We start from the raw sequence: 115,343 nt of genomic DNA, 5'->3' as shown, positions 1-115,343 counted from the left end.
CGATGCCGCGGGCTCCGGCCGCGCCGTCGTTCTCGGCCGCGCGTCGCCGGGCGTCGTCGATGTCCGCGCCGATCGCGCCGTTCACGGCGTCGTCGATCGCCTGCTCGAGCGCCTCGTCGTCGGATCCCTCGGCCTTCGTGTGCGCGTCGACCTCGAGGGCGAGCTCCCGCGAGGCGGGGGCGAGCTTCTCGAGCAGCAGCTGCCGGGCCCGCACGTCGCCCGCGACCACGACGAAGCGGGGCCGCCGCTCGCGCACAAGCCGGTCGACCGCGTCCGCCACCTCGGACTGGTTGTGCTGCCAGATGTCCTCGGAGTGGTTCTGGTAGCGCCGATGCGACCATCCGCCGGCCTGCACCTTGTTGAGGCTGTCGGTGCGACCCTCGATCTCCTGCGTCGCCCCTGCGGAGCCTCGATGCGCCTCGCGCACGCTGAGCCGGGCGCCCTCGCGCGCGGTCTCGACGACGAGGTAGGGCACGGCCCCGGCGCGATGACGCAGCAGGGGCAGGACGCGCGGAGCGTCGCCGTGCGCGAGCACCTCGGCTCCCAGCCGCTGCCCCGTGAACGCGTCGTCGAGCACGACCTCGCCGCCGCGCACCAGCAGGTAGCGGGTGGACGGGCTCGGGAGTCCGTCGCCGGCGGCGAGCGCGTCGCCCACCGCCTGCGCGTCGGCCTCGGGCGCACCCGCGTCGCCGAGCGGATCCGTCACGGCGCGGATCTTCGCGACCTCCTCCTGCCGCGGGCGCTCGCCGCGTCCGTCGGTCAGCACGGTCGTCCAGGGGCCGGGCTGTCGCAGCAGCTCGGCCAAATCGTGGTTCGCGTCAGCCATCCTGGGCTCCTTCCTCGGCATCCGCCGGGTTCGCGTCGCTGTCGGCGATCTCGGGTCCGTCGCGCCGGAACGCGCGCTCGACCTCCGGGTCGTCGGTGTCGTCGGGCAGCGGCTCGGTCTCCCGGAACGGCTCGGCATGCGCCGACCCGGGTGCGCCCTGCACGATCCCGCGGCTCTCCTGTTCGAGTTGCTCGTCCATCTCCGGTCCGTGCGTGGCATTGCCTCGCTGGGCGTCGCTCATGGCTGTCTCCCTTCGTCGTCCCCCGACCGTAGGTCGAGGGGGCAGGCGCTCCCTACGGGCTTGACGGCCGCCGACGCGACGGATAGGTCCCTCGCAGGCCGCGGGGGCGTCACTGCGATGATGGACGGATGACCTCCGCGAACCTCACCCGCGACGAGACGGCCGCGCGTGCCGCCGCGATCTCCCTCCGCCACGCCCGCGTCGAACTCGACGTCTCGGGCGCGCCGGACCCGCAGCGCACCGGCTTCCCGACGACCGTCACGCTGGGCTTCGACGCGCACGCCGATGCGACCTGGATCGATTTCCTGGGCGAGGCCGTCCTGCGCGTCCAGGTGAACGGATCCGAGCAGGATGTGGACTGGGACGGCGCCCGCATCCGGATCGCCGGCCTCGCGCGCGGTGCGAACGAGGTGCGCATCGAGGCGGTCGGCGCGTACAGCCGCTCGGGCGAGGGCCTGCACCGCTTCCGCGATCCGGTCGACGGCGAGACCTACCTGTACACGCAGTACGAGCCGGCCGACGCGCGCCGCGTGATGCCGTGCTTCGAGCAGCCCGATCTGAAGGCGCGCTACACGTTCGTGATCACGGCACCCGCGGGCTGGCACGTGCTGTCGAATCAGGCGCCGGCCCGCTCGTCCGACGACGGCGCGACGCAGACGGTCGAGTTCGCGCCGACGCTGCCGATCTCGAGCTACATCACGGCGGTCGTCGCGGGCCCGTACCACCGCGTCACGGGGGAGTGGTCCAAGCCCTCGGCGGACGGCGCCGAGCAGCGCGTCCCCCTGGGTGCCTACTGCCGTGCCTCCCTCGCGCCGCACTTCGACGCCGACGAGATCCTCGAGATCACCCGGCAGGGGCTCGACTTCTTCGACGAGGCGTTCGGGTTCCCGTACCCGTGGTCGACCTACGACCAGGTGTTCGTGCCCGAGTACAACCTGGGCGCGATGGAGAACCCAGGGCTCGTGACGTTCACCGAGGCGTACGTGTTCCGCGGCGCCTCGACCGACGCGCAGCACGAGGGGCGCGCGAACACGATCCTGCACGAGATGGCGCACATGTGGTTCGGCGACCTCGTCACCATGCGGTGGTGGGACGATCTGTGGCTCAAGGAGTCGTTCGCCGACTACATGGGCTCGCACGCATCCGTCGCCGCGACCCGGTTCACGGACGCGTGGGTGTCGTTCGCCGCGCGGCGCAAGACGTGGGCGTACCTGCAGGACCAGCTGCCCACCACGCATCCGATCGTCGCGGACATCCCGGACCTCGAGGCCGCGAAGCTCAACTTCGACGGCATCACCTACGCCAAGGGCGCCTCGGTGCTCAAGCAGCTCGTCGCGTACGTGGGCGAGGAGGCGTTCTTCGAGGGCGCACGCCGCTACTTCCGCGCGCACGCGTACGGCAACACCACGCTCGGCGACCTGCTCACGGAGCTCGAGGGCGCCTCGGGCCGCGACCTGCGCGCGTGGTCGGCCGCGTGGCTGGAGACGACGGGCATGTCGACGATCGCGTACGACCGGTCCGCGCGCGCACTGACGCAGACGGATGTGCGCCCGCACCGGCTCGCGATCGGCTGCTACACGCTCGCGAACGGGCGCCTGACGCGCACCGACCTCATCGAGACCGACCTGCTCGAGGAGAGCGCCCCGCTCCCGCTGCCGGACGCCGACCTGATCCTGATCAACGACCGCGATCTGACGTACGCGAAGGCGCGGCTCGACGAGCGCTCGCTCGCGGCCGTGGAGGAGGGGCTGTCGACGATCGAGGACCCGCTCGCGCGCGGGCTGATCTGGGCCTCGCTGTGGGACGCGACGCGCGACGGCGAGCTGCCCGCGCGCCGCTACCTCGCGATCGTGCGGCGGCACGCGCCCGCCGAGCCGAACGTCGGCCTGCTCACCGCCGCGACCGCCAACGCGGCGTTCGCGATCGGCCACTACGTGCCGACACCGGACCGGCCGGCCGAGCGCCGCGCGTGGCTCGACACGACGTGGGAGCAGACCCGGACGTCGACGGGCGGCACGCAGCTGACCTGGGCCCGCGCCCTCGGCGGGGCCGCGGCCTTCGACGACGGACGCGCGACCGGGCTGCGCGCGATGCTCGACGGATCCGCGCCCGCGCCGGAGGGCCTCGCGCTCGACGCCGACCTGCGCTGGTCGTGGCTCACGGCGCTCGCCGCGACCGGTCACGCCGGCCAGGCGGAGGCGGACGCCGAACTCGCTCGCGACGACACCGCGACCGGTCGCACGTCCTGGATCCGCGTGCTCGCCGCGCGACCCGAGGCGGAGGTGCGCGCGGCCGCGTGGGACGCGGCGTGGCACGATCTCGCGCTCACGAACGACCACCTGGATGCGACGATCGGCGGCTTCCGCACCGGCGACAGCCGGCACCTGATCGCCCGCTTCGACGACGAGTACTTCGCGCGGATCCGCGACGCGTGGTCGGAGCGGAGCATCGAGATCGCGCGCCGCCTCGTGACGGGCCTGTTCCCGTCGTCCGAGTCCCTCGATCCCGTCGACGCCTGGCTCGCCGCGAACGCCGACGCACCGGCGTCGCTGCGCCGCCTGGTGCTCGAGCAGCGCGACCACCTCGCTCGAGAGCTGCGCGTGCGGGCCGCGCAGGGCTGACGCCGCCGGGTCGCGGCCGCTCAGAGACCGCGCATCGTGAACGAGCGCGTCAGCATCCCCCGCAGCGGCGGCGTCGCCAGCACCCGGATGAGGGCGTTGCGGGCGTGCAGCGGCAGCGCGCGGGCCGGCGCGCCCATCGCCATGTTGAAGCGGGCCCGGCGCATGGCGCGCCGCGCGGCGATGCGCCGTCGCCGTCCCCAGCGCCGCAGCGCGCGGGCCGGGGAGCCGGCGCGCAGCCCCGAGGCGATCGCGCGGTCCAGGTGCACGGCGTCGATCCAGCCGAGGTTCATGCCCTGCCCGCCGATGGGGCTGACCTCGTGCGCGGCGTCGCCCGCGAGGGCGATCCGCCCCCGGCTGAAGGCCGCGGCGAGGTGCTGGCGCGCGGTGAACGCGCTCGCCTCCGACACCGGCGTGATCCGCGTTCCCACCCGCTGGGCGAGGATGCCCGCGAGCGCCGCCGCGTCGGGCGACTCACCGGCATCGGGGGCGCGGCGACCGACGGCCGACCGTCGCGCCGGTCGAGGCAGCCGGGCGACCCAGCGGCGCCTGCCGCCGGGCAGCGGGAACGACTCGACCACGCCGTCGGGCTCCAGACTCAGCAGCGCCGTGTCGGCGGGCGAGTCCGTATCCGCCTGGGCGTCGACCATGGCGTAGTGCGCGCGCCCGGGGCGTGAGCGCCACGCGATCCCCAGCCGCTCTCGCACGGCGCTGCGGGTGCCGTCCGCACCGACGACGATCCGAGCCTCGACCCGGCCGCCGTCTCCCGTCAACGCCAGCTCGACGCCGCCGCGCCGCCGCCGCAGGTCGGTCACCGCCACCCCGCGGCGCAGCGCGCCCGGCGCCAGCGCCGCGAGGCGCGCTTCCAGCAGGCGCTCGGTATGCTGCTGCGGGACCGACAGCACGGCATCGCCGAACGTCAGGTGCGCGAGCTGCGCCCCGCGGCACGTCGCGACGCCGCCGCGGATCGGGATGGCCGCGCGCCGCAGCTCGGCTCCCACGCCGGCGGCATCGAGGGCCGCGAGCCCGGGAGCGTGGATGCCGATCGCGCGCGTGCGCGGGCCGGGCTCGGGGCGGCGATCGAGCACGACGACGTCGAGGCCGCGCGCCGCGAGCAGGCACGCGAGCAGCAGCCCCACCGCACCCGCCCCGACGATCGCGACGTCGTGCAGCACCGGCGGCTCGGCCCGCCGGCGCATCACGCCTCCCACACCGCCTCGAGCCGCGACGGGAACGCGCGCCGCACGTGCCAGCCGGGCGGCAGCGCCGCACGCAGCTCGGCGGCCGTCGCGCTGCGCCGGATCGAGGTGAGCCCGTCCGGGCGGATGAACGTGTCGCGCAGCAGGGTGCTCTGCAGCGGCCAGGTGGCGGCCGCGAACGCGAGGTAGGCCGCGCGGGAGCGCTCGATGTCGCCGTGCACCGCCACACCGCCCGGCTCGAGCAGCCGCTCGCTGTCGGCGAGCAGCGCATCCCGGTCGTCGTCGCCGAGGTGGTGCAGCACGTGGTTGGACAGCACGACGTCGAAGCGCTCGCCGGCGTCGCGCAGGTCCGACGAACTCGCGCGCTCGAACCGCACGCCGCGGGGAGCGCCCCGGCCGGCGGCGAACGCGACCGCGCGCGGCTCCGGGTCGATGCCGATCGCCTCGACCCGCAGGCCGTCCCGCTCGGCCCAGCGCCGCACGCGTCGCGGCAGATCTCCGCCGCCCGTGCCGATGTCGAGCACGCGCCCGGTGCCGCGCACGGCGCGCAGACGCGGCCGGATCCATCTCCGGTAGACCGCCTTCTGACCCGACACGGCCGCGTTGACCAGGGCGAAGCGCTCGTAGGTGCGGCGCAGCGTCTCGGGATCGCACGCCGGATCGTCCATCAGCTCCCGCGCGTCGACGGCGCGCTCGGCGAGGAACCCCGGCACCTCAGCCCCGCACGGTCAGCAGCGCCGACTCCACGGTCAGGCCCGGGCCGAACGCCATCGCGGCCACGCGATCGCCGTCGGCCGTGGCCCCGTCGTCGAGGATGCGGCGCAGCACGAACAGCACGGTCGCGCTCGACATGTTGCCGTAGGTGCGGAGCGTCTCGCGGGCCGGCACGAGCTGGTCCTCCGTGAGGCTCAGGGCGTGCTCGACCTTGTCGAGGATGCTGCGCCCGCCGGGGTGCACCGCCCAGTGGGTGATCCGATCCGACACCGTGCCGTCCTGCAGCGCGGCCGCCAGCGGCGCCTCGTCCGCCAGCAGCGGCTGGACGGCGCCGATGACGTGCTCGCCGATGATCGAGGGCACGGCGTTGGAGAGCACCATCTCGAAGCCGTGATCGCCGATCCGCCACGCCATGTCGCCCTCGCCGACCGGTGTCGTGCGCGTGGCGAACCGGTCCAGCTCGAGCACGCGCGCGCCGTCGGCCGGCGGCCGGCCGGTGACCACCGCGGCGCCCGCCCCGTCGGCGAACAGCGACGTGGCGATGATCGTGTCGGGATCCTCCGAGGTGCGCAGGTGCAGCGTGCACAGCTCGACGCTGACCACGAGCACCACCGCCTCCGGGTCGGCGCCGCACAGCTGCGAGGCGAGATTCAGCGCCGGCATCGCGGCGTAGCACCCCATGAACCCGAGGTGGAAGCGCTGCACGCCCGCGCGCAGCCCGAGATCGCGCGCCAGGGCGAAGTCCGGACCCGGCGCATAGAACCCCGTGCACGAGACCGTGATGACGTGCGTCACATCCGCGATGTCGATGCCGGGCGCGGCGTCGATCGCCTTGCGGCCGGCTTCGACGTACATCGGACCGGCCTCCGCCGCGTACAGCTCGTTCCGCGCCTTGGTGCCGGGAAGCAGCAGCTCCCGCGACTCGTGGTCGAAGAACAGCGCCTCCTCGTCATCGCGCGGCTGCAGCGTGAGCTCCTCCAGCACCGTGTGGCGCGTCTCGATGCCCGAGACGCCGAAAGACGTCGAGACCAGGCGCTTGGCGAGGCGGGACAGGCCTGGCTGTGCCGCGAACACGTCGCGGACCTCTTCCTGGACGAGGACGGTCGGGGGACGACGGTGGCGAGGCCGACGATCGAGGCGGTCATGCCGTGAGAGTAAGCAGCACGGCGGAAGCCGCGACAGGGGGTTGCGCCGTGGCGCCACCGATGCAGACCTCGCCGTGCGCGACCGCCGCGCGGCTTTCAGCCGCCCGCATGGGGGCCGAGACTGCGGTGCACGGCCGAGATCACCGCGGAGCCCTCGCCCACGGCCGCGGCCACGCGCTTGAGCGAGCTGCGGCGCACGTCGCCGACCGCGAAGCACCCCGGCACGGAGGTCTCGAGCGCGTCCGGCTCGCCGTCGCCGGTCCAGGTGCCGGCCTCCAGCACCTCGCGCCCAGTGAGGATCGACCCCCACCGGTCGCGCGCCACGGGCCCGGCCCAGTCGGTGCGGGGGCGCGCGCCGATCGTGATGAACAGCGCATCGGCCGGCTCCTCGTGACGGTCGCCTTCCGCATCCTCGAGCACGACTCCGCCGAGCCGCCCGGCCTCCGGGGCCGCGACGGCGTCGACGACGCGCGAGCGGGTGATGAGGCGCACTCCCGCTGCCGCCAGGGCGTCGATCAGATACTGCGACATGCTCTCGGCGAGGCCCTCACCGCGCACCACGAGCGTCACGGCGCGCGCGAACCGCGCCAGGTGCAGCGCGGCCTGGCCCGCGGAGTTGCCGCCGCCCACCACGATCGCGGCGCGTCCGGACTGGGCGCGCGCCTCCACGGACGAGGCGCCGTAGAACACGGACGAGCCGACGTAGGGGGCGAGGGCCGGCACGGCGAGGCGGCGGTAGTCGACACCCGTCGCGATCACGACCGCGCGCGCGAGCACCGTCTCCTCGTCGTCGACCGTCAGCCGAAGGCGTGCCGAGCCGCCGGCGTCCTCGAGCGCGAGACACGTGCACCGTCGCGCGTGCGCGAAGTGCGCGCCGAACAGCCACGCCTGGCGGTACGCCCGCTGGGCGAGCTCGGCGCCCGCCACGCCGCGGGGGAAGCCGAGGTAGTTCCGGATCAGCGAGCTCGATCCCGCCTGTCCTCCCACCGAGGCCGCTTCCAGCACGAGCGTGTCGAGGCCCTCGCTCGCCGCATAGACCGCGGACGCGAGACCCGCCGGCCCGGCGCCGACGATCGCGACGTCCACGACGCGATCGGGAAGCGCGGTCGTGTACCCGCCGACCCGGGCGAGCTCGGCGTCGCCGGGATCGACGAGCACCCGCCCGTCCGCCGTCGCGACGATCGGCGCATGCGCGGTGCCGGGAGCCAGACCCGCCGCGCTCATCAGACCCGCCGCCTCCGGACCGTCCGAGGCGAGCTCGCGCACCGCGATGCCGGCGCGCTGGAGGCGCGCGCGCACGACGTGCGAGCGTGCACCGGTGGGGTCGGCGACGAGCGTGAACTCGGGATGATCGACCCCGGCCGCACGCGACCACTCGCGCAGCAGCTCGGTCACGGCGCGGTGGAACGACTCGTCCGGACGCTGCCGCGGCGCCACGAGGTACCCCTCGATCGCGCCACGCGCCATGTGGCCGAGCAGCTCGTCCACGACCCGTTCGTCGCCCCACTCGCCCCACTCGATCACGAGCGCGCGGCTGGTGTCGGGAGACACCTGCGCCAGGTGGGGGAGCAGCCCGTCGTCGGCGCTCGCCGCGTCGCGCCCCGCCGCGAGGATAGCGATGCGCACGGAGCCGGCCACCAGCGCGTCGATCTCGGCGCGCGCCGCCGCATGGTCGGTCAGCCGCAGGACGCGGTAATCGTCTCCATAGCGCCGCTCCAGCTCCTCGGCCACCCCAGAGGGGACGGAGCCGACGACGACGATGACCGGTGCCATCGAGGGCGCGGGCTCGGGCTCCGGGATCACGGCTCGCCCCCTGTCGCTGCGCCTCGCTGCGGGCCGTCGCGGGCGCGCCGCCCCGTGGGGGCGAGTGTAGCGCCCTGGACAGCGGCTGCGCGCGGGAAGAGACTGCCGTCATGACGACCCCCTCGGGCATCCGGACCCCCGACCAGCGGCTCCGCGTCTTCGTCAGCTCGACCCTGAGGGAGATGGCGACCGAGCGGAAGGCCGTGCGCCGGGTGATCGAGGAGCTGGGCCTGACGGCCGTCATGTTCGAGCTCGGAGCGCGACCGCATCCGCCGCGCGAGCTCTATCGCGCGTACCTCGCCCAGAGCGACATCTTCGTGGGCCTGTACGCGGAGCGATACGGCTGGGTCGCGCCGGGGGAGGACGTCTCCGGGCTGGAGGACGAATATCGGCTGGCGCCCCCCGACATGCCCCGGCTCGTGTACGTCAAGACCGTCGCACAGCGCGAGCCCCGCCTCGACGCCCTGCTCGACAGCATCCGCGAGGAGGATCGGGCGGCGTACGTGTACTTCTCGGGGGAGGAGGAGCTGGCGGAGCTCGTGCGCGGCGACCTCGCCACGCTGCTGTCCGAGCGCTTCCGCCCGCCGGCCGTGCCGAGCGCGGAACCGGCGTCCGCGGCGGGACCCGCGCGCCTGACGCCGCCGCCCTCGCCGCTGACGCGGCTCATCGGCCGGGAGCGCGAGCTCGGCGCGGTCACGGGGCTGCTGCGCGGCGGCGCCCGGCTCCTGACCGTCACCGGGCCGGGCGGGATCGGCAAGAGCAGGCTCGCACTCGATGCGGCGGCGGCCGCGCGCGACATCTTCCCCGACGGCGTCGCGTTCGTCGATCTGAGCGCCGTGCGCGATGCCGCCCAGGTCTCGCGTGCGATGGCGGCGGCGCTCGGCATCCACGACGTCGGCGAGCGCGACGCGGACGAGAAGCTGCGCGTGGCCCTGCGCGACCGCCGGCTCCTCATCGTCGTGGACAACTTCGAGCAGGTCGCCGACGCGTCGCTCGGGCTCCGCGACCTGCTCCTGGACGTGCCGACGCTCACGCTGCTGGTGACGAGCCGCGTGCTGCTGAGGATCGCGGGCGAGCAGGTCGTCGAGCTCGGCCCGCTCGCGCTCCCGGACGCGGATCGGGCCGGGCCGGACGTGGCCGCGCGGTCCGCGGCGGTCGAGCTGTTCGTCGAGCGCCTGCGCGCGACGAGACCGGACTTCGCGCTCACGGCCGACAACGCGCAGGACATCGTCGACATCTGCGTGGCTCTCGACGGCGTGCCGCTCGCGATCGAGCTCGCCGCGGCCCGCGCCCGCGCCCTGTCGCCCGGCGAGATCCTGCAGCGTCTGCGGCGCCGCCTGCCGGTCCTCGCCGGCGGCGGGCGCGATCTTCCCGAGCGTCAGCGCACCATGCACGACACGATCGACTGGAGCGTGCAGCTCCTGCCGCCGTCCGCGCGCGAGCGCTTCGCGGGCCTGGGCGTCTTCGCGGGACCGTTCTCGCTGGACGCGGTCGAGGCCGTCACGGGCGGCGCGCCCGGAGCCGACGTCATCGACGACCTCGCCGTGCTGGTGGACAGCAGTCTCGTCCGGCAGGAGGAGCGGGGAGACCGCGCCGTGTACACGATGCTCGCGGCCGTCCGCGAGTTCGCGCGCGAGCAGCTCGTCGCGCGCGGCGACGCGGCCGAGCTGTCGGATCGGCACGCCGGCTGGTTCCTCGCCCTCGCCGACCGCGCCGAGCGGCCGCTCGAGGGGCCGCTGCAGCGCGAGTGGATCATCCGGCTCGCGGAGGTGGCCGACGACCTGCGGGCGGCGGAGCGGCACCTGCTCGACTCCCGCCGCTGGGCGGACGCCGCCCTGCTCGCCTGGCGGCTCTACGTCTACTGGTGGATCGGCGGCCACCTCGGCGAGGTGCGCGGCTGGATGACAGAGGTGCTCACCGCCGGCGACCGGCTCGACGACGGCACACGGGCCATCGCGCTGTACTTCTCGCGCGCCATCGCGTTCTGGCAGGACCCGGACGAGTCGCTCGTGCCGGACCTGCGCGAGAGCGCCGCGGGCTTCCGCGCGATCGGCGATCGAGCCGGGGACGCGCTGGCGCTCGCATCCGTCGGGCTCGCGCTGCTCGGAGCCGTGCACCCGCCCGACGTGCCGGGTGCCAGGGCGGCGCTCGATGAGAGCCTCGCGCTCTTCCGCGAGGTGGGCGACTCGTGGGGCTGCGGGCTCGTGCTCGCGGCTCTCGGCCGCATCGACCTGCTCGAGCGCCGGCCGGACACGGCGCTCGGGCGATTCGACGAGGCGCTCGGCTTCGCGCAGGACCTCGGCGACCGGCTGGGCGAGTCGATCGCGCGCTTCCACCGCGGCGCGGCGTTCCTGCTGCGCGGCGACGTCGAGGCCGCACGCGAGAGCTTCGCGTCCTGCCTGCGGATCTCGGACGAGCTGGATCACGACGAGGGGCTCGCGTACGGCATCGAGGGACTGACGGCGGTCGCGGCGGCCGGCGGTGACGTCGACCGTGCCGGCCGACTGCTCGGCGCGGCCGAGATGCTGCGCGAGCGCACGGGCCTGTACGACGTGCCCACGTTCGCGGTGGCCGTGCCGTTCGTCGAGGCGCTGCGGGCGGGAGCGGCCGCGGCCGATCTCGAAGCGGCGCGCGTCGCAGGGCGCGCGCTGCCGACGGCGGAGGCGGTCGCCTACGCGCTGCGGCCGGCAGGGGAGGGCTGAGTCCTGTCGACGAGAGACGACCGCGTGCTGCCGGCGACCCGCATCCTCGCCGCCGTCATCATCCCGTTCCTCGTCGTGGCGAGCGTGCTGCTCGTCCTGCTGCCGGGCGAGACCGACGTCACGTTCGCGTGGACGATCCAGCCGCCGCTGACGGCCATGCTCCTCGGCGCGGCCTACGTGGGCGGCATCTGGTTCTTCACGGTGGCGTGCCTCACCCGGGCGTGGCATCACGTGTGGACGGGCTTTCCCGCGGTCGTCGTGTTCGCCGCCCTCCTCGGCATCGCGACGATCCTGCACGTCGACCGCTTCCATGCCGGTCACCCGTCGTTCATCGCATGGGCCGTGCTCTACGCGACGACCCCGTTCGCCGTCCTCGCCGTGCTCCTCGTCAATCGCCGGCGCGACGACGGCCGGCCCGACGCGGTGGACGCCGTGATCCCGCGGACGTGGGCCGTCGCGCTCGCGACCGTGGGAGGGGCCGCGTCGCTCACGGGCCTGGTGCTGTTCGCGCTGCCGCAGCTGCTCATCGGCGGGTGGGGCTGGGCGCTCACGCCGCTGACGGCGCGGGTCGTCGGCGCCGTGCTCACGCTGCCGGGCGTCGTGGGCATCTGGATGCTCGTCGACCGGCGGTGGTCGAGCTTCCGCACGATCATCGCGGCCCAGCTGGCGAGCCTGGCCGTGATGATCGCGGCGCTCGCCGCGCGTGCGGAGGACATCGACTGGACGCGTCCGTCGGCGTGGTTGTTCGCCGCCGCGATCGTGGCTTCCGCGGCGTGCTACGTCGCCTTCTTCCTGACCATGGAGCGCCGGAGGGTCGGACGATCGCGCGGACCTCGTCGTCCGTCGTCGCCGAGCCGATCTACATCCACAGGATGACCCGGATCCCCACCGCGGCCGACGCGGCGGGCGGGGCGGCCGACGAGGCTGGAGGCATGACCTCATCCCTGACCTCACCGGCAACTTCCGCCATCCTGTCCGCGACCGGTCTCGTGAAGAGCTACGGTCCCACCCGCGCACTCGACGGCGTCTCGATCGAGGTGCGCGCGGGAGAGGCCGTCGCCATCATGGGCGCCTCCGGCTCGGGGAAGACCACCCTCCTGCACGTGCTGGCAGGGATCCTCTCCGCCGACCAGGGCGCCGTGACGCTGCAGGGCCGCTCGGGACCCGTCCGCATCGACGGCCTCGGCGAGGGCGAGCGGTCACGGTTGCGACGCGAGGAGTTCGGCTTCGTGTTCCAGCAGGGGCTGCTGATCCCCGAGCTCACCGCCGTCGAGAACGTCGCGCTGCCGCTGCTGCTCACGGGCCATGCCCGGCGCGATGCCGAGGCGCACGCCGCGCAGTGGCTCGCGGCGCTCGGGCTCGCAGGGCTCGAGCAGCGCCGCATCGGCCAGCTGTCGGGCGGCCAGGCGCAGCGCGTCGCGATCGCACGCGCGCAGGCGACCGGCGCGAGGATCCTGTTCGCCGACGAGCCGACCGGCGCGCTCGACTCGGCCACCTCCGCCGACGTCATGACCGCGCTGCTGCACTCGACCCTGAGCCGGGGACACGCGCTCGTCGTCGTCACGCACGACCCGCAGGTCGCCGCCCGATGCACCCGCACGATCCGGATGCAGGACGGCCGGATCACGGGCGACGCGCCCGCGACCGTCACGAGCGAGGTGGCCCGATGACCGCCGTCGTCGCCCCCGCGCCGCCGGCCCCGGCCTCCGGCCGCGCGCCCGTCGTCCGGCTCACGTGGCTGCTCGCACGACCGAGCGCGCAGAGCGGCGCGGCGCTTGTCCTGCCCGCCGTGGCGTTCGCGGTCACGACCGCCCTGCTGCTCGTCGTCCTGGGCGGCGTGCTGATGTTCTGGGGCTGGGACGTCGCGGACCAGCCGGATGCCGGCGTCTACCAGATGCTCAGCGTGATCGCCCTCGCGGTGCTGCTGATCCCGCTCGTCTCGCTGGGCGGTGCCGCCGCACGGCTGTCCGCTCGCCGTCGCGACGACAGGCTCGCGACGCTGCGACTGCTGGGCGCCTCGGCCGGCACGGTCGGCGCCATCACGGTGCTGGAGTCGACCGCCGTCGCGCTGCTGGGGGCGCTCGCCGGCGTGGCGCTGTATCTCGCGCTCATGCCGCTCGTCGGGCTCGTCTCGTTCGGGGGCGCGCCGATCGGAGCGGCCGCGCTGTGGGCCGGCCTCCCCGCCGTCGCCGCCGTGATCGCGGGCGTCGCCGTGCTCGCCGCGATCAGCGCCGCCGTTGGCCTGCGCCAGGTGGTGGTGTCGCCGCTCGGAGTGCGGGCGCGCACCGATGCCCCCAAGCTGCACTGGGTGCGTGTGGTGATCGCGGTGGCCGTCGTCGCGCTCGGCTTCGCGGCGCTCAACATGCCCTCCATCGCGCCCGGCGTCATGGTCGCCTTCCTCATCGCCGGCGTCTTCGGCGCGGGGCTTGCGGTGCTCAACGTGCTCGGCCCCTGGTTGATCGGCGTGTTCGCCCGCGTGCAGCTGCGCCGCGCGAGGACGGCCGCCCAGCTGCTCGCGGCCCGCACGGTGCGCGAGTCGCCGAAGGCGGCGTGGCGGCAGGTCGGCGGCGTCGCGATGACCTCGTTCGTCGCGGTCGTCGCGGGTGCCGGCATGGCTCTCGTCTCGGGTGCGCAGGACGCGCTGATCCTGGCGCGCGACGTGCAGACCGGCGTGCTGCTGACGCTCGTGGTGTCGTTCGCTATGGTCGCCTGCTCGGTGGGCGTGAATCAGGCGGCCGCGATCCTGGATCGCCGCGCGCTGCACGTCGCGCTCGATCGGATCGGCATGCCGCTCGAGGTCGCCGAGTCGGCGCGCACCCGTGCGACCATGGCGCCGCTGCTGTTCACGGTGATCGTGTCGGCGCTGATCGGCGGGGTGCTCGTGCTGCCGCTCGTCGGCATCGCGATGATCATGGCGCCGCTCTCGCTCGGGGTGATCGCCGGGTGCTTCGCCGCCGGGATCGCCGTGGTGTGGCTGGCGGTGCGCGCCACGCGGCCGGTGCTGCGGCGGGTGCTCGCCCAGCCCGACCGCGCGGAGTAGCCCCCCGCCGCGGCGACCGGTTCGTCCTCGTACGCCGGGGCCGGTGCGCCTTCGCCTACGCCTCCGGCGTCGCGCGCGGTCCCGGTCCCGGTCCGGGCGGCGGCCCCGGTTCCGGCGCGGGGGTGCGCTGCGAGCGGTCGCGCACCCGGTCGACGAGGATGCGCCACGGCCCCTCCAGCCCGCGCTCGGGAAGCACGGCCTCGTTCTGCGCCCACGTGATGCGGTAGATGTAGCGGTCGGGCTCGGCCGGCGGCGCGGACGGGGCGTCGTCCCAGGGCAGCGACTCGACGAGCTCCCACCAGTCGCGGCGGTCGGGCTGCTCCTCGATCCGCACCTCCCACGTGACGCGGATGCCGGCGAAGCCGCCCGTCCGCACCACGACCACTCTCATGGCCGCAACGTTAGTCCCGCCGCATCTTCTCCCGCACCCGCCCCGGGCTGACGCCCACGGCGTCCCACGCCTCGGTCACCGCGCGGGCCTCGTCGGAGTCGTCGCCGAACAGCTCGGTCGCGACGACGGACGTCGCGGCCGCGAACTGCACGAACGTGGCGGTCTCGGTGATGCGATCGCCCGTGAGCGTTTCGTACCAGATGCGGCCGGCGCGCTCCCACGCGTGCCCGCCGAGCGCCTCGGCCAGCACGACGAAGGCGCGGTTCGGGATGCCCGAGTTGATGTGCACGCCGCCGTTGTCGTCGCTCGTCTCGACGTAGTCGCGCATGTGGGCGGGCTGCGGATCCTTGCCGAGCACTGGATCGTCGTACGCCGTGCCGGGGGAGCGCATCGAGCGGATCGCCTCACCCCTGACCTTGTCCGTGAAGATCCCGGCGCCGATGAGCCACGTGGCCTCCTGGGCCGTGTGGCCCTGCAGGCGCTGCTCGACGAGTGCGCCGAACACGTCGGAGACGTGCTCGTTCAAAGCGCCGGACTGACCCTGGTAGACGAGGTTCGCCGTGCGCTCGGTGACGCCGTGCGCGAGCTCGTGCCCGATGATGCTGAGGGATCCGGTGAATCCGCGGAAGATCTCGCCGTCGCCGTCTCCGAACACCATGCGGGCACCGTCCCAGAACGCGTTGTCGTAGTGCTCGCCGAAGTGCACCGTGGCGTCCAGCCGCATGCCGGATCCGTCGATGGAGTCGCGCGCGAACGCCTCCCAGAACAGCGCGTAGGTGTGCCCGAGCCCGTCGTAGGCCCGCGTGACCGCGACGTCGCCCGTCTCGGGCTGTCCCTCCGCGCGCACCTGCTCGCCCGGGAGGTCCTCGGTGTTCCTCGCGTCGAAGATCAGCCGATCGGGCGCGCCGGGCTCGGTCGAGCCCGCGACCGGCCGCTGCAGCTCTGGACGCACGGACGGCCGGACGAGACCGGGAACGGTCTCGCCCGAACCGCGGTGCTCGCGGAACGGCCCGTCGATGCCGAGCGTGCGACGAGCGGCCTCCGGGGCGCCGGCGAACGCCTCCTCGTCGAGCTCCGCGATGCGCGCGAGCAGGAACGGGGGCACGATTCCGCGATGGATCGCGGGGGCGGGTCCGGAGGGAGTCATACCAAGATGCTGTCAGCCGGCTCCGACATCTGCGCGTGCTTGCACCGGATGTCCCGCTGCGCTATCCGCGCAGTTCCGCCAGCGCCGCGGCCTGGTGGCGGTGCCCCACCGTCTCGTAGCCGACGATCACGACGACCGGCGCCAGCGCGATGATCCCGATCCCGACGCTCAACGAGGCGCCGGCGGCCACCGCGAGAACGGCGACGACCAGCACGGCGACGGATCCGGCGAACAGCAGCAGGGAGAACGGGCCGAAGCGCCCGAGCAGCACGGCGTGCAGCGCGAACAGGACGAGCAGGAACACCGCGATGGGGACCACGATCGTCGCCAGCGCGGCGACGTCGTCGATGTGCGCGTCGCGCCGGATCGCCACGGCGGCGACATGCAGGCCGGCGCCGGTCGCGGCGAGCGCGGCGAACAGGGCGAGGTGCGCGTAGCCCCACGGGAACGATCGTCCGGGGCGCCGGGCGAGCACGTCGCCGGACGGCATCAGGAAGTAGACCCACCACATGCCGAACGCGAGCGCCATGCCGCCGAAGGCGACCACGCCCGCCGCGAGCGACCAGCCCTCCTCCTCGACGACCGCGGACACCGACAGCACCGTGCCGAGCACGATCTCGCCCAGCGTGATGATGGCGAGCAGCCCGTAGCGCTCGGCGATGTGGTGCGGGTGCCACGGCGTACGGCCGCCGCGGCGCTCCGCCACGACGGGGACGAGCATCTCGGCGGCGGCGAGTGCGAAGAAGAGCGCGACCGCGACGACGAGCGGCGGGTCGATGAAGATCAGCACGATCCAGCCCACCTGCATCAGGCCGACGAGTGCGGCGTAGGTCCGGGCGGTCCGGCGGTGCCGCGGGTCGTGGCGCGCGACGCGCAGCCAGAGCCCGATGCCGGCGACGCGCATCACGACGTAGCCGGCGACGGTCAGGACGTTGTCCAGGTGATGTCCCTCGTCGATCGAGTGGAACATCGGCGGCAGGCCGAGCGCCAGGATGATCACGCCCACCATCTGCACGAACGTCGCGATGCGGAACACGATGTCGTCGTTGTCGAAGGCCGACGCGAGCCACGTGTAGTTGATCCACGCCCATGTCACGCCGAAGACGCCGACCACGAACCCCACGATCGCCGCGCCGAAGTGCCCGAGCTCGAGCAGGTGCGCGGCCTGCGCGCCCGCCTGGCTGAACGCGATCACGAACGTGAGGTCGTACAGCAGTTCGAGGGGCGTCGCGGCCCTGTGCGGTTCGCGCGGGTCGCGTCCGCTCATCCGGCGGAGCCGGTGGTGCAGCGGCGGAAGGGGACGGGGATGCAGCGGCGGCGCGCCAGACGTCATGGCGCCATCGTGCCAGAGCGCGGGCGGCGGCCGGCGTCAGGCGCGGGCGTCGCGGGGCGGCGTGCGCAGGCGGCGGCGTTCGCGCAGGATCATCGCGGCGCCGAGCAGCCACAGCGGGATCTGGGTCGCGAACGCCCAGCGGAAGGCCGCGTCCGTGTAGTGCTCGGGACGCGATGCGCCCTGCAGGTCCATCGCGATGCCGATGAACAGGATCGCGATGAGCGCGGCGAGGAACCCGCCGACGTTCGTGACGCCGGTCGCGGTGCTGAGCCGGTGCGCCGGGTTGTGGGCGCGCGCGAAGTCGAACGCGACCATGGACGCGGGGCCGCCCATCGCGAGCGCCACGACGAGCACGACGAGCAGCCAGACCGGCACGGTCCCCGGCCACAGCAGCACGAGCACCCACACGGCGAGCTGGGCGGCGACGGCGGGCAGCACGAGATAGCGGGAGCGCAGGTGCGGATGCCGCGCCGAGAAGGCGCCCACGACGGGACCCAGCACGATGCCGGCCACGACGTACACGGACGTCACGGCCGCGGCCTGTCCCGTCGACAGCCCCTCGCCGGCCGTGAGGAACGGGATGCCCCACAGCATCACGAACGCGGAGCCGGCGAAGGGCGTGGCGAAGTGCGTCCAGAACGCCAGGCGCGTGCCTGGCTGCGCCCACGCGGCCCGGATGCCCTGCCGCGTGTCGATCGCGCTCGTGACGACCGTGATCGCGCCCGTGTCGGTGTTGACGGAGACGTCTGCCGGCAGCTCCGGCGGGTGGTTGCGCACGAGGGCGGCGATCAGCACCGCGAACAGGATGGCGCCGCCCGCGAGGGCGCCGAACGCGACCTCCCAGGCGGTGGCGTGCAGCAGCAGCGGCAGCGGCACGATCGCGATGACCTGCCCGAGCTGGCCGAAGATGCCGGTGAGCTGCATCATGACCGAGCCGCGCTGCGCCGGGAACCACGTCGCGATCAGCCGCAGCACGCCGGGGAAGATCGCGGCATCTCCCGCGCCGAGCAGCATGCGCGCCGCGATCGCCACGCCGACGGTGGGGGACAGCGCCATCACGACCTGGCCGATCGCCATGAGCACCATGCCGATCGTCATGATGGGTCGCGCGCCCCAGCGGTCCAGCCACAGCCCGACGGGGATCTGCATGAAGCCGTACACCGCGAGCTGCAGCACGGCGAACATCGCGAGCGTGGAGGCGTCGGCGTCGAAGCGATGCTGGGCGTCGACGCCGACGGCGGACAGCGATGTGCGGTTGGTGATCGCGAGCACGTAGCCGAGCACGCCGATCGTCCACACGAGCCACATGCGCCAGGACGGCGCGGGAGCGGGAAGGCTCATGCCACGCCCGCCCGCACGATCGCGGCGGCCTCGTCGACGGTGTCGACCAGGTGGATGTGGGCCTCCATCGCGCGGTCCCGCGCGAGCGCCTGCAGCAGCGGCCACGCGGGCAGCGTCTGCGTCCAGTGCGCGCGGCCGACGAGCACCATGGGGGCGATCGCGTCCTCGGTCGCGTAGTAGTTCTCGCACGCGTCCTGGAAGATCTCCTGCACGGTCCCGCCCGCGCCGGGCAGGAACACGATGCCGGCGTCGCACACCTGCAGCAGGATCGCCTCGCGCAGCGCGTTGCGGAAGTACTTCGCGATCGCGGTCGCGAACAGATTGGGCGGCTCGTGGCCGTAGTGCCACGTGGGCACGCCGAGCGTGTCGGTCGCGGGGACTTCGGCGGTGTCGGCGAGCACGCTGCGGGCGGCCGCGATCCACTCCTCGATCGACGGATGGTAGGACGGCACGGCGGCGAGGGCGGTGAGCGCGCGGTCCAGCACCTCCTCGTCGGCGCGGGCGAGGCGCGCCCCGAGGTTCGCGGCCTCCATCGCGCCCGGGCCGCCGCCGGTGGCGACCGTGAAACCGGCGCCCAGCAGGCGCCCGAGGCGAGCGGCGTCGGCGTATCCGGGCTCTCCGCGGCGCAGCGCGTGGCCGCCCATCACGCCGACGAGCCGGTGTCGCGCGGTCCAGGCCGTGAGGGCGTGATCCACGCCGTCGTCGTGCAGCGCGCGGGCGAGCAGCGCATCCTCGTCACGGCCCTGCGACCAGGCGTAGGCGCGCCCGTCGAGCGTGCGCCGGTAGGCCGCGTCGTCGTACAGCTCGTCGGCCGTGTAGAGCTCGTCCCGGTGCGCGTCGACGGGGACGGCGTCGACGGCGGGCAGCACGAGCGCGCCGCGCGCGGCGTGCAGCTCGGCGTCCCCCGGAGCGAACGTGCATCCCGCGAAGGTCGTGCGCGACGTGTCGCGTCCGGCGAGCGCCTGCGAGCGGTCGCGCAGGTCGAGTCCGACGATCCGCCAGCCCCGCAGCCGGCGCGCTCCCTGCGCGAGCCGGCGATCCAGCTCGGCGAGCGACTCGATCGTGACGATTCGTCCCTGGCGCTGCCTCATATGGATCGAGTCTGCCCGATCGCGCCCTCAGGTCCGGACGGGCTCCTCCGCGACCCGCAGCTCCGGCTCGGTCGCGCGGCGCACCTCGTCCACGCTCACGCCCGGTGCCGTCTCCCGCAGGAGCAGTCCCTCGGGGGTCACATCGATCACCGCGAGATCCGTGATGATCCTGTCCACGACGCCCTTGCCCGTCAGGGGGAGCGAGCACGCGTTCAGGATCTTCGGAGAGCCGTCTCGCGCGACGTGCTCCATCAGCACGATCACGCGCGCGGCGCCGTGCACGAGGTCCATCGCCCCGCCCATGCCCTTGACCATCTTCCCCGGGATCATCCAGTTCGCGATGTCTCCCGTCGCGGACACCTGCATGGCCCCGAGGATCGCGGCGTCGACCTTGCCGCCGCGGATCATGCCGAAGGACAGGGCGGAGTCGAACACGGCCGCGCCCGGCAGCAGCGTCACGGTCTCCTTCCCCGCGTTGATGAGATCCGGATCGACCTCGTCCTCCGTCGGATACGGGCCCACACCCAGCAGGCCGTTCTCCGACTGCAGCACGAGGTGTCGCCCGGCCGGCACGTGGTTCGGCACGAGCGTCGGCAGCCCGATGCCGAGGTTGACGTACATGCCGTCCTCGAGCTCGCGCGCCGCGCGCGCGGCCATCTCGTCGCGTGTCAGCACCATGTCTCAGCCCTCCGATCCGGTCGCGGCTTCGCGCACCGTGCGCCGCTCGATCCGCTTCTCGATGTCCGTGCCGACCTCGACCACGCGGTGCACGAACACGCCGGGCAGGTGGATCTGGTCGGGATCCAGCTCGCCGGGTTCGACCAGCTCCTCGACCTGCGCGACGCACACGGCGCCGGCCATCGCCGCGAGCGGCGAGAAGTTGCGCGCCGACCTGTTGAACACCAGGTTGCCGTGCCGGTCGCCGCGCAGCGCGTGCACGAGCGCGAAGTCGGTGCGGATCGCCTCCTCCAGCACGTACTCGTGCGCGCCGAACGCCCGCACCTCCTTGGACGGGCTGGCCAGCGCGATGCCGCCCGCCCCGTCGTAGCGCAGGGGCAGTCCGCCCTCGGCGACCTGCGTGCCGACGCCCGTGCGGGTGAAGAACGCGGCGATGCCGGATCCGCCCGCCCGCAGCTTCTCGGCGAGCGTTCCCTGCGGCGTGAGCTCGACCTCCAGCTCGCCCGCGAGGAACTGCCGCTCGAACTCCTTGTTCTCGCCCACGTACGACGCCGTCATCCGGCGGATGCGCCGCGCCTGCAGCAGCACGCCGAGTCCCCAATCGCCGACCCCGCAGTTGTTGCTGACGACCGACAGGTCGCTCGCGCCCTGCGCGAGCAGCGCGTCGATCAGCGCCATGGGGGTCCCGCACAGGCCGAAGCCTCCCACCGCGATGCTCGCGCCGTCGGGGATGTCGGCGACCGCCGCGTCGGGTGTCGCGACGACCTTGTCCAGACCGGTTCCGCTCATTTCGCCGACCACCCTCCGTCCATCGCCCATGATGCGCCCGATACCATATCGCCGTCCGGACCCGTCAGCCACCCGACGAGCGAGGCGACCTCGCGCGGTTCGAGCAGGCGCTTGACGGCGGCTTCGCGGAGCAGGATGTCCTCGATCACGTCCTCCTCGGCGGCACCGTGCACGGCGGCCTGGTCGGCGATCTGCTTCTCCACGAGCGGGGTGCGCACGTAGCCGGGGTTGATGCACACGCTCGTGACGCCCTTGGGGCCGCCCTCGAGAGCCGTCACCTTGCTGAGACCCTCGAGACCGTGCTTGGCCGACACGTAGGCGCTCTTGAACGGGGACGCGACGAGGCCGTGCACGCTCGAGATGTTGACGATCCGCCCCCAGCCCCGCGCGTACATGTGCGGCAGCGCTGCGCGCACGAGCAGGAACGGCGCGATCAGCATGATCGCGTGGATGCGCCGGAACGCGTCGGGCTCGAACTCCTCGATCGGGCTGACCCGCTGGATGCCGGCGTTGTTGACGAGCACGTCGACGTCCAGACGCAGGTCGTCGAGGGCCGGGCTGTCGGCGAGGTCGACCTGCCACGCCGTACCGCCGATCTCGGCCGCGACCGACTCGGCCGCGTCGGCCGCGATGTCGGCGACCGTGACGTGCGCGCCCCGCGCGGCGAGCTCGCGCGCGATGGCGGCGCCGATCCCGGACCCGCCGCCCGTGACGAGTGCCTTCCGGCCGGACAGCGTCTGCTCGAGCGGGCGCTCGCCGCGGTCCGTGCTGATCGCGTCGCTCACGCGGTCGTCACCTCGTCGCGCTCGGACGCGCGCGTCTGCGCGGCGTCGATCGCATCGAGCTCCTCGAGCGCGGTGCCCTTGGTCTCGCGGAGCGTCAGCACGACGCCGGCCGTGATGAGGCCCGCGACGCCGAGGTAGATCGCGGTATAGAGCCAGGAGCCGGTGTCCTTGAGCCACTGGGTCGCGAGCAGCGGCGCGAGCGATCCGGCGAAGATCGAGGTCACCTGGTACGAGATCGAGATGCCCGAATAGCGCATGCGGGTCGGGAACATCTCCGACATGATGGCGGGCTGCGACGCGTACATCAGGGCGTGGATCGCGAGGCCGGCGATGAGCGCCAGCAGGATCAGCCCGTCGACCTTGGTGTCGAGCAGCGGGAACGCCCAGAAGCCCCACGTGGCGCCGAGCAGCGCGCCCGCCAGGTACACGGGCTTGCGGCCCGCGCCGTCGGCGAGACGCCCGACGAGCAGGATCACGACGAAGTGGCTCGCATGCGCGATCGCGATGAGCGTGAGCAGCGGACCTCTCTCCATGCCCTGGTCCTCCGTCAGGTACACGATCGAGAACGTCACGACGAGGTAGTACATGATGTTCTCCGCGAAGCGCAGTCCCATGCCCTTCAGCACGCCGACCGGGCGCTTCTTGAGCACCTCGACGATGCCGAAGCCCATCGCCTTGTCGTGCGCCTGCTCGGCGCGCGCGGCCTCGAAGACCGGCGCCTCCGACACCGTGCGGCGGATCCAGTAGCCGACCAGCACGACGACGGCCGAGAGCCAGAACGCCACGCGCCAGCCCCACGCCATGAACGCCTCGTCCGACAGCACGTTCGCCATCAGGGTCAGCACGAGCGTGGCCAGCAGGTTGCCGACCGGGACGGCCGCCTGCGGCCAGGCCGCCCACGTCGCGCGGCGCGCGGCGGGCGCGTGCTCGGCGACGAGCAGCACGGCGCCGCCCCACTCGCCCCCGAGTGCGAGGCCCTGCACGAAGCGCAGCACGACGAGGAGGATCGGCGCGGCGACGCCGATCTGCTGGTACGTGGGCAGGCAGCCCATCAGCACGGTCGCGACGCCGATCAGCATGATCGTGAGCTGCAGCGTGTGCTTGCGGCCCAGGCGGTCGCCGATGTGGCCGAACACGATGCCGCCCAGCGGGCGGGCGAGGAAGCCGATCGCGTAGGTGACGAACGCGGCGATGATCGCGTCGTAGACGTTGCCCATCTCGGGCAGCAGCACCTTCGAGAACACCAGCGCCGAGGCCGTGGCGTAGAGAAAGAAGTCGTACCACTCGACGATGGTCCCCGCCATCGAGGCGGCGACGATCTTGCGGAGCACCGAGGGCTCGGTGCCGGACTGCGTGGGCGCCGCGGCGCCGGGTGACTGGCTCATCGCCATCGCTTCCCTTCGTGATGTCGTCATTGACACCGGCGCCGTCCACTTCGGCGGCGCAGGACGTGAGCGAGTGTGTCAGCCGCCTCGCTGTGCACGCAACGCGCATTGCGGCACAGCGCATGTGCGAGAACGCACATCGGTCGGGATCAGGACAAGCGACCGAGTCCGAGCAGAGCGTCGCGCTGCGCGGCCATCTGCCGCCGCAGCTCGGCGAGCAGCGCTGCGACGGCCGGGCGCCGCCACGACTCCGGCGCGACGACCGCGTGATACGGCAGGCGGTCGCGCACTTCCGCCGGGAGCAGGCGCACGAGGTCGGGATGACGGTCGGCGACGAAGCACGGCAGGATGCCGAGCCCGGCGCCCGCCCGCGTCGCCTCGACGTGCACGAACACGTTCGTCGAGGTCAGCGCGTCGCGCATGCCCGGCAGCAGGCGGCGCGGCAGGTCGAGGTCGTCGACCTGCAGCATCGAGTCGACGAAGTACACGAGGCCGTGCGCGGCGGCCGCCGCGGCCGAGTCGGGCGCTCCGTGGCGGGCGAGGTAGTCGCGCGAGGCGTACAGGCCGAGCTCGTACTCGCCGAGGCGCAGCGAGCGACCGCGGTTCACCTGCGGCGTGCCGACCACGACCTCGATGTCGACGCCCGAGCGGTGCTGCACCGCGCGGCGCGTCAGCGTGACGATTTCGACCGTGAGGTGCGGGTGCTCCTCGCGCAGCGTCGCGACCGCGGGAGCCGCGATCAGGGCGGCGAAGCCGTCCGTGGTGGTCATGCGCACGACGCCCGTCACGGGGTCCGCGAGGCCCTCGCCGTCCGTGAGTCGTTCGAGCGCGGCCGCCACGCCTTCCGCCGCGCGCGCCGCCCGTTCGCCGAGCGGCGTGAGCGCCCAGCCGTCAGAGCCGCGCAGCAGCAGCCGCCCGCCGAGCGCGGCCTCGAGGGCGGCGATGTTGCGGCTCACGGTCGTGTGCGTGAGCCCGAGGGATTGCGCCGCGGTCGTGAACCGGCCCGTGCGGGCCACCTCGAGCAGCACGAGCAGCTGATCCGCCGACGGCGCGGCACTGGGCGATGCGGACACGGCGACACGCTACCGGCCCCGGTCGCGCGGGTGCGACGGCGCCGCGCCCCAGCGGCGTCAGCCCGCGCGGTGCAGCGACCGCAGCCGGCTGAGGGTGCGGGCGAGGTCGAGCGGCGGCACGGGCGCCTGCGCGAGCGCCTCGAGCGGGCCCGCCGCGTGGAAGTCGATGCGCACGCCCCGGTCGGCCGCGACGTCGACGAGGTTCGCGAAACGCTGCGCGGACGACGCCGCCAGCCGCTCGAGGGGCGGCACCGTCAGGATGCGCCACCGGCCCCGGAGGTCGGCGAGCCGCGCGTAGTCGGCCGCGCCGAGCGGCTGCTCGCACACGTCCGCGAAGGTCGCATGCAGGGTGACCTCGTCGAGGTCGCGCACGACGATGTCGCGCTCGCCGCGGATCACGTGCGTCCCGCTCGGGGCGCCCTCCGCCGATCCGGTGATCCACGATCCGGCTGCGAAGCCGCCCGTGCCGCCGTGCTCGCGGTGATCCGCGCCGCCGTCGACCTCGATCACGTCGAAGTGCGCGCGGATGGCGGCGATGGCCGGCGCGAACATGCCGTGGAACAGCGGGTTCGGCAGCAGCTGCTCCGGCGCGTAGTTCGAGGTCACGACGATCGCGATGCCGCGGGCGAGCAGGGCATCCAGCAGGCGGCGCACGAGCACGCCGTCCGCGACGTCGTGCACGTGGAACTCGTCGAAGCACAGCAGCTCGAGCCCGCCCACGAGCTCGTCGAGCGCGGCTTCCAGGTCGTGCCCGTGACGGAAGATCGCGGCGTGCAGCGCGGGAAAGAACTCGTGGAAGTGCACCCGGCGCTTGTGCGGCGTGCCCGCGGCCGCGAACGCGACGTCCATGAGCCAGGTCTTGCCGCGACCCGCCGGTCCGTGCAGGTACGCGCGAGACGCGCGGGGGACAGGATGCGCGCGATCGCGCGGCGCTGTGCGTCGTCGGGCGCGAAGCCCGCGGCGGCCGCGGCGTCCTCGAAGGTCCCGCGGCTCAGTGCCGCGAACGGTGCGGCGACGGACGTCCCCGCGGCGGGGTCGGCGGACGGCGGGCGGAGCATCCTCTCCAGTCTGCCGCAGGGCCCTCGACGTCCGGCCGTGTCCGCGGCGGATGCGAGGCTGGAGCAATGACCGACGCGCTGCGCACCTCCGCCCTCGACGCCCTCCGCCGTCTCGTCGGTCGCGACGACGCCGAGTTCCACGACGGCCAGTACGAGGCGATCGAGGCGCTCGTGGGCGGACGGCGCCGTGCTCTCGTCGTACAGCGGACCGGATGGGGCAAGTCGGCCGTGTACTTCGTGGCGACCCGCCTGCTGCGCGATCAGGGGGCCGGCCCGACCATCCTGGTCTCGCCCCTGCTCGCGCTGATGCGCGACCAGATCGCGGCGGCCGAGCGGGCGGGCGTGCGCGCCGTCGCCATCAATTCGACGAACGCGCACGAATGGGGCGAGGTGCTCGCCCGGCTCGACGCGGACGAGGTCGACGTGCTGCTCGTCTCACCCGAGCGGCTCAACAACCCGACCTTCCGCGACGAGCAGCTTCCCGCGCTGGTGCGCCGGATCGGGATGCTCGTCGTCGACGAGGCGCACTGCATCAGCGACTGGGGTCACGACTTCCGTCCCGACTACCGGCGCCTGCGCGACCTCATCGCGCAGATGCCGGCGTCCGTGCCGGTGCTCGCCACGACCGCGACCGCCAACAGCCGCGTGGTGGCCGACGTCGTGGACCAGCTGGGCACCGAGGGTGTCACGACCATCCGCGGCCCGCTCGCGCGGCGGTCGCTGCGGCTGGGCGTGCTGCGGCTGCCGGATGCCACGGCCCGGCTCGCGTGGCTGCTGAGCCACCTCGACGAGCTTCCCGGCTCGGGCATCATCTACACGCTCACGGTGGCGGCCGCGGTCGACACCGCGCGCCTGCTGCGCGAGCACGGCCACGAGGTGCGCGCCTACACCGGCCAGAGCGACGCGGACGAGCGCGCCGAGTCGGAGGCGATGCTCAAGCGCAACGAGGTCAAGGCGCTCGTCGCGACCAGCGCGCTCGGCATGGGCTTCGACAAGCCCGACCTCGGCTTCGTGCTGCACCTCGGCGCGCCGTCGTCACCGGTCGCGTACTACCAGCAGGTCGGTCGCGCCGGCCGCGCGACCGACTCGGCCGACGTCGTGCTGCTTCCCGGCACCGAGGACAGGGACATCTGGCACTACTTCGCGACTGCGTCGATGCCCGATCGCGACCGTGCCGAGCGCGTCCTGACCGCCCTCGCGGGCTCGGCGGGTCCGCTGTCCACGGCCGCGCTCGAGGCGATCGTCGACATCCGCCGCACGCCGCTCGAGCTGCTGCTGAAGGTGCTCGACGTCGACGGGGCCGTGCGGCGGGAGAAGGGCGGATGGGTCGCGACGGGCGTCGACTGGGCGTACGACGCCGAGCGCTACGAGCGCATCGCCGCCGAGCGCCGCGCGGAGCAGGACGACATGGTCGCGTACGAGCAGACGACGGGGTGCCGGATGGAGTTCCTCCAGCGCCGCCTCGACGACGACACCGCAGCCCCGTGCGGCCGCTGCGACAACTGCGCGGGGGCCTGGCTGACGACCGAACTCGGAGCGGAGGTCGCCGCGTCGGCCGCGTCGGCACTCGACCGCGTGGGCGTGCCGATCGAGGCGCGCCGCCAGTGGCCGTCCGGGCTCGACCGTCTCGGCCTGCCGCTCAAGGGCCGGATCCCGGCGGAGGAGCAGGCGTCCGAGGGGCGCGCGCTCGCGCGCCTGACCGACCTCGGCTGGGGCGGCGCCCTGCGTGAGCTCTTCCGCGCGGGTGCGCCCGACCAGGAGGTGCCGCCGCGGATGTTCGAGGCGTGCGTGCGCGTGCTCGCCGACTGGGGCTGGGAGGAGCGGCCCGTGGCGGTCGCGGCCGTCCCGTCGCGCACGCGGCCACGCCTTGTGCGCTCGCTCGCGCACGGCCTCGCGGACATCGGCCGGCTCGCTCACCTGGGCGAGCTCACGCTCGATCCCGCGGCGCCCGCCGGGCGGCCGGGCGGCAACAGCGCCTTCCGCGTGGCCGACCTGCACGGACGGCTCGACGCGGCGGAACTGCAGGTGCCCGCGGGGCCGGTGCTGCTCGTGGACGACCTCGCCGACAGCCGCTGGACCCTCACTCTGGCGGCCCGCGAGCTGCGGCGTGCCGGGGCGACGGCGGTGCTGCCGTTCGTGCTCGCGCTGCGCAGTTGATCGCGGCTTGCACACGGCGGGTGTCCAGGCAAGCCCCCGGCCCGATTGCCTCCCACTGAGGGGGAGTGCTTACGCTCGAAGTTATGACGGACACGGCATACCGGCGCGTCAACGCGCGCGTCACGGGAATCGCGATCGCCGCAGCACTGGGCGGCTTCCTGTTCGGCTTCGACACGGCCGTCATCAACGGCGCCGTGGATGCGCTCGCGGGGGAGTTCGCACTCGACGCGGCGCTGAAGGGCTTCGCGGTGTCGAGCGCTCTGCTCGGCTGCGCCGTGGGCGCGTGGTTCGCCGGCTCCATGGCGAACCGGTGGGGTCGTGTGCCGGTGATGATCACGGCGGCGGTGCTGTTCCTGATCTCCGCCATCGGCTCGGGCATCGCGTTCGGCGTGGTGGACCTGATCGTCTGGCGCGTGATCGGCGGTCTGGGCGTCGGAGCGGCGTCGGTGATCGCGCCCGCGTACATAGCAGAGGTGTCGCCCGCGCACATCCGCGGGCGTCTCGGATCCCTGCAGCAGCTCGCGATCGTCCTCGGCATCTTCGCCGCCCTGCTGTCGAACGCGCTGCTCGCCGGGGTGTCCGGCGGTGCCGCCGAGGTGCTGTGGCTGGGTCTGCCCGCGTGGCGCTGGATGTTCATGATCGAGGCGATCCCCGCGATCGTCTACGGCGTGATGGCGCTGCGCCTGCCGGAATCGCCGCGGTATCTCGTGCTGCGCCGCGAGTACGACAAGGCGTCCCAGGTGCTGCTCGACTTCACGGGCGAGAAGGACACGAACCTCAAGATCCAGCAGATCCGCGACTCGCTCGAGTCGGAGCAGAAGGAGTCGTTCCGCGACATCCTGGGGCCGGCGCTGGGGCTCAAGCCGATCGTCTGGGTCGGCATCCTGCTGTCGGTGTTCCAGCAGTTCGTCGGCATCAACGTGATCTTCTACTACTCGACGACGCTGTGGCGCTCGGTGGGCTTCGATGAGTCCAGCGCGCTGCTGACCTCGGTCATCACGTCCGTGACGAACATCCTCGTCACCATCGTCGCGATCGTCCTGGTGGACCGCGTGGGGCGCCGGAGGATGCTGCTGGTCGGCTCCGTCATCATGACGGTCGCGCTCGCGGCGATGGCCGTCGCCTTCTCGTTCGCCGAGCTCGTCACGCAGGATGGCGCCACGACCGCCGAGCTCGAGGCGCCGTGGTCGGTCATCGCCCTCGTCGGCGCGAACCTGTTCGTCGTCGGCTTCGGTGCGACGTGGGGACCGATCGTGTGGGTGCTGCTGGGCGAGATGTTCCCCAACCGGATCCGCGCGAGCGCGCTGGCCGTCGCCGCGGCCGCGCAGTGGGTCGCGAACTTCGCGATCTCCACGACCTTCCCCGTGCTCAGCGGCATCGGGCTGACGTTCGCCTACGGCTTCTACGCGCTGTGCGCGGCCGCCTCGTTCGTCTTCGTGTGGTGGAAGGTGCGCGAGACCAAGGGCATGGAGCTGGAGGACATGCACTGATCCGCCACGCGCGAGCGGACGGTGCGATCACCGTCATCCGCTGAGACCGGTGCCCATGACGGCACCGGTCTCGGTGGATCGGGTGTCGCTCCGTGGCTCGCGAGAGGCGGCGCTTAGTCTCGGTACGCCATGATCCGGTTCGAACACGTCACCAAGCGATACCGGGGGACCGCGACGCCGGCCCTCGACGATGTCGACTTCGAAGTCCAGCGCGGGGAGTTTGTCTTCCTCGTCGGCGCATCGGGATCGGGCAAGTCCTCCTGCCTGCGCCTGATCCTGCGGGAGGACACCCCGAGCGACGGCCGCGTGGTCGTGCTCGGCCGCGACACGAAGACGCTCTCCCACCGCCGCACGCCGTACTTCCGGCGCCACATCGGCTCGGTCTTCCAGGACTTCCGCCTGCTGCCGGCGAAGACCGTCTTCCAGAACGTCGCGTTCACGCTGCAGGTGATCGGGTCGTCGCGCGCCTTCATCCGGCAGGCCGTGCCCGAGGCGCTCGAGCTCGTCGGCCTCGCGGACAAGGCCAAGCGGCTGCCGCACGAGCTGTCGGGCGGCGAGCAGCAGCGCGTCGCGATCGCGCGCGCCCTCGTCAACCGCCCGCAGGTGCTGCTCGCCGATGAGCCGACCGGAAACCTCGATCCTGCCACGTCGGTGGACATCATGATGCTGCTCGAGCGCATCAACGCCTCGGGCACCACGATCCTGTGCGCGACGCACGAGGCGACGTTCGTCGACCAGATGCAGCGCCGCGTGATCGAGCTCAAGGACGGGAAGCTCGTGCGCGACGAGCGGCACGGCGGCTACGGCGACCGGTCGCACGTCAAGACGCTCGAGCCGCAGGTCGAGCGCGGCGCCGCCGCGGTCGCGGCCCTCACGGCCGTGCTCGAGCTGCAGCGCGAGGTCACGAGCAACCCGACCGGCGTCGTCGAGCCGCTCCGGACGGACGCCGCCGAGGCACCCGCTCTCGCCGACGTGCCCGTCGTCGCGGCGGCCGTGGACGCCGAGCCCGCTCCCGAGGCGGTCGAGGTCGCGCGCGAGGAGCTGTTCGCCGACCTGATGGCCGACGACCCTGGCCCCGGCGAGCCCGATCCGTTCCCGCAGGAGCCGTCGAGCGGCGAGGACGTGGTGCCGCAGGGCGCCTTCGCCGACGAGTCGGGGGAGCAGCCCGCGGCGGACGAGACCGCGCAGCGCGGGCCGCTGCACATGGAGGAGCTGGGCATGGCGGATCGCCTCGGCCTGCGCTCGCGCGACGACGAGGTGGGTCCGACGTCATGAGAGTGGGACTGATCCTGTCGGAGGTGCTGACGGGCCTCCGGCGCAACGCGTCGATGGTCGTGTCGGTCATCCTGGTGACCTTCGTGTCGCTCACATTCGTGGGCGCGGCCATCCTGATGCAGGCGCAGATCGCGACGATGCGCGACTACTTCCAGGACCGCGCGCAGGTCGACGTGTACATGTGCTCTCCCATTTCGAACACCGAGACCTGCACGGGCGGTGCCGCCACGGAGGAGCAGATCGCGGCGGTGCAGAGCGAGCTGCAGGGGCAGACGCTCTCACCGCTGATCCAGGAGGCCTCGTTCGAGACGCCCGCCGAGGCGTATCAGGCCCTGGTGGAGAACCTGCCGGATCTCGCGGGCGTGCTGACCGAGGAGCAGACGAACGCGGTCTTCCACATCAACCTGCTCGACCCGACGCGATCGGATGTGATCGTCGAGGCGTTCAACGGCGAGGAGGGCGTCGAGCAGATCACCGACCAGCTCGAGTACCTGGATCCGCTGTTCTCCGCGCTGACGATCGCGACATACATGGCGGTCGGGATCGCGGGCCTGATGCTGATCTCCGCCGTGCTGCTGATCGGCACGACCATCCGGCTGTCGGCGTACGCGCGGCGCCGAGAGGTCGGGATCATGCGCCTCGTCGGTGCGTCGAACCGGTTCATCCAGACGCCGTTCGTGCTGGAGGGCGTCGTCGCGGCGCTGATCGGATCGCTGCTGGCGAGCGGCGCCGTGCTGCTCGGCGTCAGGTTCGGCGTCGAGGGCTATCTGACCGAGCGGATGAGCACCATCCCGTGGGTTGGGATGGGCGAGGCGTTCCTCGTCGTGCCCGCGATCGTCCTGATCGGCGTCGTGCTCGCGGCACTGTCGGCCGGCTTCGCCATCCGGCGCTGGCTGCGCGCCTAGCCGCGCCGGTGGTCTGGCGGTTCGCGGTACTGCGCACCGCCGACGCGGGCCGCGCGTGCCGCGGCATCGACAGCGACGTTGTCGCGGTCGCCTACCGACGCCGTCAAGGGCACTCGTTCCGGGAGGCGGCGCTCCGGCTCCGCCGGCGCTCAACTCGCCGACGATCGGCCTGATACGCGCGTCGAAGGGCTTCCCTCGCGGGCCCGATCGTCGCGCGACCCGGATTCACGACGCATATCCACCCGTAAGCGCCATACAGGGGGTGCGGCAGGAACACGTCGGCGGCGGCGTAGTCCACACGGGACCCATCGATCTGTTCGGGCGGGTATCCGAGGAGCTCCGTGAAGAGCTGCGGACCGACGTGAATGTTCAGGCGCCAGCGTTCCTCGGCACCGAGACGAGACTGCGCGTCGTCCGGGTAATCCTTGGTCGTGATCGTCGCGTACGGTTGCCGGTTCCGCGGAACCCGCCCGTCCGGGGCGTAATAGAAGAAGTGGTCGCCCCACGAGACCTCGGGCTGCTCGCTTCCCGGCGAGGGCGCGAGCTCGAGGAGACCGTCGTGGGTTCGGATCTCTGACAGGATCTGCTGCAAGGACATGGTTCGAGTGTGAACTTCAAGTGCTTATGGAGTGTTGACGCATGACAGAAGCCGCTGCGGTCGACGTCGCCCCCTACTCGACAAGTCGTCTCGCCGCGATCTCCGGGTACTCGGCGCAGCAGATCCGAGATCTCGAACACCTCGGTGTCATTCCGCCTGCTATCCGACAGTCCAACGGATACCGTCGATTCACCATCGCTCACGTCACCGCACTGCGTGCATACCGTCAGTTGACGATCGCCGTCGGCGCCGTTGCGGCCCGGGCGACGATGCGGGGGATACGCCGTCTGCCCGCAGACGAAGCCACCGCCGGTATCGTCGCTCTCCACGTCGATCTCGCGCGCTCGCGCGCCGATACGATCGCGGCGCTCGATGCTCTCGACAGGATCGTCGATGAGACCGCACGCGACGCGCCCGCCGCCCCCGGCGACACGATGAGCATCACCGAGCTCTCCGCCGCGCTCGGCGTACGTTCCTCCACGATCCGCTTCTGGGAACAGCAGGGGCTGATAACACCCGAGCGAGAAGGGCGGCTCGCCGTGCGACGTTACCCGCCGGACGCCGTGAGAGACAGCCGGATCGTCGCTGCGCTTCGCGCAGGCGGATACCGAATCCCTGCGGTTCACGCCGTCATGACGTCCCTGTGGGCACTCGACGACGGCACAGACGCGCGCAACGCCCTTCAGGAACGACTTCAGGACATAGCCGTCCGCTCGGACGCACTCCTGCGTGCCGGAACGGACCTCTCCGATCTGCTGCGCTCACCGCCCGTGACAGCGCGTCGGCAGACGGGCCCCGCGCCTCAGCAGGAGTCGGACCAGACCCGCCGCGGTGCGTCGGGGTCCGTGACGTCGTAGATCGCGTCGGCGGCCCCGCGCGGGGCCTCGTCGCGCGTGTACGCGACCTGCGCGGCGTAGGCCTCGGAGGAGAGCGGGAGGTCGCTCTCGAGCCAGATGCGGAAGTGCCATGCTCCGCGCAGCTTCGGGCTGAGCAGGAAGCGCCCGTCCACGATCAGCGCGGCGTCCTCGGGCACGCTCCCGTCCTCGACAGCGCCCTCCCGGAACGCCGCGAGCGTCTCGCGCAGACCCGTGCGGTCCTCGTCCGCCCGGTACGCCTCGGCGACGGGCGCGCCGGCGCGGAAGACCGCCCTGTCGCGACCGCGCAGCGTGTCCGCCAGTGCATCCGCGAAGCGCGCGGCGGCCGCGGCATCCGGACCGTCGACGGCGACCAGAATGCGGCCGCGGCTGTAGTTGTTGAGGAACTCGTCGGCGAGCGCGTCGAGCACGGGAAGGTCGGTCACGTCGCGAACCTAGCACCGCGCACGCCCTGCGGGACGGGTTTCGGGCGTCCCGGCGGTGCGGTCGCCCACGGCGAGCGGCCGCCCGCGCGAGGCGAGCGGCCGTCGTCGACGCGGAAGGCGCGGTCAGGCGACGGGCACCGCGGCGCCGATCCGGTAGCGCGCGGCGCGGTGCGAGTCCTTCACGCGATCGCCCGCGCCGTGCAGCTTGTGACGCAGCGTTCCCTCCTCGTAGGCGTCGGGATACACGCCTCGCTCCCGCAGCACGGGGATGACGTGCTCGATGATGTCCTCCCACGTGCCCGGCGTGATCGCGTACGCGAGGTTGAAGCCGTCGATGTCGGTCTCCGCGACCCACGACTGCAGCTCGTCCGCGATCTCGACGCCGGAACCGACGACCGTCGGGCCGAGCCCGCCGATCGCGTTGTGCCTGCCGAGATCGCCCACGGTCCACTCGCGACCGAGGTCGGCCTCCTCCTGCAGGTGGTGCAGCACCGACTGGATCGCGTTCGACTCGACGTTGCCGACGGGCTCGTCGGGGCGGTACTGCGACAGGTCGACGCCCATCCACCCCGACAGGAACGTCAGGGCGCCCTCGGCGCTCGCGTACTCGAGGTACTCGGCGTGCTTGGCGACCGCCTCCTCGTGGGTCGCGGCCGTGATCACCGTCAGCAGCGTGTAGATCTTCGCGTCGTAGCGGTCGCGGCCGGCGGCCTCGAGAGCGTCGCGGATGCGCTTCACGGTGCCGGCGAGCACCTCCTTCGACGGCGCCGCGACGAAGATCGCCTCGGCGTTCTCCGCCGCGAAGCGCACGCCGCGCGGCGACGCGCCCGCCTGGTAGATCACCGGGGTACGCTGCGGCGAGGGCTCGGAGATGTGGATCCCGGGCACCTTGAAGTGCGTCCCCTCGTGCCCGATCGGATGGACCTTCGCGGGGTCGGTGAACACGCCCCGCTCGCGGTCCTCGATCACCGCGTCGTCCTCCCAGGAGCCCTCCCAGAGCTTGTAGAGCACCTCGACGTACTCGTCCGCGTGGTCGTAGCGGTCGTCGTGCTTCAGCTGGTCCTCCTGCCCCATGTTGCGGGCCGCGCTCGGCAGGTAGCCGGTGACGACGTTCCAGCCCACGCGCCCCCTCGTGAGATGGTCGAGCGTCGTGAGGCGCCGCGCGAACGGGTAGGGGTGCTCGAACGCGGTGCCGGCCGTGATGCCGAACCCGAGGTGCTCGGTGACCGCGGCCATCGCGCTCACCAGCAGGATCGGGTCGTTCACGGGCACCTGTGCGCCGTTGCGGATCGCGGCCTCGTTCGTGCCGCCGTAGACGTCGTAGGTGCCGAGCACGTCCGCGATGAAGATGCCGTCGAACGTGCCGCTCTCGAGGAGCTTCGCGAGCTCGGTCCAGTACTCCAGCGTGTTGTACTGCCGCGAGCGGTCCTCCGGGTGGCGCCAGAGCCCCGAGGACTGGTGGGCGACGCAGTTCATGTCGAATGCGTTGAAGCGGATCTGCCGGGTCATCCCTGCATGAAAGCCGCCCGGCATCCGGCTCGGCAAGAGAAGCGAAACCTCGCGTCACACACCGGACCCGCTTCGCCGGGATAGGATGGAGGGCTGTGCGCGAACACGGGAGGTGAGCACATGCCGAAGGAACAGGGCGAGAAGATCGTCGCGACCAACCGTCGCGCCCGCCACGAGTACACGATCGAGAAGACGTACGAGGCGGGCCTCGTGCTCACCGGTACCGAGGTCAAGTCGCTGCGCCAGGGTCGCGCGAACCTCAGCGACGGCTACGCCTACATCAACGGGGGCGAGGCGTTCCTCGACGCGGTGCACATTCCCGAGTACTCGCAGGGGAGCTGGACCAACCACTCGTCGAAGCGGATCCGCAAGCTGCTGCTGAACAAGGACGAGATCGTCAAGCTCAGCCACGCGGTGTCGGCGGGCGGCTACACGCTGGTGCCGCTCAGGCTGTACTTCCTCAACGGTCGCGCGAAGATCGAGATCGGCGTCGCGAAGGGCAAGAAGGAGTACGACAAGCGTCAGACGCTGCGCGAGCGCCAGGACAAGCGCGAGGCCGAGCGCGCGATGCGCACGCGCAACCGCATGGGAGAGTGATGTCGGACGCCGTCAGTACGCTGACGGCATGGGCGTGCGCATCGAGTTCGAGGCGAAGGTCTACCGCTGGGATGCCCGCACGGAGTCGTGGTTCTTCCTCGATGTGCCGGCCGACATCTCGAGCGATCTGCGGGAGCTGCCGGCCCCGCCGCGAGGGTTCGGGTCGCTGCGCGTCGAGGCGCGCATCGGCGGAACCACGTGGCGCACGTCGATCTTCCCGGGGCGCGAGACGTACGCGCTGCCGTTGAAGCGCGCCGTGCGCGATGCCGAGAGGCTCGCCGAGGGAGAGGCCGCGACGGTGCACCTCCACGTGCTCGAGCTCTGAGACTTATCCACAGCCCGCCGCCGCGGGGCGCCGGGTTTGCCTAGCCTCGTCCCGGGAGGCACGGATGACCGCGAGCGACGTCCTGCTGGCCGCGGCACACGCGGCGCTCGTCGTCGTGTCGCTCATCCTGATCCGCATCGACATCGGCGAACATCGACTCCCCGACACGATCGTGCTGCCTGCGGCGATCGGACTCGCCGCGGCACTCGGCCTGGTCGCGGCACTGGCGGGTGACACCGCACCGCTCGGGCGGGCCGCGCTCGGAGGGATCGCGCTGTTCGGTCTCTACCTGCTGCTGCGCCTGGCGTTTCCCGCCGGCCTCGGGGGCGGGGACGTGAAGCTCGCCGCGCTGCTCGGCATGCTGCTGGGCTGGCACGGCTGGGCGGACCTCGCCGCGGGAGCGCTCGCGGCCTTCGTCCTCGGCGGCGTGCACGCGGCCGCGCTGCTGGCGACCGGCCGGGCGAGCCGCGACGCGCACATCGCGTTCGGGCCCTGGATGATCCTCGGAGCCTGGGCGGGGCTGCTCGCGTAGCGGGGTGTCAAGCGCCTGGGGCCGATCGCGCGGCGCCGATAGCCTGAGCGGCATGGCGGGTCTGATGGCGAAGCTCAAGGTGCTGATCGCGTGGGCGCTCGCCCGCAAGCCCGTCCGGGCCTTCCTGCTGTACTCCGAGCAGCAGGGCGCGCTGCTGGCGGGAGCCGTCACGTACCGCGCGCTGTTCTCGATCTTCGCGGGCGTGCTGCTCGGCTTCTCCGTCGCCGCCATCTGGCTCATCGGCCAGCCGGAGCTCTGGCAGGCTCTGCTCGCCGCCGTCGACAACGTCATCCCCGGCCTCGTCGGCGAAAACGGAATCATCGAGCCCTCGGCGCTGCGGCAGCCCGCCAGCTTCACGCTCGCCGGCATCATCTCGCTGGTCGGTCTGCTCGCGGCGGCGATCGGCGCGGTGGGCGCCCTGCGCACATCCATCCGCCTGATGGCCGGGACCACGCACGCCACGTCGTCGCCCATCGTGGTGATCCTGCGCGACCTGCTGTTCGCGATCGTGCTGGGAGGTCTGCTGCTGGCCGCGGCCGTCTCGACCTTCCTCGGCTCGGCGTTCGTCACGACCGTGCTCGACTGGATCGGCGCCGGCCAGACCGGCGTCGCGATCGTGCTGACGCGCGTGGTCACGGTGCTCGTCACGCTCGCCCTGGACACGATCATGATCGCCGTCATGTTCTGGATGCTGTCGGGCAGGAAGGCCTCGCCGCGCGCCGTGTGGGCGGGCGCGCTCGTCGGCGGCGTGGGGCTCGTCGTGCTGCAGCAGCTCTCGGGCCTGTTCGTCAGCGGGGCGGGCTCCAACCGGCTGCTCGCCTCGTTCGCCTCGCTGATCGCCCTGCTGCTGTGGGTGAACCTGTCGGCGCAGGTCCTGCTGATCGCCGCGGCGTACATCATCGTCGGCATCGAGGAGGGGCAGGACCGCGTCCGCGCCCGCTTCGCGGCCGAGACGTTCGCCCAGCGGCGCGTCCGCCGCGCCGAGAGCGCGGTCCAGGCGGCCGTCGGCGAGCTGCGCGAGGCACGCGAGGCGGAGGACAAGGAGCGCGAAGCGGACCTGCGTCAAGTCCGTGAGAGCCACGAGGCGGACGGCTAGGGTGAGGGGATGGCTATCGCACGACTGACTGGTGGACCCCTCGACGGACAGGTCCTTCCCCTGGAGACCCCCGACCTCGAGCAGCTGATCCTGCCCTACTCGGAGGGGCAGGTCGTCTACGAGCGCGACGGCGACCCGGCTCACACCGGCGACGCGGATGGACCGACCGAGGTGGCCTTCCGCTTCACGGAGGAGCCGCAGGAGGTCACTCCCAACGACGACGACGTCCGTCCGGGCGAGTGACCGAACCCTCCCGCTCGGTCGAGATCGAGCGCAAGTTCGACGTGGACGCGGGCACGCCCGTGCCCGACTGGTCGGGCGTGCCGGGCGTGGCGTCCGTCTCCTCCGGCGAGATCCGCCACCTGGACGCGCTCTACCTCGACACGGACGACGTCGCGCTGGCGCATTCCGGCGTCGCGCTGCGGCGCCGCACGGGCGGGCCCGATGAGGGGTGGCACATCAAGGGGCCGCTCGTCGACGGTGCGCGCACCGAGCTGCACTGGCCGCTCGGCGAGGGCCCGGATGTCCCGGACACGGTGTCGCGCGTGGTCGCGGAGTACACGACCGCGCCGCTGCACCCGCTCGCGCGCATCGTCAACGACCGCACGGCGTACGCGCTGCTCGACGCGGACGGGGGAGTGCTCGCGGAGTTCGTCGACGACCATGTGCGCACGACCGACCTGCGCACGGGCGATGCCCGCGAGTGGCACGAGTGGGAGATCGAGCTCGGACCCGCCGCCCCGGTGGAGGCCGCCGCGCGCGAGACGTTCTTCGCGGCCGTGACGGACGCCGCGTTCGCCGCGGGCGCCCGCGCCGCCGGCTCGACATCGAAGCTCGCTCGCGCGCTGGGTCGCTGATCCGGCTTCGCACACACGACGAAGGCCCCCGGCGATCCCGGGGGCCTTCGTCATCCTGGGGCGATCTCGATCGACCCCGGCGGCATGCGCGGATCAGTCCTTGAGGGGGTCGTGACCCCAGTTCATGAGGGAGTAGCGCCACCGCGTGTCCTCGACGTCCCCGTCCGGGCGCTGCGCGAGGTGGCGGTGGACGTAGCCGACCACCTTCCGCATGTGCGCCTCGTCGTCGTCGGTCAGGTCGGCCTTCTTCTTCCGCAGCAGCTCCACGATGCGACGGCCGGACTCGTGCCCGACCGACTCGCCGCCGTCGTCCGACTGCCCGACGGACTTCGACTCGTCGGTGCGCAGCCACTTCTCCAGCTCGCTCGCCGTCATGTTGACGGCCTCGTCGAACTCCGCGCTCACGAGTCCTCCTTGAGAGCGGACGGCTTGTGCACCGCATCCTTGCCGCTCTTGTCGCTGCGCACCCGGTACTGCGGCTCGTCCTTCGACGCGCGCACCGTCCGACCTGCCGCCTCGGTGTCCTCGGTGATCTTCTCGACGACCTCACCGTGCACCGTCTGCCCGTGGCTGGACCACGTCACGTCGTCACCCTTGCGGAACTTCTCGTCGTCACCCATGCCCGGAGGCTATGCGCTCGGGCGCCACCTCACCTCGGCCTTGCGCGGACGCGGGTGATCGGTTATCGCGGAGCCTGCACCGGCACCCTGTCGAGCGCGCGCGGTCGGCGCACACGGAAGAGGCCCGGATCCGCGTCTGCGCCGATCCGGGCCTCTCCTGCGCTTCGCCGGCTGCTGCCGGAAGCGTCGTCGATCAGAGGTTGATCATGTGCCCCGCGAGGCCGTGGAAGCCCTCCTGGAGCGCCTCCGACAGCGTCGGGTGCGTGTGCACGTTGCGCGCGGCCTCGAGCGCCGTCAGGTCCCACTTCTGGGCAAGCGTCAGCTCGGGCAGCAGCTCCGACACGTCGGGGCCGATCAGGTGGCCGCCGATGAGCTCGAGGTGCTCGGCGTCCGCGATCAGCTTGACGAAGCCGACGGGCTCGCCGAGGCCGTTCGCCTTGCCGTTGGCGCTGAACGGGAACTTCGCGACCTTGATCTCGCGACCTTCGGCGCGCGCCTGCTCCTCGGTGAGGCCGAAGCTCGCGACCTGCGGCGAGCAGAACGTCGCGCGCGGCATCATCCGGTAGTCGCCCAGCGTCTGCGTCTCGGCCTTGCCGATCGTCTCGGCCGCCACGACGGCCTGCGCCTCCGCCACGTGGGCGAGCTGCAGCTTGGCGGTCACGTCGCCGATCGCGTAGACGCCCTCGACGTTCGTGCGCATGTGGTCGTCGATCTCGATCGCGCCGCGCTCGGTGAGCTTGACGCCCGTCGCCTCGAGGCCGAAGCCCTCGACGTTCGGCGCGAAGCCGACGGACATGAGCACCTTGCCGGCCGTGATCTCGCCCGGCTGGCCGTCACGCGTCTCGTACGTCACGCGCACGGACGACCCGCTGTCCTCGACAGTCCTGACCGCGGTGGAGGTGAGGATGTCGATGCCGTACTTCTTGTACTGCTTCTGGATCTCCTTGGACACCTCGGCGTCCTCGTTCGGCAGCGCGCGGTCGAGGAACTCGATGATCGTGACCTTCACGCCGTAGTTCGACATCACATAGGCGAACTCCATGCCGATCGCACCGGCGCCGACGATCACGATGGACTCGGGCAGCTCGCGCGAGAGGATCTGCTCCTCGTACGTCACGACGTTGTCGCTCAGCTCCACGCCCGGCAGCAGGCGGACCTTGGAGCCGGTCGCGATGATCACGTTGTCGAACGTGACCTCCTCGGTCGAGCCGTCGGCCTTCGCGACCGAGATCGCCTTCGGGCCCGTGAACGTGCCGCGGCCGTCGTACTCCGTGACCTTGTTCTTCTTCATCAGGAAGTGGATGCCCTTGACGTGCGTCGCCGCGACCTTGCGGCTGCGGTCGAACGCCGCGCCGAAGTCGAAGTGCACGTCGCCCGAGATGCCGAACACGTCGGCCTTGTGAGTGAAGGTGTGGGCGATCTCCGCGTTCTTCAGCAGCGCCTTCGACGGGATGCACCCGACGTTGAGGCAGACGCCGCCCCAGTACTTCTCTTCGATGATCGCGACATTGAGTCCGAGCTGCGCGCTGCGCACGGCCGCGACGTAACCGCCGGGACCCGCGCCGAGGATGACGACGTCGTAATGAGCCATGCCTCCAGCCTATCCGCAGGCGGGAGGGGTCAGTCCTGGTCGGAGGTCTCCCTGGAGGCGCCGTCCTTGCCGCCGCGGACGCGCGCGACCAGGACGGCGATCAGGGCACCCAGGACGGCGACCCCCGTCAGGATCAGCAGGATCCACGGAAGCATCTCGCCGAAGGAGCGATCCTCGTCGTCCTCGGCGGGGGCCGACGCGGTCGCGGACGGAGTGTCGGACGGCGTCGCGGTCGGGGCGACGGGCGTGGGCGTGACGACGTCCTTCGGCGGCGGGGGAGTGGCGGTCGCGTCGTTCTCCGGCGCGACTCCGCCGGAGCCGCCGGATGCCGTCTCGACCGTGAAGGCGAACGTGCCCTCGGTGGGGTGCCCGTCGCTCGAGACGACGTGCCAGTTCACCGTGTAGGCGCCGGCCTCGGTGACCGTGCCGATCGCCTGACGCACGACGGCGCCGTCGACGACGGCATCGCCCTCCGAGACGTCCGCGCCGGAGGGGGCCACCACGTCGACGATCGTGTCCTGCGGGCTCATCGTCAGCAAAGCCGCGGAGAACGACAGCGTGATCTCCTCGGGCATCGCCTCGACGCTGGAATCGGCTGCGGGGTCCGAGCTGATCAGCGAGTCGTGCGCGGCGGCCGGCGTCGCGACGGCGACCGAGCCCAGCAGGGCCAGCAGGGCGGCGAGGCCGAGGGGGACGAGGCGGTGCGGGCGGGGGCGACGCGATGCGGGCATTCGGCCACGCTATCGTGCGACTCCTGTCCGCTCCCCGGGATATCGGTGGGCGCTCGCGTGACCGACTTGTGACCGGGATGAGCGGATCCGTTAGGCTGATCCGAAAGGAGGGCATCACGTGTCACAGAACGAGCAGGGGTCGCCGATCCACCGCGACGGCCACACGCAGTTCGGCCACGACGGCTCGGGCGATTCGACCCAGACGTTCGGGCACGACTCCGACCTGTCGTTCGTCCCGTTCGCCGGCGAGCTGAGCGCCACCGAGCGCGACGCGATCGCGGCGCTGCCGTCCGGATCCGCCCTGCTGCTCGTGCGCTCGGGCCCCACGGCGGGCGCGCGCTACCTGCTCGACACGGATGTGACCACGGCGGGACGCCACCCCGAGGCCGACATCTTCCTCGACGATGTCACGGTGTCGCGCCGTCACGCCGAGATCACGCGTCACCGCACCTCGTTCGAGATCGTCGACCAGCGCTCGCTGAACGGCACCTACGTCAACGGCGAGCGCGTCGACCGCGCCGAGCTGAGCAACGGCGCCGAGGTGCGCATCGGCAAGTTCCGTCTGAATTTCTTCATCTCGCCGCAGGATCGCCAGAGCAGCGGATCGGGGCAGGTCGCCTGATGGCGGCAGCCGCCGCCCGCGAGCCCGCTTCCCCCGCACGGAAGGCGCCCGCGGGCCTTCTGAGCATCGGTCAGGTCCTCTCCAAGCTCACCCCCGAGTTCCCCGCGCTCACCTCGAGCAAGCTGCGCTTCCTCGAGGTGCAGGGCATCGTGACGCCGCAGCGCACCGCGTCGGGGTACCGCAAGTTCTCGCCGGACGACCTCGACCGGCTGCGCCTCGCGCTCACCCTGCAGCGCGACCACTACCTGCCGCTGGTGAAGATCCGCGACTACCTCGACGACGTCGACGCCGGTCGCGCTCCGGCCACGCCCCAGGTGCCGCCGCCGTCGATCCACCCGGCGGTCCGTCGCCACACGCGCCAGGAACTGCTGAGCGCCGCGGGCGCCGCGCCGCAGCTGCTGAACGACGCCGTCAGCACGGGCCTGATGAAGGCGGCCGACAGCTATGACGACCAGGCGCTGGCGCTGCTGCGCGCGCTCGTGGCCCTCTCGCGTCACGGCATCGAGCCGCGCCACGTGCGCGGCATGCGGCAGGCGGCGGAGCGAGAGGTCGCGCTCGTGGAGTCCGCGCTGTCGGCGCTGCTGCGGCGCACCGATGCCGGCTCGCGCGCCCGTGCCAGTGAGCTCGCGCCCGAGCTCGCCTCGCGCCTTGACGAGGTGCGCTCCCTCCTCGTCAAGGACGCCCTCGGCCGCCTCATCGGCTGAGAGCCGCGGGAGCGGACGATCCACGGGTCTCACCTTCAACTTCAAGGTCACCGTTCTGTAACGCGCGGGCGACACGCGCACCGGATCACACGGATGTCATTGCCGGGGTCCGGGGGCTCCCATACGGTTGAAAGAGTCCCACCCACCTGAGGAGGAAGCACATGAACGCTGACGACCCCACCGGTCGCGGCATGACCGATCTCCTCTTCACGGACGGGCTTCCCGACCTCGACCCGGAGACCGGCTACCGCGGCGCCGTCGCCGCGCGAGCGGCGGGCATCACGTACCGTCAGCTCGACTACTGGGCCCGCACCGAGCTCGTCGAGCCCACGATCCGCACCGCGACCGGCTCCGGCTCGCAGCGCCTCTACGGCTTCCGTGACATCCTCGTCCTCAAGCTCGTCAAGCGCCTGCTCGACACCGGCATCTCGCTGCAGCAGATCCGCACCGCGGTCGAGCAGCTGCGCGCCGCGGGCATCCGCGACCTCGCCGGCACGACGCTCATGAGCGACGGCGCGTCGGTGTACCTGTGCACGTCGAACGACGAGGTCATCGACCTCGTGAGCCGCGGTCAGGGCGTGTTCGGCATCGCGGTCGGCAAGGTGCTGCACGAGGTCGAGGCCACGCTCGTCGACTTCGAGGCGCAGACGCCCGACCAGGTGGACGAGCTGGCTCAGCGCCGGGCGAAGCGAACGGCCTGACTCCGGCAGAGCCCCGCCAGACACGAAGAGACCCCGCCGCGGCGGGGTCTCTTGATGTCGGGAGGTCTTACTCGGCGACGGTCTCGTCGGCGGGATCCGCGATCCGGCCGGCGCGCATGATCCGGTCGAGCAGGGCGTCGAAGTCGGCCGCCAGCTCCTGGGCCGACTCGCCGGGCCACACGTGCAGCGGCTTCGCGGCGCCCTGGGCCTGCTGCAGCGAGGTGCGCTCGGGCAGCTGAGGCTCGAGCACGAGCGGGCCGAACATGTCGCGCAGCTCCTTGATTCGGAACTGGTGCTCGACCGACTGCGGGCGCACCCGGTTGACGACGATGCCGAGCGGCTGAAGGCGGGGGGAGAGGCCGCGGCGGATCTCCTCGATCGCGCGCAGCGCACGGTCGGCGGCGGCGACGGAGAACAGGCCCGGCTCGGTGACGACCATGACGCGGTCGCTCGCGGCCCAGGCCGTGCGCGTGAGCGCGTTGAGCGACGGCGGGCAGTCGATCAGCACGAGGTCGTACTCGGCCTCGATCGAGGCGAGCGCCTCCTCCAGCTTCCACACGTCCGCGACCGTGGGGTGCGGGCCGTCGAAGTTGATCGCCGAGGGGCTGCCGAGCATGACGTCGATCACGCCGTCGTGCACGCGCGTCCAGCCGCTGGAGGTGATCGCCTGACGGACGATCTTCTCCTTCGGGCTGGTGAGCACATCCGAGACGTTCAGACGCCCGGCGATCTGCACATCGAGACCGGTCGAGACGTCCGCCTGCGGGTCGAGATCGACCACGAGCGTGCGCAACGAGCGTGCGAAGGCGGCGGATGCGAGACCGAGGGTCACGGTCGTCTTACCGACGCCTCCCTTGAGGGAACTGACGCTGAGTACGTGCACAATCCCCAACGTTACAACGCCCTATGCTGAGAACCACGTCAGGCCGGCCCTCCCCACCGTCGGCTCCTGAAGAAGGGTGCGCATGTTCTCCAAGATCCTCGTTGCCAACCGTGGTGAGATCGCGATCCGGGCATTCCGTGCGGCATACGAGCTGGGGGCGCGCACCGTCGCCGTCTTCCCGCACGAGGATCGGAACTCGCTGCACCGCCTGAAGGCCGACGAGGCGTACCGCATCGGCGAGGAGGGGCACCCCGTCCGCGCGTACCTCGATGTGGACGAGATCGTGCGCGTCGCGGTCGAGTCGGGCGCCGACGCGATCTACCCGGGCTACGGCTTCCTCTCGGAGAACCCCGACCTCGCCGCCAAGGCCGCCGCGGCGGGCATCACGTTCATCGGTCCCTCGGCGAAGGTGCTCGAGATGGCCGGCAACAAGGTCACGGCCAAGGAGCACGCGATGAAGGCGGGCGTGCCCGTCCTGCGCTCCACCGAGGCCTCGGACGACGTCGACGCGCTCGTGGCACAGTCGGAGGAGATCGGCTTCCCGCTGTTCGCCAAGGCCGTCGCGGGCGGCGGCGGCCGCGGCATGCGCCGCGTGGAGACGAAGGCGGAGCTCGCGCCGGCCCTCGCCGAGGCGATGCGCGAGGCGCAGAGCGCGTTCGGCGACCCGCGCATGTTCCTCGAGCAGGCGGTGCTGCGGCCCCGCCACGTCGAGGTGCAGATCCTCGCGGACAAGACCGGCGCGACGATCCACCTGTTCGAGCGTGACTGCTCCGTGCAGCGTCGTCACCAGAAGGTGATCGAGATCGCACCCGCGCCGAACCTCGACGACGCCGTCCGCGCCGACCTGCACCGGCACGCCGTCGCGTTCGCCGAGTCGATCGGCTACGAGAACGCCGGCACGGTCGAGTTCCTGCTGGAGACGGCCGGGCCGCGCACCGGCGAGGTCGTCTTCATCGAGATGAATCCCCGCATCCAGGTCGAGCACACCGTGACGGAGGAGGTCACCGACGTCGACCTCGTCCAGTCGCAGATGCGCATCGCGTCGGGCGAGACGCTCGCCGACCTGGGCCTGGCGCAGGACACCGTGCAGCTGCGCGGCGCCGCGCTGCAGTGCCGGATCACCACGGAGGACCCCGCGCAGGGCTTCCGTCCCGACACCGGCAAGATCACGACGTACCGCTCGCCGGGCGGCGCGGGCATCCGCCTCGACGGCGGCACCACGGCCGCCGGCTCGCAGGTGAGCCCGCACTTCGACTCGATGCTCGCCAAGCTCAGCGTGCGCGGCCGCGACTTCACCGCCGCCGTGGCCCGCGCCCGCCGTGCGCTCGCCGAGTTCCGCATCCGCGGCGTCGCCACGAACATCCCGTTCCTGCAGGCGGTGCTCGACGACCCGGCGTTCGTGCAGGGCGACCTGTCCACGTCGTTCATCGACGAGCGCCCCGAGCTGCTCGAGGGCCGCGTCTCGAAGGACCGGGGATCCAAGATCCTGAACTGGCTCGTGGACGTCACCGTCAACAAGCCGCACGGCGAGAACCCGCTCGGCATCGCGCCGGCCGTGAAGCTGCCGGCCGTGGACCTCGGCGCGACGCCGTCCGCGGGATCGCGTCAACGCCTCCAGGAGCTCGGCCCCGCCGGCTTCGCGCGTGCGCTGCGCGAGCAGACCGCGCTCGCCGTGACCGAGACGACCTTCCGCGACGCGCACCAGTCGCTGCTCGCCACGCGCGTGCGCACGCGGGACCTCGTCGCCGTCGCGCCCTACGTCGCCCGCCTGACGCCGCAGCTGCTGTCGGTCGAGGCCTGGGGCGGCGCGACGTACGACGTGGCGCTGCGCTTCCTCGCCGAGGACCCGTGGGAGCGCCTGGACAAGCTGCGCGAGGCGCTGCCGAACGTCGCGATCCAGATGCTGCTGCGCGGCCGCAACACGGTCGGCTACACGCCGTACCCGACCGAGGTCACGGACGCGTTCGTGCGCGAGGCGGCCTCGAGCGGCATCGACATCTTCCGCATCTTCGACGCGCTCAACGACGTGTCCCAGATGCGGCCCGCGATCGACGCCGTGCTCGGCACGGGGACCTCGATCGCCGAGGTCGCGGTCTGCTACACGGGCGACCTGCTGAACCCCGCCGAGGACCTCTACACGCTCGACTACTACCTGCACCTGGCGGAGGAGATCGTCGACGCGGGCGCGCACATCCTGGCGATCAAGGACATGGCGGGCCTGCTGCGTCCGGCCGCCGCCTCGAAGCTCGTCGCGGCGCTGCGCGAGCGCTTCGACCTGCCGGTGCACGTGCACACGCACGACACCCCGGGCGGCCAGCTCGCGACGCTGCTCGCCGCCAGTGCGGCGGGTGCCGACGCCGTCGACGCGGCGTCCGCGCCGATGGCGGGCACCACGAGCCAGCCGTCGCTGTCGGCGCTCGTCGCCGCGCTCGCCCACACCGACCGCGACACGGGCCTCGACCTGCAGGCCGTGTCGGATCTCGAGCCGTACTGGGAGGCCGTGCGCCACCAGTACCGCCCGTTCGAGTCGGGCCTCGACGGCCCCACGGGGCGCGTGTACAAGCACGAGATCCCCGGCGGCCAGCTGTCGAACCTGCGCCAGCAGGCCATCGCGCTCGGCCTGGCGGACGACTTCGAGCTGATCGAGGACATGTACGCCGCGGCGAACGACATCCTGGGTCGCGTGCCGAAGGTCACGCCGTCGTCCAAGGTCGTGGGCGACCTCGCCCTGCACCTCGCGGCGGTCAAGGCGGATCCGGCCGACTTCGCCGAGAACCCGCACAAGTACGACGTGCCCGACTCGGTCGTCGGCTTCATGGCCGGCGAGCTGGGCGACCTGCCGGGCGGGTGGCCCGAGCCGTTCCGCACGAAGGTGCTCGAGGGTCGCGACCTGAAGCCCTCGATCACGCCGCTGTCGACCGAGGACCAGGCGGCGCTGGACGGCGACGCGCCGACGCGCCGCGCGACGCTCAACCGGCTGCTGTTCCCGCAGCCGACCAAGGCCTTCGAGACGGCACGCGAGACGTACGGCGACCTGTCCGTGCTCGACACGGCCGACTACCTGTACGGCCTGGAGCAGGGCGGCGAGCACGTGGTCGAGATCGAGCGCGGCGTGCAGCTGTACGTCGGGCTGGAGGCGATCGGCGAGCCCGACGAGAAGGGCATCCGCTCGGTCATGGCCACGCTCAACGGCCAGCTGCGCCCTGTCGCCGCGCGCGACCGCAGCATCGAGGTCGAGGTGCGCGCCGCGGAGAAGGCGGACACCTCCAAGCCCGGCCAGATCGCCGCGCCGTTCTCGGGCGTCGTGACGCTCAAGGTCGAGGTCGGAGACCACGTCGAGGCCGGCCAGGCCGTCGCGTCGATCGAGGCGATGAAGATGGAGGCGGCCATCACGACGTCGCAGGGCGGCGTCGTCGAGCGCCTCGCGATCAGCCCCACGCAGCAGGTGGACGCCGGCGACCTTTTGGTCGTCGTCACCCCCGCGAAGTAATCTGGGGGGCGCCCGGTACCGCCGGGTGCCGGGGCGGGAGGGGCTCGCCCGGTCGGGGGACAGCAACCCCGTTGGAGTGAACCCGCGTGAAGATCACGACCGATCCTGACGACAACCCGACCGAGGGCGAGGACCACGGCGTCCTCGCGGAGGGCGGACTCGACACGACCGCGATCGGCATCATGGGGCCGGGGACGGCCCAGGTGCGGGTCGTGCTGCCGCAGGTGCTCGAGGAGCCCGACGACGAGGTCGTCGACGACGAGATCGAGCCGGGTGACCTGCGCAGCGGCGGGATCGTGATCGAGCTCCCCGCGGAGGAGATCGCGGAGGCAGCCGAGGCGGTCGACCGCGCCCGCGAGGCGGGCGAGGAGCCCGCGTTCACGGGGGAGATCGTGGAGGACGTCGTCGACGCCGTGCGCGACCACCTCGCCGAGCGCGATCAGGCGCCCGCCGACGACGAGGTCATCGACGTCGTCGTCGTGCCCGAGGAGTCCGCCGCGCAGGATCACGACCAGGACGAGTCCGACGCGGACGAGGACGTCGTCGACGAGCACGCCGACGGCGGCCACGTCGAGGACGCGTTCTTCGAGGACGAGCCGTCGCACGACGAGCCGGTCGCAGACGCCGACGAGGCGTTCGTCGAGGACGAGCCGGCCCGGGACGACACCGCCGACGCGTCGACCGAGGACCAGCGGATCGAGGACGGATACGTCGAGGAGGAGCCCGTCGCGCCGGAGGATCGCGCCGCCCTCGCCGAGAGCGACGCGTCCGCCGACGAGGACCAGGAGCCCGCGGGTGAGGACCGGCGCGCGTCGGATGATCCTCACGTCGACGGGTGGCGGGCGGCGGCGGCGGAGCTGGCCGCGGAGCACGCGGTCCGTCCCGTGCCCGCCGAGCCGGAGAAGGACGCCCCCCACGCCGTCGATGAGTCCGACGAGGACGAGTCCGCAGAGGACGAGCCCGCTGCGGACGAGCCCGTCGAGGGCGAGCCGGCCGAGGGCACGACCGCCGAGAGCGAGCCGGCCGAGGGCACGATCGCCGACAGCGAGCCGGCCATCAGCGAGACCACGCCGTCCGCCGTCGACGGGGCGAAGTCGTACGCCCGCGTCTGGGCGGAGGAGTCGGCCGCGCAGCGCGCCGCCACGCCCGAGCCCGACCCGAACACGCAGAAGACGTCAGGAGCCATCACGATGAGCGCGCGCCGCCTCGAGGACCTCGGCAAGAACGCGGAGCGCGAGTCCAGCGATCTGCTCACCGCCGACCGTGTGCTCAACCCGCATCGTGTCGCCAAGGCCGCCCCCGAGGGCGCCTGGAGCGAGTTCGTCTACGGCCTGACCGGCGGACGCATCAACCTCGGCGACAGCCGCAAGGTGCGCGCGCGCAAGGCGCTCGAGGCCAGGGTCGCGGCGCCGCTGTCCGGCGAGACGCGCTTCGTGCCGATCCTGAGCCGCAAGGGCGGTGTCGGCAAGACGACGATCACGACGCTGCTGGGCATGGCGCTCGCGGACGGTCGCGAGGACCGCGTGATCGCGATCGACGCGAACCCCGACCGCGGCACGCTCGCGGACCGGATCGGCAAGCGCACGGACAAGACCGTGCGGGACCTCGTCCACAAGGCCGGAGAGATCCGGGGCTTCAACGACATCTCGCGCTTCGTCGCGCGCGACGAGACGCGTCTCGACGTCCTCGCGTCGGACCCGGATCCCCGGATCGCGGAGGCGTTCGGCGAGGACGATTACCGCCGCGTGGCCGACGTCGCCGAGCACTTCTACTCGCTCGTGCTGACCGACACGGGCACGGGCATCATCCACTCCGTCATGAACGCGACGCTCGCGCACGCCGACCAGCTGATCATCGTGACGGGTCTGAACCTCGACGAGGTGCGCCTCGCGTCCGAGACGATCACGTGGCTCGAGTCCAACGGCTACGAGCAGCTCGCGCGCGATGCGATCGTGGTGCTGAACCAGCAGTCGGAGGGCGCCCCGATGGTGCGTCTCAGCGAGCTCGAGGTGCACTTCGGCAGCCGCGTGCGCTCCGTCGTGCACCTGCCGTACGACCGCGCGCTCGCGACCGGATCCGCCATCGTCTACCGCGACCTGCAGCCGGCGACGCGCGAAGCGGCCCGCGACCTCGCCGCCCGCGTGGTCGACGGCCTGCGCGAGAGCCGCTCGGCATGACCGCGCGCGAGATCCGCCTGTACGGCGACCCGGTGCTGCGCACGCCTGCCGCCGAGATCCAGACGATCGACGAGGGCGTGCGCGCGCTCGTGCAGGATCTGCTCGACTCGGTCGCGCTGCCCGGTCGCGCGGGCGTCGCCGCTCCGCAGATCGGGGTCGGCGTGCGAGCGTTCAGCTACAACGTCGACGACGAGATCGGCTACATCCTGAACCCCCGCATCGTCGAGGTGCGCGGCGAGCCGCAGCCGACGGGGGAGGGTTGCCTGTCCGTGCCCGGTCTGTGGCATGACACGCCGCGGCATCCGTACGCGCGCGCGGAGGGCATCGACCTCGACGGCAAGCCGGTCGTGCTCGAGGGCGAGGGCCTGATGGCGCAGATGCTGCAGCACGAGACCGACCACCTCGACGGCGTCGTCTACCTGCAGCGGCTCACCAAGGAGGAGCGCGCCAAGGCGATGAAGGCCGTGCGGGAGTCCGACTGGTTCTAGCACCCGGGGACGCCTCCCATGGGGCGACCTGCCCTCTCCGGTCGTTGAGCGAGGAGCGAAGCGACGAGCCGAAACGGGGAGAGCCTCTCCGCGGCCGGAGCCGGGAGCAATGCAGAAGGCCCCGGATCGCTCCGGGGCCTTCTGCGTGAGCAGACGTCAGCCCGCGACGGACAGATTGGTCGTTGCGTCCTTGGCGGCATAGAGGTCCTCGATCTCGTGCGCGAAGTCCTTCTTGATTTCCGCGCGCTTGATCGACAGCTTGGGGGTCAGGTGGCCCGTGGCCTCCGTCCACTCCGTGCCGAGGATCACGAACTTCCGGATCGACTCGGCACGCGAGACACGCGTGTTCGCCTCGTCGATCGCACGCTGCACCTCGGCGCGCACGGTCGCGTTCTTCGCCGCCTGCTCGAGCGTGAGATCCGGGCTCTCGCCGTGCGTGGCGAGCCACGCGGGAAGCATCTCGGGGTCGAGCGTCACGAGCGCGGAGATGAACGGCTTCTGATCGCCGACCACGACGACCTGACCGACGATCGGGTTGGCGCGGATCGGGTCCTCGAGCGCGGCGGGGGCGACGTTCTTGCCGCCCGCCGTGACGATGATCTCCTTCTTGCGCCCCGTGATCGACAGATATCCGTCGGCGTCGAAGGCGCCGAGGTCTCCCGTCCGGAACCACTCGCCGTCGAAGGCCGCGGCGGTCGCCTCCGCGTTCTGCCAGTACTCGCGGAACACGTTGATGCCCTTGACCTGGATCTCGCCGTCGTCGGCGACGCGGATGCCGACGCCCGGCAGCGTCGGGCCGACCGTGCCGACCTTGCTCAGGCGGGGCAGGTTCACCGTGGCGGGCGCGGTGGTCTCGGTGAGGCCGTAGCCCTCGAGGATCGTGATGCCGAGGCTGTGGAAGAAGTGCCCGAGGCGGGCGCCCAGGGGAGCGGAGCCCGACACGGCGTGCGTCACGCGACCGCCCATGAGCGCCCGCAGCTTCCCGTACACCAGCTTGTCGAACAGCGCGAACCTCAGCTTCAGGCCGAGACCGATCTTCTCGCCGTCCTGCAGGCGGCGCGAGTGCTCGATCGCCGTCTTGGCCGCGGCGCGGAAGATCCTGCCCTTGCCCTCCGATTCGGTCTTCTGCTCGGCGGAGTTGTAGACCTTCTCGAACACGCGCGGCACGGCGAGCAGCAGCGTCGGCTTGAACGAGCCGAGCGTCTTGACGAGGTTCTTGGTGTTCGGCTCGTGACCGGTCTTGACCCCCGCGTGGATGTAGAGGATCGACATGAAGCGCGCGAACACATGCGCCGTCGTAATGAACAGGACGGTCGACGCGCCGGGGGCGTGCACGACCTCGCTGAGCGCCTCCGTCGCATTGCGCGAGAGCTCGACAAAGTTGCTGTGCGTCAGCACGCAGCCTCGCGGGCGTCCGGTGGACCCCGAGGTGTAGATGATCGTCGCGATGTCCGAGCCGTTCGCGAGGCCGCGGCGGCGCTCGATCTCGGCATCCTCGATCGCCTGGCCGTCCGCGGTCAGCTTCGCGATCAAGCCCTCGTCCAAGCGCCACACGGAGCGGATGAGCGGCAGCTCGTCGGCGACGGACTGGTAGGACTCGTGATGCGCGGCAGTCTCGACGATGAGATTCACGGCACCGGAGTCGGACAGAATCCACTGGATCTGCGAGGGGGAGCTGGTCTCGTAGACCGGCACCATGACGGCACCGGCGTAGAAGAGTGCGAAGTCGACCAGCGTCCACTCGTACGTCGTCTTGGCGAGGAACCCGATCTTCTCGCCGGGCTGGATGCCGGCCGCGACGAAGCCCTTGGCGAGCGCGATCACCTGGCGCTCGAACTCCGCGGCGGTGACGTCGCGCCATCCATCGCCCTCGGGCACTGCGAAGATCGGACGGTCGGGGGTCGCACGCGCGCGCTCGACGAGCAGGTCGGCGACGTTCGCCTCGGGATCGGCGGGGACGATCGCGGGTGTCGAGAATTCGATCACGGCAGCTCCTTCGGTACCGGACAGGGCAATGGCGGGTTCGGTCGATTCTAGTGTCCCTCTAGACTCTCCCCGTGTTCTATTGGCTGATGAAGTACATCGTGGTCGGGCCGATCGTGAAGGCGATCTTCCGGCCGTGGATCATCGGCGCCGAGAACATCCCTCCGGTCGGCGGGGCCATCCTCGCCAGCAACCACCTGTCCGTGGCGGACTCGATCTTCCTACCGCTCATGATCGAGCGGCCGATGACCTTCCTTGCCAAGAGCGAGTACTTCACGGGCAGGGGTCTGAAGGGCTGGGCCACGAAGTGGTTCATGAAGGGGACCGGGCAGATCCCGATCGACCGCTCGGGCGGATCGGCATCCGAGGCGGCGTTGAACACGGCCCTCCAGGTGCTCGGGCGCGAGGAGCTGCTCGGGATCTATCCCGAGGGCACCCGCAGCCCCGACGGCATCCTGTATCGCGGCCGGACGGGCATCGCCCGCATGGCGATGGAGGCGAAGGTGCCCGTGCTCCCCGTCGTCATGGTGGACACCGACACGATGATGCCGATCGGCCGGACGATCCCGCGCATCATGCGCGTCGGCATCGTGATCGGCGAGCCGCTCGACTTCACGCGCTACGAGGGCATGGAGAACGACCGCTACGTGCTGCGGTCGGTGACCGACGAGATCATGGTCGCGCTGCAGCAGCTCGGCGGGCAGCGGTACCGCGACGTGTACGCGTCGTCGGAGAAATCGAAGCGGACGACGGTCGACGACGCGGTCGCCGAGCCCGTCGTCGATGCATCCTCCGCGCCCGCGCGGGACTGACACACGGTCCGAGGCACCTCTCGGACGGCACTAGCATCGAAGTCATGCACAGCACGGCTCGCCTCGATCCGAGCGCCCTCGACGCCTGGCGCTCTCTCCCGATCAAGCAGCAGCCGGAGTGGCCCGACTATGCCGAGGTCGAGCGCGTCTCGGCCGAGCTCGCCCAGCAGCCGCCGCTCGTGTTCGCAGGCGAGGTCGACAGCCTCAAGGACCGACTCGCCCAGGCGGCGTCCGGCCGCGCGTTCCTGCTCCAGGGCGGCGACTGCGCCGAGACCTTCGCGGGCGCCACGGCCGACAAGATCCGCAACCGCGTCAAGACGCTGCTGCAGATGGCGGTCGTCCTGACCTACGGCGCATCGATGCCCGTGATCAAGATGGGCCGCATGGCGGGACAGTTCGCCAAGCCGCGCTCGAGCGACATGGAGACGCGCGGCGACGTCACGCTGCCGGCCTACCGCGGCGACATCGCCAACGGCTACGACTTCACGGCCGTGTCCCGCACGCCCGACCCGCAGCGCCTGCTGAAGGCGTACCACACGTCCGCGTCGACCCTGAACCTGATCCGGGCGTTCACGCAGGGCGGTTTCGCCGACCTGCGCGAGGTGCACTCCTGGAACAAGGGCTTCGCCGAGAACCCCGCGAACCAGCGCTACGAGCGGCTTGCGGCCGAGATCGACCGCGCCATCAAGTTTATGGAGGCGGCGGGCGCCGACTTCGACGAGCTGAAGCGCGTCGAGTTCTACACGGGCCACGAGGGCCTGCTGATGGACTACGAGCGCCCTCTGACCCGCATCGACTCGCGCACCGGCACGCCCTACAACACGTCGGCGCACTTCGTGTGGATCGGGGAGCGCACGCGCGACCTGGACGGCGCGCACGTCGACTACTTCTCGCGCATCCGCAACCCGATCGGCGTGAAGCTCGGCCCGACGACGAGCCCCGACACGGCGCTCGCGCTGATCGACAAGCTCGACCCCGAGCGCGAGCCCGGGCGTCTGACCTTCATCACCCGCATGGGCGCCGGGAAGATCCGCGACGCGCTGCCGCCGCTGCTCGAGGCCGTCAAGGACTCGGGTGCGAAGCCGCTGTGGGTCACCGACCCCATGCACGGCAACGGCATCACGACGCCGACCGGCTACAAGACCCGCCGCTTCGACGATGTGATCGACGAGGTGCGCGGATTCTTCGAGGCGCACCGCGCGGTCGGGACCTTCCCCGGCGGCATCCACGTCGAGCTCACGGGCGACGACGTGACCGAGTGCCTGGGCGGCTCCGAGCAGATCGACGAGGCGACGCTCGCGACCCGGTACGAGTCGCTGTGCGACCCACGTCTGAACCACATGCAGTCGCTGGAGCTCGCCTTCCTCGTCGCGGAAGAGCTCGAGAAGCGCTGACGCCGTCGTCGTGACCCGCGGCGGAAGCCCCCACGGGGTTGCCGCCGCGGGTGCGAGCGCAGGGGCTTCCGCTGCGGTGGGGCATCCGTCAGCAGAGCTGGGGCCCGGTTCGCAGGCTCACCCCTGCTCTGCCGCCGGATCCCCTCACCTCCGCTGACCCGCGGAGCGGACAGCGGCTCGCCGCTGCGGCGCCCGTCAGTCGCGGACGTCGATCGCGATCTCTACAGCCGTGCCCTGCGGATGCCGCTCACCGCCGGGCACCGACTGCGACTTCACCTCGGTGAGGTCGTTGACCGCGATGTTCCAGGGGAACACGACGCCCGACACCTCGAAGTGCTCGGAAAGCGCAGCGACCGCCTCGTCGCGGGTGAGACCCACGACGTTCGGCACCTCGAACAGCTGCACGCCGAGCGATCGCACGACAGTGATCCGGTCGCCGGGGCGCCAGTTGCCCGCCTCCGCACGAGGCTCGACGCGAATCACGGCGTCCAGGGCGACGGAGTTGCTGTACTCCTCGGTGACGCTCGGCTCGAGCCCCGCATCCCGCAGCGTCTGCACGGCCTGTGCGGCCGGCATGCCCGCGACCTCGGGCAGCGGCCCGAGCGACTGCACGAGGGTGATCTCGTCACCCGGGCGCCAGTTGCCCTCCTCGGCGCGCGGCTCGATGCGAAGAACGGTGTCGGCGGGACGGTCGCCCGAGAACTCCTTGGTCACCGTGACCGCCAGGCCCGCGTCCTCGAGGGCCGACTGGGCGTCGGTGATCGGCATGCCTGCGCTCGCCGGCAGCGGGCCGAGGGAGACGACGAAGTCGGCGACATCGCCCTCGTGCACCGTGCAGCCCTCGAAGCAGTCCACGCGCTCCTCGGTGCCGGCGGGGATGATGTCGAGGCCGATCACCTGCTCGGCCGGCGCGTCCGAGAACAGCAGGAGGTTCTCGGCGTCGTCGTACGTGATGACCCTCTCGTCGAGGAGAGCCTGCGCGTCGGCGAGAGCGAGGCCCTCGAAGGAGTCGAGGGTGACCTCCGCGGGCCCCGTCGAGATGAAGACGCGCACATCGCCGCCCTTGTCGGTCGGCGTCCCGATCTCCGGTTCCGTGCGGATCGCCTGCCCCGCAGGCACGTACGGGTCGTCGTCGGAGTCCTCAACGGCCACGAGCTCGACATCGGCCAGCAGCTGCTGGGCCTCGGCGAAGGTCATGCCCGCCACATCCGGCACCTGCACCTGCGAGCCGGGGCCCGAGCCGAACCACCAGCCGATCCCGCCCGCGGCGGCCGCGAGCAGCAGCACAAGAGCGATCAGCAGACCGCCGCGGCGCTTGCGCTGCTCCGCGCGGCGGCGCAGGCGCGACGCGTTGTCCGTCTCCTCGACCGGCCCGGTGTCGCCCACCTCGCCCGTGATCTCGCCCGTGGAGACGAGGCCGCCCGGGAGGATCTTCGTCGCGCCCGAAGCGCCCGCCTCGGAGGGCAGCACGCGGGTCTCGAACGCGGGGGCGGAGCGCGTGGGCAGGGGAGCGATGCCGAGCTCCCTCTCGATCTCGCGCAGCCGCTCGAGCATCTCCTGCGCGTCGGAGGGACGCTCGTCGGGGTTCTTCTCGGTCGCCCACAGCACGAGCTCGTCGAGCTGCTCCGGCACGCCGGGGTTCTTCACGCTCGGCCGGGGCACCGAGTCGGTCGCGTGCTGGAACGCGATCTGCATGGGCTGCTCGCCCTTGTACGGCTGCTCGCCGGCGAGCATCTCGTAGAGCAGGATGCCGAGCGCATAGATGTCGCTGCGCGCGTCCGCCGTGCCCCGGGTGACGAGCTCGGGCGCGAGGTACGCGATCGTGCCGAGCAGCTGCTGACCGGTGGCGGTGTTCGCCGACGAGGCGCGCGCGAGCCCGAAGTCGCCGATCTTGATCCGGCCGTCCTCGGCGAGCAGCACGTTCTCGGGCTTCACATCGCGATGGATGAGTCCCGCGCGGTGGGCGGCCGCCAGGCCCGACAGCACCGCGTCCATGATGGTGATCGTCTGCGTCACGGTGAGCCGACGCTGCTCCTTCAGGAGCTCGCGCAGCGTGATGCCCGGCAGGTACTCCATGACGAGGTAGGCGAGTTCGCCGTCCTGTCCCTGGTCGAACACGTTCACGACGTGCGGGTCCGACAGACGGGCCGCCGAGCGGGCCTCCTGGATGAAGCGGCTCTGGAACACGCTGTCGTCGCTGAGATGCCCGTGCATCACCTTGAGGGCGACGCGCCGCTCGAGCCGCAGGTCGGTCGCGACGTAGACCGTGGCCATGCCGCCGCGCGCGATGCGGGCGCGCACGCGGTAGCGGCCGTCGACAAGCCGCCCGATGAGGGGATCGACCTGCTGACTCGTGCTCACGTCTGAATTCTACGTTCGGGCTCCTGGGGAGCCGGGGAGCGGCGCACCCGCGGATGCCGGGAGGGAGGCGGGCCGTCTGAGGCGCCCCCTCGTCCCGCTCGCGGCGCTCTGAGTCATCCGGCTCGCCGCGCGAGGCGTCAGCCGAGCTGGCGGAGCCAGCCGTACGCGGCGGTCTCCCACTGCCCGTAGCGGTTGGGGAACGCGGAGATCTGCACGGCCTGGGCGGCCTTCGTGAACTCCATCTTCTCCCAGCCCTTGATGTCGTACAGGCCGCGGGTCTTGCCCTTGTTGGGGTTCTGCGCGCCGCCGAAGAACACGCGCGTGGCGCGCACGCGGTCGCGGATCTGCTCCGGGGTGCCCCAGCCGGCGCTCGGACGCTGCTGGAACAGGCCGAGCGAGTCGCGGTCGCCGTAGTTCAGGTTGCGGATGCCCGACTCGACCATTGCGGTCGCCAGCGCGATGGCGATCGCCTTGTCGGATGCGCCGATGTCGCGCCCCACCCTGATGATGATGCGGGCGTTCTCGACCTGCTGGGCGTCGAGGACGGCCGAGCGCTGAACGCGCGGGTCCTCGGAGTAGCCGGCCGAGGGCTTCGAGACGGCCGCGGGGGCGGCGGTGGCGCCCGAGAGCTTCAGCTTCTGCCCGGGGTAGATGATCGCGCCGCTCGACAGGCCGTTGGCCTTGAGGATCGCCGAGACGGTGGTGCCGTGCTTGTGCGCGATGGCCCACAGCGTGTCGCCGGCCTTGACCTCGTGCGTCTTGCCGCTGACGGCCTTGACGGGCGCCGCCGCAGGAGCGGGGGAGGACACGAGCGCCGGCGCCGGAGCGGCCGCCGCGGCGCCGACCTTCAGCTTCTGCCCGGGGAAGATCGTGGCCACGCTGTCGAGTCCGTTCGCGCGGATGATCGTGGCGATGCTCACGCCGTGCTTCTGTGCGATGCCCCACACCGTGTCGCCGGCCCTGACCGTGTAGGTCGCTCCACTCGACGCGGGCGCGGCGGCGGGCTTCGGCGTGGCGACGGGCGCCGGGCGGGCGGGGGTCGCCGCGGGGGCGGAGGTCGCCGAACCGCTCACCTTGAGCTTCTGTCCGGGGTAGATGACCGCCGCGGAGCTCAGACCGTTGGCGCGCAGGATGGCGTCGACCGTCGTCTTGTGGTGGTGCGCGATGCCCCACACGGTGTCGCCGGCCTTGACCGTGTACGTCGCCGCGGCGGCCGCGGGCTTGGCGACCGGCTTCGCGGCCGCGGGCTTCGCGGCGGCGGTGCCGGACTTGGTCAGGCGCAGCACCTGACCGGGGTAGATCGTGCTCGACCAGCTCAGGTTGTTCCACGTCAGGACGTCGATGGTGCGCAGGCCCGCGCGGATCGCGATCCGGGTGACCGTGTCGCCCGGCTGCACCACGTGGGTCGTGGGGGCGGCGGCCGTGCGGACCGCGGTCTCCACGCGAGGCGCCGGCGCGGCCTTGACCGCATTGGCGCCAACCACCGAGCCGAACGCATCCGTGCGGTTGTGCCCCTCGCGCACGCCGTCGCGCGTCTTCACGTCGGCAGCCGCGGCCGGCGTGGCGCCGAGCGAGAGCGCGATGGATCCCGCGATGGCCACCGGGACGGTGGTCAGCAGTGAGCGCATCGGCTGGCTCGCCTTGGCGTGGCTGGCGCGTGCAGGAGTACGACGGTGCACGATGGGTTCCCCTCTTATGGACGTTCAGCGCGGGTCTGCCGAATGTCTGACTCAAGAAACCGTGTCACGGAAGTGAAAACGTGTCAACCAGTGGTATCGGGCGTGACTCGTGTTATGAGAGAGGTGTTCGCGACTGCTGTTGCTTATGTGACTCATGTGAATCCGGATTCGAACGCAGGCCTGCGCGTGCCGCCGGGAGAAGACCGCGCCGCCCGCCGGATGAGATAGTGGCAGGGTGACCGCGCAAGACTTCTCACGGATCCAGACCGAGTGGCTCAGCATCCCCGACGTCGCCGAGCTGATCGGCGAGACGCCGGGTCGCGTGCGCCGGCTGCTCGACGACAACGCGCTCGTCGGATCGAGGCGCGAGGGGGCGCTCAAGATCCCCTCGGTCTTCTTCGTCGACGGCGACGTGCTGTCCTCCCTGCGCGGCACCGTGTTCGTGCTGCACGACGCCGGCTTCAGCGACGACGACGCGATCGACTGGCTCCTCACCGTCGAGGAGTCGATCGGCGTCGCGCCGATCGAGGCTCTGCGCGCCGGTCGCAAGGCGGAGGTGCGGCGGGTCGCCCAGACCCTCGCCTGAACCCCGGCGCCGTCGCGGCGCCGCTCAGGCGCGGCGTTCGACGGCGGCGCGGGCGAGCGCGTGCAGTTCGCGCGCGGCCTCGGGCTGCAGCCCGGCCGATGCGAGTGCGTCGTCGGCCTGGGCGGCGTAGTCGGAGATCAGCTGCTCCACGCGCGCGAGCGCGCCGCTGGAGGCGATGAGGTCCCGCAGCCAGGCGACGTCCTGATCGCTCATCGCGGGGTCGCCGAGCGCGGCGTCGAACCGCGCCCGGTCCGCGCCCGAAGCGGCGGCGCGCGTGAAGGCGACGAGCGCGGTGCGCTTGCCCTCGCGCAGGTCATCGCCTGCCGGCTTTCCGGTCTCGTGCGCATCGCCGAACACGCCCAGCACGTCGTCGCGCAGCTGGAACGCCATGCCGAGGGGATGTCCGAACGCGCGCAGCGCGCGCAGGCGCGATCCGTCGCCGCTCGCCAGCGCGCCGCCGATCACGAGCGGCTGCTGCACGCTGTAGCGCGCGGACTTGTACGACGCGATCCGCAGTGCACGCTCGGCATGCGCGTCCTCCGGCGCCGTGCTCCATGCCGACTCCTCGGCGATGTCGAGGAACTGGCCGACGGTGACGTCGCGGCGCATCCGCGCGTATTCGGCGCGCGCGGCGATCGCCGCGACGGGCGAGGAAAGGGCCGCGAGCGCATCCTCGAACAGGTCGTCGCTCCAGGCCACGAGGAGGTCGCCGAGGAGCACGGAGCCGGCGCGGCCGAACGACTCCGCGTCTCCCGTCCAGCCCGCTTCGCGATGCCGGGTCTCCAGCGCGCGGTGCGCGGAGGGGCGGCCACGGCGCGTGTCGGAGTTGTCGATCAGGTCGTCGTGCACGAGCGCGGCGGCCTGGAAGATCTCGAGCGCCGCGCAGGCGTCGATCACGGCGTCTGCGTCGGCGTCCGCGTCGCTCGCGATGCCGCGCCAGCCCCACCACGCGAAGCGGGCGCGCAGGCGCTTGCCGCCCTGCAGACTCGAGGCGGCGTCACTCACGAAGGCGAGGCCCTCATCGCCGAATTCGGCCGCTTCGTCCTTGCGCTCCGCCGTGAACTTATCGAGACGCTGGGAGATCGCTTCGATAAGGGGGAGCGAAGGGGTCACAGGCCTAGCCTAGTTCTCCGGGCCGAGACTAGAATGAGGCTCAGCCATCACCTGAGGGGGACACGATGCCACTCTCCGAACAGGAGCAGCGCCTTCTCGATGAGATGGAGCGCCATCTCATGCAGAACGACGCCGATGTCGTGAGCGCGCCCGCGGGCGCACAGGTTCTGAGTTACCGCAACCTGATCATCGGCGCGCTCGTCGTGCTGGCCGGTCTCGGTGCGGTGATCGCCGGCATCGCGCTGTGGCGGACGAGCCTGCCGCTGGGGCTCGTGCTCGGCGTCGCGGGCTTCGCCGCCATGCTGGGCGGCGTCATCCTCGCCGTGAGGCCGGTGAGAGGCGGGGCGCAGACGCCGCGCACGGGCACCGGCCGCGCGCCCCGCGCCCCCCGTTCCGGCTCCTCCTTCATGGACCGGATGAACGAGCGTTGGGAGCGCCGTCAGAACGGCGACGGCTAGCCTCCACTTCCCTCCAGATCAAGCGCCGACCTTCGGGTCGGCGCTTTTTTCGTGCGTCGAGGCTCCCCATCCGGGCACGTGAGAGTTCGGGAGCCGGATTTCCCTCCACCGCGCCCCACCCGCGCTCCACCGCGGAATTGCGGGCCTCCTCGGCGCGACACGACGCGAATCGGTGCGGATTTCCTCTAGACAGTGGGGAAGAGTGGAGTAAAGTGGGGGCTACCTCGGAACAGGCCGGACGGAGGGGGTGATGGCCAGTGCTGTTGGGTACCCACACCCCCAAGCTCGACGACAAGGGCCGCGTCATCCTCCCTGCCAAGTTCCGTGAGGAGCTCGCAGGCGGCGTCGTGGTCACCCGTGGCCAGGAGCGATGCCTGTACGTGTTCAGCACGTCCGAGTTCGAGCAGGTGCACGAGCGTGTGCGACAGGCGCCGCTCAGCAACAAGCAGGCCCGCGACTTCCTGCGCATGTTCCTGTCGGGAGCGAGCGCCGAGACCCCCGATGGACAGAACCGCATCACGATCCCGCAGCACCTGCGCACCTACGCCGGGCTCGAGAAGGAGCTCGTCGTGACGGGCGTCGGGGCGCACGCCGAGATCTGGGACGCGGCCGCCTGGAACGCCTACCTGGAGAGCAACGAGGAGAGCTACTCGGAGATGGAGCAGGAGGTGATCCCGGGACTGTTCTGAGACACGAGCCCCCGGTTGCGACCCCCACCCGCAGCCCTGACGCACTTCCCCGGCGCCAGGTCGAGCGGTTGGGGATCGGAGCCGGGGGAGAGCCTCGACCTCAGACCCGAAGCATCATGAACCACCGCGACATCCACACCCCCGTCCTGCTCGAGCGCTGCGTCGAGCTGCTGGGCCCCGCCCTGCGGCACGCCGTCGACGCCGGGCGGACCGCCGTGTACGTCGACGGCACGCTCGGCATGGGCGGCCACTCCGAGGCCTTCCTCGAGCGCTTCCCGGACATCCGGCAGGTCGGACTCGACCGCGACCCCGACGCGCTCCGCATCGCCGGTGAGCGCCTCGCGCCGTTCGCCGACCGGATCTCGCTCGTGCACACGGTGTACGACGGCATCGCCGAGGCGCTTCGCGACGCCGGCCACGACCACGCGGACGCGATCCTGTACGACCTGGGCGTGTCGTCGCTGCAGCTCGACGAGGCCGACCGCGGCTTCGCCTATGCGCAGGATGCGCCGCTCGACATGCGCATGGACCCCACGCAGGGCTTCACCGCGGCGGATGTCGTCGCCACCTACGGCGAGGGCGACCTGCGTCGCATCTTCGAGCGCTACGGCGAGGAGAAGCTCGCCGCCCGCTACGCCCGCGCGATCATCGCCGCCCGGCAGGCGGCGCCGATCGCGCGCTCCGGGCAGCTCGTGGACATCCTGCAGGCCGCGACCCCCGCGGCGCTGAAGAACGCGGGCCACCCCGCCAAGCGCGTGTTCCAGGCGCTGCGCATCGAGGTGAACGGCGAGCTCGCGGCACTCGAGCGCGCGATCCCCGCGGCGCTCGGCACGCTCGCCGTGGGCGGGCGGCTCGTCGTGCTGTCGTACCAGTCGCTCGAGGACCGCTTCGTCAAGCGGCTCTTCGCCGAGGCGACGACGTCCACGGCCCCGCCGGGGCTGCCCTTCGAGCTTCCCGAGCACGCTCCGCAGTTCCGCCTGCTCGTCAAGGGCGCGGAGCTCGCGAGCGACGAGGAGGCCGCGCGCAACCCGCGCGCGAAGCCCGTGCGCCTGCGCGCCATCGAACGAATCAGGGAGGCGGCATGAGTCTCGCGAACACGGCGGTCGACGTCCGGGCCGCCCGTCCCCAGGTCCGCCCCGAGCCGACGGGCGCGCCGCGCCGTCGCCTGCAGGCGGTGCCCGACGCCCCTGCGCGTCGTCGTCCGCGACTGGGCTACGCGATCGTCGCGTTCGCCGGAGCCGTGGCGATCGCGATCGCGCAGATGAGCCTGTCGGTGCTGACCACGCAGTCGTCGTACGAGCTCGCCGCGCTGAACCAGGAGCGCCGCGCCGCCACCCTTCAGGCACAGGAGCTGCGCGACGAGGTGGCGGGGCTGAGCTCGCCGCAGAACCTCGCGGCCAGCGCGGCAGGCCTCGGAATGGTGATCGACAGCGTGCCGCCCAGCAGTCTGCGCCTCAGCGACGGCAAGATCACCGGTGACGGCGCTGCCGCCGGCGCGAAGTCCACCGTGGATGCGAAGGGACGTGCGGCCGTCGGCAACGCCCTGCTGGAGCGCTCCGCGGTCACGGCGGACGCCGAGGCGACCTCGGGGAGCGCGAAGGAAGACGACGAGAGCACGGACGACACGCCGTCCGCAGAGACCGAGAAGAAGGCCGAGGCGGAGCTGCCGCCGCCTCTGACAGAGGGCCTGCCGAGCCCGACCACCCGCTGACCCACCGATCCGACGAAACCCGCATGCGCCAGGGGAGCCGATGAATCCGATCGCCAAACGCTCGTCGCGTCGCCGCACCATGGTGGCGGCCGCCATCGTGCTGACCGTGCTGGGCGGCTTCGTCGTGCGCCTGATCGACATCCAGGTCGTGCACGCGGAGGAGCACCGCGCCGATTCCGTCGACCAGCGGGCAGGTTACGAGAAGCTGTTCGGCACGCGCGGCACGATCGTCGACGAGAACGGCGTCGTGCTGGCCAGCTCGACCATGCGCTACGACGTCAACATCGATCCGACGCTCGTGGCGGACATCGAGCGCACGGCCGAGGACGGCTCCGAGCACCTGCAGACGTGGGACGAGCAGGCCGCGCTGATCGCGCAGATCGTGGGCATGGACGTCGAGGAGATCAAGCGGATCGTCGCGGACAAGAAGGCGAACGAGCCCGAGTCGCAGTGGGCGGAGCTGACGCGCGGTGTCTCGACGGCGCAGTACCAGGCGCTGCGCGAGCTCGAGGTGCCGTACCTCACCTACGACCCGCGCCCGTCGCGGTCCTACCCGAACGGGGCGGTGGGCGGCAACCTGCTCGGCTTCGAGTCGAACGACGGCGAGGCGCTCGCGGGCGTCGAGCGCTGGCAGAACGACTGCCTCGAGGCGAAGGACGGCGAGGAGACCTACCAGATCGGCAGGACCGACGGCATCCGCATCCCCGGATCGGAGCAGGTGACCCCCGCGACCGACGGCGGTCAGGTGCAGCTCACGATCGACTCCGATCTGCAGTGGTACATGGAGCAGATGATCGCCGAGGAGACGCAGAACCAGAAGGCGATCTCGGGCACCGTCTACATCCAGGAGGTCAAGACCGGGAAGATCCGGGCGGCCGCGCAGTACCCGGCCATGGACCCGAACGACGTGGCCGGGACGGATCCCGCATATCGCGGCTCGCTCGTGTTCGGCACGACCTTCGAGCCGGGCTCGACCTTCAAGGCCATCACCGCCGCCTCGCTGCTCGAGGAGGGCGTGGCGAACCCGCTCAGCACGGTGACGGCAAAGGACTGGGAGGAGTTCCCCAACGGCGCCCGCCTCGGGGACTCGCACCCGCACCCCGAGCAGACCTACACGCTCGCCGGTGCCCTGATCGACTCGTCGAACGTGGCGCTGTCGAAGTTCGGCGAGATGCTGCCCGAGCAGAAGCGCTACGAGTGGCTGCAGAAGTTCGGCATCGGAGGCGGCGCCGTGGTCGGGTTCCCGGGGGAGCAGAACGGCTGGATCGCGCCTCCCGCCGAATGGGACAACCAGCAGCACTACGCCACGACGTTCGGGCAGGCGTTCACCGCCACGATCCCGCAGGTGGCGAGCGCCTACCAGACCATCGCCAACGACGGCGTGCGCGTCGCTCCGCAGCTCGTCGAGTCGTGCACGACCCCGGACGGCGAGGTGACGGCGGCGGAGACGGCGGAGCCGGAGCGCGTGATCAGCGAGGGCACGGCGCAGCAGCTGCAGCTCATGCTCGAGAACGTCGCGTTCCAGAGCTCGGTCGCCGAGCAGATCAAGGTGCCCGGCTACAGCATCGCGACCAAGACCGGCACGGCGCAGAAGCCTGCCGAGGGCGGCGGGTACAAGCCCGGCGTGTACTTCACGAGCATGGTCGGGTTCGCCCCGGCGGACGACCCGCAGTACGTGGTCATGATTACGCTCGACGAGCCCAAGCGGGTAACCTCGTCTGCGGCCACGGCGCCCGCGATGCAGAAGGCGATGGCCTACGTGTTGCAGTCCTACCGTGTCCCGCCGGGCCGCACGGAGCCCGAGACCAAGCTCCCGATGTTGAAGTGATGCGCCACCCCGTGCCCGGGGCAGAGCGAGCACCACGGAGGTACACCATCCGAATGATCCGGCCTGCCCTGATGATCGCGTTCGCCGCATGATCGCCCTGACGCTCTCGGAGATCGCGGAGGCGATCGGAGGACGGCTGCACCTGCACGGCGACGCGACGCCGGAGACGGTCGTCTCCGGCGACGTGGACACCGACTCGCGCGCCATGACGCCCGGAGCGGTCTTCGTCGCCAAGCCCGGCGAGACGACCGACGGCCACCTGTTCGTCGGCAAGGCCGTCGAGGCGGGCGCGGTGCTCGCGCTCGTCGAGCGCGTCGTCGACGAGCCGGTCACGCAGATCGTCGTCCCGGACGTCGTGCTCGCGATCGCGGATCTCGCGCGCGAGGTCGTGGCGCGCGTGCGCGCCGGCGGCGCGCTGAAGATCGTGGGGATCACCGGCTCGAACGGCAAGACGACGACGAAGAACCTGCTGGCGACGATCCTGCGCCCCGAGGGCGAGACCGTCGCGCCCAAGGGCTCGTACAACAACGCCGTGGGCGCGCCGCTCACCATGCTGCGAGTGACGCACGACACCCGCTTCCTGGTGTGCGAGTTCGGGGCGGACGGGCACGGGCAGATCGCGCGGCTCGCGGGACTCGTGACGCCCGACGTCGGCGTCGTGCTGATGATCGGCATGGCGCACGCGGGCGGCTTCGGAGGACTCGACGGCACCGTCCGCGAGAAGTCCGAGCTGGTGCGGGCCGTGCGCCGCGGCGGCGTTGCCGTCCTGAACGCCGACGACCCCCGCGTGGCGGGCATGGCCTCGATCGCGCAGGAGCGCGACCTCGAGGTGCGCTGGTTCGGAGAGGCCGAGACGGCCGACGTGCGCTCGGGCGCGCTCGAGGTGACGGCCTCCGGCACCCGCACGACCGTCACGGTCGGCGGGCGGGAGCTGCCGCTGCACCTGCGCGTGCTGGGTGCGCACCACGTCAAGAACGCCCTCGCGGCGATCACGGCGGCGGCCGCGCTCGGCGTCGCCCCCGAGGCCGCCGTCGAGCGCATCGAGACGGTCGAGCTCGCCGAGCGCTGGCGCATGCAGGTGCTCACGCAGTCGCCCGTCCGGATCATCAACGACGCCTACAACGCGAGCCCCGATGCGGTCGCGGCAGCGCTGCGCACGCTCGCGCAGATCAGCGGGCCGGACGAGCGCATGGTCGCGGTGCTCGGGGCCATGAGCGAGCTCGGCGAGCACTCGGTCGAGGAGCACATGAAGATCGGCCTGCTCGCCGTGCGGCTGCGCATCCCGCGCATCGTCGTCGTCGGACAGGACGCCCGCGCGCTGTACCTCGCGGCGATCGCGGAGGGCTCGTGGAGCGGCGAGGCCGTCTTCTTCGAGACGGCGGACGAGGCGTTCGCCTACCTCCAGGACGAGCTGCGTCCCGGCGACTCCGTGCTCGTGAAGTCGTCCAACGCGGCCGGGCTCCGGTTCCTCGGCGATCGTCTGGGAGAATCGTTCTCGTGAGATCACTTCTGACGGCAGCGGCGATCTCCCTGGCGTTCTCCCTGTTCCTGACGCCCGTGTTCCTGCGGCTGTTCCGCCGCTGGGGCTGGGCCCAGCCCATCCGCGTCGCGAGCGCGAAGATGCTCGCCCCCGACCACGAGGTCAAGCGCGGCACGCCCACCATGGGCGGCACGATCTTCATCGTCGGCACGGTGATCGGCTATCTCGTCGGCTGCTGGGCGGGCGGCAACCCGCCGACCCCGTCGGGCTGGCTGGTGATCTGGCTCATGCTGTCGTTCGGTGCCGTGGGCTTCATCGACGACTACCTGAAGGTGAAGCAGGATCACTACGACGGCCTGAGCGGATGGCGCAAGATCGCGGGCCAGGTCATCGCGATCGTGCCGTTCGCGATCGCCGCGCTGAACTTCGAGAACGCGTACGGCCAGACCCCCGGCACGGGCTACGTCTCGCTGTTCCGCGACATCCCCGTGCTGTCGTTCATGGCGCTCGGCCCGGTTCTCGGCTGGCTGCTGTACCTCGTCTGGCTGTCGCTGCTCGGCACGGGCTTCTCCAACAGCGTCAACCTCACGGACGGTCTGGACGGCCTCGCGGCCGGCGCGGGCATCTTCGTCGTGGGGGCGTACAGCCTGATCGCGTTCTGGCAGTTCAATCAGGCGTGCACGCGCGTGCTGCTCGAGCCCGAGCTGCTGCAGGCCTGCTACAGCACGCGCGATCCGCTCGACCTCGCGGTCGTCGCGGCCGCGGTGGTGGGCGGCCTCGTCGGCTTCCTGTGGTGGAACGCGCCCAAGGCGCAGGTGTTCATGGGCGACGTCGGGTCGATGGCGATCGGCGGCGTCGTGACCGCCATGGCGGTGCTGACGCGAACCGAGCTGCTCGGCCTCCTGATCGCCGGTCTGTTCGTGATCTCGTCCGGGTCGGTCATCCTGCAGCGGCTCTACTTCAAGCTGACGCGTGGCAAGCGGCTGTTCCTGATGAGTCCGATCCATCACCACTTCGAGATGCGCGGCTGGCCCGAGGTCACGATCGTCGCGCGATTCTGGATCATCGCCGGCCTGCTGTCCGTCAGCGGCATCGGTCTCTTCTACGTCGAATGGCTCAGCCGCACATGAGCGAACGCATCGATTCCCTGACCAGCTGGAACGCCGATTGGAAGGGCCTGCGCGTCGCCGTGCTCGGCCTCGCGTCGACCGGATTCTCGGTCGCCGACACGCTCGCCGAGCTCGGCGCGGACGTGCTGGTGGTCACCGAGACGGCCGCCGAGGAGTACGCGCGGCTCGTGCCGGTCATCGGCGCGCGCCTGTGGCAGGGCTCGCTCGATGACGTCCCGGCCGAGCTGCGTATGTTCGATCCCGAGGTCGTCGTCGCCTCGCCCGGCTTCCCGCCGTCTCACCCGGTCGTGACGTGGGCGCGCGAGAGCGGCGTGGCGCTGTGGGGGACATCGAGCTCGCCTGGCGCGTGCGCGACAAGGTGCCGCGCCCCGACGGCACGCCGGCCGAGTGGATCTTCATCACCGGCACGAACGGCAAGACCACCACGACGCGCCTGACCGCCACGATGCTCGTCGAGGGCGGCCTGCGCGCCGCGCCGTGCGGCAACATCGGCGTGCCGATCCTCGACGCCGTCCGCGATCCGGCCGGCTTCGACGTGCTCGTCGTCGAGCTGTCGAGCCACCAGCTGTGGTATCTCGGGCTCGAGGAAGGGGTCGGCTCGCCGTCGCCGCACGCGGCCGTGTGCCTGAACCTCGCGGACGACCACCTGGTGTGGCACGGCTCGTTCGAGGCCTACCGCGATGCGAAGGCCGTCGTGTACCGCAACACGAAGGTCGCCGCCGTGTACAACAAGGCCGACGAGGCCACGATGCGCATGGTCGAGGACGCGGAGGTCGTGGAGGGCGCCCGCGCGATCGGCTTCGACCTCGGCGTCCCCGGGCCCAGCGATCTCGGCGTGATCGAGGGCATCCTCGTCGACCGCGCGTTCCTGGAGGAGCGCCGCACGTCCGCCCTCGAGCTCACGACCGTGGGGGCGCTCGCCGAACGCGGCCTCGCGGCGCCGCACATCGTCGCGAACATCCTCGCCGCGTCCGCGCTCGCACGGTCGCTCGACGTGCCGCCCGCCGCGATCCGTTCGGCGCTCGAGGGCTTCCGCCTCGACCCGCACCGGATCGAGGTCGTCGCGCGCGAGGGCGGCGTGACCTGGGTGGACGACTCGAAGGCGACGAACCCGCACGCGGCGGCGTCGTCGCTCGCGGCCTATCCGGGCGCGGTGTGGATCGTGGGCGGCCAGCTGAAGGGCGTCGACATCGGCGCCCTCGTGGCCCAGCGCGGACCGGCCAGCCGGGCAGCGATCGTGATCGGCGTGGAACGCGGCGAGGTCGTCGCGGCTTTCGCGCGACACGCGCCCGCGGTGCCGGTCTTCGAGGTCGACCACGCCGAGACTGAGACAGTCATGAACCGGGCCGTCGAGCTGGCGGCCGGGATCGCGCGAGACGGAGACGTGGTGCTGCTGGCACCCGCCGCCGCATCGTTCGATCAGTTCACGGGATACGACGACCGCGGCGCGCGCTTCGCCGCCGCGGTGAGGGCACGGATCGGAGGGGGAGCGGATGAGCACCACGACGCGACCCCCGAGGACGACGCGCCCGGCGAAGAGCGCTGACCCGCAGGACGCGACGCGCTCGGGCGCACTGACCGCCCGCGTCTCGCTGGGCCGGGTCTTCGCGCCCGTGCCGCTCGAGTTCCTGCTGATCGTGTCGTCGGCGCTGCTGCTGACGGGCTTCGGCATCGTGATGGTGACGTCGGCCACGACGGCCTCGGCGCTCAGCGAGGGCAAGAGCCCCTACAACGACGGCATGCAGCAGGGCGTGTTCGCCCTGCTGGGCCTCGCCCTGATGTTCGTCACGAGCAGGCTGCCCGTGCGGTTCTTCCGCAAGTCCGCATGGCTGATGCTGATCGGCGCGATCTGCCTGCAGCTGTTGGTCTTCGTGCCGGGTCTGGGTGTGGAGGCCGGCGGAAACCGCAACTGGATCGCCATCGCGGGGTTCTCACTCCAGCCGTCGGAGTTCCTGAAGCTCGCACTCGCGCTGTGGACCGCGATGATCCTGTACCGCAAGCGCGCGAAGCTCGGCAGGCTGCAGCACGTGATCATCCCGCTCGTGCCGGTCGCCGGCCTCGCGATGGGCACGGTCATCGCGGGACATGACCTCGGCACCGTGATGATCATGGTGCTCGTGCTGCTCGGCGCCCTGTTCTTCTCGACCGTGAACCTGCGCATCTTCGTGCTGCCGCTGCTTCTCGGCGTGGTGGGCGTGGTCGGCTACGCCGTCACGAGCGAGAACCGCATGAAGCGCATCCTCAGCATGTTCAACGAGGACTGCGACTACCTCAACGAGTGCTACCAGTCCACGCACGGCATCTGGGGACTGGCGAGCGGCGGGGTGTTCGGCGTGGGACTCGGCAACTCGGTCGAGAAGTACAACTGGCTGCCCGCCGCGGGAGACGACTACATCTTCGCGATCGTCGGCGAGGAGCTGGGCCTGATCGGGTGCGTGGCGGTGCTGCTGCTGTTCGCGACGTTCGCCGTCGGCGCGTTCCGGCTCATCCGCAACAGCGACGACCTGTTCGTCAAGATCGCCGCGGGCGGCATCACGGTGTGGATCCTCGGGCAGGCCCTCATCAACATCGGCGTGGTGCTGCGGGTGTTCCCGGTGCTCGGCGTGCCGCTGCCGTTCCTGTCGGCAGGAGGCAGTTCGCTCATCGCGATCCTCGTGGCGTGCGGCGTGCTGCTGGCGTTCTGCCGGACGCTGCCCGCGGCGCCTGAGAGAATCGATCGGTGACGACGTACCTTCTCGCCGGCGGTGGCACCGCCGGTCATGTGAACCCCCTGCTCGCCGTCGCGGACGGACTGCGCCTGCGCGAACCGGACGCCGATGTGCTCGTCCTGGGCACGCAGGAGGGGCTCGAGTCGCGGCTCGTCCCCGAGCGCGGCTACGAGCTCCTGATCGTGGAGAAGGTCCCGTTCCCGCGCCGCCCGGACGGCGCGGCCGCGGCGTTCCCCGTGCGCTTCCCGCGCGCGGTCGGCCGGGTGCGCGGGTACATCCGAGATCGCGGCGTCGATGTCGTCGTGGGCTTCGGCGGCTACGCCTCCGCCCCGGCATACGTGGCGGCGCGCCGCGAGCGCATCCCGTTCGTGGTGCACGAGGCGAACGCGCGCCCCGGGCTCGCCAACGTGCTGGGCGCGCGCCGCGCGGCAGCCGTCGGCGTCACGTTCCCCGGCACGCCGCTGCGCCGCGCGGAGGTCGTCGGCATGCCGCTGCGCCGCGAGATCGTGGACCTCGACCGCGCGGGACGGCGCGCCGAGGCCGCCGACTTCTTCGGCCTCGACCCCGACCGGAGGACGCTGCTCGCGTTCGGGGGGTCGCTGGGCGCCCGCCGGATCAATGAGACCCTCGCCGGGTCGTGGCGCGACATCCTCGACGCGGGCTGGCAGCTGCTGCACGCGACGGGGGAGCGATCCGACCTCGAGGATCCGGGCGTCGACGGGTACGCGATGGTCCGCTATCTCGACCGCATGGACCTCGCGTTCGCGCTCGCGGACCTGATCGTCTCGCGGGCGGGGTCCTCCACGGTGAGCGAGGTCGCCGCCCTCGGCATCCCCGCCGTCTACGTGCCGTACGCCGTCGGCAACGGCGAGCAGCGGCTGAACGCGTCGTCCTCGGTGTCGGCGGGCGCGGCGATCCTGATCGACGACGCGGCCTTCACCCCCGAGCGCGTGCGCTCGGAGATCCTGCCGCTGCTGCGCGACGACCGGCGTCTCGCCGGCATGTCGGCGGCCGCCCAGAACGCCGGCACGCGCCGTGGCACGGAGAACGTCATCGCGCAGCTCGACCGCGCGCTCGGCCGCGTCCTCTGAGGCGCACGCCCGCCCGCGCGCCGACGGCCGCCTGCAGGCGGGCCGACTTAGACTTGCAGGGCCATGATCAGACCCGACCTCAGCACCCCGATCCCCGCTCACATCGGTGCGGCGCACTTCATCGGCATCGGCGGATCCGGCATGTCGGGCCTTGCCCGCATGTTCCTCGCGCGCGGCGTGAAGGTCTCCGGATCCGATCGCTCCGACAGTCAGAACCTGCGCGAGCTGGCGGCGCTGGGTGCCACCGTGCACGTCGGTCACGACGCGGCGAACCTGGGCGACGCCGACACCGTGATCTTCTCGGGCGCGATCTGGCCCGAGAACCCCGAGTACCTGCTGGCGAAGGAACGCGGCCTGCCGATCATCCACCGCTCGCAGGCGCTGCACTGGCTGATCGGCGGCCGCCGCCTCGTCGCGGTCGCCGGCGCGCACGGCAAGACCACGTCGACCGGCATGATCGTCACCGGCCTGCGCGGCCTGGGTGCCGATCCGAGCTTCGTCAACGGCGGCGTGATCGCGGGCCTCGGGGTCTCGAGCGGCACGGGCGCCGACGAGCCGTTCGTGATCGAGGCCGACGAGTCCGACGGCTCCTTCCTGCTCTATGACACGTCGATCGTGCTGATCACGAACGTCGACGCCGACCACCTCGACCACTACGGCTCGCACGAGGCCTTCGACGCCGCGTTCGTCCGGTTCGCCGACGCCGCACGCGAGGCGGTCGTGATCTCGTCCGACGACGAGGGAGCGCGCCGCGTCACCGCCGGGCTCAGCCACGCGAACGTCGTGACGTTCGGCACGGCGGACGACGCCGACGTCCGGATCACCGACATCGTGACCGATGGGCCCGTCGCGTTCACGCTCACGCACCGGGGCCGGAGCGCCTCCGGCCGCCTCGCGGTGCCGGGCGAGCACAACGCCGTCAACGCCGCCGGCGCGGTCGCCGTGCTGGTGTCGCTCGGCCACGAGCTGCAGCCCGCGCTCGATGCCGTGACCGCCGGGTTCGAGGGGACCGTGCGCCGCTTCGAGCTGCACGGCACCGAGCGCGGCGTGAGCGTGTACGACGACTACGCTCACCATCCGACCGAGGTCGCGGCGGCGCTGTCGGCGGCTCGCACGGTGGTCGGGGACGGGCGCATCATCGCGCTGCACCAGCCGCACACGTACTCGCGCACGCAGCTGATGGCGGGAGAGTTCGCCCAGGTGCTCGAGGAGCTCGCCGATCACACGGTGGTGCTCGACGTGTACGGCGCGCGCGAGGATCCGATCCCGGGTGTCACGGGCGAGCTCGTCAGCGGTGCCTTCCGCGACGCCGAGCGCGTGCACTTCGTCGCCGACTGGCAGGCGGCCGCGGACTACACGGCGTCCGTCGCACGCGACGGCGACTACGTGATCACGCTCGGCTGCGGCAACGTCTACCAGATCATCCCGCAGGTGCTCGCGTCCCTCCGCACCCCGACGCCGCACCACGACGGCGCGACGCCGGGCGCGTCCGCGGCACTGAGCGAGCGCAGCGAGTCGCGGTGAGGCGTCCGGGGCCGCTGCCACCTCCCGAGGAGCGCATCGAGCGTCGCCCCCTCGCGGATCCGGAGGGCCTGCCGCCGATCCAGGACGAGCCGCGCCGGCGTGCGCCGCTGCTGCCGTTCCGCCGGCATGCCGAGGCGGACGACGATGCGTACCCGTCCGCGGAGGCCGGAGCCGGGGAACCGGCGGATCCGGCGGCTCCGGGCGAGCCGCGCACGGACCGGGCCACCGGCTGGGCCGACGTCTGGCGCGCAGCGCGTGCACGCCGGCGGGCGCTGCGCTCGGAGATCCGCCGCTTCACGGCCCGGTCGCGACGGCGCCGCACCATCTGGCTCGTGTCGATCGGCGCGCTCCTGCTGCTCGTGGTGGGCAGCGTCGGCGCGGCGTACAGCCCGCTGTTCGCGGTGCAGCGCATCACGGTGACGGGGGCGGAGGCGCTCGACGAAGCGACGCTGCAGCAGGCGCTCGCCGCCCAGATGGGCCGGCCGCTTCCGCTCGTCGACCATGCCGAGGTGAAGGCCGCGCTCGTGGCCTTCCCGCTGATCGAGACCTACACGCTCGAGGCGCGCCCCCCGCACGATCTGCTGGTCAAGGTCGTGGAGCGGACCCCGATCGGCGTCGTGAAGTCGGACGCGGGCTTCACGGTGGTGGACGCGGCCGGCGTCGCGCTCTCCACGAGCGACGAGCAGCCCGAGGGGCAGCCGGTGCTGGAGGCCCGCGGCGGCGTGACCTCGGCGGCCTTCGCGGCGGTCGGGCAGGTGCTGCGCTCCCTGCCCGACAGCGTGCACGGCCTCGTCGCGTCCGCGCGGGCGACGACGCCGGACGACGTCACGCTCACGCTCACGGACGGCACCGAGGTGCTGTGGGGGAGCGCGGACGAGGCGGCGGAGAAGGCGCGCGTGCTGCTGGCGGCCCCCGACGGCCACCCCTACTACGACGTGTCCTCGCCGGGCGTGCTCATCCTGCGCTGACGCGCGTTCCTCCTGCGCCGCAGGCGGACAGATGCGCCGCCCACCGGGACCGCCACGGCGTGTTTCAGGCGCGACTCGCGACACGCCCATGCCCAATCCGCGCGTGCGGCGGGGCCGCGCATACCTTCATGGAAGGAATTGCATACCGGGCAACACTTTAACCCTCATCTACAACGTGAAGGTTCAGACGCCCGGATGAGACCAGTGGTTCGGAGCAAACGGAGGCCGGCATGAGCCAGAACCAGAACTACCTCGCCGTGATCAAGGTCGTCGGCGTCGGCGGCGGTGGCGTGAACGCCGTCAACCGCATGATCGAGCTCGGTCTCCGCGGAGTCGAGTTCATCGCCGTCAACACCGACGCGCAGGCGCTGCTCATGAGCGACGCTGATGTCAAGCTCGACGTGGGCCGCGAGCTCACGCGCGGTCTGGGTGCCGGTGCCGATCCCGAGGTGGGTCGGCGCGCGGCCGAGGACCACGCGGAGGAGATCGAGCAGGCGCTCGCGGGCGCCGACATGGTCTTCGTCACGGCGGGTGAGGGCGGCGGCACCGGCACGGGCGGCGCCCCGGTCGTGGCGCGCATCGCGAAGTCGATCGGCGCGCTCACGATCGGTGTCGTGACCAAGCCGTTCTCGTTCGAGGGCCGCCGTCGTCAGAGCCAGGCCGAGGCGGGTGTCGCGTCCCTCAAGGAAGAGGTCGACACGCTCATCGTCGTGCCGAACGACCGGCTGCTCGAGATCAGCGACCGCGGCATCTCCATGGTCGAGGCGTTCGCCACGGCCGACCAGGTGCTGCTCGCCGGTGTGCAGGGCATCACCGACCTGATCACGACGCCGGGTCTGATCAACCTCGACTTCGCCGACGTGAAGTCCGTGATGCAGGGCGCCGGATCCGCGCTGATGGGCATCGGATCGGCGCGCGGCGCCGACAGGGCGATCAAGGCGGCCGAGCTGGCCGTGGAGTCGCCGCTGCTCGAGGCGTCGATCGAGGGCGCGCACGGCGTGCTGCTGTCGATCCAGGGCGGATCGAACCTCGGCATCTTCGAGATCAACGACGCCGCGCAGCTGGTCAAGGAGGCCGCGCACCCGGAGGCCAACATCATCTTCGGCACGGTGATCGACGACACGCTCGGCGACGAGGTGCGCGTCACGGTCATCGCGGCGGGCTTCGACGGCGGCGAGCCGCAGCAGCGCCTCGACGTGCCCGCGCACGTCTCCGGCCGCGCGCCGATGCCGACGCTGCCCGGCACCGGCATCACTCCGAACTCGTCGGAGGACGCCGGCAAGAAGGACGAGCCGGCCCGCGAGCCCGTCGCGGTCGCCGCCCAGGCGCCCGTGCTGCCCGACGCGGGCTTCGACTCGGCGTTCGGCGACGACGACCTCGACATCCCCGACTTCCTCAAGTAAGTGGCCCCCGAGGCCGCTCGCCGACAGGACGGATCGGGGATGCCGGATCTCGCGCAGCGCCTCGCCGATGTGGACGCCCGCATCGGCGAGGCCGCGCGCGCCGTCGGACGGGATCCGGGGGAGCTGACCCGGATCGTGGTGACGAAGTTCCATCCGGCCACGCTCGTCCGCGAGCTGCACGTGCTGGGCGTGCGCGACGTGGGTGAGAACCGCCAGCAGGAGCTGAGTGGGAAGTCCGCCGATACCGCGGACCTCGCGGATCTCACGTGGCACTTCATCGGTCAGGCCCAGACGAACAAGGCCAGGGCCATCCGACGCGCCGCCCGTGTCGTGCACTCGGTCGATCGCGCACGGCTCGCGGACGCGCTCGACGCGGCGGCCGAGCCCGGTGATCCGATGCTCGACGCGCTCGTGCAGATCAACCTCACGGAAGACCCCGGTCGAGGGGGAGTCGCCCCCGAGGGCATCGAGGCGCTCGCCGAGCGCATCGCCGCGTCCGACACGCTGCGGCTGCGCGGCGTCATGGCGGTCGCGCCGCTGGACGAGCAGCCCGCCGCAGCCTTCGAGCGACTGGCCGGCTACGCGGAACGCGTGCGCGCGGTCGTGCCCGACGCGACCTGGATCTCGGCCGGGATGACCGCCGACTTCGCCGAGGCGATCGCGAGCGGTGCGACACACCTTCGCATCGGGTCCGCAATCACGGGGGAGCGCCCGCCCCGGGCGTAGCCTCAAGACAGACGAGCACACTACGGAGGACGCCATGGCGAACCCGCTCAAGAAGACGATGGTCTACCTCGGCCTTGCCGACGAGGAGGAGTACGACGATGTGCAGGAGCAGCCCTCGCGCGCGCATCGCGAGCGCGACGAGTCGCACGATGACGACGTCAAGCCCGCGCCCGTCACGCCGCTGCGTCGTCCGGCCGTCGTCCGCCAGCCCGCGGCGGCTGCCGTGAACGAGATCGTCACGGTCCACCCGAAGCAGTACCGCGACGCGCAGATGATCGCGGAGCACTTCCGCGACGGCATCCCGGTCATCATCAACCTCTCGCAGATGAGCGACGCCGACGCGCGCCGCCTGATCGACTTCGCGAGCGGTCTGTCGCTCGGCCTGTACGGTCGCATCGAGCGCGTCACGAGCAAGGTCTTCCTGCTCTCGCCCGAGAACATCGCCGTGTCGGGTGACGGAGGGATCGCGCACGCGGACCCCGAGGCTGCGCCCTTCGCGCAGGCCTGACGCACGGCGCTCGTCTCGTCGTGGGACCCATCGGGCTGATCGCCTCGATCCTCAACGTCATCGTCCTGCTCTACATCCTCGTGCTGTTCGCGAGGCTTGTGCTCGAGTACATCCCGGTGTTCAACCGCGAGTGGCGGCCCAAGGGACCGCTGCTCGTCGTGGCCGAGGCGACGTACACCCTCACGGATCCGCCGATCCGGTTCTTCCGGCGGTTCATCCCGCCGCTGCGGATGGGCGGCATCGCGATCGACTTCGCGTTCGCGCTGACGATGCTGCTGTGCTTCGTGCTGCTGTCGATCACGCGCGCGTTCACGACCTTGTGACACGCGCGTCCGGATCGCCCCTCTCGCGGCGCCGGAACCGACGGTTATGCTTGCAGACGGAGAAGTGCCCAGGGCCCAGCCCACGGCCACAGACACCCCAGGGAAGAGGAGCCACTCATGGCATTGACGCCGGATGACGTCGTCACCAAGCAGTTCCAGCACGTCCGGTTCAAGGAGGGCTTCGACCCGGACGAGGTCGACGACTTCCTGGACGAGATCGTCGTCGAGTGGCGCAAGACGATCGAGGAGAACAACGAGCTGAAGGCCAAGCTCGCCAAGTACGAGTCCGGCGAGCTCGCTCCCGCCGAGGCCGCCGCTCCCGTCGCCGAGGCGCCCGCCCCCGAGCCGACCCCGGCTCCGGAGCCCACGCCCGCTCCTGCCGCGCCCGCCGCGGACGTGTCGAGCACCGCGACGAGCGCCGCGAGCATCATCGAGCGCGCCCAGCGCCTGCACGACGAGCACGTCGCCGAGGGCCGCCAGATGGCCGAGCAGCTCGTCGACGAGGCGAAGGCCGAGGCCGACCGCATCCGCTCGGAGGCCGAGCAGAAGCAGCGCGAGCTGAACGAGAAGTACGAGCGCGAGCGCACCACGCTCGAGGGCCGCATCACCGAGCTGCGCCAGTTCGAGCGCGACTACCGGGCGCAGATGCGCAGCTACTTCGAGTCGAAGCTGCACGACCTCGACACCGCGGGCACGAGCTCGGGCGACACGCCGGTCTCGGCGATCGGCCTCTGAGTCGGTCTTGACCGTCCGCGCTCCTCTGCGCACTGCGGCGGCCAGCACCACGATCGCGATCCTCGCGGTCCTGGTGCTGGCCGCCGATCAGTTCGCGAAGCACCTCGCCCTGACCACCCTCGAGTTCCAGACGCCGGTTCCCGTGCTCGGCGAGGCGCTCCAGTGGTACCTCGTGCTCAACCCCGGCGCCGCCTTCTCGATCGGCGAGGGCGTCACCTGGATCTTCACGATCGCCCTGGCGGTCGTCGCCGGCGTCATCGTCTGGCTCGCCTTCGCCCGCATCCGCTCGCGCGTCTGGGCCGTCGTGCTCGGGCTGCTGCTCGGCGGTGTGCTCGGCAACCTGACCGACCGCCTGTTCCGTGAGCCCGGATTCGCGGTCGGACACGTCGTCGACTTCATCTCGACGCCCTGGATGATGCCGGCGATCTACAACGTCGCCGACGTGTTCATCGTCTGCAGCATGATCACGGTCGCCGCGCTGACCCTGTTCGGCGTCGCGCTGGACGGATCCGGCCGCAAGCCGGCGAGCGAGGCCGCCGCGGAGGCAGCCGCCGACGCCGACGCCACGCGGGAGAGCTGATGCCGTCGCGCCGGCTTCCCGTGCCCGACGGGCTCGACGGCTCGCGCGTCGATGCCGCGCTCGCGAAGATGCTGGGCTTCTCGCGGACGTTCGCCGCCGAGGTGGCCGAGGCTGGAGGCGTGCAGCTGGACGGCGCCACGGTCGGCAAGTCCGACCGCGTGCACGCCGGCGCGTGGCTGGATGTCGAGTGGCGCGAGAAGGAGGAGCCGCGCGTCATCGCGGTCGAGGTGCCGGACCTCGGCATCGCGTACCAGGACGACCACATCGTCGTCGTCGACAAGCCGTCGGGCGTGGCCGCGCACCCGTCGCTGGGGTGGGAGGGACCGACGGTCCTCGGCGCCCTCGCGGCCGCCGGCGTCCGGGTCGCGACGAGCGGCGCGGCCGAGCGGCAGGGCGTCGTGCATCGGCTCGACGTCGGCACGAGCGGCCTCATGGCGGTCGCGAAGACCGAGCAGGCGTACACCGTGCTGAAGCGCGCCTTCAAGGAGCGCACGGTCGACAAGGTCTATCACGCGGTCGTGCAGGGGCATCCCGATCCGCTGGCCGGCACGATCGACGCCCCGATCGGACGGCACCCGAGCCACTCGTGGAAGTTCGCCGTCACCCCCGACGGCAAGGACTCGATCACGCACTACGAGACGATCGAGGCGTTCCCCGGTGCGTCGCTGCTGGAGATCCATCTCGAGACGGGCCGCACCCACCAGATCCGCGTGCACATGGCGGCGCACCGTCATCCGTGCGTCGGCGACCCGCTGTACGGCGCGGATCCGACGCTGTCCGCCCGCCTCGGACTCACGCGCCAGTGGCTGCATGCCCATGAGCTGTCGTTCGCGCATCCCGCGACGGGGGACTGGGTGACGTTCAGGTCCGACTACCCCGCGGACCTCGCCCATGCCCTGGCGGTGCTGCGCGGCGAGTGACTTCCCGGCGTCGGTGGTCGATGGCATGCTGCCCGCATGGGAATCGAGGTGCGGCCCGCGACCGACTTCGAGGGCGTGCGCACGCTGGTCGGGCCCCGGAATCCGGACGCGAACGTCTGCTGGTGCCTGAGCCACCGGGTCCCGTCCAAGGTCAACTCGTCTCTCGTCGGGCCCGAGCGCGGCGAGTTCGTGCGGCGGATGTGCGAATCCCAGCTGCCGCCGGGCGTGTTGGCGTATGACGGCGACGAGCCGGTCGGCTGGGCGGGCGTCGCGCCGCGCGCCGACACGCAGTTCGCACGCAGCAGGAAGATTCCCCACGTCGACGACCTGCCGGTGTGGAGCGTGTGGTGCCTGCGTGTGCGTCCGGGGCACCGCGGCAAGGGCGTCCTCGCCCGTCTGCTCGACGGCTCGGTCGCGTTCGCGCGCGAGCGCGGGGCGCCGGCGATCGAGGGCTACCCGGTCGACAACCGCGGCGAGAGGGTGGACCAGACGATGGCTTTCGTCGGCTTCCGCACGCTGTTCGAGCGAGCGGGCTTCGTGAAGGTCGCCGACACCGATTCGGTGTCGGGAGGCTTCCCGCGCGTGGTCATGAGGCTCGACCTCCGGTAGCCGCTCCGACACGTCCGTGCGCCGCTCCGATGCATTCGCACGCGGGCATACCGCGGATGGAAGGATGAGCGCACAGACGTCCAGCGGGGGGCAGGGATGGGCAGCCAGCAGGTTCCGAGGTGGTGGCCGACGACGCCGTACGACTTCGTCGACCCGGGCAAGTGTCCGTCGTGCTTCACCGCGTGGGGCACCCACACGGTGTGCCCGACCTGCGGACTCCCGCAGGGCGATCCGCGCCTCGCGCAGCTGCGGGACATCGGACATCGCTTCCTCGCGACCGAGCACGCGCGACAGGAGACGCTCAGCGCGATGCGCGCAGCAGCGGCGGCGGGCGCCCGGCCGCTTCCGGCGGTGGCGGCATCCGCGCCGGTTCCCGCTGCCGTGCCCCGCCTGGTCCTTGACGCGCCGGGTCCGGTCCCTGTCGCGCCGGCGTCGGGGTCCGCCGCGTCCGCGAGCGGGTCGCCGGGCACGCGGGAGGTCCCGGCCGTCCCGGTTGCGCCCGCCGGGCTGCTTCGGGACATGACGGCTGCGGAGTCCGCGCCGTCGCCGACCGTTCCCGCGGGCGCACCTGCATCGTCCGCTCCCGCTTCGACGCCGCCGTCGCCCGGTGCCGCCGTGCCGCCGGCCGCCCCGCGCACGCCGAGGCGGCGATTGACCGTGCCGGTGCTGCTGCTGATCGTCGGCGTCAGCCTGGTCTCGGTCGCGGCGATCTTCTTCCTGACGCTCGCCTGGTTCTTCTCGAGCATCGCCGTTCGGGCGCTCATCATCGCAGGCGTCACGCTGGCGACGATGGCGCTGGCGTGGTTCCTGCGGCGCCGCAGCCTCACGGCCGCGGCGGAGGGGATCGCCGTGATCGGGATCGTCCTGATCGCGCTCGATGTGTGGGCGGTCCGCGCGAACGACCTCTTCGGCACCGGTGCGGTGCGCCCGGCGGTGTATGCCGGCATCGGCATCCTGCTCGCGGGCGCCGTGAGCCGTGCGTGGGCGATCCTGTCGAGGCTGCGTGCGCCCGACTTCGCCGCGGTGCTCGCACTGCCGACCGGCGTGGGACTGCTCATGGCGGGGATCGCGGCCGCCGACCCCGGCGTCGCGGTCACGGCGGGTCTGCTGGGCGCATCGCTGGGCGGGCTCGCCCACGTCCTGCCGTCGCCCGTGCCGTCCGCGCGGCCGGCGTCGGACGCGGTCGTCGAGCGGACAATCCTGGGAGCCATCGGCGTGACGGCGCTCGCGGGCGGGAGCATCGCGACATGGTTCGCGGCGCCGCAGTCGACCTGGGGCCCCCTCTGGTGGACGCCCGCGGTGGTGGTGCTCGCCGGGCTGCATGTGTATGCCCTGGTGCGTCCCGCGTCGGATCCGATCCCGTACGCTCGCGTGCTGATCGCCGTCGCAGCCGTGGTGGGGGCGGTGGTGCTCGGCACGGCGGGATGGCAGCTCGCGCTGCGGTCGGACGCACCGTTCGCGGACGCCTTCCTGGCGCCGGTGCTGGCGGTGGTCGTGGCGGTCGGGCTGCTCCGCGTCCCCCGCACGCCGGTCACGCGTCCCTGGCTGATTCCCGCCCTCTTCGCCGCGGCGACGGTCGGCGCGCTCAGCACGCTCGGGGTCGCGTCGACGTGGTTCGAGGAAGGCGGGCGACGGTCGTCGTCGTGGGCCCCGTTTGCGACTCCCGCGTTCGCGGCGTCCGGCGACCTCCCGGTGTGGACGTGCGCCGCGGCCGCGGCGATCACGGCGATCCTGCTGCTGGTGCCGGTGAGCCTGCACCCGATCGTCCGCGTGGCGCGGCCTCCGGTGACGGCCGTTCTGCTCCTGCTGGGTGCGCTGGCATCCGGCGTCCCCGGCGCGGTCGTCATCGCGGGCGTCGCGATCGCCGCCGGATCGGTCGTCGCCCTCGCGCGCTCCGGAGCCCCCCGGCATGCTGCGCCCTCGGGCTGGCTGTCCGCCGGCGTTCTCGGCGCGGTCGCCGCCTATGCCGCCGGCCACGCCCAGCCGTGGCTCTGGATCCTCGGCGCGGTCGTCGTCATCGCGCTGCCGATCGCGCTGCAGGCGGTGCTGCGCCCGCGGGGCGGGGCGCTGGCAGCCGCGGCGATCGCCCCCGTCGCGCTCGCGGCGATCGTCACGCTGTCGGCGCCGTTCGCGCTCGCGGCGCTGCTCGACCGGTCGCCGGGCGGTGATGCCACGCGTGTCGTGCTCATCCGGTGGCTGGCCGTGGCGGTGCTCGCCGCGGCCCTGTTCGTGCGCGATCGCACCATCGCGCGGCGGACGCGCGCGGCCTCCGGCGTCGCGCTCGCCGCGCTCGGTCTCGGTCCGCTCGCGCTCGCTCTGCTCGGGGGCGGGCTCGCCGTGCTGCCGGAGACGACCGACGCGCTGCTCGGCGACGGCGTCGTGGGCGCCGTCCTGACCGGCGCGACGGTCGTGCTGCTCGCGCTGGTGGCGCTGCGCCATCGCGGCCCCGAGGGACGCGTCGCGTCCGGCCTCCTCGCCCCCGCGCTCGCGTCACTGGCGCTGGTGTGCGTCGCCGCGGCGACCGGCCTGCCGCTCGACGCGAGCGCGCTGCCGACGGGCTCCGCGATGGCAGAGCTCGTGCCGGCGGGGGCGCTCGTCGCCGTCGTGGCGACCGCCGCGCTCGTCGTCGTCCCGGCCGCCGTGCTCGCGATGCGTGGGGTGGTGCCGGGCGGGCTGCGCGGCAGCGCGGAGATCGGTGCGGCCGTGGTCGCGCTCGCCTCGGTCTGGTGGGTGCCGGATCCGCAGCGCTGGCTGGTGTGCGGGTTCCTCGCCGTCGCGTTCGGCGCGGCGAGCCTCTCGCGCGGGTGGCGCGATCCGGCGCCGGCACCGGGGGCGGATCCTCGTCCGTCCGCCCCACGACCGCTCGCGTGGCGTCGTCTGCTGATCTGGCCCGCAGTCGGCGCGGCGGTGCTGGCGTGGTGGACCTGGTTGAGCAGTCATGTGCTCGAGGGGACCGACGAGCTGCGCTTGATCCCGACCGCGGTGGTCTTCGCGCTGCTGTGCGTCGCCCTGGTGCTCCTGCGGCGCAGCCGCGAGGCCTGCGTGGCGATCGTGCTCGCATTCGTGTTCGGGCTCGTGCAGCTCGCCGGCGAGCCCGGAGCGCGCGGTGTCGTCGTGATGCTCGTCGCCGCCGCGCTCGCGTTCGCGCTGACGTGGTCGCCCGTGCGCCGCGTTCCCGGCCTCGCGGCGTCCGGAGCCACGACCGCGCTCGCGGCGATCCTCGGCGGCCTCTTCGACCGCATGTTCGCGTTCCGACCGGTGCCCGAGGAGGCGGCGCCCGCCTGGCTGCTCCTGCCCGTCGTCATCGCGTACCTCGCTGCCTACGGAGCAGCGCGTGCGCCGCAGCGACCCGGGGTGTTCGCGCACGTCGTGCCGCCGCTCAGCGTGCTCCTGTCGCTTTCCGCCTTCCTGGCGCTGCCGCGCGGCGTGCCGGTCGATGCGGCGGCGTTCCTCGTGCTCGCGGCCGTGCACGTCGCCTCGGCGTCCGTTCGGAGGGCGCCGTTCGGCGGGGTCTCCCGGTGGGCCGCTCTCGTCGGAGCGCTGCTCCTGAGCGGTGATGCGCTGCTGCGCGGCACGTACGAGCCGCTCGAGCTGGTATCGCTGCCCGTCGCGGTGATGCTCGCGCTGGGCGCGCTCGTGGCGCTGCGCCGGCGTCTTCGCACGCCGGACGACCGATCGTTCGTGGAGCACGTCGTGTGGCTGTGCGGGATCGCGGTCGCCATCGTGCCGAGCCTGACGGCGCCGGTCACGGATGTCCGGACGTGGATCGTGATCGTCGTCGCCACGACGCTCGCGCTCGTCGCGGCATCGCTGCGTCACCCGCTCGCGGTGCCGTCCGCGCTCGCGCTCTCGGCGAGCGCGCTGCTCATGGGGCTGCGCGCGCTGGTGGCGGTGGAAGACGCAGCCGTGCCGGCGGTGGTGGCGGGGGCCGGTGCCGTCCTGCTCGGCGCCGTCATCGTCTGGCGTCGGGGGGCCGCCGCCTCCGGTTCGACGCTCGTGGCGCCCATCGCCGGCGTGGCGCTCACGGCGATCGCCGCGGCGTTCCGTGGCGGCGACGCGCTCACGCCGACGGTGGCGACCTTCGCGGCGGCGACGCTGGGCGGCGCGCTCGGGGCCTGGCTGCTGCGCCCGCGCGCGTGGACCCGCTTCGGCGCGGTCCTCGCCGTCGGTGGCGCGGCGATCGCGGTCATCGCGGCGGGACCGCGCTACCTGGCGGCGACGGACGGCGATCCCGCCGGGGAGGCGGCCGGCTGGCCGCTCGCGTGCTTCTTCGCCGTCGCCGCGGTCGCGACCGTCGCGTTCCTGCGCGCGAGCGACCCCCGGCTCCGCCGGGGCGCGGCCGGCGCCCTCGGTGTCGGAGCGGTGGTGCTGGCGCTGGGCGAGCTCGGGGCCCTGTTCACGCTGCCGGAGCTCGGGGCCCGGCTCGTCGCCGGCGTGACGACCGTCGTGCTCACCGCCGTCGCGGGGGGAGGCTTCGCCCAGCGCGCCCGCCTCGGATCGGCGCCGTGGATCGCCGCCGCCGCAGCCGCCGCGTTCTTCGTGCTGACGACGCTCGCGCTGGGCCTGCGGCCGGTCGAGCTGCTGACGGTTCCGCCGGCCCTCGGCCTGTTCGCCCTGGGAGCGCTCCGGATGCGTCGCGTCGCCGGGGCCCGCAGCTGGCCGGCCGTCGGCCCGGGACTGGCGCTGCTGCTGATCCCGTCGCTGCTGCACGACCTCGGTCCCTCTGCGCTGTGGCGCGTCGTGGCACTGGGCGTCGTCGCCGTCGCCCTCGTGGTCGTCGGCGCGCTCGGCAGACTGCAGGCGCCGCTCGTGCTGGGGTCGGCCGTCGCCGTGGTGCACGGCGTCGCGCAGCTGTGGCCGTGGATCTCCACGGCCTACACGGTCGTGCCGTGGTGGCTGTGGGCGGGGCTCGCCGGTGCGCTGCTGATCTACATCGCCGTCCGCTACGAGCAGCAGAAGGTCGCGCTGCAGAAGGCCTTCGTCGCGGTGTCGTCCCTGCGGTGAGCCGCGCCTGTCAAGTCCTGGCCGCGGGGCGCGGGGGCAGACAGGATGAGCGCATGTCACAGCGGATCACCACACGCGACGCCAGCATCGACCGGTGGACCGCGCGCCTCGGCGAGGCGAAGGGCGACCCGGGCGGGGGAGCGGCGGCCGGGGTCATGCTCGCGCTCGCGGCCGGTCTCATCTCGATGGTCGCGGGCTACTCCGACGCGATCGAGGTGGGGGAGCGGGCGCGCGCCCTGCGCGATGAGGCGCTGGACGCCGCCGACGCCGACGCCGCGGCGTCGGCCGCCTTCGGCGCCGCGTTCCGCCGCGACGACGACGGCCGTGCCGAGGCCATCCGGGAGGCGTCGCTCGAGGCCGCGCGGTCGTCGGCGCGCCTGGGCGGGCGCGCCCGTGCCGCGATCCCGGACCTCGAGCACCTGGCGGCGCACGGTGATCCCGCCCTCGTCGCGGACGTCGCCGTCGCCGCCGCCGCGCTGCGCGCCGCCCTCGCCAGCGCGCGCACCAACCTCAGCTTCGACCTCGCGACCCTGCGTTCCGCAGGCATGACCCTCCCCGACGTGCGCGCGGCGCATCCGGACCTGTGGGCGGCCGTCGCCGGGCTCGACGATGCGATCGCCCGCGTCGACGGCATGACCGACCGGATCGACGACCGCGCGGCACCCACCGACTGATCCCGGCTCCGGGTCGAGGCGGCCCGCGTTCCCGAGGAGCCCTGCGCCGGATCCGTCCTCTCGAAGCAGGATCTTCGCGCGACGACGCGCCCGGCGATCCCGACACCCGGCGGTGCCGGGCCGCCATGTCGGAGGCGAAACCTAGACTCGATCCATGGCCTCCGACTCCTTCGTCCACCTGCATGTGCACAGCGAGTACTCGATGCTCGACGGGGCGGCGAAGATCGGGGCGATGACGCAGGCGGCGGCCGACTACGGCATGCCGGCGATCGCGGTCACCGACCACGGGAACACGTTCGCGGCGTTCGAGTTCTACAAGGCCGCGAAGGCGTCGGGCGTCAAGCCGATCATCGGCCTCGAGGCCTACGTCACGCCCGGCACGCACCGCAGCGACAAGTCGCGCGTGCAGTGGGGCTCGCCCGACCAGCGCAGCGACGACGTGTCGGGCTCGGGTGCGTACACCCACATGACGATGTGGAGCCAGACGACGGAGGGCATGCACAACCTCTTCCGGCTGAGCTCGCTGTCGAGCATGGAGGGCTACTACTTCAAGCCGCGCATGGATCGCGAGCTGCTGCAGACCTACGGCAAGGGCCTGATCGCCACGACCGGCTGCCCGTCGGGCGAGATCCAGACGCGGCTGCGCCTGGGACAGTACGACGCCGCGCGCGCGGCCGCCGCGGAGTTCCAGGACATCTTCGGCAAAGAGAACTACTTCGCCGAGATCATGGACCACGGCCTGTCGATCGAGCGCCGTGTGATGACGGATCTGATCCGGATCGCGAAGGATCTCGACATCCCGCTGGTCGCGACCAACGACTCCCACTACACGCACCAGCACGAGGCCGACGCGCACGCGGCGCTGCTGTGCGTGCAGTCGGGATCGACCCTCGACGACCCGAACCGCTTCAAGTTCGACGGCGACGGCTACTACGTCAAGACGGCGCAGGAGATGCGTCACCTGTTCCGCGACAACCCCGAGGCGTGCGACAACACGCTGCTGATCGCCGAGCGGTGCGAGGTCGAGTTCAACACGTCGGCCAACTACATGCCGCGCTTCCCCGTGCCCGACGGGGAGACCGAGGACAGCTGGCTGATCAAGGAGGTCGAGAAGGGCCTCCACTACCGGTACCCCGCGGGCATCCCCGACAAGGTCCGCAAGCAGGCGGAGTACGAGGTCGGCATCATCCTGCAGATGGGCTTCCCCGGGTACTTCCTGGTGGTCGCCGACTTCATCAACTGGGCCAAGGACAACGGCATCCGCGTGGGGCCGGGCCGTGGCTCGGGTGCGGGCTCGATGGTCGCGTACGCGATGCGCATCACCGACCTCGACCCGCTCGAGCACGGCCTCATCTTCGAGCGCTTCCTGAACCCCGACCGCGTGTCGATGCCCGACTTCGACGTCGACTTCGACGACCGCCGCCGCGGCGAGGTGATCGAGTACGTCACGCGCAAGTACGGCTCCGAGCGCGTCGCGCAGATCGTCACGTACGGCACGATCAAGTCCAAGCAGGCGCTCAAGGACGCGGGCCGCGTGCTGGGGTTCCCGTTCTCGATGGGCGAGCGCCTGACGAAGGCGATGCCCCGGCCGTGATGGGCAAGGACATGCCGCTCGACGGCATGTTCGACCCCGAGCACCCGCGCTACAAGGAGGCCAGCGAGTTCCGCTCGCTGATCGAGACCGACCCCGAGGCCAAGACGGTGTACGACCGCGCGGTCGGTCTCGAGGGGCTGAAGCGCCAGTGGGGCGTGCACGCGGCCGGCGTGATCATGTCGAGCGAGCCGCTGCTCGACATCATCCCGATCATGCGCCGCGAGCAGGACGGCCAGATCGTCACGCAGTTCGACTACCCGGCGTGCGAGTCGCTCGGCCTGATCAAGATGGACTTCCTGGGCCTGCGGAACCTGACGATCATCTCGGACGCGCTCGACAACATCCGGATGAACCGTGGCGAGGAGCTCGATCTCGAGAAGCTCGATCTCGACGACCGCCCCGCGTACGACCTGCTCGCGCGCGGCGACACGCTGGGCGTGTTCCAGCTCGACGGCGGGCCGATGCGGTCGCTGCTGCGCCTCATGAAGCCCGACAACTTCGAGGACATCTCGGCCGTCATCGCGCTGTACCGGCCGGGTCCGATGGGGGCCAACTCGCACACGAACTACGCGCTGCGCAAGAACGGCCTCCAGCCGATCACGCCCATCCATCCCGAGCTCGAGGAGCCGCTGCGCGACATCCTCGACACGACCTACGGCCTGATCATCTATCAGGAGCAGGTCATGGCCATCGCGCAGAAGGTCGCCGGGTTCAGCCTGGGACAGGCCGACATCCTCCGCCGCGCGATGGGAAAGAAGAAGAAGTCGGAGCTCGACAAGCAGTACGAGGGCTTCTCGGGCGGCATGAAGGAGCGCGGCTTCGGCGACGGCGCCATCAAGGCGCTGTGGGACATCCTGCTGCCCTTCTCCGACTACGCCTTCAACAAGGCCCACTCCGCGGCCTACGGACTCGTGTCGTACTGGACGGCCTACCTCAAGGCGCACTATCCGGCCGAGTACATGGCCGCGCTGCTGACCAGCGTGGGCGACTCCAAGGACAAGATGGCGCTCTACCTCAACGAGTGCCGCCGCATGGGCATCCGCGTGCTGCCGCCGGACGTCTCCGAGTCGATCAACTACTTCGCCGCCGTCGGCGAGGACGTGCGCTTCGGGCTCGGCGCCGTCCGCAACGTCGGCACCAACGTGGTCGACGGCATCGTGGCCGCGCGCGAGGAGGGTCCGTACACGTCGTTCCACGACTTCCTGAACCGTGTCCCGCTGCATGTCGCGAACAAGCGCACGGTCGAGTCGCTCATCAAGGCGGGCGCGTTCGACTCGACGGGATCCACGCGGCGCGCGCTGATGGAGATCCACGAGGGTGCGGTCGAGGTCGCCGTCACCGACAAGCGCAATGCGGCCGGCGGCGCGATCGGCTTCGACTTCGACAGCCTGTGGGACGAGCCGCAGGCGGTGCAGAAGGTGCCGGATCGTCCCGAGTGGACGAAGAAGGACAAGCTCGGGTTCGAGCGCGAGATGCTGGGTCTGTACGTCTCCGACCACCCACTGGCGGGACTCGAGGTGCCGCTCGCGAAGCACCGCACGATCACGATCAGCGCGCTGCTGGCCTCCGAGGACCTGCAGGACGGCGATCAGGTCACGGTCGCGGGACTCGTGACGAGCGCGCAGCACCGCGTCGCGAAGTCGAGCGGCAACCCCTACGGCATGATCACGGTCGAGGACTTCGAGGGCGAGGTCACGGTCATGTTCATGGGCAAGACCTACACCGAGTTCCAGCCGATCCTGCAGCAGGACGCGATCCTCGTCGTGAAGGGGCGCGTGTCGCGCCGGGACGACGGCATGAACCTGCATGCGCAGTCGGCGTTCGCGCCGGACGTGGGCTCTTTCGATGAGGCCGGTCCGCTCACGCTCGTGCTGCCAGAGCAGCGCGCGACGGAGCAGGTCGTGCAGGATCTCGCCGACGTCCTGCGTCGCCACCGCGGCGACACCGAGGTGCGCCTGAAGATGCACAAGGGCCGCACGGCGAAGGTGTTCGAGGTGCCCATGCAGGTGCGGATCACGGCCGACCTGTTCGGCGACCTCAAGTCGCTGCTCGGTCCGCAGTGCCTCGGCTGAGCCGGTCCGGATGACACGGGTGGAAGTGCCCCAGAGAGCCCATAAGGCGCGTCGGTAGGATCGACCGCATCCCGCGCCATGTCTTCGAGAGGATCAGCGTGACCGATCAGCACCCGGCCACTCCGCCGGCTCCCGAGCAGCCCGCTCCCGCTTCCGGCGGCGCGGGGAACCCTGCCGCCGACGTGGCGACGGGCATGCCCGGCACGCGCGAGACCGGCGCGCCGGTGCACGGCGTGGGGCCGTTGACGATCCGCGAGGCGATCCTCGTCGCGCTCGCGGGGCTGATCCTGCTCGTGTCGTTCTTCTCCATGTACGACCTCCGGGATTACGCCTCGATCTGGGGCGCCTCGCTCGACTGGGTGCTGGGCGTCGCGCTGCCGGTCGCGGCGGGCGTGCTGCTCGTGATCCGCCGGCTGTCTCCGGCCGCGCGGGTGCGCGTCGGGTCCCTCTCCGTCGACCAGTTCGCATCGGTCGCCTTCTCGGTCGCCGCCGTGCTGTGGCTCAGCCGGCTCGGCTACGGCGTGCAGAACGTTATCGCCGAGTTCCCGTTCAGCCTCACCGCCGTGGTCTGGCTCGAGCTGCTGCTGACCGTGGCGGGCGTGTTCTTCACGGTCGTGGCGCCGTACGTCGCGCCGTTCAAGGACGACTTCGCGGGCCGCGCCGACACGGTCGCGCATCCCGTGGCCCGGTCGCCGCGTCCGGTCGCGCAGAGGCCGCGTCCCGAGCGCCAGCCGGCTCCTCAGGCGTGGTCGCATCCGCAGGGCCAGGCGCCCTATGGGCAGCAGTATCCGCCGCAAGCCCAGGGCTACGGCCAGGCGCAGTACGGCCAGGCGCAGTACGGCCAGCCGCAGTACGGCCAGCCCGGTCAGGCCTCGCCGTGGGGTCAGCCGGGTCAGGCGCCGCAGTGGGGTCAGCCCGCGCACGGGCAGCAGCAGTGGGGGCAGCCGGGCTACGCCCCGCAGTGGGGGCAGCCCGCCTCTGGCCAGCAGCACGGCCACGCCCCGTACGGGCAGCCGCCGCAGTACGGGCAGCCGCAGTTCCCGCCTCCGGGCCAGGCCCCGTACGGGCAGCCGGCCTACGGGCAGCAGTTCCCGCTCGCGCCACAGGAGCCGGCGCACGCAGGGGAGCCGGCACACGATGAGGCGGTCGCCGAGCCACCGGTCGCCGAGCCACCGTTCACGACCGAGACCGAGGCGATCGCCGAACAGGTCGTCGAGCGCCACGCGGTCGACGACTCCCCGGCGCCGCGCCACGACGCCGCTCCGACCGCGCAGAGCGCCGAGGACGACGTCGCGACGAGCGTGCACCCGATCCTGTCGGATGATGAGCCGGTCACGCGACCCGAGCCCGTGGCGCAGGATGAGCCGATCACGCAGCCGGAGCCCGTGTGGCAGGACGAACTCGTGACGCAGCCGGATCCCGCAGCTCCCGCGCCGCAGGCGTTCTGGGCCCTCGTGCCGGAGGAGCGCGACATCGTCGACGCCTACGGCACGCCGATGTTCCGGATCGGTCCGACCGCGTGGGCGCTCGTGATCGAGGATCGCGGCGACTCGTTCGTGGTGCGCCACGACGACGGTCGCATCGGCTTCCTCCACGACGTCTCGGGGATCACGCGCGGCTGACACCGAGCATCACCCGAGGGTGCGGCTGACAGAATAGAGGGATGCGCACCATCGATCTCCGCGGACGTTCGCTCCGTCCCGCGGAACTGCTCGCCGTCGTCCCTCGCGCCGCAGAGGCCCGGGCCGTGGCGCTGCATGTCGCGGCGGAGATCGTCGAGGACGTGCGCGTGCGCGGTGAGGAGGCGCTGCGCGAGCAGTCCGAGCGCTTCGACGGCGTGACGGGTCACGCCGTGCGCGTGCCCGCCGGGCACATCGCCGACGCGCTCGCGTCGCTCGATCCGGACGTCCGTGGCGCGCTCGAGGAGGCGATCCGGCGCGTGCGCGAGGCATCCGCCGCGCAGATCCCCGCCCCGCAGGTCACCGAGCTCGGTCCCGGCGCCCGCGTCACGCAGCGCTGGCAGCCGGTGTCCCGCGTAGGCGTCTACGTGCCGGGAGGCAAGGCCGTCTACCCCTCCAGCGTCGTGATGAACGTCGTGCCCGCGCAGGTCGCGGGGGTCGGCAGCGTCGCGCTCGCCTCGCCCGCGCAGCGCGACCAGGACGGCAGGGTCCACCCGACGATCCTCGCCGCCGCGGGACTGCTCGGCGTCGACGAGGTCTACGCGATGGGCGGAGCAGGCGCGATCGGCGCACTGGCGCACGGCGTCGCCTCGCTGGACCTCGACCCGGTCGACGTCGTGTCGGGGCCGGGCAACAACTTCGTCGCCGCCGCCAAGCGCGCGGTCGCCGGCGTGGTGGGCACCGACTCCGAGGCCGGCGCGACCGAGATCCTGGTCATCGCGGACGACACCGCCGACCCGCGCCTCGTCGCCTTCGACCTCGTCAGCCAGGCCGAGCACGACGAGCAGGCCTCCGCGGTGCTCGTGACGCCGTCGGCGAGGCTCGCGCAGGCCGTCGCGGACGAGGTGGCGCAGGTCGCCCGCGCCACGCGGCACCGCGAGCGCGTCGCCGCCGCGCTGGCGGGGGAGCAGTCGGCGATCGTGCTCGTCGACGACCTCGCCGCCGCCGAGGCGTTCAGCAACGCGTACGCGCCCGAGCACCTCGAGGTCCACGTCGCGGATGCGGCCGCCTCGGCCGCGCGCTGCACGAGCGCCGGTGCGGTGTTCGTGGGCTCATACGCGCCCGTGAGCCTCGGCGACTACCTCGCCGGGTCCAACCACGTGCTGCCGACCGGGGGACAGGCGCGCTACGCGGCCGGCCTCGGCTCTCACACGTTCCTGCGCCCGCAGCAGGTCATCGAGTACGACCGTGCGGCGCTGGCCGAGGTGCGGGGCGGGATCGTGGCGCTCGCGGAGGCGGAGGCGCTTCCCGCGCACGGCGAGGCGATCACGGCGCGGTTCGCCGACGCCAGCGACCAGGATCTCCCGGGTTCCGCCGCGTAGGCTGTCGCGCTATGCACTGCCCCTTCTGCCGCCACGGCGACTCCCGCGTCATCGATTCCCGCACGAGTGACGACGGCCTCTCGATCAGGCGACGTCGGCAGTGCCCGCAGTGCGGCGGCCGATTCTCGACGATCGAGACCGCGAGCCTGAACGTCATCAAGCGCTCGGGCGCGGTCGAGCCGTTCAGTCGCGACAAGGTCATCTCCGGCGTGCGCAAGGCCTGCCAGGGGCGTCCCGTCACGGATGCGGATCTCGCGATCCTCGCCCAGCGCGTCGAGGAGGCCGTGCGGCAGACCGGCCTCAGCCAGATCGACGCGAACGAGATCGGCCTGGCCATCCTGGGTCCGCTGCGCGAGCTCGACGAGGTCGCCTACCTGCGCTTCGCGAGCGTCTACCAGGCCTTCGAGTCGCTCGAGGACTTCGAGGCGTCGATCGCAGAGCTGCGCGCCGACCACGCGCGCGCTTCGCTCGCCGACGCCGCGGCCGGCGCCGACGAGTCGGACTGACGCCCGACCGACCGATAGCCTGGAGCGGATGTATCCCCTCCTCTTCCGGCACGTCCTGGCGCGCTTCGACCCCGAGACCGCGCACCACCTCGGCATGGCGGCCATCCGCGCCGCCGGCGTCGCCCCGGTCGCGGCGGTGCTGCGCCGCTTCACCCGCCCGGCGTCCGCGCTCTCGGTCGAGGCGCTGGGACGCGTGTTCCCCTCGCCGTTCGGCGTCGCCGCCGGCTTCGACAAGAACGCCGTGGGCGTGCGCGGGCTGGATGCCCTCGGCTTCGGACACGTCGAGATCGGCACCGTGACGGCGATCCCGCAGGAGGGCAACCCCAGGCCGCGTCTGTTCCGCCTGATCGCCGATCGGGCGGTCATCAACCGGATGGGCTTCAACAACCGCGGCGCCGAGGCCGCTGCGCGCCGCCTCGCGCGCCTGCGCCGCCGCGGCGCGGTGGTGGGCGCGAACATCGGCAAGAGCCGTGTCGTGGACGTCGCCGAAGCGACGGCCGACTACGTCACGAGCGCCCGCATGCTGGCGCCCCTGTCCGACTACCTCGCCGTGAACGTGTCGTCGCCGAACACGCCCGGCCTGCGCGGGCTGCAGGCCGTCGCGACGCTCTCACCCCTGCTCCGCGCGGTGCGCGACGCGGCCGGCGCCACGCCCGTCCTGGTCAAGATCGCCCCGGATCTGCCCGATGACGAGATCGCCGCGATCGCGCGCCTCGCGGTCGAGGAGGGCCTCGCCGGGATCATCGCGACGAACACCACGATCTCCCGTGAAGGCCTGCGGGCCGACGCGGCCGAGGTCGAGGCCATGGGCGCCGGCGGGCTGTCGGGTGCGCCGCTGAAGGCGCGCGCGCTCGACGTGCTGCGCACGGTGCGCGCCGCGGTTCCCGACCACTTCTGCGTGATCTCGGTCGGGGGAGTGGAGACGGCCGAGGACGTGCAGCAGCGCCTCGACGACGGCGCGACGCTCGTGCAGGGCTACACCGCGTTCCTCTACCGCGGACCGCTGTGGGCGTGTGAGATCAACCGCGGCCTGGTGGCGCTGCGCGCCGGCCGGCGCTGACCGCTCGCGTCATCCGATACGTCGAACGCCCCCGGCCCGGAAGGGCTCGGGGGCGTTCGATGTTGGAGCGGGAGGGATCAGGCGGGGTACTGGCCGCGCTTGACCTGCGCCTTGGGCAGGCGCATGAAGCGCATCTGCACCGAGCGCATCGCCGAGTACCAGCCCAGGCCCTTCTCGAGCTTGTCCTTGCCGAACTTCGCCGCGGCCTTCCGCTTCACGGTGCGCGACAGGATGATCATGTCTCCGACGACGAAGAAGATGAACACCCACAGCGCGACGAACGACCAGTACTGGAAGAAGTCCAGCGGGATGAAGGTCATGATGATCACGAGCACCATGGCGGGCATCAGGAACTCGCCCAGGTGCCATCCGGCGTCGGTGTAGTCGCGTGCGAAGCGCTTCTGCGGGCCCTTGTCGCGGACCGGCAGGAACTTCTCCTCGCCGTTGGCCATGCCGACGCGTGCACGGTCCTGACGCTCACGCAGCTCCGCGCGGGCGCGGGCCTTCGCCTCCTTGGTGTTCGCGACGAGCGGGCGCCTGTTGGCGGCCTCGCGCTCGGCGCGGGTGGGGGTCGGGCGGCCCTTGCCGGTCGCGATCTCGCCGATCACCTCTCCGTTGAGGACCGATCCCTGGGAGGCGCCATCGTTGACGGGCGGGGTCTTGCTCACAGTTGCACCTCTGATTCGTCCCGGCGGACGCCGGGATCACGTGTGGGGTCGACCTAAGATTACCCGCATGACTTCGGTGCCTCCTGTGGATCAGTCGTTGCGCGATGCGGCGGAAGGAGGCATCCCGTCGGCCCTCGCGGATCTCGGGCGGCTCGTGCGCATCCCCGGCATCGCGTGGCCCGCTTTCGACCAGGAGCAGCTGCAGCGGAGCGCGCGCGAGGTCGCGAAGCTCGCGGAGGGCACGGGCGTGTTCGACGAGGTGCGCATCCTGACGGCGCAGATCCCCGGCACGGATGAGCACGGCCAGCCCGCGATCCTCGCCACGCGCGCGGCTCGCAACGGCCGGCCCACCGTGATGCTCTACGCACACCACGACGTCCAGCCCCCGGGCGACGAGGCGCTGTGGGAGACGCCGCCGTTCGAGCCCACGGTGCGGGACGGCCGTCTGTACGGCCGCGGCGCCGCCGACGACAAGGCGGGCGTGATGGCCCACATCGCGTCGCTGCGCGCGCTGCGAGAGGTGGCCGGTGACGACCTCGATCTCGGCATCGTGCTGTTCATCGAGGGCGAGGAGGAGTTCGGCTCCCGCTCGTTCGGGCAGTTCCTCTCCGACAACGCGGACGCCATGCGCAGCGACGTCATCGTCGTGGCCGACTCGGGCAACTGGGACTCCGAGACGCCGGCCGTCACGGTGTCGCTGCGCGGCAACGCGAAGTTCCACCTCACGGTTCGCACCCTCGAGCACGCCTCGCACTCGGGGATGTTCGGGGGAGCGGTGCCGGACGCCATGCTCGCCACGATCAAGCTGCTGTCGACGCTGTGGACCGACACGGGTGCCGTGGCGGTCGAGGGGCTCACGGTGCGCGAGGCCGAGACGCCGGAGTACAGCGAGGCGACGCTGCGCGAGGAGGCCGGTCTGCCCGACGGCGTCCAGCCCATCGGCGAGGGCACCATCCTGTCGCGCATCTGGAACAAGCCGTCGATCACCGTGACCGGCATCGACTTCACGAGCGTCGCGGCCGCGTCGAACACCCTGTCGCCCGAGGTGACCGTGGTGGTCAGCGCGCGCGTCGCGCCCGGGCAGGACGCGCGCGAGGCCTACGCCGCGATCGAGCGGCACCTGCGCGCGCACGCGCCGTTCGGGGCCGAGCTGTCGTTCAGCGACATCGACCTGGGCGACGGCTTCCTCGTGGACACGAGCGGATGGGCCGTCGCCGAGGCGCGGGCGGCGATGCGCGACGGCTACCGCAAGGACGCCGTCGACCTCGGTGTCGGCGGATCCATCCCCTTCATCGCGGATCTCGTCCGCCAGTTCCCCGGCGCGCAGATCCTGGTGACGGGCGTCGAGGACCCGCATGCGCGCGCCCACAGCCCGAACGAGTCGCTGCACCTCGAGACGTTCCGCAACGCCGTGCGCTCAGAGACGCTCCTGCTAGGACGCCTGAACGCGCGCGACGCCTGATTCGGGCCGTCTCCCATTCCGCCGCGATAGAATGGCGGCACTGGACCGCACCCCCGTAAGGAGCGTCATGACCGACACGACCATCGCCGACACCTCCGTCGCCGACACGCGCGCTCACGGCGTGAGCCTCACGGACGCCGCGGCGACCAAGGTGAAGAACCTGCTCGAGCAGGAGGGCCGCGACGACCTGCGCCTGCGCGTCGCCGTGCAGCCCGGCGGCTGCTCCGGCCTGATCTACCAGCTCTACTTCGACGAGCGCTACCTCGAGGGCGACGAGACCGTCGACTTCGACGGCGTCGAGGTGATCGTCGACAACATGTCGATCCCGTACCTCGACGGTGCGTCGATCGACTTCAAGGACACGATCTCGGAGCAGGGCTTCACGATCGACAACCCGAACGCGTCGGGCAGCTGCGCCTGCGGCGACAGCTTCCACTGAGCCCTTCTCGAAAGAGCCCCTGGCCCGCGCGGCGAGGGGCTCTTTCGTGTGCTTCTACCACATGTCGAAGACCTCTTCTACCAGGCGTCGAAAATCTGGAATCGGCTGGGCGCCTGTCCTGAACCGGGTGAGAGGTTGCCCTAGACTGGCATGTGCCTCATCAACGTTCGAAAGGTGAATTCGTGCCGTCGAAACGCCGTCTCCGCTGGGCCGCGATCCCGGTCGCCGTCGCCGCAGCCGTGGCCCTTGCCGGATGCACTCCTCGCGAGCTGCACGGATACCTTCCCGGATTCGAGGTGGACGGCCAGGCGGCCGACCCCACGACCAACCAGGTCGAGCGCATCGCGTCGCTGTGGACCAGCTCCTGGATCGTGCTCCTCGCCGTCGGTGTCATCACCTGGGGCCTGATGCTCTGGGCGATGGTCGTGTACCGCCGCCGCAAGGGCCAGACCGGACTGCCGGTTCAGCTGCGCTACAACATGCCGATCGAGATCTTCTTCACGACGGTGCCGCTGATCCTCGTCATCGGCCTGTTCGCCTTCACGGCGCGTGACCAGGCGGAGATCGAGACGCAGTGGCCCGATCCCGACGTCGAGATCACCGCCATCGCGAAGCAGTGGGCGTGGGACTTCCAGTACAACGGCGAGGCGGAGGACCAGTCCGATGCCGTCTGGACGATGGGCATCCAGGCTCAGCCCGACGCCGACGGCAACATCGACCAGTCGCAGCTGCCGACGCTCGTGCTGCCGGTCGACCAGAAGGTGACGATCCAGCTCGAGTCGCGCGACGTCATCCACTCGTTCTGGATCATCGACTTCCTCTACAAGAAGGACATGTACCAGGGCCGCGACAACATGTGGTCGTTCACGCCGACGCGTGAGGGCACCTACGCCGGAAAGTGTGCCGAGCTCTGCGGCGAGTACCACTCGATGATGCTCTTCAACGTCGAGGTCGTCAGCCAGGACGAGTACCAGGCCTACCTGGACGAGCTCGAGGCCGCCGGCCAGACGGGCAGCATCGACGACGAGTACGACCGTCTGTCCAACGCGCCGGGAACGACCGGCGGCGGACCGGACACCAGCAATCTCGAGGGAGAGGGCCACTGATGGCGACCACACTCCAGGAGCACCCCACCACGCTCCCGCCCCGTCAGGCCGCGCTGCTCAGCACGTCGCGTACTGAGCAGAAGGGCAACATCGTGGTCAAGTGGATCACCTCCACGGACCACAAGACCATCGGGTACATGTACCTGATCGCATCGGTGCTGTTCTTCGCGATCGGCGGCGTCATGGCGCTGATCATCCGCGCCGAGCTGTTCGCGCCCGGCATGCAGATCCTGCCGACGAAGGAGCAGTACAACCAGCTGTTCACGATGCACGGCACGATCATGCTGCTGATGTTCGCGACGCCGCTGTTCGCGGGTTTCGCGAACGCGATCCTGCCGCTGCAGCTGGGTGCGCCCGACGTGGCGTTCCCGCGACTGAATGCCTTCGCGTTCTGGCTGTTCCTGTTCGGATCGACCATCGCGGTCGCCGGCTTCCTGACGCCGTCGGGCGCCGCCTCGTTCGGCTGGTTCGCGTACCAGCCGCTCGCGAACGCGACCTTCTCGCCGGGCGTCGGCGGCAACCTCTGGATGCTCGGTCTCGGCCTCTCCGGCTTCGGCACCATTCTCGGCGCGGTGAACTTCATCACCACGATCATCACGATGCGCGCCCCGGGTCTGACGATGTGGCGCATGCCGATCTTCACCTGGAACACGCTCATCACGAGCCTGCTGATCCTCGTGGCGTTCCCCGTGCTCGCCGCGGCGATCTTCGCCGCAGCCGCGGACCGGGTCCTCGGCGCCGAGATCTACAGCCCGGCCAACGGGGGCGTGCTCCTCTGGCAGCACCTGTTCTGGTTCTTCGGCCACCCCGAGGTCTACATCATCGCGCTGCCGTTCTTCGGCATCGTCTCCGAGGTGTTCCCGGTGTTCAGCCGCAAGCCGATTTTCGGCTACAAGACCCTCGTCTACGCGACCATCGCGATCGCCGCGCTGTCGGTGGCCGTGTGGGCGCACCACATGTACGTGACGGGCGCCGTGCTGCTGCCGTTCTTCGCGCTGATGACCATGCTCATCGCGGTCCCGACCGGTGTGAAGATCTTCAACTGGATCGGCACCATGTGGCGAGGATCGATCACCTTCGAGACGCCGATGATCTTCGCTCTCGGCTTCCTCGTGTCGTTCGTGTTCGGTGGTCTGACGGGCATCATCCTGTCGGCCCCGCCGCTCGACTTCCACCTGTCCGACTCGTACTTCGTCGTCGCGCACTTCCACTACGTGGTGTTCGGAACCGTCGTGTTCGCGATGTTCTCGGGCTTCTACTTCTGGTGGCCGAAGTGGACCGGCCGGATGCTCAACGAGCGCCTCGGCTATGTGCACTTCTGGATGCTGTTCATCGGCTTCCACATGACGTTCCTCATCCAGCACTGGCTGGGCGTCGACGGCATGGTGCGTCGCTACGCGGACTACTCGTACTCCGACAACTGGACCTGGGAGAACCAGCTCTCCACCGTCGGTGCGATGATCCTGGGCGCCTCGCTGCTGCCGTTCTTCCTGAACGTCTGGATCACCGCGCGCTCCGCGCCGAAGATCACCGTGAACGACCCGTGGGGCTACGGCGGATCGCTCGAGTGGGCGACGTCATGCCCGCCGCCGCGGCACAACTTCACGTCGATCCCGCGCATCCGCAGCGAGCGTCCCGCGTTCGACCTGAACCACCCCGAGGCCGGCATCCCCGTCGGCGTGGGCCCGGCGAAGGACGCGCCTGACGCCCCGGTGATCGACGCTGCGGACGGAAAGGTCAAGTAATGCGCTCCAACATCGGCATCTGGTGGCTGCTGGCGGGCTTCTTCGCCCTGATGGCGGTCGTCTACACGGCCTGGAACATCCTGGAGCGGTCCGACCAGCCCTGGACCACGGCCGTCGAGTGGGTCGGATCGACCGCGCTGCTGTTCGGCGTCTTCATGTCCGCGATGGTGGCGCTCTACATCCAGGTGGTCCACAAAGGCCAGCACGGCGTGGCGCTCCCGGAGGACCGTGACGACGCCGACATCGACGACGGCGACACCGAGCTCGGCGAGTTCAGCCCCTGGTCGTGGTGGCCGCTCGTGCTCGCGGGCTCCGCGGCGATCATGATCGTCGGACTGGCCGTCGGCCAGTTCCTCATCCCGGTCGCGCTCGGCCTGTTCGCGATCGCGATCGTGGGCTGGGTGTACGAGTACTACCGCGGCTACTTCGCCCGCTGACGCGACGCAGAACGGCCCCGGCGGACTTCGGTCCGACCGGGGCCGTTTCGCGTCTTCAGGGTGGCGCCTGGCCGGGCTTCTGCGGCGTGGGCGAGTCGGTGCTCCGACGCTGCGACGCGAGCCCGCGTGCAGGCTCTATGTGGCGGATGTGAGGCGATGCGACGCATGAGCCTGTGATCGGGCGTGTGAGCCCGTGTGCGGCCATTGGGTGGCTCGGGTCGTCTGGTGGGGGCGCGCGGGCGTCGTCGCGCGCCTCAGCGCCCGCGTGCAGGCTCGATGTGGCGGATGCCCGCTGGTGTGACGGCTGAGCCTGCGGCCGGGCGTTCGAGCCTGTGCGCGGCCGTCGCGTGGGTCTCCGCGGTCGAGGGCGAGCGCGTGCATAAGAGGGCCGCGCCGCCCGCGTGCAGGCGCGGTGTGTTGGACGGGGGCTGCTGGGAACGATGAGCCTGCGGCCGGGCGCCCGATCCTGTATGCGGCCGGGGTGAGTCGTCCACAGCGTCGACCGCGGGCAAGGATTCTCCCCACCATCCTGATCCTCGCTTCAGAAACTGCCCGATCCGGAACGCTGGGCGCGTGATGAAGCCGATGATGAGTCAGGGTGACGCGCAGCTATGGATGTGGACGACCGCGCAGCTACGGACGTCTGGGATGTCGAAGCACGACATCGCGCGAGCGGTCGGTGACGGCGGGCTGATCCGCGTGCGTCCGGGTCGGTATGTGCGGCGCGATGCGCATCCGGACGTGGCGATCGCAGCCGCGCTGTCGGGCCGTCTGACGTGCGTCTCGCTGCTTGCCAGACGGGGCGTCTTCGTACGCGAAGCTCCAGACGGCGTGCACGTGCACGTTCCGCGAACGGCGTCGCGCACGGCGGCACCGGACGGGGGAGCGCTGCACTGGCGCACGCTGATCGCGCCGGCCCCGACGCAGCTGTGTGCGGTGAGCACGCTTGACGCGCTCGTCCATGCGTGCGGGTGCCTCGAGGACGTGGATTTCGTTGCGGCCGTGGACTCCGCACTGCATCTCGGCTTGATCCGGCAGACCGACTTGGCCCGGCTCTTCGGAGCGGTTCCGGCGCGCAAGAAAGTGCTGCGGCGTCTCGTCGACGGGCGCGCGGAGTCGGGCACCGAGACGATCGTGCGCCTGCTCGCGATCCGGCTCGGCTTCCGCGTCGAAGTGCAGAAGTGGATCCCGGGCGTGGGGCGAGTGGACCTGCTGCTCGACGGCTGGCTCGTCGTCGAGTGCGACAGCAAGGCGCACCACGCGAGCTGGGAGGCGCAGCGGGAGGATCGGCGCCGCGATCAGGCGCTCGCGGCTCGCGGTTACGGCACATATCGTGCCCTCGCGGAGGACGCCCTGTTCCACCTCGAACGGATCCAATCGGCGCTCCACGGCTACCGGGCGCTCGGACGCATGCAGGCTGCGCGGGCCTGATGCAGGCTCGGCTTTCTCTTTGCGTGCCTCGCTGCACATCCAGCCTGTACCCGGACGTCGAAGCGGCGCCCCGAGAAACGACGGTGCCCCCGGTCCGAAGACCGGGGGCATTGTGAAGCAGATCAGTGCTTGTCGTGGCTCGACTCGAGCTCGCGGGGGCTCGGGCCGTACTCGTGCAGCGCGTGCTGCTGGTGGTCGACGGCCGCGTCCAGCTCCGACTGCGTGAGCGGAGCGAGGCGGTCCTCGAAGAACCAGCGCGAGAATCCGGCCCGGAGCTTCTCGCTGAGGGGGATCTTGCCCTGATTGTTCGGGCGCACGACGAGGGGAGCGTAGCTCTCGACGTCGACGAGCTTCCAACGCTCGTACTCGTTGACCGGGCGGTGCACCTCGCGGTACTCGCCACCGGGCATGCGCACGATGCGACCGGACTCGTAGCCGTGCAGCGCGATCTCACGGTCCTTCTTCTGCAGCGCGAGGCAGACGCGCTTGGTGAAGAAGTACACGATGACCGGCATCACGAACAGCGAGACCTGCAGGAAGTGGATCACGCCCTCCATGGTCAGCATGAAGTGGGTCGCGATGATGTCGGACGACGCGGCAGCCCACAGGACCGCGTAGAACACGACACCGGCGGCGCCGATCGCGGTGCGGGTCGCGGCGTTGCGCGGACGCTGCGCGATGTGGTGCTCGCGCTTGTCACCCGTGACCCATGCCTCGATGAACGGGTACACCGCCACCAGCACGATGAACAGGCCGAGCACGGCGACCGGGGCGAGGATGCCCATCGACAGGGTGAAGTTGCCCAGCTGGATGTCCCAGTTCGACGGCGCCAGGCGCAGGGCGCCGTCGGCGAAGCCGATGTACCAGTCGGGCTGCGTACCCGCCGACACCGGGGAGGGGTCGTACGGACCGTAGGCCCAGATCGGGTTGATCTGCACGAGCGAGGCGATCAGCACGATGACGCCGAACACGAGGAACAGGAAGCCGCCCATCTTGGCCATGTACACCGGCATCATCGGGTAGCCGACCACGTTGCCGTTCGTGCGGCCGGGGCCGGCGAACTGCGTGTGCTTGTTCACGATCATGAGCAGCAGGTGCACCGCGATCAGGCCGATGACCAGCAGCGGCAGGATCAGGATGTGCAGCGTGTACAGGCGGCCGACGATCGCGGTGCCGGGGAACTCGCCGCCGAACAGCAGGAACGACGTCCAGGTGCCGATGATCGGCAGACCCTTGATCATGCCGTCGATGATGCGCAGACCGTTGCCGGACAGCAGGTCGTCGGGGAGCGAGTAGCCCGTGAAGCCCTCGGCCAGGGCCAGGATGAACAGCACGAAGCCGATCACCCAGTTGAGCTCGCGCGGCTTGCGGAACGCGCCCGTGAAGAACACGCGCAGCATGTGCACGCCGATGCCGGCGATGAACACCAGGGCCGCCCAGTGGTGGATCTGACGGACGAGCAGACCGCCGCGCACGTCGAAGGAGATGCGCAGCGTCGACTCGAGGGCAGACGACATCGCGATGCCGCGCATGGGCTCGTAAGCGCCCGTGTAGTGCGTCTCCGCCATCGACGCCTGGAAGAAGAACGTCAGGAACGTGCCGGAGATCAGCACGACGACGAACGCCCACAGCGCGATCTCGCCGAGCATGAACGACCAGTGGTCGGGGAAGACCTTGCGGGCGAGTGCCTTGACGAAGCCCGAGATGCTCGTGCGCTCGTCGATGTAGTTCGCGGCGGCGCCGACGAACTTGCCGCCGAGCGGTGCCTGGGGCTTCTCAGTGACGTTGGTGGTGCTCATCAATGACGCTCCCAGAAGCTCGGGCCGACAGGTTCGTGGAAGTCGCTCTGCGCGATGAGGTAACCCTCGTCATCGACGGCGATGGGCAGCTGCGGCAGCGGACGTGCCGCGGGGCCGAAGATGACCTTGGCGTGCTCGGTGACGTCGAACTGCGACTGGTGGCACGGGCACAGCAGGTGGTGGGTCTGCTGCTCGTACAGCGCGACGGGGCAGCCGACGTGCGTGCAGACCTTGGAGTAGGCGACGATGCCGTCGTACGACCAGGACTTCTTGTCCTCCTCCTCCTTGAGCTGCTCGGGGAGCAGACGCATGAGCAGGACGATGGCCTTGGCCTTCTCCTCGAGGTAGCCGTCGCTGTGCCCGAGGTCGGTCAGGCTCTCGGGGATCACGTGCACGGCGGATCCGAGGGTGACATCCGACGCCTTGATGGGAAGGCCGTTGGGGTCGCGCACGAGGCGCTCGCCCTCCTTCCACATGGTGTGATTCAGCAGCGCGACGGGGTCGCCGGCCGTGGGGTCGTTCGGCGTGGAGTGCGGCGCGAGCCCGCGGAACAGCGCGATGCCCGGGATGACCGAGGCCGCGACGGCTGCGATCAGCGAGTTGCGGATCATCTTGCGACGTCCGAAGCCGGACTCCTCGTTGCCCAGGCGGAAGCTCTCGACAGCCGCGGCGCGCGTCTCCTCGGTGCCACGCGTGGAGTGGCGGTCCTCGACGTACTCCTTGTCGCTCATCAGCGCCTTGGACCAGTGGATGGCGCCCACGCCGATCGCGAGCAGTGCGGCGGCGATGCCGAGGCCGATCCAGAGGTTGTTGCTGCGGATCGAGGCGAGCGAGCCGTCCTCGATCGGGAACAGCATGTAGGCCGCGACAGCCCAGATGCTCGCCGCCACCGACAGGTAGAACAGCGTGTACACCGTGCGGTCGGCCGCGCGGTTGGCCTTCGGGTCCTTGTCGGTGATGCGCGCCCGGTGCGGAGGCAGACCGGGGTTCTGCACCGGATCGGCAACCGACACGGCCAGGCCGGGGGAGGGCTTGTAGGTCTCCACCTCGTGCGCGTCGCTCTCGTGCGCCATGGTGCTCCTCGTCACGTCTTCTTCGTTCGCCATGCTCAGTTCGCCGGGATCAGTTCGCCAAGGCTCAGTTGGACTTCGCCGTGATCCACACGGTGATCGCGATCAGCGCGCCGATGCCGAAGATCCACACGAACAGACCCTCCGACACGGGGCCGAGCGAGCCGATGGTGAATCCGCCGGGCGCCGGCTCGTTCTGCTGGTAGAGCAGGGCGGAGATGATGTCGCGCTTGTCCTCTTCCGTGAGGTTCATGTCGCTGAACACCGGCATGTTCTGCGGGCCGGTGACCATCGCGGCGTACATGTGCAGCGCGCTGGTGTCCATGATGTCCGGCGCGTACTTGCCCTCGGTCAGGGCACCGCCGGCCGCGGCCACGTTGTGGCACATGGCGCAGTTGATGCGGAACAGCTCGGCGCCGCGCGACACGTCGCCCTCGCCGTCGAGCACGTGCTCGTCGGGGAAGTCCGGACCCGGCGCGACGGACTGGACGTAGTCCGCCATCGCGAGGATCTGCTCCTCCGTGAACTGCACGGGCTTCTGCGGCGCCTGGACGTCCTGGCGCTGCATGGGCATGCGTCCCGTGGAGACCTGGAACTCGACCGCGAGGGCGCCGACGCCGTACAGCGACGGGCCGTTCTCGGTCCCCTGCAGATCGAGGCCGTGGCAGGTGGCGCAGTTGGCCTGGAACAGCTTCTCGCCGTCGTCGGCCGTCAGGGCCGTGTGGGCGGTCGTCTCGCTCGTCGCGGCGACCGCGGCGGACGCGCCGGCGTAGATGCCGCCGCTGATGATGAGGCCGATGCCGATGAGGGCGGCGGCTGCCAGGGGAGACCGGCGGCCGTTCGAGCGGCGCTTCTTCTCTCGTGCCATAAGGGTGATGTAGCTCCGCTCTTACTTGAGGAAGTAGATGACGAGGAACAGCGCGATCCACACGACATCGACGAAGTGCCAGTAGTACGACACGACGATGGCGGTGACGGCCTCCTTGTGACGGGCGCGCTTGACTGCGTAGAAACGGCCGATGGTCAGCAGGAACGCGACCAGTCCACCCGTCACGTGCAGGGCGTGGAAGCCCGTCGTGAGGTAGAACGCGGACGCGTAGGAGTCGGCGCTGATCGGCATGCCCTCGGCGACGAGGGTCGCGTACTCCCACACCTGGCCCGAGACGAAGAACGCGCCCAGCGCGAACGAGACCCAGAACCACGGCACGACGCCCCAGCCGATGAGCCTCTGCATCAGGGGGCTCTTGAACTTGAGGCCCTCGGCCGCGAAGACGCCCATCTGGCAGGTCACACTCGACAGCACCAGGATGATCGTGTTGACGAGCGCGAACGGGACGTTCAGCAGCTCGGTGCGGGAAGCCCACAGCTCCGGGGAGGTGCTGCGGAGCGTGAAGTAGATCGCGAAGAGGCCCGCGAAGAACATGACCTCACTGCCGAGCCAGACGATCGTGCCGACGGCGACAGGGTCGGGTCGCTTGACAGTTCTGGGTGCCGGGGCGAACGTTGCTGGTGCAGTCACCCGTCCATTATTGCCGATCCCGCACGCTGTGTTTGGCAACTTCGACGTTGCGTCGAAATTGTTTGGGCTCTGCGGGGGCTGGGGCGCACGCGTGAGATCGCCGTGAATTCGCCTGACTAGGATCGCTCGTATGGCGGAACCGACCTGGCCGGATGTGCTGACGACCGTTCTCTCCCGCGCGAACCTCAGCGTGTCGGAGGCGACGTGGGCCATGCGGCAGGTCATGGAGGGCAAGGCCACGTCCGCGCAGCTGGCCGGCTTCCTGCTGGCGCTGCGCGCGAAGGGCGAGTCGGTCGAGGAGATCATCGGCTTCCGCGATGCGATCCTCGAGGCCGCGGTGCCGCTGGACGTCGACCCCAACGTGCTCGACATCGTCGGCACGGGCGGCGACCGCTTCGGCACCGTGAACATCTCGTCGACGGCGTCCATCGTGATCGCCGCCACGGGCGTGCCGGTCGTCAAGCACGGGAACAAGGCGGCGAGTTCGCAATCCGGATCGTCGGATGTGCTGAGCGCGCTGGGCATCGACCTGCGGCTGCCTCCGGAGGCGGTGGCGGGCGTGCTCGACCGTGCGGGCATCACGTTCGCCTGGGCGGCGGCGTTCCACCCGGGCTTCCGCCACGCCGGCCAGACGCGCGCCGAGCTCGGTGTGCCCACGGTGTTCAACTTCCTCGGTCCGCTCGTGAATCCCGCGCGCGCCGAGGCGAATGCGGTGGGCGTCGCGAATCCCGATGTCGTGCCTCTCATCACGGGCGTGTTCCGGACGCGCGGCGCCACCGCGCTGGTGTTCCGCGGCGAGGACGGGCTCGACGAGCTCACGACGACCGGGTACAGCCGCATCTGGGAGATCTCGCGCGGAGACGTGCACGAGTTCGACATCCATCCGCGCGACGTGGGTCTGCCCACGGCGCAGATCGAGGACCTGCTGGGCGGATCGCCCGAGCACAACGCCGACGTGCTGCGACGCACGCTCGCGGGCGAGCGCGGCGCGGTGCGCGACATCGTGCTGCTCAACGCCGCGGCCGGCATCGTGGCGTACCGGCTGTCGCAGGATCCGACGCAGATGCATCGCGGCATGATCGAGCGCCTCCAGGAGGCGCTGACCGAGGCCGCGGCGGCCGTCGACGACGGGCGTGCGACCGAGAAGCTCGCGCAGTGGGTCGCGGCGACCCAGGCGCTCGGCGTGCAGCCCTCGGCCTGAGCCGAGGTCCGAGCGAGGGGGCGCGATGGATCCGATCGAGGCGCTGAACGAGATCGCCTACCTGCTCGAGCGCGAGCGCGCGTCGAAGTTCAAGGCCAAGGCGTTCCGCACGGCTGCCGCGACGGTCGCGGGGCTCGACGCGGCGGCCCAGCGGGACCCCGAGCGCCTGCGGCGCGCGAAGGGGATCGGCGCCTCCACGTTCGCGGTGATCGAGCAGGCGCTTGCCGGCGAGGTGCCCGACTACCTGCGCGACCTGCGCGAGCGACTGGGCGATGCGAAGCGGTCGGAGCTGCGCGGCCTGCTGCGCGGCGATCTGCACTCGCACAGCGACTGGTCGGACGGCACGACCCCGATCGACCAGATGGTGGCGGCGGCGCGCGGGCTCGGGCACGAGTACCTCGCGCTGACGGATCACTCGCCGCGGCTGCGCGTGGCGCGCGGGCTGTCTCCCGAGCGACTGCGGCAGCAACTCGAGGTGGTCGCGGGCTTCCAGACCGATGAGTTCACGCTGCTCAGCGGCATCGAGGTGGACATCCTGAGCGATGGCGGGCTCGACCAGGAGCCCGAGCTGCTCGACGAGCTCGACATCGTCGTCGCCTCGGCGCACTCCGAGCTGCGGATGGAGGCACCCGCCATGACGCGGCGCCTCGTCGCCGCGGTCTCGAACCCGCGGGTCACGGTGCTCGGCCACGTGACGGGCCGTCTGGTCACCGGATCGCGCGGCACGCGCCCGCCGTCGGAGTTCGATCCGCGCGCCGTGTTCGAGGCGTGCGCCGAGCACGGCGTCGCGGTCGAGATCAACTCCCGCCCCGAGCGAGAGGATCCGCCGGACGAGCTGATCCTGCTCGCGCTCGAGATCGGATGCCTCTTCTCGATCGACAGCGACGCCCACGCCCCGGGGCAGCTTTCGCTGCTGGACTACGGCGCCGAGCGCGCCGAGCGGCTCGGCGTGCCGGCCGAGCGGATCATCACGACGTGGCCGCTGGGCAAGCTGCGGGCCTGGGCGTGGGGCGCATGACGGCGCGCCGCGCGTTCCCCTGGCTGGTCATCGCCGGGGTGCTCGTCGCCGCGCTCAGCCTGCGCGGCCCCATCCTGTCGGTCACGCCGGTGCTGCGCGAGATCGCGCGGGACTTCTCCCTCGACGGCGCCACGGCCTCGCTCCTGACCACGCTTCCGGTGCTGACGTTCGCCGCGATGACGCCGTTCGCCGCGCTCATCGTGCGGCGCGCCGGGGCCGAGCTCGCGCTGATGACCTGCCTCGCCGCCGTCGCCGCGGGAACGCTCATCCGCGCGCTGCCCGGCTTCGGCTGGATGCTGGTCGGGATGATCGTGATCGGCGCGGGCATCACGATCGGCAACGTCGTGATCCCGGTCATCATCGGGCGGGACGTTCCGCCGCGGCACGTCGCCACCGTCACCGCGGCGTACACGGCGGCGCTGAATGCGGGATCGCTGGTGACCACGCTGACGACGGCGTCGATCGCGCAGGTCACCGGCTGGTCGCTCGCGCTGCTGCTGTGGATCGCCCTGACCGTGATGGGCATCCTGCTGTGGGCGCTGCACCTGTGGCGCGATCGGCTGCCGGGGGTGCCGTGGGACGAGCGGACCGTCGGGGAGACGCCGCTGACCACCGCGACCGTCCCGGTCGTCGTGGGCGGGGCTCCGCGCGGAGCGTTCCGGCAGCCGGTCGTGTGGCTGCTGCTGGCGACCTTCGGCTGCCAGTCCGCCGCGTACTACGGCATGTCGACGTGGCTGCCGGCCATCCTGGGCGACCTCATCGGAGCGGACGTCGCGGTCGCGGGCGCGCTCGCCTCGCTCTTCCAGGGCGTCGCGATCGTGGGGCCGTTCGTCGTGCCGGTGCTCGCTCGGCGCCTGCCGCTGGCGGTGCCGGCGGTGCTGATCGCGGTGTGCTGGCTGAGCTTCGCGGGCGGCATGCTTCTGGCGCCGGAGCTGTTCGTGCTCTGGATCGTCCTCGGCGGCATCGCGCACTCGGGCGGCTTCGTGGTGATCTTCACCGTGATGGTGGGGGTGTCGCGATCGGCGGCCGAGACCGCCACGATGTCGGCGGTGGTGCAGGGCGGAGCGTACGTCGCCGGGGCCGCGAGCGCGCCGCTGATCGGCGCGCTGCACGACGCGACCGGGGCGTGGAGCGTACCGCTGTCGGTCGTCGTCGCTCTGACGGTGGGCTTCTCGGTCTGCCTGCTCAGCGCCGTGTCCCGCGTGCGCCGCTGAAGGCGGCGCGGGCTCGTCGCCGCGTCTCGGCCCGGCGTTACGCGCGCGGGGCCGCGAGGGCGGCGAGCACCCGCTCCATCGACGTGTTGAGGCTCCAGCGTCCGGCGAAGTCCATCGCGCGCGCGGTCGCGTCCTCGTCGGGGCGGGGAAGCGTGGTGTCGAAGTCGCCGAGATCGAGGTCGGTCGCGACCGCGACGACCTTCGGTGCGACGTCGAGGTAGTCGGCCGCGGCGGCGAACTTCGTGCGCACACCGGCCGACATGCCCTCGCCGGCCTCCGCGGCCGCGCGGATCCGGGTGAGGTCGCCGTGCGTGGCCAGCAGCGACGCGGCGGTCTTCTCGCCCACGCCCTTGACGCCCGGCAGCCCGTCGGAGGAGTCGCCGCGCAGGGTCGCGTAGTCGGCGTACTGGGCCGCGTGCACGCCGTACTTGGCGACGACGACCTCGTCCGTGACGACCTCGAGGTTGCTCATGCCGCGCGCGGTGTAGATGACGCGGACGTCGCGCGCGTCGTCGACGAGCTGGAACAGGTCGCGGTCGCCGGTGACGATGTCGACCGGCTGGGTCGCGCGCGTCGCGAGCGTGCCGATCACGTCGTCGGCCTCGTGCTGCGCGGCCCCGACGGTCGCGATCCCGAGCGTCGCCAGCGCCTCCCGGATCACGGGCACCTGCGCCTCGAGCGGATCCGGCACCTCCTCGACGTCGGGGCCGGCCGCGACGACCTCGACCACGCGGTGCGCCTTGTACGACGGGATCAGGTCGACGCGCCACTGCGGCCGCCAGTCGTCGTCCCAGCACGCGACCATGTGCGTCGGCTCGTACGTCGTGACGAGCTTGGCGATGATGTCGAGCAGCCCCCGCACGGCATTCACGGGCGTGCCGTCGGCGGATCGCACGGTGTCGGGGACGCCGTAGAAGGCCCGGAAGTACAGGCTGGCGGTGTCGAGCAGCATCAGGCGCGAGGTCACGAGGTTCAGTGTCCCAGATCGGGTCAGCGGAAGTCGCGGGCGGCGTGCTTGACGCCGACGCGGAGGTCCTCGAAGGCGTCCGCGACGAGGTTGGTGACGCCCTCGGGGGAGCGCTCCAGGATGCCGCGGGCGATGAGCGCGGGACTGTCGCGGACGACGCGGCGGTAGCGGTTCCAGACCCCGATCGAGCAGATCACGTTGACGAGGCCGTGCTCGTCCTCGAGGTTGATGAACGTGATGCCCGAGGCCGTCGCGGGGCGCTGACGGTGCGTGACGAGGCCTGCGACCTCGACGCGACGGCCGGACTCGTGCGAGCGCAGCAGGGCGGACGGCAGCACGCCGCGCGCGTCGAGCGCGTCGCGGAAGTGGGTGAGCGGATGATCCGTGGTCGACAGCCCGGTCGCCCACAGATCGGCGGCGAGCTGCTCGTAGCTCGTCGGGTCGGCGAACAGCGGCGGCTGCACCCCGACGGCCCCTCCGGCGGGCAGCGTGTGGGGCAGGTACTCGGGGCGGTCCTGTGCGGCGGATCCGGCGAGCCAGATCGCCTCGCGCCGTGACATGCCGAGGCACTCGAACGCCCCCGCGGTCGCGAGCGCCTCGAGGTGCTTCTGCGCGATGCCGGTGCGCCGCACGAGCTCGTGCAGGTCGCGGTACGGCCCGCCGCGCTCCCGCTCGGCGACGATCCGCTCCGCCGTCTCGGTGCCGATCCCGGTCACCGCCGCGAGCCCCAGCCGCACCGCGAAGGCGCCGTCACGACGGTGGGCGGCCGACTCGTCGGGGGCGTTCCGGTCGAAGGGGCCCGGTGCCGGATGCACCCGCGTCAGACAGGCGTCCAGCCCGGTCGGCCCGGCCGATCCGTCGGTCAGGGGCTCGAGGACCTCACCGGCATCCGAGCGGTTCAGATCCGGGCGGCGCACCTCGACGCCGTGACGGCGGGCGTCGGCGGTCAGCGACGCGGGCGAGTAGAAGCCCATCGGCTGCGCGCGCAGCAGTCCCGCGAGGAACGCGGCGGGATAGTGCAGCTTGATCCACGACGACGCGTAGACGAGCAGCCCGAACGACAGCGAGTGCGACTCGGCGAAGCCGAAGTTCGCGAACGCCTGGATGCGGGCGTAGATCGCGTCGGCCAGGTCGCCCGTGATGCCGTTGTGCGCCATGCCGGCATAGAGCTTGTCGCGCAGTCGGTCGATCTTCTCCTTGCCGCGCTTGGAGCCCATCGCGCGGCGCAGCAGGTCCGCATCCTCGCCCGAGCACTCGCCGACCGCCATCGCCATCTGCATCAGCTGCTCCTGGAACACCGGGATCCCCAGCGTGCGCTCGAGCACCGGCTTGAGCTTCGGATGGTCGTACGTGATCTTCTCGTCGCCCATCTTGCGCCGCACGAACGGATGCACGGCGCCGCCCTGGATCGGTCCGGGCCGGATGAGCGCGATCTGGATCACCAGGTCGTAGAAGCGCCGTGGCTGCAGGCGCGGCAGCAGCCCCATCTGCGCGCGCGACTCGACCTGGAACACCCCGATGGAGTCGGCCCGGCACAGCATGTCGTACACCGCGGCCTCCTCCTTCGGCATCGTCGCGAGCGTCCACTCCTCGCCGGTCGACGCGCGGATCAGGTCGAAGCAGTGCTGCAGGGCCGCGAGCATGCCGAGCCCCAGCAGATCGAACTTCACGAGGCCCATCCAGGCGGCGTCGTCCTTGTCCCACTGGATCACGGTGCGGCCCTGCATGCGCGCGTGCTCGATCGGCACGACCTCGCCCACCGGCTGCTCCGTGAGCACCATGCCGCCGGAGTGGATGCCCAGATGCCGCGGCGCCTTCAGCAGCTCGGATGCGTACTCGACGACCTGATCCGGGATGTCGTGGTCGGGTCCGGTCTCGAGATGGGCGCCCCATCCCTCCACCTGCCGCGACCAGGCGTCCTGCTGCCCGGGGGAGAACCCCAGTGCGCGGGCCATGTCGCGCACGGCGTTCTTGGGCCGGTACTGGATGACGTTCGCGACCTGGGCGGCGTTCTCGCGCCCGTAGCGCTCGTAGACCCACTGGATGATCTCCTCGCGCCGGTCGGAGTCGAAGTCGACGTCGATGTCGGGCTCCTCGTCGCGGATCGCCGAGAGGAACCGCTCGAACGGCAGGTCGTACGCGATGGCGTCCACCGCGGTGATGCCGAGCAGGTAGCAGACGGCGCTGTTCGCGGCGGATCCCCGCCCCTGGCACAGGATGCCGCGGCGTCGCGCCTCGGCGACGATGTCGTGCACGATCAGGAAGTAGCCGGGAAAGTTCTTCTTCTCGATGACCGCGAGCTCCTTCTCGATGCGCTCGTGGTTCTTCCGGGTCAGGTCGGGATACAGGCGCGGCACGGCGTCCCACACGAGCGTGCGCAGATACGACATCGGGGTGTGGCCCTCCGGCACCTCCTGCTTCGGGAGCGCGGGCTTCATCCGGCGCAGCGGGAAGGCGAGCTCGTCGGCCAGCTCGACCGTGCGGGAGACGGCACCGGGGTAGCGGCCGAAGCGCGCGGCCATCTCGGCGCCGGACCGCAGGTGCGCGGACGCGTGCGACGGCAGCCAGCCGTCGAGGTCGGCCATGCTGCGGGTCGCGCGCACGGCGGCGACCGCGGCGGCCAGGCGCGCCTTGTCGGGCGAGGAGTAGTGCGCATTGTTCGTGGCGACCACCGGCAGCCCGCGCTCGGCGGCGAGGGAGGCGAGCGCGTCGTTGCGGCGGCTGTCGAGCGGGTCGCCGTGGTCGATCAGCTCGACGTAGACGTTCCCAGCGCCGAACAGGTCGACGAGCCGGTCGACCGCGACCGCCGGATCGTCTCCCCGTGCGAGCGCCTGCCGCACGGCGCCCTTGCGGCAGCCGGTCAGGATCACCCAGTTGCCGTCTGCCTGCTGGGCGAGCTCGTCGAGGTCGTAGAACGGACGCCCCTTCTCGGCGCCGCGCAGCTGCCCGTGCGTGATCGCGCGGGCGAGACGGCGGTACCCCTCCTCGCCGCGAGCCAGCACGAGCAGGTGCTCACCGGCGGGATCGGCGACACCGTTCTGCGGGGACAGCAGCCCCAGTGACAGCTCGGCCCCGAACACGGTCTTCACCGCGGTCTCCTCGGCCGCCTCGGCGAAGCGCACGAGACCGTAGAACCCGTCGTGATCGGTGAGAGCGAGCGCATGCAGGCCCAGGCGCTCGGCCTCCTCGGCGAGATCCTCGGGGGAGGACGCCCCGTCGAGGAACGAGAACGACGAGTGCGCGTGCAGCTCGGCGTAGGGCACGACCTGCTCGGGGCGCGGGATGGGCGGCGCCTCGTATGCGCCGCGCCGCGGGCTCCAGGCGGGGCTGTCCCCGCCGTCCGCCCCGGCGGGACGCGTCTCGGGGCGCCGGCCGCTGATGGCGCGCTCGAGCTCGGACCAGGGGACAGGGGGATTCTGCCAGCCCATCAGCCGGCCCATCCGGTTCGGGTGAGGCGCCGGTTCACGTGTAGCGCCCCTCGATCCACCAGCGGTCGTCCTCGAGCACGAGCAGCCAGGCCGTCTGATCCGCATCGACCATCTGGAAGCGGTGCGCCCGTCGTGCCCGTGCCGGGTCCCACTGCCGCTCGACGACCGGCCACGGACCGGCCCACGCGGCGACGCGGCGCCCGTCGAGCACGGCGGGGGGCGCCGACATCCCGCCGCGCGCATCGACCGCGACGGGCGAGCCGTCGGATGCCGTGACGGCCGCGGGCCGCGGCGCGCGGTACACCTCGCTGGGCAGCGGCTGGGGGAGGCTGCCTGGCCACGGCAGGTCGCGCGGATGGGCAGGGCGCTCGGCGTCGCCCCACGGCACGCGCCGCTCGCGTTCGCTGAGCCAGCGGCCGCCCGCGAGCAGCGGCGTGACGACGCCGCGGTGGCCGAGCATCGCCTGCACGCGCGACATGGCGTGATGCAGGCGCTCGTCCGGGCCCTGGCCGATCAGGCCGGGCTGATGGTGCGCGGTGTCGTCGACCGCCTCGGGCTCGATGCGCACGAGCGTGACGCCGCCGTTCTCCCCGCCGAATGCGCTGTCGCTGTCGAGGGTGGCCTGCAGCTGCCAGCGCACGCGGTCGACGAGCGCGGCCGCGTCGAAGCACGTCGGATGCAGCCACACCCGCTCGCTGCGTCCGCCGCGGTCGTCGAGCAGGGTGATCCGCACCTCCGTGCACACCAGCCCCGCCTCATCGAGCCCCGTCGAGACGTCCTCGGCCGTGGTGCGCACGGCGAACGCGACCTGCTCGGCGAGCTCGAGCGGCGACTCGAACTCGATCTGGCGCGCGAGCTCGGGCGGAGGCACGCGCGGCACCACCGGCCGTGAATCGGAGCCCCCGGCCAGGGCGTGCAGACGAGCGCCGTGCTCGCCGAGCCGGTCGCGCACCGCGGCGATGTCGAGCGCGGCGAACTCGCCCAGGGTCTGCACCCCCAGGCGAGCGAGCAGCGCCACGAGCTCGTCGTCGGACAGCGCCGCGATCGTGAGGGGCGACAGGAACGCCGCGGACGCGCCGGGCGGCACGATCCGGATCGAGGCGGGACTCATCAGGCGCGCCGCCTGCTCGGCCGTGAACAGGCCGTCGGCCACCCCGGCGCGCGCGTCGGGGATGCCGCACGTCGCGAGCTCGTCGAGCAGTGCGCTCGCCGCCTCCTCCTCGCCGCCGTAGAAGCGGGCGGGGCCGCGCGCGCGGATGGCGCACAGCCCCGGTCGCAGCGGCTGCACGCCCGGGGCGAGCTGCTCGAGGCGGGACAGGAGGGGGCTGAACGCGCGCTCGTCCCGCCCCGGATCGGCCGGCACGAGCCGCAGCCGCGGGCACGCCCCCTGCGCGTCGCGGCGGCGCTGCCCGCGGCGGACGCCCTCGCGGCGCGCGGAGGCCGAGCACGCGACCACGCGGTTCGCGTGCATGATCGCGACCGGGGCGTCATCCGGATCGACGCCCGGGGCGGGCTCGCCGTCGAGCGTGCGGGCCGCGGCGCGCGCCTCGCTGCGCAGCAGCGCGGTGACCGGCCAGTCGGGCAGCCACAGCACGATGACGCGGGTCGGGGGGACGGTCATCCCGCCACCGCCTCGAGCCGGGCGACCGGCCGCCACGCGGGTCGCTGGACCGAGCCGCCCGCCGCCGCGGCCGGGGCCCCGAGCGGGCCGGGAAGCTGCACGCGCACGGATCGCGGCACGGGGAAGCGCCGTCCGGTCGCCGAGACCGTGACCTCGCGGGCGGCGAGGAGCCCGTGACCCTGGCCGAGGCCGGTCCACGCGGGATCGCGCAGGCTCAGGGTCGCCTCGGCCTGCGGCCACGCGCCCTGCACGAGCAGCACGCCGCCGCGGTCGCGCAACTTGGCGCCGATGCGGGCGGTGTCGGTGTCGCGCGCCGCGCGGGGCGGGCGCACGGCCACCACGGGGAACACCTCGGCCACCGCCGAGGCGACGGCGAGCCAACGGTCGCCCGGGTCGGGCACGAGGGCGAAGCGCTCGAGGTCGACGCCGTAGCCCTCGGCCGCCTCGGCCGCCAGCTCGGGCATCCCGATCGCGGCGCACCACGAGCCGGCACGCGAGGGGGCCGACATCAGCGCGAGCAGGAGGCTGGTGGACGTGTCGAGGCTGTAGACCGAGCCGGGCCGCAGGCCGCCCTCGGGGAACAGGGGAGCGAGCGTCTCGTGCACCGGCATCGCGTCGACCTGCGCGCTGCGGCGCTGCATCCGGGTGATCTGGGCCCGCAGGCGCTGCACCTCGGCGGCCGTCTGGGCCCGCGAGCCCGGCACCGCCTCAGACGGTGCTGCCCTCCAGCGGGAGGCGGTCTCCTGAAGTGCCATCCCCATCCCTCAAGAATAGAACCGATGTTCGAAGAAGTCGATCTCACTTCGAACCATAGTTCGTACATCCGACATCCGACATCCGGGATCCGGATGCCCGGTGGGTGGGGATGGAGTGGGGTCAGCCCTGGGAGAGGGCGAGGACGCCCGCGATCGCCGATGCGACGGCGAGCAGCAGCGCCACCCCGATGAGCACCGCGTGCACGATCAGGAAACGCGTCGGCCG

At 71.7% G+C, this 115,343-nt stretch carries 98 protein-coding genes and 2 pseudogenes (2 of these 100 only partly in view); 61 read left to right on the top strand and 39 right to left on the bottom strand.

The genetic code is table 11. The annotated features are described in order from the left end of the window. Nucleotides 1-826, bottom strand: the 5' portion of a protein-coding gene (locus tag BJP60_RS09710; RefSeq protein ID WP_203135573.1) for a baeRF2 domain-containing protein. The gene continues 314 nt to the left of window position 1, outside the view; the window shows 826 of its 1,140 coding nt (coding positions 1-826); its start codon is at nt 824-826; the stop codon falls past the left edge of the window. After that, nucleotides 819-1,067: a hypothetical protein gene (locus tag BJP60_RS09705; RefSeq protein WP_203135572.1), complete on the bottom strand. Its 249-nt coding sequence runs from the start codon at nt 1,065-1,067 to the stop codon at nt 819-821. Before BJP60_RS09705 ends, BJP60_RS09710 begins: the two co-directional genes overlap by 8 nt. Before the next feature lie 128 nt (nt 1,068-1,195). On the opposite strand from BJP60_RS09705, the gene pepN reads away from it, so the two are divergent. Further along, nucleotides 1,196-3,688, top strand: coding sequence for an aminopeptidase N (gene pepN, locus BJP60_RS09700; protein ID WP_203135571.1), 2,493 nt, complete (start codon nt 1,196-1,198; stop codon nt 3,686-3,688). Between the two features lie 20 nt (nt 3,689-3,708). Here pepN and BJP60_RS09695 read toward each other — a convergent pair whose 3' ends face one another. From BJP60_RS09695 to BJP60_RS09680, 4 genes are all read right to left on the bottom strand, one after another. Next, complete coding sequence (locus BJP60_RS09695) at nt 3,709-4,884, bottom strand: FAD-dependent oxidoreductase (protein ID WP_203135570.1); 1,176 nt, start codon at nt 4,882-4,884, stop codon at nt 3,709-3,711. After that, on the bottom strand, nt 4,884-5,597 hold the full coding sequence (locus BJP60_RS09690) for a methyltransferase domain-containing protein (RefSeq protein ID WP_238439371.1): 714 nt from the start codon (nt 5,595-5,597) through the stop codon (nt 4,884-4,886). The genes BJP60_RS09695 and BJP60_RS09690 overlap by 1 nt, the downstream gene beginning before the upstream one ends. A gap of 1 nt (nt 5,598) precedes the next feature. After that, a complete protein-coding gene (locus BJP60_RS09685; RefSeq protein WP_238439370.1) occupies nt 5,599-6,672 on the bottom strand; it encodes a type III polyketide synthase in 1,074 nt (357 codons plus the stop codon). A 167-nt stretch (nt 6,673-6,839) separates the two neighbouring features. Further along, a complete protein-coding gene (locus BJP60_RS09680; RefSeq protein ID WP_203135569.1) occupies nt 6,840-8,546 on the bottom strand; it encodes an NAD(P)/FAD-dependent oxidoreductase in 1,707 nt (568 codons plus the stop codon). A gap of 110 nt (nt 8,547-8,656) precedes the next feature. Between BJP60_RS09680 and BJP60_RS09675 the strand changes: the two genes are divergently transcribed. Genes BJP60_RS09675 through BJP60_RS09660 form a run of 4 tightly spaced genes read left to right on the top strand, consistent with a single transcriptional unit; the run spans nt 8,657 to nt 14,288 of the window. Further along, a complete protein-coding gene (locus BJP60_RS09675) occupies nt 8,657-11,248 on the top strand; it encodes a DUF4062 domain-containing protein (RefSeq protein WP_203135568.1) in 2,592 nt (863 codons plus the stop codon). 24 nt (nt 11,249-11,272) lie between these two features. Further along, nucleotides 11,273-12,124 (top strand): hypothetical protein, encoded by an 852-nt coding sequence (locus tag BJP60_RS09670; RefSeq protein ID WP_238439369.1) that lies wholly within the window; start codon nt 11,273-11,275, stop codon nt 12,122-12,124. A gap of 56 nt (nt 12,125-12,180) precedes the next feature. Next, complete coding sequence (locus BJP60_RS09665; protein ID WP_203135567.1) at nt 12,181-12,918, top strand: ABC transporter ATP-binding protein; 738 nt, start codon at nt 12,181-12,183, stop codon at nt 12,916-12,918. Next, entirely contained in the window at nt 12,915-14,288 is a 1,374-nt protein-coding gene (locus tag BJP60_RS09660) for an FtsX-like permease family protein (RefSeq protein ID WP_203135566.1), read from the top strand. Before BJP60_RS09665 ends, BJP60_RS09660 begins: the two co-directional genes overlap by 4 nt. A gap of 55 nt (nt 14,289-14,343) precedes the next feature. Here BJP60_RS09660 and BJP60_RS09655 read toward each other — a convergent pair whose 3' ends face one another. From BJP60_RS09655 to zapE, 11 genes are all read right to left on the bottom strand, one after another. Beyond that, nucleotides 14,344-14,679 carry a protealysin inhibitor emfourin gene (locus BJP60_RS09655; protein ID WP_203135565.1) on the bottom strand — a complete coding sequence of 112 codons (336 nt, stop codon included), beginning with the start codon at nt 14,677-14,679 and terminating at the stop codon, nt 14,344-14,346. Nucleotides 14,680-14,689: 10 nt separating this feature from the next. Next, nucleotides 14,690-15,826 carry a M4 family metallopeptidase gene (locus BJP60_RS09650; RefSeq protein WP_203135564.1) on the bottom strand — a complete coding sequence of 379 codons (1,137 nt, stop codon included), beginning with the start codon at nt 15,824-15,826 and terminating at the stop codon, nt 14,690-14,692. Between the two features lie 61 nt (nt 15,827-15,887). Further along, on the bottom strand, nt 15,888-17,159 hold the full coding sequence (locus BJP60_RS09645) for a low temperature requirement protein A (RefSeq protein ID WP_238439368.1): 1,272 nt from the start codon (nt 17,157-17,159) through the stop codon (nt 15,888-15,890). 36 nt (nt 17,160-17,195) lie between these two features. Beyond that, the gene (locus tag BJP60_RS09640; RefSeq protein WP_203135563.1) at nt 17,196-18,500 is read right to left on the bottom strand and encodes an MFS transporter; all 1,305 of its coding nucleotides are present in this window, start codon (nt 18,498-18,500) and stop codon (nt 17,196-17,198) included. After that, entirely contained in the window at nt 18,497-19,591 is a 1,095-nt protein-coding gene (locus BJP60_RS09635; protein ID WP_203135562.1) for an LOG family protein, read from the bottom strand. Before BJP60_RS09635 ends, BJP60_RS09640 begins: the two co-directional genes overlap by 4 nt. 27 nt (nt 19,592-19,618) lie before the next feature. After that, entirely contained in the window at nt 19,619-20,269 is a 651-nt protein-coding gene (locus tag BJP60_RS09630) for a CoA transferase subunit B (protein WP_203135561.1), read from the bottom strand. Nucleotides 20,270-20,272: 3 nt separating this feature from the next. Further along, complete coding sequence (locus BJP60_RS09625) at nt 20,273-21,058, bottom strand: CoA transferase subunit A (RefSeq protein WP_203135560.1); 786 nt, start codon at nt 21,056-21,058, stop codon at nt 20,273-20,275. Beyond that, nucleotides 21,055-21,843, bottom strand: a complete 789-nt coding sequence (locus tag BJP60_RS09620) for a 3-hydroxybutyrate dehydrogenase (protein WP_238439367.1) — start codon at nt 21,841-21,843, stop codon at nt 21,055-21,057. Before BJP60_RS09620 ends, BJP60_RS09625 begins: the two co-directional genes overlap by 4 nt. Next, nucleotides 21,840-23,234 carry an MFS transporter gene (locus BJP60_RS09615; protein ID WP_442923380.1) on the bottom strand — a complete coding sequence of 465 codons (1,395 nt, stop codon included), beginning with the start codon at nt 23,232-23,234 and terminating at the stop codon, nt 21,840-21,842. Before BJP60_RS09615 ends, BJP60_RS09620 begins: the two co-directional genes overlap by 4 nt. Nucleotides 23,235-23,377: 143 nt before the next feature. Continuing rightward, nucleotides 23,378-24,301, bottom strand: coding sequence for a LysR family transcriptional regulator (locus tag BJP60_RS09610; RefSeq protein ID WP_203135558.1), 924 nt, complete (start codon nt 24,299-24,301; stop codon nt 23,378-23,380). 57 nt (nt 24,302-24,358) lie between these two features. After that, complete coding sequence (zapE, locus tag BJP60_RS09605) at nt 24,359-25,426, bottom strand: cell division protein ZapE (RefSeq protein ID WP_203135557.1); 1,068 nt, start codon at nt 25,424-25,426, stop codon at nt 24,359-24,361. On the opposite strand from zapE, the gene BJP60_RS09600 reads away from it, so the two are divergent. The 4 genes from BJP60_RS09600 (at nt 25,426) to ftsX (ending at nt 31,186) form a co-directional block, all read left to right on the top strand. Then, entirely contained in the window at nt 25,426-27,516 is a 2,091-nt protein-coding gene (locus BJP60_RS09600) for a RecQ family ATP-dependent DNA helicase (protein ID WP_203135556.1), read from the top strand. The two genes, zapE and BJP60_RS09600, sit on opposite strands and share 1 nt — an antisense overlap. An 83-nt stretch (nt 27,517-27,599) precedes the next feature. Continuing rightward, complete coding sequence (locus BJP60_RS09595; RefSeq protein WP_203135555.1) at nt 27,600-29,006, top strand: sugar porter family MFS transporter; 1,407 nt, start codon at nt 27,600-27,602, stop codon at nt 29,004-29,006. A 129-nt stretch (nt 29,007-29,135) separates the two neighbouring features. Beyond that, nucleotides 29,136-30,281 carry a cell division ATP-binding protein FtsE gene (gene ftsE / locus BJP60_RS09590; RefSeq protein ID WP_203135554.1) on the top strand — a complete coding sequence of 382 codons (1,146 nt, stop codon included), beginning with the start codon at nt 29,136-29,138 and terminating at the stop codon, nt 30,279-30,281. Continuing rightward, nucleotides 30,278-31,186, top strand: a complete 909-nt coding sequence (ftsX, locus tag BJP60_RS09585) for a permease-like cell division protein FtsX (RefSeq protein ID WP_203135553.1) — start codon at nt 30,278-30,280, stop codon at nt 31,184-31,186. The genes ftsE and ftsX overlap by 4 nt, the downstream gene beginning before the upstream one ends. A gap of 103 nt (nt 31,187-31,289) precedes the next feature. Here ftsX and BJP60_RS09580 read toward each other — a convergent pair whose 3' ends face one another. Beyond that, nucleotides 31,290-31,784 (bottom strand): DUF6194 family protein, encoded by a 495-nt coding sequence (locus BJP60_RS09580; RefSeq protein WP_203135552.1) that lies wholly within the window; start codon nt 31,782-31,784, stop codon nt 31,290-31,292. A gap of 41 nt (nt 31,785-31,825) precedes the next feature. Between BJP60_RS09580 and BJP60_RS09575 the strand changes: the two genes are divergently transcribed. Continuing rightward, nucleotides 31,826-32,641 (top strand): MerR family transcriptional regulator, encoded by an 816-nt coding sequence (locus tag BJP60_RS09575; protein ID WP_203135551.1) that lies wholly within the window; start codon nt 31,826-31,828, stop codon nt 32,639-32,641. Here BJP60_RS09575 and BJP60_RS09570 read toward each other — a convergent pair. Beyond that, complete coding sequence (locus tag BJP60_RS09570) at nt 32,587-33,084, bottom strand: hypothetical protein (RefSeq protein ID WP_203135550.1); 498 nt, start codon at nt 33,082-33,084, stop codon at nt 32,587-32,589. The two genes, BJP60_RS09575 and BJP60_RS09570, sit on opposite strands and share 55 nt — an antisense overlap. 123 nt (nt 33,085-33,207) lie before the next feature. Further along, nucleotides 33,208-34,593: an LLM class flavin-dependent oxidoreductase gene (locus BJP60_RS09565; protein WP_203135549.1), complete on the bottom strand. Its 1,386-nt coding sequence runs from the start codon at nt 34,591-34,593 to the stop codon at nt 33,208-33,210. Nucleotides 34,594-34,713: 120 nt separating this feature from the next. On the opposite strand from BJP60_RS09565, the gene smpB reads away from it, so the two are divergent. The 6 genes from smpB to BJP60_RS09535 all read left to right on the top strand — a co-directional run bounded on the left by smpB (nt 34,714) and on the right by BJP60_RS09535 (nt 38,000). Next, on the top strand, nt 34,714-35,190 hold the full coding sequence (gene smpB / locus BJP60_RS09560) for an SsrA-binding protein SmpB (RefSeq protein ID WP_203135548.1): 477 nt from the start codon (nt 34,714-34,716) through the stop codon (nt 35,188-35,190). 28 nt (nt 35,191-35,218) lie between these two features. Next, entirely contained in the window at nt 35,219-35,515 is a 297-nt protein-coding gene (locus BJP60_RS09555; protein ID WP_336244344.1) for a DUF1905 domain-containing protein, read from the top strand. 64 nt (nt 35,516-35,579) lie between these two features. Then, nucleotides 35,580-36,047, top strand: coding sequence for a prepilin peptidase (locus BJP60_RS09550; RefSeq protein WP_203135547.1), 468 nt, complete (start codon nt 35,580-35,582; stop codon nt 36,045-36,047). Nucleotides 36,048-36,099: 52 nt separating this feature from the next. Next, nucleotides 36,100-37,143 carry a YihY/virulence factor BrkB family protein gene (locus BJP60_RS09545; RefSeq protein ID WP_203135546.1) on the top strand — a complete coding sequence of 348 codons (1,044 nt, stop codon included), beginning with the start codon at nt 36,100-36,102 and terminating at the stop codon, nt 37,141-37,143. 9 nt (nt 37,144-37,152) lie between these two features. After that, complete coding sequence (locus tag BJP60_RS09540; protein ID WP_203135545.1) at nt 37,153-37,386, top strand: response regulator; 234 nt, start codon at nt 37,153-37,155, stop codon at nt 37,384-37,386. Next, nucleotides 37,383-38,000 (top strand): CYTH domain-containing protein, encoded by a 618-nt coding sequence (locus tag BJP60_RS09535; protein ID WP_203135544.1) that lies wholly within the window; start codon nt 37,383-37,385, stop codon nt 37,998-38,000. The genes BJP60_RS09540 and BJP60_RS09535 overlap by 4 nt, the downstream gene beginning before the upstream one ends. Before the next feature lie 93 nt (nt 38,001-38,093). On the opposite strand, the gene BJP60_RS09530 is transcribed toward BJP60_RS09535, so the two are convergent. The 4 genes from BJP60_RS09530 to BJP60_RS09515 all read right to left on the bottom strand — a co-directional run bounded on the left by BJP60_RS09530 (nt 38,094) and on the right by BJP60_RS09515 (nt 40,942). Next, nucleotides 38,094-38,405, bottom strand: a complete 312-nt coding sequence (locus BJP60_RS09530) for a DUF3140 domain-containing protein (RefSeq protein ID WP_238439365.1) — start codon at nt 38,403-38,405, stop codon at nt 38,094-38,096. After that, nucleotides 38,402-38,620: a DUF2945 domain-containing protein gene (locus BJP60_RS09525; protein ID WP_203135543.1), complete on the bottom strand. Its 219-nt coding sequence runs from the start codon at nt 38,618-38,620 to the stop codon at nt 38,402-38,404. The genes BJP60_RS09530 and BJP60_RS09525 overlap by 4 nt, the downstream gene beginning before the upstream one ends. 193 nt (nt 38,621-38,813) lie before the next feature. Continuing rightward, on the bottom strand, nt 38,814-40,211 hold the full coding sequence (gene lpdA / locus BJP60_RS09520; RefSeq protein WP_203135542.1) for a dihydrolipoyl dehydrogenase: 1,398 nt from the start codon (nt 40,209-40,211) through the stop codon (nt 38,814-38,816). A gap of 29 nt (nt 40,212-40,240) precedes the next feature. Further along, complete coding sequence (locus BJP60_RS09515) at nt 40,241-40,942, bottom strand: copper resistance CopC family protein (protein ID WP_203135541.1); 702 nt, start codon at nt 40,940-40,942, stop codon at nt 40,241-40,243. 118 nt (nt 40,943-41,060) lie between these two features. Here BJP60_RS09515 and BJP60_RS09510 point away from each other — a divergent pair, with 118 nt between their 5' ends. From BJP60_RS09510 to BJP60_RS09500, 3 genes are all read left to right on the top strand, one after another. Beyond that, nucleotides 41,061-41,564: an FHA domain-containing protein gene (locus tag BJP60_RS09510; RefSeq protein WP_442923379.1), complete on the top strand. Its 504-nt coding sequence runs from the start codon at nt 41,061-41,063 to the stop codon at nt 41,562-41,564. Beyond that, the gene (gene ftsR / locus BJP60_RS09505; RefSeq protein WP_203135540.1) at nt 41,564-42,268 is read left to right on the top strand and encodes a transcriptional regulator FtsR; all 705 of its coding nucleotides are present in this window, start codon (nt 41,564-41,566) and stop codon (nt 42,266-42,268) included. Before BJP60_RS09510 ends, ftsR begins: the two co-directional genes overlap by 1 nt. Nucleotides 42,269-42,429: 161 nt before the next feature. After that, a complete protein-coding gene (locus tag BJP60_RS09500) occupies nt 42,430-42,969 on the top strand; it encodes a MerR family transcriptional regulator (protein ID WP_203135539.1) in 540 nt (179 codons plus the stop codon). Between the two features lie 67 nt (nt 42,970-43,036). On the opposite strand, the gene BJP60_RS09495 is transcribed toward BJP60_RS09500, so the two are convergent. Next, nucleotides 43,037-43,852, bottom strand: coding sequence for a ParA family protein (locus BJP60_RS09495; RefSeq protein ID WP_203135538.1), 816 nt, complete (start codon nt 43,850-43,852; stop codon nt 43,037-43,039). 82 nt (nt 43,853-43,934) lie between these two features. Between BJP60_RS09495 and BJP60_RS09490 the strand changes: the two genes are divergently transcribed. From BJP60_RS09490 to def, 3 genes are all read left to right on the top strand, one after another. Further along, nucleotides 43,935-47,342 (top strand): pyruvate carboxylase, encoded by a 3,408-nt coding sequence (locus tag BJP60_RS09490; protein WP_203135537.1) that lies wholly within the window; start codon nt 43,935-43,937, stop codon nt 47,340-47,342. 86 nt (nt 47,343-47,428) lie between these two features. Further along, nucleotides 47,429-49,519, top strand: a complete 2,091-nt coding sequence (locus BJP60_RS09485; RefSeq protein ID WP_238439364.1) for a MinD/ParA family ATP-binding protein — start codon at nt 47,429-47,431, stop codon at nt 49,517-49,519. Then, entirely contained in the window at nt 49,516-50,007 is a 492-nt protein-coding gene (gene def / locus BJP60_RS09480) for a peptide deformylase (RefSeq protein WP_203135536.1), read from the top strand. The genes BJP60_RS09485 and def overlap by 4 nt, the downstream gene beginning before the upstream one ends. A 156-nt stretch (nt 50,008-50,163) precedes the next feature. Here def and BJP60_RS09475 read toward each other — a convergent pair whose 3' ends face one another. Further along, nucleotides 50,164-51,993, bottom strand: a complete 1,830-nt coding sequence (locus tag BJP60_RS09475; RefSeq protein WP_203135535.1) for an AMP-dependent synthetase/ligase — start codon at nt 51,991-51,993, stop codon at nt 50,164-50,166. A 71-nt stretch (nt 51,994-52,064) separates the two neighbouring features. Here BJP60_RS09475 and BJP60_RS09470 point away from each other — a divergent pair, with 71 nt between their 5' ends. Then, complete coding sequence (locus BJP60_RS09470) at nt 52,065-52,802, top strand: lysophospholipid acyltransferase family protein (RefSeq protein WP_203135534.1); 738 nt, start codon at nt 52,065-52,067, stop codon at nt 52,800-52,802. A gap of 44 nt (nt 52,803-52,846) precedes the next feature. Then, nucleotides 52,847-54,196 (top strand): class II 3-deoxy-7-phosphoheptulonate synthase, encoded by a 1,350-nt coding sequence (locus BJP60_RS09465; RefSeq protein WP_203135533.1) that lies wholly within the window; start codon nt 52,847-52,849, stop codon nt 54,194-54,196. Between the two features lie 195 nt (nt 54,197-54,391). Here the strand turns inward: BJP60_RS09465 and pknB are convergent, their stop codons facing one another. Together pknB and BJP60_RS09455 are read right to left on the bottom strand one after the other, a co-directional pair. Further along, complete coding sequence (gene pknB, locus BJP60_RS09460) at nt 54,392-56,557, bottom strand: Stk1 family PASTA domain-containing Ser/Thr kinase (RefSeq protein ID WP_203135532.1); 2,166 nt, start codon at nt 56,555-56,557, stop codon at nt 54,392-54,394. A gap of 137 nt (nt 56,558-56,694) precedes the next feature. Beyond that, on the bottom strand, nt 56,695-58,185 hold the full coding sequence (locus BJP60_RS09455; protein WP_203135531.1) for a LysM peptidoglycan-binding domain-containing protein: 1,491 nt from the start codon (nt 58,183-58,185) through the stop codon (nt 56,695-56,697). A 286-nt stretch (nt 58,186-58,471) separates the two neighbouring features. Between BJP60_RS09455 and BJP60_RS09450 the strand changes: the two genes are divergently transcribed. Then, a complete protein-coding gene (locus tag BJP60_RS09450; protein WP_238439363.1) occupies nt 58,472-58,822 on the top strand; it encodes an Rv2175c family DNA-binding protein in 351 nt (116 codons plus the stop codon). 24 nt (nt 58,823-58,846) lie between these two features. On the opposite strand, the gene BJP60_RS09445 is transcribed toward BJP60_RS09450, so the two are convergent. Next, nucleotides 58,847-59,935, bottom strand: coding sequence for a polyprenyl synthetase family protein (locus BJP60_RS09445; RefSeq protein WP_203135530.1), 1,089 nt, complete (start codon nt 59,933-59,935; stop codon nt 58,847-58,849). Nucleotides 59,936-60,000: 65 nt separating this feature from the next. Between BJP60_RS09445 and BJP60_RS09440 the strand changes: the two genes are divergently transcribed. From BJP60_RS09440 to BJP60_RS09310, 27 genes and pseudogenes are all read left to right on the top strand, one after another. Further along, the gene (locus BJP60_RS09440; RefSeq protein ID WP_203135529.1) at nt 60,001-60,393 is read left to right on the top strand and encodes a DUF3040 domain-containing protein; all 393 of its coding nucleotides are present in this window, start codon (nt 60,001-60,003) and stop codon (nt 60,391-60,393) included. A 257-nt stretch (nt 60,394-60,650) separates the two neighbouring features. Then, nucleotides 60,651-61,082: a division/cell wall cluster transcriptional repressor MraZ gene (mraZ, locus tag BJP60_RS09435; RefSeq protein WP_203135528.1), complete on the top strand. Its 432-nt coding sequence runs from the start codon at nt 60,651-60,653 to the stop codon at nt 61,080-61,082. 116 nt (nt 61,083-61,198) lie between these two features. Next, complete coding sequence (gene rsmH, locus BJP60_RS09430; protein ID WP_203135527.1) at nt 61,199-62,167, top strand: 16S rRNA (cytosine(1402)-N(4))-methyltransferase RsmH; 969 nt, start codon at nt 61,199-61,201, stop codon at nt 62,165-62,167. Continuing rightward, on the top strand, nt 62,164-62,793 hold the full coding sequence (locus tag BJP60_RS09425) for a hypothetical protein (RefSeq protein ID WP_203135526.1): 630 nt from the start codon (nt 62,164-62,166) through the stop codon (nt 62,791-62,793). The genes rsmH and BJP60_RS09425 overlap by 4 nt, the downstream gene beginning before the upstream one ends. Nucleotides 62,794-62,833: 40 nt before the next feature. Next, on the top strand, nt 62,834-64,621 hold the full coding sequence (locus BJP60_RS09420) for a peptidoglycan D,D-transpeptidase FtsI family protein (protein WP_203135525.1): 1,788 nt from the start codon (nt 62,834-62,836) through the stop codon (nt 64,619-64,621). 88 nt (nt 64,622-64,709) lie between these two features. Further along, the gene (locus BJP60_RS09415) at nt 64,710-66,122 is read left to right on the top strand and encodes a UDP-N-acetylmuramoyl-tripeptide--D-alanyl-D-alanine ligase (protein WP_203135524.1); all 1,413 of its coding nucleotides are present in this window, start codon (nt 64,710-64,712) and stop codon (nt 66,120-66,122) included. Continuing rightward, on the top strand, nt 66,119-67,231 hold the full coding sequence (gene mraY, locus BJP60_RS09410) for a phospho-N-acetylmuramoyl-pentapeptide-transferase (RefSeq protein WP_203135523.1): 1,113 nt from the start codon (nt 66,119-66,121) through the stop codon (nt 67,229-67,231). Before BJP60_RS09415 ends, mraY begins: the two co-directional genes overlap by 4 nt. Beyond that, nucleotides 67,228-68,777: pseudogene (murD, locus tag BJP60_RS09405) on the top strand (UDP-N-acetylmuramoyl-L-alanine--D-glutamate ligase). Before mraY ends, murD begins: the two are co-directional and overlap by 4 nt. Continuing rightward, nucleotides 68,725-69,954: a putative lipid II flippase FtsW gene (ftsW, locus tag BJP60_RS09400; protein ID WP_203135522.1), complete on the top strand. Its 1,230-nt coding sequence runs from the start codon at nt 68,725-68,727 to the stop codon at nt 69,952-69,954. The pseudogene murD and the gene ftsW overlap by 53 nt, the downstream one beginning before the upstream one ends. Further along, complete coding sequence (locus tag BJP60_RS09395) at nt 69,951-71,030, top strand: UDP-N-acetylglucosamine--N-acetylmuramyl-(pentapeptide) pyrophosphoryl-undecaprenol N-acetylglucosamine transferase (protein WP_203135521.1); 1,080 nt, start codon at nt 69,951-69,953, stop codon at nt 71,028-71,030. Before ftsW ends, BJP60_RS09395 begins: the two co-directional genes overlap by 4 nt. Nucleotides 71,031-71,093: 63 nt before the next feature. Then, nucleotides 71,094-72,554, top strand: a complete 1,461-nt coding sequence (murC, locus tag BJP60_RS09390) for a UDP-N-acetylmuramate--L-alanine ligase (protein WP_203135520.1) — start codon at nt 71,094-71,096, stop codon at nt 72,552-72,554. Further along, the gene (locus BJP60_RS09385; protein WP_238439362.1) at nt 72,551-73,522 is read left to right on the top strand and encodes an FtsQ-type POTRA domain-containing protein; all 972 of its coding nucleotides are present in this window, start codon (nt 72,551-72,553) and stop codon (nt 73,520-73,522) included. Before murC ends, BJP60_RS09385 begins: the two co-directional genes overlap by 4 nt. Before the next feature lie 230 nt (nt 73,523-73,752). Then, the gene (ftsZ, locus tag BJP60_RS09380; protein WP_203135519.1) at nt 73,753-74,925 is read left to right on the top strand and encodes a cell division protein FtsZ; all 1,173 of its coding nucleotides are present in this window, start codon (nt 73,753-73,755) and stop codon (nt 74,923-74,925) included. 39 nt (nt 74,926-74,964) lie between these two features. Continuing rightward, nucleotides 74,965-75,651, top strand: coding sequence for a YggS family pyridoxal phosphate-dependent enzyme (locus BJP60_RS09375; protein ID WP_203135518.1), 687 nt, complete (start codon nt 74,965-74,967; stop codon nt 75,649-75,651). Nucleotides 75,652-75,685: 34 nt separating this feature from the next. Then, nucleotides 75,686-76,159, top strand: coding sequence for a cell division protein SepF (locus tag BJP60_RS09370; RefSeq protein ID WP_203135517.1), 474 nt, complete (start codon nt 75,686-75,688; stop codon nt 76,157-76,159). 20 nt (nt 76,160-76,179) lie between these two features. Continuing rightward, nucleotides 76,180-76,482, top strand: a complete 303-nt coding sequence (locus BJP60_RS09365; protein ID WP_203135516.1) for a YggT family protein — start codon at nt 76,180-76,182, stop codon at nt 76,480-76,482. A 117-nt stretch (nt 76,483-76,599) separates the two neighbouring features. Further along, a complete protein-coding gene (locus BJP60_RS09360) occupies nt 76,600-77,217 on the top strand; it encodes a DivIVA domain-containing protein (RefSeq protein WP_203135515.1) in 618 nt (205 codons plus the stop codon). A gap of 7 nt (nt 77,218-77,224) precedes the next feature. Then, the gene (locus BJP60_RS09355; protein ID WP_203135514.1) at nt 77,225-77,797 is read left to right on the top strand and encodes a signal peptidase II; all 573 of its coding nucleotides are present in this window, start codon (nt 77,225-77,227) and stop codon (nt 77,795-77,797) included. Then, nucleotides 77,797-78,717: an RluA family pseudouridine synthase gene (locus BJP60_RS09350; protein WP_203135513.1), complete on the top strand. Its 921-nt coding sequence runs from the start codon at nt 77,797-77,799 to the stop codon at nt 78,715-78,717. Before BJP60_RS09355 ends, BJP60_RS09350 begins: the two co-directional genes overlap by 1 nt. Before the next feature lie 36 nt (nt 78,718-78,753). Further along, complete coding sequence (locus BJP60_RS09345; RefSeq protein ID WP_203135512.1) at nt 78,754-79,326, top strand: GNAT family N-acetyltransferase; 573 nt, start codon at nt 78,754-78,756, stop codon at nt 79,324-79,326. 657 nt (nt 79,327-79,983) lie between these two features. Next, on the top strand, nt 79,984-84,330 hold the full coding sequence (locus BJP60_RS09340; protein WP_442923422.1) for an SCO7613 C-terminal domain-containing membrane protein: 4,347 nt from the start codon (nt 79,984-79,986) through the stop codon (nt 84,328-84,330). Between the two features lie 53 nt (nt 84,331-84,383). Beyond that, complete coding sequence (locus BJP60_RS09335) at nt 84,384-85,004, top strand: cyclodeaminase/cyclohydrolase family protein (RefSeq protein ID WP_203135510.1); 621 nt, start codon at nt 84,384-84,386, stop codon at nt 85,002-85,004. 154 nt (nt 85,005-85,158) lie between these two features. After that, nucleotides 85,159-88,670: pseudogene (dnaE, locus tag BJP60_RS09330) on the top strand (DNA polymerase III subunit alpha). Nucleotides 88,671-88,768: 98 nt separating this feature from the next. Beyond that, nucleotides 88,769-90,292: a hypothetical protein gene (locus BJP60_RS15440; protein ID WP_261345578.1), complete on the top strand. Its 1,524-nt coding sequence runs from the start codon at nt 88,769-88,771 to the stop codon at nt 90,290-90,292. A gap of 41 nt (nt 90,293-90,333) precedes the next feature. Then, a complete protein-coding gene (gene hisD / locus BJP60_RS09320; RefSeq protein WP_203135509.1) occupies nt 90,334-91,671 on the top strand; it encodes a histidinol dehydrogenase in 1,338 nt (445 codons plus the stop codon). An 11-nt stretch (nt 91,672-91,682) separates the two neighbouring features. Next, nucleotides 91,683-92,177: a transcriptional regulator NrdR gene (gene nrdR, locus BJP60_RS09315; RefSeq protein WP_203135508.1), complete on the top strand. Its 495-nt coding sequence runs from the start codon at nt 91,683-91,685 to the stop codon at nt 92,175-92,177. A 28-nt stretch (nt 92,178-92,205) separates the two neighbouring features. Then, nucleotides 92,206-93,237, top strand: a complete 1,032-nt coding sequence (locus BJP60_RS09310) for a quinone-dependent dihydroorotate dehydrogenase (RefSeq protein WP_203135507.1) — start codon at nt 92,206-92,208, stop codon at nt 93,235-93,237. Nucleotides 93,238-93,314: 77 nt separating this feature from the next. On the opposite strand, the gene BJP60_RS09305 is transcribed toward BJP60_RS09310, so the two are convergent. After that, a complete protein-coding gene (locus BJP60_RS09305) occupies nt 93,315-93,905 on the bottom strand; it encodes a DUF3043 domain-containing protein (protein WP_203135506.1) in 591 nt (196 codons plus the stop codon). 67 nt (nt 93,906-93,972) lie between these two features. Here BJP60_RS09305 and BJP60_RS09300 point away from each other — a divergent pair, with 67 nt between their 5' ends. The 6 genes from BJP60_RS09300 (at nt 93,973) to BJP60_RS09275 (ending at nt 100,525) form a co-directional block, all read left to right on the top strand. Continuing rightward, nucleotides 93,973-95,367: a dipeptidase gene (locus BJP60_RS09300; protein WP_203135505.1), complete on the top strand. Its 1,395-nt coding sequence runs from the start codon at nt 93,973-93,975 to the stop codon at nt 95,365-95,367. Between the two features lie 67 nt (nt 95,368-95,434). Next, nucleotides 95,435-95,806 carry an iron-sulfur cluster insertion protein ErpA gene (gene erpA / locus BJP60_RS09295; RefSeq protein ID WP_203135504.1) on the top strand — a complete coding sequence of 124 codons (372 nt, stop codon included), beginning with the start codon at nt 95,435-95,437 and terminating at the stop codon, nt 95,804-95,806. Between the two features lie 182 nt (nt 95,807-95,988). After that, complete coding sequence (ctaC, locus tag BJP60_RS09290) at nt 95,989-96,912, top strand: aa3-type cytochrome oxidase subunit II (protein ID WP_203135503.1); 924 nt, start codon at nt 95,989-95,991, stop codon at nt 96,910-96,912. Continuing rightward, the gene (gene ctaD, locus BJP60_RS09285) at nt 96,912-98,657 is read left to right on the top strand and encodes an aa3-type cytochrome oxidase subunit I (protein WP_203135502.1); all 1,746 of its coding nucleotides are present in this window, start codon (nt 96,912-96,914) and stop codon (nt 98,655-98,657) included. The genes ctaC and ctaD overlap by 1 nt, the downstream gene beginning before the upstream one ends. Further along, on the top strand, nt 98,657-99,094 hold the full coding sequence (gene ctaF, locus BJP60_RS09280) for an aa3-type cytochrome oxidase subunit IV (protein ID WP_203135501.1): 438 nt from the start codon (nt 98,657-98,659) through the stop codon (nt 99,092-99,094). Before ctaD ends, ctaF begins: the two co-directional genes overlap by 1 nt. 576 nt (nt 99,095-99,670) lie before the next feature. Continuing rightward, the gene (locus BJP60_RS09275) at nt 99,671-100,525 is read left to right on the top strand and encodes an endonuclease domain-containing protein (RefSeq protein ID WP_238439645.1); all 855 of its coding nucleotides are present in this window, start codon (nt 99,671-99,673) and stop codon (nt 100,523-100,525) included. Between the two features lie 122 nt (nt 100,526-100,647). On the opposite strand, the gene qcrB is transcribed toward BJP60_RS09275, so the two are convergent. From qcrB to ctaE, 4 genes are all read right to left on the bottom strand, one after another. After that, nucleotides 100,648-102,324 (bottom strand): cytochrome bc1 complex cytochrome b subunit, encoded by a 1,677-nt coding sequence (gene qcrB / locus BJP60_RS09270; RefSeq protein ID WP_203135500.1) that lies wholly within the window; start codon nt 102,322-102,324, stop codon nt 100,648-100,650. After that, the gene (gene qcrA / locus BJP60_RS09265) at nt 102,324-103,397 is read right to left on the bottom strand and encodes a cytochrome bc1 complex Rieske iron-sulfur subunit (RefSeq protein ID WP_203139168.1); all 1,074 of its coding nucleotides are present in this window, start codon (nt 103,395-103,397) and stop codon (nt 102,324-102,326) included. The genes qcrB and qcrA overlap by 1 nt, the downstream gene beginning before the upstream one ends. Before the next feature lie 64 nt (nt 103,398-103,461). Beyond that, complete coding sequence (qcrC, locus tag BJP60_RS09260) at nt 103,462-104,262, bottom strand: cytochrome bc1 complex diheme cytochrome c subunit (protein WP_203135499.1); 801 nt, start codon at nt 104,260-104,262, stop codon at nt 103,462-103,464. A gap of 21 nt (nt 104,263-104,283) precedes the next feature. Further along, the gene (gene ctaE / locus BJP60_RS09255) at nt 104,284-104,913 is read right to left on the bottom strand and encodes an aa3-type cytochrome oxidase subunit III (RefSeq protein ID WP_203135498.1); all 630 of its coding nucleotides are present in this window, start codon (nt 104,911-104,913) and stop codon (nt 104,284-104,286) included. A 130-nt stretch (nt 104,914-105,043) separates the two neighbouring features. Here ctaE and trpD point away from each other — a divergent pair, with 130 nt between their 5' ends. The 3 genes from trpD to BJP60_RS09240 are packed head-to-tail and all read left to right on the top strand — an operon-like array spanning nt 105,044 to nt 108,346. Further along, nucleotides 105,044-106,114 (top strand): anthranilate phosphoribosyltransferase, encoded by a 1,071-nt coding sequence (gene trpD, locus BJP60_RS09250; protein ID WP_203135497.1) that lies wholly within the window; start codon nt 105,044-105,046, stop codon nt 106,112-106,114. A gap of 25 nt (nt 106,115-106,139) precedes the next feature. Further along, nucleotides 106,140-107,132 carry a PHP domain-containing protein gene (locus tag BJP60_RS09245; RefSeq protein ID WP_203135496.1) on the top strand — a complete coding sequence of 331 codons (993 nt, stop codon included), beginning with the start codon at nt 106,140-106,142 and terminating at the stop codon, nt 107,130-107,132. After that, entirely contained in the window at nt 107,090-108,346 is a 1,257-nt protein-coding gene (locus BJP60_RS09240) for an MFS transporter (RefSeq protein WP_203135495.1), read from the top strand. Before BJP60_RS09245 ends, BJP60_RS09240 begins: the two co-directional genes overlap by 43 nt. 37 nt (nt 108,347-108,383) lie before the next feature. Here the strand turns inward: BJP60_RS09240 and BJP60_RS09235 are convergent, their stop codons facing one another. The 5 genes from BJP60_RS09235 to BJP60_RS09215 form a co-directional block, all read right to left on the bottom strand. Next, nucleotides 108,384-109,313 carry a 5'-3' exonuclease gene (locus BJP60_RS09235; protein WP_203135494.1) on the bottom strand — a complete coding sequence of 310 codons (930 nt, stop codon included), beginning with the start codon at nt 109,311-109,313 and terminating at the stop codon, nt 108,384-108,386. A gap of 23 nt (nt 109,314-109,336) precedes the next feature. Then, on the bottom strand, nt 109,337-112,741 hold the full coding sequence (locus tag BJP60_RS09230) for an error-prone DNA polymerase (RefSeq protein ID WP_203135493.1): 3,405 nt from the start codon (nt 112,739-112,741) through the stop codon (nt 109,337-109,339). Nucleotides 112,742-112,775: 34 nt separating this feature from the next. Then, nucleotides 112,776-114,362 carry a DNA polymerase Y family protein gene (locus BJP60_RS09225; RefSeq protein ID WP_203135492.1) on the bottom strand — a complete coding sequence of 529 codons (1,587 nt, stop codon included), beginning with the start codon at nt 114,360-114,362 and terminating at the stop codon, nt 112,776-112,778. After that, the gene (locus BJP60_RS09220) at nt 114,359-115,123 is read right to left on the bottom strand and encodes a hypothetical protein (RefSeq protein WP_203135491.1); all 765 of its coding nucleotides are present in this window, start codon (nt 115,121-115,123) and stop codon (nt 114,359-114,361) included. The genes BJP60_RS09225 and BJP60_RS09220 overlap by 4 nt, the downstream gene beginning before the upstream one ends. 115 nt (nt 115,124-115,238) lie before the next feature. Next, on the bottom strand, nt 115,239-115,343 hold the end of the coding sequence (locus BJP60_RS09215) for an SCO4848 family membrane protein (protein WP_203135490.1). 114 nt of this gene lie beyond the right edge of the window; 105 of the gene's 219 nt are visible here — the last part of the coding sequence; the start codon falls outside the window, past its right edge; its stop codon occupies nt 115,239-115,241.

This window comes from Microbacterium sp. JZ31 (genome assembly GCF_016805985.1).
Taxonomy (GTDB): Bacteria; Actinomycetota; Actinomycetes; order Actinomycetales; family Microbacteriaceae; genus Microbacterium.
The sequence above is the reverse complement of the archived record's forward strand: the minus strand, read 5'-3'. Positions and strand labels throughout refer to the sequence as shown.

Excerpts from the sequence above, each read along its gene's own strand:
- BJP60_RS09705 (WP_203135572.1), bottom strand. The coding sequence starts at position 1,067 with ATGAGCGACGCCCAGCGAGGCAATGCCACGCACGGACCGGAGATGGAC.
- pepN (WP_203135571.1), top strand. The coding sequence starts at position 1,196 with ATGACCTCCGCGAACCTCACCCGCGACGAGACGGCCGCGCGTGCCGCC.
- BJP60_RS09695 (WP_203135570.1), bottom strand. The coding sequence starts at position 4,884 with ATGCGCCGGCGGGCCGAGCCGCCGGTGCTGCACGACGTCGCGATCGTC.
- BJP60_RS09675 (WP_203135568.1), top strand. The coding sequence starts at position 8,657 with ATGACGACCCCCTCGGGCATCCGGACCCCCGACCAGCGGCTCCGCGTC.
- BJP60_RS09665 (WP_203135567.1), top strand. The coding sequence starts at position 12,181 with ATGACCTCATCCCTGACCTCACCGGCAACTTCCGCCATCCTGTCCGCG.
- BJP60_RS09660 (WP_203135566.1), top strand. The coding sequence starts at position 12,915 with ATGACCGCCGTCGTCGCCCCCGCGCCGCCGGCCCCGGCCTCCGGCCGC.
- BJP60_RS09655 (WP_203135565.1), bottom strand. The coding sequence starts at position 14,679 with ATGAGAGTGGTCGTGGTGCGGACGGGCGGCTTCGCCGGCATCCGCGTC.
- BJP60_RS09650 (WP_203135564.1), bottom strand. The coding sequence starts at position 15,826 with ATGACTCCCTCCGGACCCGCCCCCGCGATCCATCGCGGAATCGTGCCC.
- BJP60_RS09645 (WP_238439368.1), bottom strand. The coding sequence starts at position 17,159 with ATGACGTCTGGCGCGCCGCCGCTGCATCCCCGTCCCCTTCCGCCGCTG.
- BJP60_RS09640 (WP_203135563.1), bottom strand. The coding sequence starts at position 18,500 with ATGAGCCTTCCCGCTCCCGCGCCGTCCTGGCGCATGTGGCTCGTGTGG.
- BJP60_RS09635 (WP_203135562.1), bottom strand. The coding sequence starts at position 19,591 with ATGAGGCAGCGCCAGGGACGAATCGTCACGATCGAGTCGCTCGCCGAG.
- BJP60_RS09630 (WP_203135561.1), bottom strand. The coding sequence starts at position 20,269 with ATGGTGCTGACACGCGACGAGATGGCCGCGCGCGCGGCGCGCGAGCTC.
- BJP60_RS09625 (WP_203135560.1), bottom strand. The coding sequence starts at position 21,058 with ATGAGCGGAACCGGTCTGGACAAGGTCGTCGCGACACCCGACGCGGCG.
- BJP60_RS09615 (WP_442923380.1), bottom strand. The coding sequence starts at position 23,234 with ATGGCGATGAGCCAGTCACCCGGCGCCGCGGCGCCCACGCAGTCCGGC.
- BJP60_RS09600 (WP_203135556.1), top strand. The coding sequence starts at position 25,426 with ATGACCGACGCGCTGCGCACCTCCGCCCTCGACGCCCTCCGCCGTCTC.
- BJP60_RS09595 (WP_203135555.1), top strand. The coding sequence starts at position 27,600 with ATGACGGACACGGCATACCGGCGCGTCAACGCGCGCGTCACGGGAATC.
- ftsE (WP_203135554.1), top strand. The coding sequence starts at position 29,136 with ATGATCCGGTTCGAACACGTCACCAAGCGATACCGGGGGACCGCGACG.
- ftsX (WP_203135553.1), top strand. The coding sequence starts at position 30,278 with ATGAGAGTGGGACTGATCCTGTCGGAGGTGCTGACGGGCCTCCGGCGC.
- BJP60_RS09580 (WP_203135552.1), bottom strand. The coding sequence starts at position 31,784 with ATGTCCTTGCAGCAGATCCTGTCAGAGATCCGAACCCACGACGGTCTC.
- BJP60_RS09575 (WP_203135551.1), top strand. The coding sequence starts at position 31,826 with ATGACAGAAGCCGCTGCGGTCGACGTCGCCCCCTACTCGACAAGTCGT.
- BJP60_RS09565 (WP_203135549.1), bottom strand. The coding sequence starts at position 34,593 with ATGACCCGGCAGATCCGCTTCAACGCATTCGACATGAACTGCGTCGCC.
- smpB (WP_203135548.1), top strand. The coding sequence starts at position 34,714 with ATGCCGAAGGAACAGGGCGAGAAGATCGTCGCGACCAACCGTCGCGCC.
- BJP60_RS09555 (WP_336244344.1), top strand. The coding sequence starts at position 35,219 with ATGGGCGTGCGCATCGAGTTCGAGGCGAAGGTCTACCGCTGGGATGCC.
- BJP60_RS09550 (WP_203135547.1), top strand. The coding sequence starts at position 35,580 with ATGACCGCGAGCGACGTCCTGCTGGCCGCGGCACACGCGGCGCTCGTC.
- BJP60_RS09545 (WP_203135546.1), top strand. The coding sequence starts at position 36,100 with ATGGCGGGTCTGATGGCGAAGCTCAAGGTGCTGATCGCGTGGGCGCTC.
- BJP60_RS09540 (WP_203135545.1), top strand. The coding sequence starts at position 37,153 with ATGGCTATCGCACGACTGACTGGTGGACCCCTCGACGGACAGGTCCTT.
- BJP60_RS09525 (WP_203135543.1), bottom strand. The coding sequence starts at position 38,620 with ATGGGTGACGACGAGAAGTTCCGCAAGGGTGACGACGTGACGTGGTCC.
- lpdA (WP_203135542.1), bottom strand. The coding sequence starts at position 40,211 with ATGGCTCATTACGACGTCGTCATCCTCGGCGCGGGTCCCGGCGGTTAC.
- BJP60_RS09515 (WP_203135541.1), bottom strand. The coding sequence starts at position 40,942 with ATGCCCGCATCGCGTCGCCCCCGCCCGCACCGCCTCGTCCCCCTCGGC.
- ftsR (WP_203135540.1), top strand. The coding sequence starts at position 41,564 with ATGGCGGCAGCCGCCGCCCGCGAGCCCGCTTCCCCCGCACGGAAGGCG.
- BJP60_RS09500 (WP_203135539.1), top strand. The coding sequence starts at position 42,430 with ATGAACGCTGACGACCCCACCGGTCGCGGCATGACCGATCTCCTCTTC.
- BJP60_RS09490 (WP_203135537.1), top strand. The coding sequence starts at position 43,935 with ATGTTCTCCAAGATCCTCGTTGCCAACCGTGGTGAGATCGCGATCCGG.
- def (WP_203135536.1), top strand. The coding sequence starts at position 49,516 with ATGACCGCGCGCGAGATCCGCCTGTACGGCGACCCGGTGCTGCGCACG.
- BJP60_RS09465 (WP_203135533.1), top strand. The coding sequence starts at position 52,847 with ATGCACAGCACGGCTCGCCTCGATCCGAGCGCCCTCGACGCCTGGCGC.
- BJP60_RS09455 (WP_203135531.1), bottom strand. The coding sequence starts at position 58,185 with ATGCGCTCACTGCTGACCACCGTCCCGGTGGCCATCGCGGGATCCATC.
- BJP60_RS09440 (WP_203135529.1), top strand. The coding sequence starts at position 60,001 with ATGCCACTCTCCGAACAGGAGCAGCGCCTTCTCGATGAGATGGAGCGC.
- rsmH (WP_203135527.1), top strand. The coding sequence starts at position 61,199 with ATGAACCACCGCGACATCCACACCCCCGTCCTGCTCGAGCGCTGCGTC.
- BJP60_RS09425 (WP_203135526.1), top strand. The coding sequence starts at position 62,164 with ATGAGTCTCGCGAACACGGCGGTCGACGTCCGGGCCGCCCGTCCCCAG.
- BJP60_RS09420 (WP_203135525.1), top strand. The coding sequence starts at position 62,834 with ATGAATCCGATCGCCAAACGCTCGTCGCGTCGCCGCACCATGGTGGCG.
- BJP60_RS09415 (WP_203135524.1), top strand. The coding sequence starts at position 64,710 with ATGATCGCCCTGACGCTCTCGGAGATCGCGGAGGCGATCGGAGGACGG.
- ftsW (WP_203135522.1), top strand. The coding sequence starts at position 68,725 with ATGAGCACCACGACGCGACCCCCGAGGACGACGCGCCCGGCGAAGAGC.
- murC (WP_203135520.1), top strand. The coding sequence starts at position 71,094 with ATGATCAGACCCGACCTCAGCACCCCGATCCCCGCTCACATCGGTGCG.
- ftsZ (WP_203135519.1), top strand. The coding sequence starts at position 73,753 with ATGAGCCAGAACCAGAACTACCTCGCCGTGATCAAGGTCGTCGGCGTC.
- BJP60_RS09375 (WP_203135518.1), top strand. The coding sequence starts at position 74,965 with ATGCCGGATCTCGCGCAGCGCCTCGCCGATGTGGACGCCCGCATCGGC.
- BJP60_RS09370 (WP_203135517.1), top strand. The coding sequence starts at position 75,686 with ATGGCGAACCCGCTCAAGAAGACGATGGTCTACCTCGGCCTTGCCGAC.
- BJP60_RS09360 (WP_203135515.1), top strand. The coding sequence starts at position 76,600 with ATGGCATTGACGCCGGATGACGTCGTCACCAAGCAGTTCCAGCACGTC.
- BJP60_RS09350 (WP_203135513.1), top strand. The coding sequence starts at position 77,797 with ATGCCGTCGCGCCGGCTTCCCGTGCCCGACGGGCTCGACGGCTCGCGC.
- BJP60_RS09345 (WP_203135512.1), top strand. The coding sequence starts at position 78,754 with ATGGGAATCGAGGTGCGGCCCGCGACCGACTTCGAGGGCGTGCGCACG.
- BJP60_RS09335 (WP_203135510.1), top strand. The coding sequence starts at position 84,384 with ATGTCACAGCGGATCACCACACGCGACGCCAGCATCGACCGGTGGACC.
- hisD (WP_203135509.1), top strand. The coding sequence starts at position 90,334 with ATGCGCACCATCGATCTCCGCGGACGTTCGCTCCGTCCCGCGGAACTG.
- nrdR (WP_203135508.1), top strand. The coding sequence starts at position 91,683 with ATGCACTGCCCCTTCTGCCGCCACGGCGACTCCCGCGTCATCGATTCC.
- BJP60_RS09310 (WP_203135507.1), top strand. The coding sequence starts at position 92,206 with ATGTATCCCCTCCTCTTCCGGCACGTCCTGGCGCGCTTCGACCCCGAG.
- BJP60_RS09300 (WP_203135505.1), top strand. The coding sequence starts at position 93,973 with ATGACTTCGGTGCCTCCTGTGGATCAGTCGTTGCGCGATGCGGCGGAA.
- erpA (WP_203135504.1), top strand. The coding sequence starts at position 95,435 with ATGACCGACACGACCATCGCCGACACCTCCGTCGCCGACACGCGCGCT.
- ctaD (WP_203135502.1), top strand. The coding sequence starts at position 96,912 with ATGGCGACCACACTCCAGGAGCACCCCACCACGCTCCCGCCCCGTCAG.
- ctaF (WP_203135501.1), top strand. The coding sequence starts at position 98,657 with ATGCGCTCCAACATCGGCATCTGGTGGCTGCTGGCGGGCTTCTTCGCC.
- BJP60_RS09275 (WP_238439645.1), top strand. The coding sequence starts at position 99,671 with ATGAAGCCGATGATGAGTCAGGGTGACGCGCAGCTATGGATGTGGACG.
- qcrB (WP_203135500.1), bottom strand. The coding sequence starts at position 102,324 with ATGAGCACCACCAACGTCACTGAGAAGCCCCAGGCACCGCTCGGCGGC.
- qcrA (WP_203139168.1), bottom strand. The coding sequence starts at position 103,397 with ATGGCGCACGAGAGCGACGCGCACGAGGTGGAGACCTACAAGCCCTCC.
- qcrC (WP_203135499.1), bottom strand. The coding sequence starts at position 104,262 with ATGGCACGAGAGAAGAAGCGCCGCTCGAACGGCCGCCGGTCTCCCCTG.
- trpD (WP_203135497.1), top strand. The coding sequence starts at position 105,044 with ATGGCGGAACCGACCTGGCCGGATGTGCTGACGACCGTTCTCTCCCGC.
- BJP60_RS09245 (WP_203135496.1), top strand. The coding sequence starts at position 106,140 with ATGGATCCGATCGAGGCGCTGAACGAGATCGCCTACCTGCTCGAGCGC.
- BJP60_RS09230 (WP_203135493.1), bottom strand. The coding sequence starts at position 112,741 with ATGGGCTGGCAGAATCCCCCTGTCCCCTGGTCCGAGCTCGAGCGCGCC.
- BJP60_RS09225 (WP_203135492.1), bottom strand. The coding sequence starts at position 114,362 with ATGACCGTCCCCCCGACCCGCGTCATCGTGCTGTGGCTGCCCGACTGG.
- BJP60_RS09220 (WP_203135491.1), bottom strand. The coding sequence starts at position 115,123 with ATGGGGATGGCACTTCAGGAGACCGCCTCCCGCTGGAGGGCAGCACCG.